Raw genomic sequence first — 115343 nt, 5'->3', positions numbered from 1 at the left:
ACTTCTTGGAGGAAACGTTCTCACGGGCCTTGCCCTGAGTGGAGTCGTACTTGACGAGGTAGGCCAGATTGTCAGCAGGCACGAGGTCGTTCACGGCGACGACGTCGATTTCCTTGCCCAGGAGGCCCTGGTCACAGATTGCGCGAAACACGAGGCGGCCGATGCGCCCGAAACCATTGATGCCGATTTTGACCATGTTATTTGAGGTAGTTTGGATTTTTGAGGGAAGCAGGTTTACCGCCGGGGGGGGTGGGTGTCAACCGCCGAGGCAGCAGGATTCGGGCCGGATTGGGCTTCCCATAGGCCGCCAGCCTGCCTTATCCTGCCCCCCCCATGAGCAGGCCCGTTCATCCGCATCAAGTCACGCGAGATCAACCCTGACCATCAGGAGGTCGGCATTGTGCTCAAGCCAGGCTCAGGCAGCTCCGCCATCTCTCTCTATCTCTCAAACGTTCCTCTTAGCGAAGCCCTTTGCTACATTGCCGAGGCTTCCGGCCACAGGCTGTCATATGATGGCCGGAGTTATGCGCCCCCCGTTGGTGTGATGTGGCAGATGCTTCATCCAGCACATCACTTTATTTGCAGTTCTCAGTACGTCGAAGACTGGTAACGTCAAGTGATCCCCGGTTGAACTCGCGTCAATGCTCGCTCTGGATGCCACGCTCATGGCATCCACTCCCGACCTCGATCTCACCCAGCGCCTGCGCGAAAACGCCTGGATCGGCGATGCCGTCCTGGAGCTCTACGTCCGCAGCTTCATCCTGAAGCAGCATGGCAGGGTGGATGCCGAGATGAAGACGCGCTTCACCTGCAATCAGTTCCTCTCCTGCACTGGGAATCCCACCGCCGTCGAGGCCGACATCGGCGTCGTCTATCAGCGCGAAGGCCTGGAGCCCGCCTTCGCGTGGATTCGTGAAAATCTGGAACCGCTCTTCCTCAAACAGGAAGCGAAACGCAAGCGCACCGGGAAATAACTACACCCGCTGCCCGAGCGCCTTCAGCTTGGCCTCGGCTTCGCTCCAGGGAACGTCATGCGGCAGGCGCTTTGTCGCCGCTGCCAAAGCCGCCGTCACGCCTGCGGCCTCGCCCATCGCCACCGAGTTTCCCGTCACGCGATAGCTCGCATGCGCAATGAAATCATCAAGCCGTCCACGTCTTTCGCGATCAGGGCGCGCAGAGGAATGTCATACGGCTTCACCTTCACGCCCGCATTGGTGTAGGCCGACTTCTTGTTCATGTCCGCGCTCAGCGCGTGAATGTCCACGCTGAAGGTCGGGCGCACCACGGCGTCATCATAGCGCGCACCCGCGATCACATCCTCCTTGCTCACGGTGTAGCGCCCGGCAATTCGCCGCCCGTCACGCACGCCAATCTGCTCCGCCGTGGCGGCGATTTGCAGGCCTTCCCACGGACCACCGAGCTTGCGCAAGCCGTTCACGATTTTGTTCATTTCAGCGCGAGCCATCACTGTCGCCTCGGTGATCTTCGCTGCATCGAAGCATGGCACGCCGTACTGATGGTTCATCATCACCAGCAAAAGATTGTCCCGCACCTGCCACAGTGTCGGCTTCGCATACGAGGGGAAATGATCGGTGCGTTTGATCTCCGCGAGGAACGCATCCTTGGAGGGGCCATCCGTCTTGCTCGGATCAGAACCATGAATGAAATCTTTCAGTGCCGCCGCATCTTTGCATACCAGCAGCGCATTGAGTGACATCGGCTGGCAGGGGCAGGAGTCCGCCTCGCCATATTCGAAAGAACAACCTGCCAGCGCCCCAAGGTCGCCGTCACCTGTGGTGTCGATGAACACAGGAGCTTTCCACGCCTGCCGTCCGGACTTCGACTCGGTCACGATTGTCGTGAGCCGTTTACCCTCTCGATAGGCCGCGCAGACCTTGGTGTGGAGCTGGAATTTGATGCCTGCTTCCACAAACATTTCCTCCAGCAGCAACTTCATGCCCTCCGGCTCGTAAACGACGCTCTTTTTGTTCGTGCCACGACGCATGTCGCGCTCATCCAGCCGCTTCAGCAATTCCTGGTTGAAGCCCGGTTTGTCAAAATCCAGCAGATACCCCAGCAGTCCGGCCGTCCACACACCGCCGAGACAGCCGCGCCATTCAAACACCCGCACCTTGGCCCCGGCCCGCGCCGCGGTAATCGCCGCCGCAATGCCTGCCGGTCCAGCACCGCAGACAATGACATCTGCATCCTCCGCCAGCGGCAGATTCTGCGCAGGTTCATGAAACTGCCCCGCAATGGCCTTCTCCACCTCCGCCGCGTTCATGACGCCAGGCGTGACGAGAGCCCCGGAGAAAGCGGCGGCCAGGAAGGAACGGCGTTTGAGATCAGGGGAAGGGCTGGGAGTGCTCATGGATGTTACAGAAGGCAGATTATGGGCGGCTTTGGACAAAATCACGGTTCCTTTTTCACCATCAGCGACTCCGCCTGCACCGCGACAGCCTCATCGCATTGCTTCAAGGCTTCCTGAAGTTTCGCACGGTCACCCCCGCTTTCCTGAATCAATCGCCGGGCGATGGCAAACGCAGGCTCAAACCGGCCGTCCCCATCCGCATCCAGCCAAATGGGATTTGTGGATCCCACCACCCGTGGCACGAAGGCCTTGCTGCTCGGCTGATAGGGGCGGGGAATCTCCCAGAACGGCTCGGTGATGCCCGGCCCCGTCGCGATCACCACCAAATGCACATCGTGCGCCGGTTTCGGCAACTGCCAGACGATGCGTGCTTTTTCACCCGCGCGCTTGTCGTCCTCAATCTTCTGCTCGCGGATCAGAATGCCATTCGCGAATAATTCGATCCGGTCTGCATGTGTCCATGCCGGACCAAAGACCGTGGCCTCCACCTTGATGCTCTCCGCCAGCCCCGTGGCCAGATCACCGACCGTGAACTTGTCATTCACCTTCAGTTGCGTCAGCAGCCCGAGGCTCACCAGCAGCCGCCCTTCCTTGTAGCTGTGCCAAACTTCATCGAGATCCAGATTCTCCGGATCCGCATCCTTCGCCGCCACATACGTGCGCCCCTGCCCCAGAATGAAGCGGTTCACATCATGACTGTCGCTCGATCCAATCGCCGCGATGCGATGTCCGCGGTTCAACAACGCAAACCAATCTCGATACAGCAGATGAATATCCGACTGCATCGCCGCCGAGGTGATCACCTCCATCGCATCAATATCCAGCGCCTCCCCCTGACGATGCCTTCCCGTCTTCGGATTGAACTGCATGCCGCCGAAGGGAATGAAGCCGCTGTGCAGATCACGCGGATGATTCAGCGTAATGACCTTCACTCCCGGTGTCGCACGGATCTCAGGCAGCAGCTTCGCCCAGTCCTCCTGCTGGTGATTCACCACGCGTGCGCCCGGCTCAATCGGGAAGGCATTGAAGTGTCCGTGCTTCGTCGTCACCTCATTCCCGATCACCGGTGTGAAGCGGTCCGCCACCGCCATGCTCGCAGCACTCGGCGCATAATCCGTGTGATGATTGTGGTCCGTCGCGATCGCCAGCTCGATACCCTCCCCTGCAATCGTCAGCATGCGCTCCTCGATTTTCGCATCGCCATGCCCGCTGTGCGTCAGCGTGTGAATGTGGCTGTCTGCCGCGACCCAGCCTGCCGTCGGCACCTCACGCCTTAATTGAAGAGCTGCCTGCTCCTTCGCGCCCGCCGCCAGAGAAATGGCTTTTTGCTCCACACTCCATTCAAAACCCCGCCCCGCATGCAGGATGTAGTCGCCCGGTGGCAGCGACAGCATGGCCTTGCCATTCCGTGTGTAAACCACTCCGATCCGCCCCGCCACCTCGCCCGCAGGTTCCGCCCGCAGGGGTTGGAGTGTCCCGTCCGGTCTCGTCAAAGTCAGCCGGCATGGCAGTCCACCGCCCGTTTCCCCATCTGTCACCGTCACATCCACCTGCGTACCGCCCATCACCTCCGCCATCGGTTTCGCCGCGATGAAGACCGGCCCCAGTTCGATGTTATCCAGACCCGGCGGCGCTTCGACCGTCAATACGTTCTCACCATCGCGCAATGCCCCAGCCGGTATCGTTAGCAGGCTCTCCATCGCCGTTTCCGCCGTCACCAGAGTACCAAGCTTGCGTCCGTTCAGCATCACAGACCACGTGAGTTTCACATCTCGCTGCCAGAGCCGCAGTGTCTGCTCCGCGGCATTCGCCTTCGCTTGAAACTTCATCTCCAGCCGCTCCGCATCGACTGCGCGATCTTTGAACGCCTCCCACTCAAACTGAGCCGCCTTTCCCAGGTGCAGCCGCATGGCTTCCACCGTCACATCCTCCGCCATTAAACTAAGTGCAGGCAGGCAAAACAAAATCCATTTCATCCAGATCGAACGTGCCTGCATGCTGACAACTATCCACCCGCCGTTGAATTGACGCCTGACCTTGCCAATGCTGCCGCATGAAACGCTACCCAGTCCGCCACACGTCCGCCTCGCCCTTGGATTGGTCCGTGGCAGAACCTTTGACCGACTTCTCTTTTCCCTGGGAAGAGCGCAGCGCCCCGCTGACCGAGTTCCGCGCCCTTAGGGACGAAACCCATTTTCATTTTCGCTTTGACTGCGTGGATGAGGATCTCGTGCTACCCGACGGCCCCACGGCCAAAGACCGCGTACTCGGCTCCGACCGCGTCGAAATCTTCCTCGCCCCAGATCTGGCCCTGAAGCCCTACTACTGTCTCGAAATGTCCCCTCGTGGCGATGTGCTCGCCTACGAAGCAACATTTTACCGTGAGATGAACTGGGAATGGCAATGCGAGGGTCTGCAACTTACCGCCCACATTGAAGACAATCGCTACTCCGTCACCGGCAGCCTGCCGCTCGACACGCTGCGTGCATTGAAGGTTCTCAAGCCCGGCTCATCCGAATTCTTCGCCGGCATTTACCGCGCCGAATTCCGCCACCACCCCGATGGCACCGTTCACTCCGGCTGGATGCCCTGGGTCAATCCCCAGACCGAACGCCCGGACTTCCATGTGCCCGCTTCTATCGGGCTGCTCGAACTCGTACAATAACTGAACGACGCCCCAGTCTCCGACTACTTCCTTTTGAGCGTGTAACTATGCTGCACACTCGCATTGGGTAGATCGTCGCGCGTCACGCCGGGCACAATCGAGCGCACGTAGTCCACCTTGGCTTCAGCGGGTCCTACCGTGACGCGCACATGCCCCGAGCTCCCAAAGATGGTGCCGGTGTAGCCGTATTCCTCCGCACTCCGTGTTCCGCCGCTCGGGTGGCCGGGTTGCGGCACCTCTTGATAAATGATGCCGTCCAGCTCTTCCTTGGCGAAGAGATGGTCATGCCCGTGAAAAACGATGCTCACACCATTTTTGACCAAGAGCTGATGAATCGGCAGTTCCCACCCCGGACGGTGCTGACGGAAACCGTCGCTGCCGTCTGCGCTTTTGCCACCCCACTCCATGAAAGGTGCAGGCTTCACAGCCCCGCGCACATCTTTGCCAAGACCGCCCACGAGGTGATGAAGAAAGACAAATTTGAAAGGAGCCTTGCTCGTCTCAAGCACCTTGGTCAGCCAGCGATACTGAACTTCCCCGAGCGTCATGCTCCAGTTGTCCTCGCCCTTGCGTTCACGTGTAAACCAAAACGGGTCCAGCACGACAAACAGCGCGCTTCCCCATTCGAAAGCATAATAGTCCTCCAGCATGCCAGCGCCCTCCTCCGGCGTTGCATTGCCCGAGTAGATGCCGCCTGGTTCGGGATTGGGGAAATACTTCTTCCGCATGCCGATGGACCACAGCGGCATGGAGTTCGGCTGGCCGGTCAATCGTGAACCCTGCTCACCATCATGATTTCCCAGTGCCATGAGAACTGGCACACTGTGCGCGATGCGACCCATATAGAAGCGCTGCGCTTTGTACTGTGACTCGGCCCGCGTATAAAAACTGCCAAACTTATCGACCATCGTCGTGTCGCCTAGGTCGATCATGAAATCGGGTTTGTCGGCAAGCATGTTCGCCAGCGTCTGCTGATACACCCGCACATCCGTGCTGACATCCAGGTGTGAATCCGCCTGCATGGTGAAGGTGAAGGTGGATGCCGGCGCACGCTGCGTGTGGAAGCTGCGCACTTCATCGCGGACAGCTTCACCACCAGCGATGCGATAGGTCAGCTGATACGCATAGCCCGTGTATGCCTTCAACTGCCCCAGCAGGATCGTCTGAGGCTCCCCCACGCGAAGTTTGACGACACCCGAGCGCTCCGTCAGCGCCGCCGGGCTCGTGCCATAGGAAACAAAGGCTTCCATGTCCTGCCAGGCGAGCACGCTCAGCGTCACCGATTCAGCACCGGGCCTGCAAAGCCAGACATTAAAAAGATACTGCGGCACCACGGCAGGTTCCACCTGACCGCCCGGTCCTGCTCCTTTGCCTTTGCCGCGCTCTTCCTTGGCAGGTTTCGTTTCATTTTGGCCGAACGCCATGAGCGCAAGCGCGGCCAGCGCACAGAGAAAAATGAGGTGCTTCATGGCCGCTCATGATAGCCGCCATTGTCAAAACGGCATCATGCGACGACCGCGAAATTGTCAGTGAATCGTCAGCACGTCGGTTTCATCCAGCTCCGCCAGTTCACTCAGCAAGGTCGTGGCATACGTTCCTTTGGGAAGATCAAAACGAAATTGCAGATCGCCGTTGTCCATCACCTCAAACGTGGAATCCAGCGGACGCAGCCGCATCACGCGCCGTTCCTGCCGCAGTCCGAAGGCTTCGAGTCCGGCGGTGATGTCAGAGAAACCAGCCAGCAGTTCCTGTTCGAGACTGCGCACCTCGTCCACGCTCTGCAGTTCACCACTGCCCCACAGCGGTGCGGTGAGTTCAACGATGCCCTTTTCAAACCGCTCGACTTCATCGCCACGCTGATTTTCCGGCAGCAGGATCGTGCCGTTGTCAGCAAAGCCGAAGACTTCACCCGCCAGCGGTTTGTCCCAGCTCCCACGCGTCATTCGGCCAGCCACCACCGCATTGAACAAATGACTGCGGGCGGCAGAGAGGAGAAGACCACGCAGCAGGCGATCCCCCGGCGTGAACTCTCCACGAAACATCGCCCGGGCTTTCGCCACGTTTTGCCCCTCGTTGCCGAAGCGCTGGGTGCCGAAGTAGTTCGGCACGCCCTTCTGTGTGATCGCCTGCCAGCGTTGCGCGGCCAGGGCTGCGTCGAAATCCGGCTCACGCAGCCGGATGGTGAAGCGATTGCCCAGATGAATGCCACGCCGCAGCTTGCGCGTGTTACGCGTGATGCGCAGCACCCGAAGGCCATCAGATTCGAGCACCGCAGGTTCCGGCGATGCCTGCCCCGGCATGTGCAGGCTGAACCACTGGCGCGTGACGGCATGGCGATCCTTCAACCCGCAGTGGCTGACCAGCCGCCGCCGAATGCCCAACGCATCCGCCAGCCGGGCAGCCGCAGCATTGCTGTCGAGGTTTCGCTTTTCCGCCCAGACAAGACAGTGCTCTCCCTCGCCCGAAGGCTCAAAACCGAGCAACTCCTCCACCACAAAGTCCTCCGGATGCACTTTGAAACGCGCCCGTCCGAGCGGGCCGCCATGCAGAAAAGGAAGATCGTGGGTATCTGAAATCATGCTCACGCCTCGGGCCCGCTCACCAGATGTTTCGGCAGGTCCGCCACGCGCTCACACCCCACCTGCTCCATCACCTGCTTGAGCTGCCGCTTCAGCATCGTCATCGTGTGATCGCCACCAGCTTTGCCTAGTGCGGCGACGCCATACATGAACGAGCGCCCCATGAAGGCAAACTTTGCGCCGCTGGCCAGTGCGCAGGCCACATCCGGTCCGGCACGCAGGCCGCTGTCAATCATGACCGTCGTGCGCTGTCCAAATTTCTTCGCGAGTTCCGTGAGTGGCTTGATGGTGGACTGTCCGGCATCCAGCTGCCGCCCCCCGTGATTGGACACGATGAAACCATCCACTCCGAGGCCGAGCGCCGTTTCGGCATCCTCCTCCGTCACAACACCTTTCACCACGAGCTTGCCCTTCCACCGCTCGCGAATGGCCTTGATCTTCGTCGGATTCAAACGTCCCGAGAAGGTCTTGTTCATGAAAAGCCCGAGGTGTTTCATGTTCAAACCCTTCGGCAGATAAGGCTTCATCGTCTTGAACTCCGGCGCCCCTGCCGCAAGCTGGCTGAAGGACCACGTGGGGTGCATCATCATCTGGAGTACATTGCGCACCGACATGCGCGGCGGAATGGACAGCCCGTTGCGAATTTCCTTGGGACGATAGGCAAACGTGGGCGTGTCCGCGAGAATGACCAGCACTGGAAAACCCGCATCGCGCGCACGATCAAGCAGTTTGTCGCGCAGCGAATCCTCGGCGGGATGGTAGAGCTGAAACCATGCTTTTCCTTGCGTGAGTTCGGCCACAGTTTCAATACTGGCCGTGGCGACCGTGCTAAGCGTGAAGGGGATGTTGTGCTGATGCGCTGCCTTGGCGATGATTTCGGTCGCCTTGGGCCACACCAGCCCCTGCAGGCCGATGGGCGAGACGCCAAAGGGAGCATCGTAGGTGGTGCCAAAGAGCTCCGTCTTCAGATCAGAGCCGGGATAGTCGCGCAGGTACCAAGGCCTCAGCTGCACCTGCCGGATCTCCTCCGTGTTCCGCTGAAGATTGATGTTGGAGAAACAACCGCCCTCAAGATACTCAAAGGCGAAACGCGGCACCCGCTGGCGCGCTCTCTCGCGAAGATGCTCGATGGAGGGGTAGTTGGAATTGAAGGCTTCAGGCATAGGGCGTGGATGGAAGAACAATGAAGGCGAAAACCGCTGGCCGATCAACACCGGCGGCCATCCATCTTCATCGGCAGTAAACGCCAGATTTACAATCTTCCAACACCCACACTGCAAATACCGAAACGCACACAGTGCGAATGGATTCGCCGGCAGCACATCACTTCACCATCTTCTTGCCATCTTTCTTTTTGCCGCCGCCAGGCCCCTTGCCCTTGCCAGGACCACGCCCCTGAGGAAACTCACCTCGCTCCAGCGCAGCGTACGCCTGCTCCCCCAGTCCTGCACGAAGGTGGGCCTTGAGCTCCGTCTGAAGTCTGGCTGCCACATCAGGGCTTTGTCTCGCGAGATCACGCGTCTCGCCGAGATCTTTCACCACATCAAAAAGCAGCCCCTCTTTGGTGTCCCAAAAATACAGCAGCTTGTAGTCCCCCTTGCGGATAGCCGACTGTGGGTGCTCCACCTCAGCGGCCTGATGCCACACGAAGCGGTCAATCGGCCGCCTGACCGGCTCTTTTCCCCCGCTCATCAGCAGCGGCTTCCAACTGCCTGCTTCTACCCCCTTCGGCAGCACAAAACCCGGAGCCGCAAAATCAAGAACCGTGGCCATCAGATCATAGCTAATGACCGGCGTGGTGCAGTTCACACCGCCTTTGATGCCGGGGCCGCGAATGATCATTGGCTCCCGTATGCCGCCTTCTCCCAGATCACCTTTGCCACCGTTCAGCAGGCTGGTGCGCCCACCGTTGTCGGAAGTGTAAATGACGAGGGTGTTCTCGGCGATGCGCAGATCATCGAGTTTCTTCAAGACCGCGCCGACGCAGGTGTCCAGATCCTCGGTCATGGCCGCCATCACCGCACGATCCCCGCGCCCACCTTTGTTCGCACCAGCCATTCCCTCGTATTTCTTGATCGTGGCAGCCAGAGCCTGCGGTGTCTGGTGTACAGCATAATAAGAGAGCTGAAGAAAGAAAGGATGCCCCTCTTTCACCTGCCTCTCCATAAACGCACCAGCCCGTTGGGTGATGCTGAAGGACTGCTTGGGATCTTCCGGATTGGTCGTGTCGCCGTCTTCATTCATCGTGATGCCATCGCTGGCATCGTAGCCCATTGATTCCGGCGTGTGAAACCACTGCCACTTACCGAAATGCGCTGCACGGTAGGAGCCATCCGCCTTCTTCAGCGTGTTCACGAGTGAGTCAGTGACCGGCGCACTCCAGTTCCGCGAATTTTTATCCGTCGCGTTCAGCGTGCTCGTGCTGCGTCCCATCTGGATCGCCGCGCGTGAGCACTCGCATTTGCAATGAGCCGCATAGGCCTGGGAAAACGTCATGCCCTGTGCGGCAAGCTTTTCGAGATTCGGCGTGTGAAAATCCCGGCTCGCACTCCCAGCCTCACTGGGCATCATCCGCACCGAGGTGCCGCTCCAGGCCTGGTCATCCGCGAGGATGAAAAGAATGTTCGGGGCTTTGGCCCAGGCGCTGCCAGCCAGAAGCGGCAGCACGATCAAAGAGAGAAGTGTTTTCATTCCAGGGGTGCTCCGGTGACATCAAGATCAGGCTTCGTGTTCCAGCGCTGCTTCCAGTCTGGCTTAACGATTCGGGTGCGGAAGATGATGGTGTTGTCGAGCGCGAGATCATCGGTCCAGATGAACTTGGCACCCTCGAAGTCATTCTCGAAGTAGGGCTGCTTGGGATCGACCTCCTGCACCGTATACTCTTTGGCGCTCTTCCAGGCGCTGTCGTCGAAATCGACGGCCCACCAGTTCGCGGGCAGCGGCTCCTGTTTGACCTGTGGGTTTGCAGTGTCGCCATTGATCGGGCCGTGAAAAAAGCTTCTGGCCTTCCAGCTGGCGTTGGTCACGGTGCCGTCGGCGAACTTCAAAATGAAGCCGCCATCGCCAATGCTGCTGCCATATTCGAGGCCGGTCTTCGGATCCGCATTGTCCTTCGCGAGCACCGCAATCGTCATGGGATACTCAGGGAGGAAATCCACACTCACCACGTTGTGCGGGGTGAACTGAATCGGATCAACGGCAACAAGGCGTCCGTTCACATAGAGCATGAACCAGTTGTCCGCATACACATTGAGCTTCATCGTGTCGGCAATGCTCGGTTTGATGAGCCCTGGCGGTCCGCCGCCTTTCTTCTTTTTGCCACCGCCCTTTCCTGATTCACCGGCTGCTCCTTCGGCCCCTTTTGCAGCTGGCATGGTGGACGAGCCAGGAGGCGGATTGGTTGAAGGAGGTGCCGCGGGGGGCTGACCTCCGCTGCCGGGAGCTGTCGCACTCAACGGAGCATTGGGCGCATTTTGCACTTCCTCCGCCGTCAGTTTGCCGTCATGATCCAGGTCTGCCGTACCAAAAATGTACTTGGCTGCATCCGACAGTTCCACGCTGCTCAGACGGCTGTCCTGGTTTGCATCCAGCTCGTAAGCGTGCCGGTAAATAAAGCCGGCGAATGCCGCGCCTTCGCGGATGTCGCCCGCCGCGTCGATTTCGGCAGGTGTGATGATGCCATCCATGTCCGCATCATATTTGGAGGCGGCGACTTTCATGTCAGCAAGCGTCTCCGCTAGGGCGACCATGCCATCCTTGTTGCCATCGAGCTCAGCACCATGCATCTGCATCCACGGCTTGCGCTGGCCTCCCTGCTGTCCGCCACCACCGCCCTGAGGGGGCATGGGCTGCATGGACGTTTCAGGTCGCGTTGGCTGAGGACTGCCACCGGGAGCCATGCCACCGCGCGCGCCACCTTCACCCCCACCACGCGAGTAAACGACGCTCAGGTCCGCTTTGGCGAGAGTCTTGCCTTCCATCGCGGCCAGCAGGTCTTCGCGTGTCACACCACCACGCCCCGTGGCCTTGGGCTGCAGCTCAGCGGAAAGGGCATAAACATGCAGCACATAGGTCTTTTCACCGGGCCCCTGAGAATGCGGTGGCTCATAGCCTTCCTCGCCTTTGAACCCAACGCCCAGCCTGCCCACGCCCTTCACGTTCTTCGGCAGGCTCGTCACCTTGGCCGGGATGTCCCACATCACCCAGTAGCTCTTCATCTCATTGCCTGGTGCGAGATGATCCATGATCAAGGCATAGCTCTTGGTGCCAGCAGGTGCGCCCTTCCATTCCAGGGGCAGCGTCGCACCACTGCCATCGCCGGTATAATCTGCGGGCAGGTTGCCCCCGTCTGCCACATCAGGGCTTGTCAAAACGAAGCCGCTTGCCGCAGCGGCAGGTGCTCCGCCCCGGCGTCCGCTGGCCTCCTCGGCAGGCGTTGCCATGGGCGTAGAAAGTTCACCCCCATCCAGTTTGCCATCAGCATTGCGGTCCATGGCAGTGAATTCGCTGCGGGCCTTCGCCATGGCGGCAGCCAGCGTACCGCCACTGCGTTTCGCGGAAAACTCACGTTTCACATTGTCGGCAAATTCTTGTGCCGTCACGGTGCCGTCGCCATTCACATCCATGAGGCTCCCTGAAGCCTGCGGCGGCGGGCGCGGTGCATCTTCAGGAGGTGCAGGCGGATTCTCATCAGGCTTCATGCCTTTACCAGGCCCACCCTTTCCCTTGCCTTTCCCGCCACCTCCACCAGGTCCCTTGGCACCACCACCACCGCCCCGGCTCGTATAAACCTCCTTCACGACACCCTCGCTGCCATTGTTAAACTCAAAGGGGTAAGTCCCATCGCTGTTGATGCTGTAGCTGATCGAACGCTTGTCACCATTCACCTGATAGCTGAGTTTGTAACCGTTCGATCCCATGCTTTCAAATCCGGTGATCTCCGCTCCCCGCAGAGGCGGGGTGTCCGGGCGCACCGGCTGAGCACGCGGCTGCGGATCTACCTGCCCTTCCGCCTCCACGACCACCCCATGAAACGCGCTCTGCAAATAAGGCCGCTTCGTCGAGGCATGATAGTGATACCCCACCTTTGAGTCCTCGTGCCCATGACATTCGTCCAGCTTTCCCACAGGCGATCCGTCCGGCTCCGTGAGGCCATAGATCGGGTAGCCATCCAGAGCATAAGCAATCGGCATCCCCTTCCCTACCACGGTCTGCAGATGCAGTGGCGCAATATGGTAGTGGTAATCATCCGCCCGCCCGCAGTGCCCGCCCCACTGATCCAGTTCGCCGATCTCATACGAAACCTCCCCGCGATTGTTCTGCGGATTGAAGATCGGAATGCCGTTCACACCAAGAGCGATGGCCCCCCGCAGGAAATGCCCCTCGACGACGGCGGGAGTTTTCGCGGGCACCGGATGCAGCGGAATGCGCCACATGTTGTCCCCACTATAATTCTGCGGCAGCGGCACCTGCTGCTGCCATGCCGTGATGCCCACCATCATGTTATGGTCCGGCAGCCCGTTCGATCCCACGAAGAGAAAATCCTTGTCCCACTTCAGTTCCAGCTTCGGGAAAGCCAGGAACGGTTTTGCCGCCGCTGGTGCATTCGCCGCATTGGCCGCTGTTGCCGCAGCCAGATTGAGCGTGGACGCCGTCGAAGCCACCTGCACCGGCTTGATCTCCCCATCATTCTTCGCCGCATGCTGCTGCATCCACTCCTCTAAAATATGCTGGCGCAGGGCCTCCTTGTCGGCAGATGCACTGGCCTTCCAGGTATGGGCAAAAGCCGCGGGACTGTTGAATAATCCAACGGACAAGGCGGCAGCGAAGATGGCTTTCATAATGGCCAAGCTGGAGCAGCGGTGTCAGCCGCTTATCAGCGAATGAGCGCTGATTTGTCAGGAAACCGTAAAGAAACTCGCGGAACAAGCCGGTGAAGACCATACTCATCCATGCCCGCAGCCACACGCATCCTCGTCATCGACGACGACACCGAGCTTTCCCAGCTTGTGGCGGATTACTTGAAGCCGATGGGTTTTGAGGTCGAATGCGAGCACGAGGGCAACAGCGGCGCCGAGCGCGCCACCAGCGAGCCTTGGCATGCGATCATCCTCGACGTGATGATGCCCGGCTGTGATGGCTTTGAAGTGCTGCGGCGCATCCGCATGAAATCCAAGGTGCCGGTGATGATGCTCACAGGTCGTGGTGAAGAGGTGGACCGCATTGTGGGGCTTGAGCTCGGCGCGGATGACTATCTCCCCAAGACCTTTTCCTCACGCGAGCTTCTCGCGCGGCTGCGAGCCGTGCTGCGGCGCTCTGGCTGGGTGGCGGAAACCTCGCCACAGGCACCCATGAAGGAGCTCGTCATCGGCCCGCTGCGCATCAATGCGGATTCGCACGCGGTCGTTCTCGGCGACACGCCCCTGGAACTCACCCCGGCAGAATTTGGTCTGCTGCTTTCCCTGGCCAAGGCCCATGGCCGTGTGCGCACACGCGAACAGCTCATTGAGGATGTCGCCGACCGCGAATGGGATGTTTTTGACCGTGCCATCGACATGCACATTTCCACCCTGCGCCGCAAACTCGGCGACGACCCAAAGAATCCGCAGTTCATCAAGACCGTGCGCGGTTACGGCTACCAGCTCGTCACGCCAACCCGCTGATCCCTCATGAGCCGCCTGCGTCTGCCTCTGTATGTGAAGATCCTCCTTTGGTTCGGGGTGAATCTGCTGCTGCTGGCTTTGCTCGTGTTTGGCTTTTTGAGCATGCAGTTCCGCATGAGCCTGGACTGGATGCTTTCGGGTGAAGCAGGCGAACGCGTCGCCGCCATTGGCGACAGCATCACGGACGAGCTCTCCCAGCTTCCAGAACAAGAATGGCCTGCAGCACTGCTGCGACATGGAGCAGCATATGATGTGACTTTCGCCCTCTTCAGCAGCAGCGGCGCCCAGATCATGGGAGCCCACGTCCAAGTCCCTGCGGAGGTGCTGCGAAAACTCATCGACAAGCGCGGCCCGAACGACCGCCCTCCGCCCCGGCGGCCGCTGCATCCCACGGGGAAAAAACGGCCCTCCGATGCACCGCCCAAACCGCGCTTCATGCTGCGCGCCGGTGATCCCGCTCACTATTGGGCGGGCGTGCACCTCGATCTCACCCAGCAGAGCGACAACCGCCCGCTGACTCTGCTCATGATGTCCAGCACCATCACTGGCGGCGGCTTGTTTTTCGATCTCTGGCCCTGGCTTGGGCTCGCCGCCGCAGCGCTGCTGCTCTCCGCCCTCGTCTGGATGCCCTTCGTGCGCGGCATCACCGGTTTCATCGGAAAGCTCAATCATGCCGCAGGTCGCATCGCCCACGGAAACTTTGGTGAACGAGTCTCACGCAGCCGGAATGATGAACTGGGAGAACTCTCATCCTCTGTCAACACCATGGCCGCGCAGCTCGGAGAATACGTCGCGGAGCAGCGTCGCATCACCGCAGACGTGGCGCATGAGCTCTGCTCGCCGATCGCGCGCATGCAGATGGCGCTTGGCGTGGTGGAACAGCGCAGCACCCCGGAGCAGTCCGGTTACTTGAAGAAACTCGACGCCGAACTCCAGCACATGGCACGGCTGGTTGAAGAAGTGCTCGCCTTCTCGAAGGCCGAGACTCTGCCCGCACGCGAGACCGCCGAAGACATCAACCTGCATGATTTGATTGTGGCCGTCATCGCCCGCGAAGCGCCTGAAGCCGATGCTCAGCTCGACGTGCCCAAGGAGCTGCAGGTGCATTCGCTGCGTGACGCGCTTGACCGCGCCATTGGCAACATCCTGCGCAATGCCGCCCGCTACGCCGCCGATTCAGGCCCCATCCTCATCCATGCCGATCAGCAGGACGGCAGCACCGTCATCCGCATTTCCGATCATGGCCCCGGAGTGCCCCCGGATGCATTGCCCCGTTTGTTCGAGCCCTTCTATCGCCCGGAGGCTGCACGCCGACGCTCCACCGGCGGCAGCGGTCTCGGGCTTGCCATCACCAAGCGCTGCATCGAAGCCTGCCGCGGCACGGTGACTGCGAAACTGCGCGAACCAACGGGTCTGGAAATCGTCATTTCGATTCCAGCGGCATAGCCGTCTTCATTCCGCCTGCTTCAGCTCCTTCATCATCTCCAGCAGATTGTTCGTGAGAATGACACTGGTATCCTCCTGGACTTGATTCGTGCCGAGCCATGTCTCGTAGCCACCGAGTTTATGCTGTTCAAAAGTGGGCAGGTAGCCATGGCGGCCATTGGCCAGACCAACGACCATCGTCTGCGGAAACAGACTGCGCTTTTTTAAATCGAGGCCGATTTCCACAAAGGTCTCAAAGGGAATGCCACAAACGACAAGATCGCCAATGCGAATGGCCTGGAGTTGCACCGTGATCGTTTCCTCCTTGCGCTCCGCCGCATTGACGACACTGCCCGCGTAATTTTTCGCCAGACGCGGCAGCTTATCCACCGCCTCCTTGTCCTTCACCGCGAGGACAGCTTTCGCCTCAGCAACATCCTGCTCCGACGGGCGGCGATACTTCAGCGTGATCTCGCGCTGAAGCATGCCGAGCGTCACATCACCGCGATGCTTTTCGATCTTCCGCTGCGCAAACCAGGCCGTGTCCGCCGCTTTCTGCGCCACGATGCGGATCTGCTCAAACGGCTCACGTGGCGGGCGCGTCACGCCAAAGGGAATGTTGTTGATGTCCCCGGAGGTCCCATTCGACATCATCGCCACGAAGTTCTCATCCCCACGCACACGCGAAGACATGACACGGGCAAACTCACCAAAGTAATCCGCCGACATCTCTCCAGCAGGCGCGCCGCCCACATAGTGCAGCGAGTAGTTTGCATAAATGGCGATGGGTTTGCGTTTCGCATCCTGTACCGAAATGATGGTGATGTCAGGATCCGTAGGTCCGGCCGGATGATCCAGTGTGTTCGGGTCGGTGCCAGGGTTCATCTTCACCTTGTCCATCCGGCCAAAGGGATTCAGCGGCATTTTCCCCGGCTTCAAATACCAGCGACGATTGAAAACCTCATCAGGAAGAGGATGCGCCGCCGCACCGAAAGAGGCGGGCCGCAATGCCGCATGCGCCTTGATGATGGATTCGGCAATGCCCTCGACAAACCGTTTGTAATAGCGCGCCGCCATCTCGCTGCGCGTGTTCACCGAAGGCCCGCTGTGCGTATGCGTGGAGCTGATGAGCATCTTGTCAGCCGCCATGCCTGTCTTTGCCGCTGCCATGGCCTTCGCCTCATTGAGCACATCCGGCCCCGCGCCCAGAACATCCACCACCACCATCGCCAGGGTCGTTTTTCCATCATCAAGCACGAGGGCCCGAGCATGAAACGGATCATGCGCCTTGTTCGCCGCATTCGCGCTGAACCCGCCCGGCATGTTCATGGGAAACTCCGTGGGCGTGATGTCCACCGCTGCCGCTCCGGCGCGCAGCGTTTTGGTTTGACCCCAAAGTGCAGGGGCAAGGAACAACAAAGCACAGAGGACAGATTTCATGACTCGTCTATACGCACTCCATGAGGCGTATTCTCATGCCAAATCACGCCCACCCTTATCAGGCGCATGCCCCTACTGAACGGTGAGGAACGCCAGCAAATCGCGCAATTCTTCATCCGTCAAAGACACCGCGAGCCCTTGGGGCATGATGGATGTTTTCAGCTCTGTACGTTTCACAATATCCGTCTGCGGGAAGGAGCGTTCCTTGCCGGTGAGATCCCGAAAGACCTCCGTATTGGACGAGCGCAGCATGATGCCGACGAACTCGGTGCCGTCCTTGAGCTTTACCTGCGAGGGGTAGTACTGCGGGGCCACCTCACGGCTGGGTTCAAGGATGGAGCGCAAAATCGCCGCACGATCTCCCTGCTTCGAGACAAGGCTCAAATCAGGCCCCACCACGTTGCCACGCCCGCTGTGACGATGGCAGGTGGCACAAAGGCCCACCTTGGAATGGAAGAAAATACGGCGGCCCGCCTCGATATCCGCCTTGCCAGGCAGCGCATCCAGTAGCTTTAGCCACGCCGCGGTGTCATCAAACACAGGGCGGGCCGTGCTCATCACAAACGACTTGTCTTTGTCGGTAAAACGCAGCGCACGCCGCGCTTCATCACGCAGGCTGGCATCCTGGCCGGCGGCCAGTTTCACCAGCAGAGCCTGCTCTTCCGCCTTGGTGGAACTGGCGAGCCCCGTGATGGCATCCGCACGCACTCCGATCTTTTGCGATTCATCAGCGGCGATCTCCGCCAGCACCGCACGCGCGTCATCCGCATTGCGTGCCGCCAGCGTGCGCACCACTTCCTGGGAGAGCACCGCGTCGCCGGCGGCAAAGAGTTCACGCAGCAGCGGCACCGTGAGCTGCTTGTTCGCGGCAGGTGTGAGGCGCAGTGCATAACCTTTGAGCCGCGCGGGCGTCTTGGGATTGATGATGCGCTCAACGAGCACCTCAGGATTCGTCACGCCTGCGGCGGGATCACCGCGCAGCGTGTTCCAGGTGGCGAGAACGGCTTCAAACAAATGATAGTCGAGCGTCGAATCTGAAAGCATCGCCTCCACCTGCGGCGTGAACTTGGTCAAAACCGCATCAGCAATCCATCGCAGGCATTCGAATCGCATTTCAGGATCGCCATCGCCCAAGAAGGCGGTCACCCATCGGTCGTCGTTCAAATCAACCCGCCGCAGAGCCACGAACGCCCAGATGCGATCTTGTGCCGGCAGTTGCTTCACCTTTTCAACCGTCCACTTCTCACGCGCCAGCGCCGTCAAGGCGGCATCAGCCAGATACGCATCCTCGCCACGCGCAAGCTGGAGAAGCTTGCTGGCATCCAGCGTTGCTTTGCCATTCCGCAGATCATCAGCAAGACGCGCATCATCATTCAGTGCATCCTGTTTCTCCTTCACCCATGGCGCTTTCGCCTTGTCGATCTCCAGCTTCCAGAGACGGCCGCGTTTGTGGATCGGATAAGAGCTGAACACCCAGTCATTAAGATAGTAGGAACCATCAGGACCCACCGCCATGCAGGTCGGCCGGAAGAAATCACTGCCTTTCACCAGAGGAATGCGTTCTGAAGTATATCCCGCACCTTTTCGTGTAAGCGGAAAGTAATCAACGCTGTGATCGCTCCAGCTCGGGATCAGCATGCCGCCGCCGAGTTCCACAATGGCACACGGGCCTTCGCCTGAAGGATGCACCATGCCCAGCGTGCCGCGCAGTTCGCCGTTCCATGCCACAAAAGGATGCACCGGCGCGCTGCCATACACCCACTGGAAACCGTAGTCCGCGCCTTCCACGACATACAACAAACGGCACGGCGGACGGCTGCCAGGGTCATTTTCAGCAGCGAAGATTTCACCATCCTTGCGCACCATCAGCCCAAAGGGATTCCAGAACCCTCGGGCGATGCGGCGCATCTGCGTGCCTTCCGCCGTGCAGCGAAACACACCTCCCTCGCCACGTCCGCTGACTTTGGATCCATCCTTGGCCGTGAGCGTCCAGTCCTTGCCGAAATTCTCGCCGAGCGAGAAGACAAGTCCACCATCGGGATGCCACGACATGCCACTGAGGCCGTTATGCGGATAATCCGCGACGGAATCGAGCGTGGCCAGATTCTCCTCCACATCCCCCACTCCATCACCATTGGTGTCCTTCACACGCAGCACGCGGTCCCGCTCCGCAAGGTAGATCCAGCCATCCGGCCCGACCTCCACATGCATGGTGGCGTCGGTCTTGTTGTAAAACACCCGGCGGTTCTTGCCGTTCGCATCAAAGACCACCACTTCATCATGCACCGGACCGTCATAGCCCTCTGGACGGAAATGCGTGTGGCAGGAGATCGAATAAATGTTCCCATTTTTATCCACCGCTATTCCCGTAGGCGTCACCAGATCCGGATGCTCGGCAAGCAACGTGAGCTTGACGCCCGGCTGCAACGTTTCGATCTGCGGCGGCAGTTGCGCTGGCACTTCTGGGGCTTTGGTTGGAGGCGCACCGAACGCAGCGAAAGCTGGCAGCAGAAGAAGCAGGTGGAGTGGTTTCATAAAGTTATGCATTGCGGACACGTTCCAAGGCAGCGGCGATTTCTTTCTCGATGACCGGCAGCGGATTGAGCAAGGTGAGCGGATCTGAGACAGGCGTGACTTCGTTGGTGCGTGGATCCCAGTTCACCGGACCGAAGCGGCAGGGCGCGGGATTCCCCGTCAGGATGTGCATCCCCGCATCATCCTTGTCGAAGTGCCAGAACTCGAACGGGAAATGAATGAAGCCGTGCTTCTCCATCATCGCCGCAATCTCCAGCCGTGTGGCCACATGCTCGGGCGCGACAAAAGGCGACCTCATCGGCGTGCATTCGCTCATTTCGAGGTAAGGATAACCGCGCCAGACCTCGGCGCCGTCGTCACGGCGGAACACCGAAATGTCGATGGCCGATCCCGACATGTGCGCTCCGATCTTGGGCATGTTGGCCGTCAGCACGATGGCACGCCGAAACATCATCTCCGTGCTCGGGATCTTTCCCCCGAGTTCCCAGATGCACTTCTTCAAAACCGTGTCAAACACCGACGGTTTGCGCACCAGCTGCCGCTGCATGTCCAGCGAACGAAAGCCGTCCTCAATCTTCAAGATCCAGCCACGCTCGTTCATCTCACGGCCGATGGTGATGACATCGCGCACCAGGCTCTCGCGCAGAAAATAAACGCGGTCCAGATCACCGGCGATCTTGCTGGTGGAAAAAAGCATCTCCACATTCGCTGCAGCGGCGGCATCGGGAATCGAGGCAAACCGCTCGCCACATTCATTGACCGGAAACTCGATGAGCTTCTGCACAATCGCATACCCTTGCTCCATTTGATCCGCCCAATAGGCACGGCGTGCTGCTTCGTCATTGTTCATAAGCATTCAGTTCAGTTGGCTTTGCGCACCGCCACGGCCTCGACTTCATAGCGCAAAGACGGCGGCAGGCAGTTCGTGATTGTGGTACGCGCAGGCGAAGGCTGCGGAAAGTATTCCCGGTAGAGCTGGTTGTACAGCGGCACATCCTCGGCATCGCGCACGTAATTCCGCGTCTGCACCACATGGGCCAGGTCGCTGCCCGCAGCCTCAAGCACCTTGCGCACATTTTCAATGCTGCGGCGGAATTCCCCCTCGAAAGTATCGCTGACGATTTTGCCCTCCTGATCCACCGAGGCCTGGCCCGACACAAAAATCAAATCGCCCACCACCACGCAGGGGCTGAAGGGCAGATGTGATGTGGGCGTGTCGGGCAGCTGCGGATAAGAAACAAGCGGGTGAGTCATGATGATAAGTTCAGGGTTTGGCGGCTGGCGCGGACTGCAGGCGCGCCTTTTCCTCGGCTTCGCGCTTCTGCATATCCTTCGGATGTTTTGAGAAACTCTCAAACACATCACCGACTACTCGATCCGCCAGTGCGCCAAGCTTCTTCAAAAGAATCGCCTCAGCTTCGGGCTTGAGCTTGGACAAGTTGGGCTCGTAACCACCCACGGTATGGGCATCCGCCGTGGCGATGTAGCCGATGTTTCCGTTCGCATAACCGACAATGATGGGTGTGGCCCGGTTGGCGATGGCCTGTTCAAGTTTAAATCCGTATTCCACCATCGGCTCACCCGGCATGGTCAGCAGAAGAAACGGGCCGATCTTCATCGCCATCAATTCTGCGCGCACCGGCTGCTCTTTGCCTGGAAGCTCCACCACCTCGCTGGCGACCCGGATGGGGTAAAAGGTCTCGCGCTTGCGCAGTTGCTCACGCGTCACGCTGAAGGACGCCGCACGCGCCACCGCGCCGCCAAGATCGCGGCCAGCCCACTGGATGTCCGCCTCATCAGCACAGCGATACGGATAGCCAGGCAGATTGGGCCGGATGTCTCCTGCGCAGCCCTGCATGAACAAAGCACTCGTTTTTTGCGCGTAGCACATCTCCACAAACGTCTGCGCCTCACCTGGGAAATCAGCGCTCATTTTCGGATACCCCTTCGGGTAGGGGTGCGAGCCTTTGTCGCCCCAGGTGAAAAAGCACGGATGACACACCGCGTGCATGATGACCGCCATCGGTGTGAGCGTTTCGCCATCGTCAAAGCGCAGCACCTTCACACGCTTGTCGTTGGGGCCGTCGGGATTCAAACTAACCACGGCCCGGCCATCGTACGTTTTGCGGCGGTTGATGCCAAAGCTGATGCGGTCTTCACCATAGCCGATGTTCACCGGCTTCATGCTGGCGGCAGCCTCCTTTGCAGCCGCCCCCAGTTTTTTGATCAAATCCGCCGCCCAGCGCAGGTTTTCCATGTACCCTGGGGCCGAGTGATTATGGGACGCGGCGACGAGAATGTTCGCCGCAGGAACACCTGTCTCCGCCTCGATCCGCGCCCGTGCATCCCGCACCATGTCATCCCACGCACCAATGGTGTCCATCGTGACGATCGCGGCCTTCGTTTCGCCATCATCCAGGATCAAAACCCCGGCACGCAGCGGGTCACGCACACCGGTGACCTGACGCACGTGCCCGACAATTTTGGATTCCGCCGCATTGGGCGGGGTGATGTCCACCTTGGCCACTCCGGCTTTGAGATTTGAGGCGATGGGAAAACTGCCATCCCTGGTCTCCTGCGCCTGCACGCGGGAGAAGAGAAAGCAAACACCGAGAAGAAGTGCCGGGCGGAGATGCATGGCTCTCTTCTACGCTCTCAAAAGCTGAAAATCATCACGCGATCAGCTCCGAGATCGGCTTTCCATTCTCCACGATGTGAACAGGGCGGCCATTGAGATCGTTGAGCGTGACCTTGGAATAGTCGATGCCGAGGTGATGATAGATCGTGGCCAGGAAGTCGCTCGCGTTGCAAGGGCGCTCGACCACATCCTCACCGCGCTTGTCACTGGCACCGATGATGCCCCCCGTCTGGATGCCGCCGCCGGCCCAGACATTGGTGAAGGCACGTGGCCAGTGGTCACGTCCGGGCTGCAGCGTGCCCGTGGGGCCGCTGGCGTCGCCCGCACCGGTGCTGCGGTCAAAGCTGATCTTTGGCGTGCGGCCAAACTCTCCCGTGACAACAACAAGCACGCGTTTGTCGAGACCGCGCGCATAAATGTCCTCGATAAGCGCGGACACCGCACGGTCATAGGTCGGCATGCGGAAGCGCAGCGCTTCAAACTGATGCTGATTCACCGCATGGTCGTCCCAGTTGTTCACGCGACCGCACAAAGGCCCGCTAAGACTGCTGGTGACGATTTCCACACCCGATTCGACAAGACGACGCGCCAGCAGCAGTTGCTGCCCCCAGCGATTGCGTCCATAACGATCACGGATGGCCGCATCCTCCTTGCTCAGGTCAAAAGCATCACGTGTTTTCGGATTCGTCAGCAGCGTGGCCGCCTGCGCTTCAAATTCATCCAGCGCCCCGAGCTCGCCCTCGCGATCAAACGCACGCTCCATCTTGTCCAGGCTCTTGCGCAAAACGATGCGGTCGCTGAGACGGCGGTTTTCCGATTCGTCAGCCAGGCCGATGTTCGGCACCTGAAAGCTCGGGCGATTCGGATCATCGCTCACTGCGAATGGCGCATACGCATCGCCCAGATAGGCAGGGCTCGAATACTCAGGCGAGGCCGCAGGCACGCCGATGTAATTTGGCAGCGGATTCGCACGACCACCTTCCTTGGCACGCAGGTAATGCGCCACCGACATCCAGTCCGGCAGACGCGGCTTGGGCTTGTCGCGCGTGTCACTGTCGCCGGAAAACATCTGCATCGTCCCCGCAGGGTGCCCACCCGCTGATTGATTCATGGAGCGCACAATCGTGAACTTGTCCGCGATCTTCGCATTCATCGGCAGCATTTCAGTGAACTGCATGCCCGGCACCTTGGTGCTGATCGTCTTGAACGGCCCGCGATACTCGCTGCTCGCCTCGGGCTTCGGATCGTAGGTGTCGATGTGCGACTGCCCGCCTGGCAGCCAGACCATGATGATGGATTTGCGCTCACCCTTCGGCTTCGCTGCATTCTCCGCCCGCAGCTTCAGCAGGCCCGGCCAGCTCAGCGTCGCCATTCCAGACAATCCAAATTGCATGAAGCTGCGGCGCGACAAGGGACCGGCGCAGCGAACGAGAGAGGGGGGCTGAATGATGGATGACATGCACTGAAACCTACGCTCGGAGATGCCCGTGTTTATCGGGCAATACGTCGGCAAAAACTTACGCCATCAGCCCTGGAATCGGTCGGCCGTGATCCACAATGGGCGTCGGCCGGCCATTGAAGTCATTAATCGTGACCTTGGAGGCATCAATGCCCAGATGGTGATAGATCGTCGCCAGAAAATCCCCCGCGCTGCAAGGCCGCTCGGTCACGTCCTCTCCACGTTTGTCCGTGGCGCCGATGACCGCCCCTGTCTGGATGCCACCTCCGGCCCAAATGTTGGAAAAAGCCCGCGGCCAGTGGTCGCGGCCCGGTTGCAGCGTACCCGCAGGTCCGCTGGCATCTCCCGCTCCCGTGCTGCGGTCAAAAGTGATTTTCGGTGTGCGCCCAAACTCACCCGTGACGACCACCAGCACACGTTTGTCGAGCCCCCTTGCATAAATGTCCTCGATCAGCGCAGACACCGCCTGATCATAGTTTCCCATGCGGAATCTCAGCGCCTCAAAGATGTGGTGATCCACCGCATGGTCATCCCAAACCTGCGTCCGGCCGCAGAGAGGGCCGTGCAGGCTGCTGGTGATGATCTCCACTCCCGCCTCCACCAGTCGGCGTGCCAGCAGCAGCTGCTGCCCCCAGCGATTACGTCCATAGCGATCACGCGTCCGCACGTCTTCTTTGCTCAGGTCAAAAGCATCGCGTGTCTGCGCGCTCGTAAGCAGGGACATCGCCTGGGACTCAAACTGATCGAGCGCTCCGAGTTCACCCTCGCGATCAAACGCCCGCTCCATCTTGTCGAGGCTGCGACGCAGCGCCACGCGGTCACTGAGCCGGCGCGTCTCCGCCTCATCCGGCAGGCCAATGTTCGGCACCTCAAAACTCGGGCGGTTCGGATCTTCGCTCACCGAGAACGGCGCATAGGATGCACCCAGATACGCCGGCCCACTGTAGGATGCGTTGATCGGATTGACACTGACATAGTTTGGCAGCGCCTGCGGACGCTGCGGCTCTTTGGATCTCAGGTAATGCGCCACCGACATCCAGTCCGGCAGACGCGGCACCGGTTTGTCTCGCGTATCGGGATCGCCCGAAAGCATTTGCAGCGTTCCCGCCGGATGACCGCCCGCCGTTTGATTCATCGAGCGCAGCACCGTGAATTTGTCCGCAATCTTCGCCTGCAGCGGCATCAGCTCCGTGAAATGCGTGCCCGGGATCTTGGTGGGAATCGTCTTGAACGGCCCGCGATACTCGCTGCTGGACTCCGGCTTCGGATCGTAGGTGTCGATGTGCGACTGCCCGCCCGGAAGCCAGACCATGATGATGGATTTACGCTCGCTCCTCGGCAGGGCCGCGTTCGCCGCGCGCAGTTTAAGGAGGCTCGGCCAGCTCAGTGTTGCCATGCCGGTCAGACCAAACTGCATGAAAGCACGCCGCTGCATGGGACCGGCGCAGCGGACAAGCGAAGGAGGCTGAACGATGGAGGACATACGATGAAGTGTGGTTTTTCATCCCATCGAGCGAACTACTTCGATCCAAATGCGATGAGCTCTTTCCCTGCCCCATCCCACACTCGCAGGATGCTGTCTTCACCGCCGCCGATGATGGCGCTGCCATTGGGCGCGCTGACGGCCGCCTGCATGTAATCCGGCAGATTTGCCATGGCACGCACTTCCGTGCCATCATCAGTGACGATGCGAATGCGGTTGTCCCCGGCAGAGGTGACGATTTGATTCGTAGCCCCGATGAACTGCAGCGAAGTGACCTCCTTGGTCCAGCCTTCGATCTTTCTCTTCCGCTCGCCGATGATCATGTTCCATGTCACCACGGTTCCCTCCGCACCTGCCGTGGCAAGTACGCGGCCATCACTGCGGAATGCGACGCCCATGACGTGATGGGTGTGGCCTTCAAAAAGATTCAACTGCTTGCCTGTGGCGATGTCGGTGACACGCGCGATTTTGTCAGCCCCACCGGAGGCGAGGCGTTTGCCATCCGGCGAGTAATCAAGGCAGAGCACCGTATCAGCGTGCTTTTCCTTCCACGTCTGCGTGGCCTTGCCTGTGGCGACATCGAAGAAAATGATATCGCCGCTGCGTGACAGCTCACCACCGCCCGTGGCGAGTGTCTTGCCATCAGGACTGAACCGCACGGCGTTGACACGATCGGCAAAGAGGCCCTTCTGATCAATCTTGCGCTCCAAGGACCAGCGCTGCGAGCTGCCCGCAGACTGCGTGACGGATTTGGTGGCCACAAAGGAGCCATCGGGAGCAGCGGTGATGCTCGTGATGGCGGCGGCACTGCCGGTGCTTTCTTCAATCGGCGCGCCGGTCGCGGCACCCCACACGCGCAGGCTGCCATCGTCGAACATCGAAGCCACGCGCAGCGCATCGGCGGAGAAGGAAACGGCGATGGGTTTCGCGGTGGTCTTGGTCAGCGCGAGCTTGGCCGCAGCCAGATCGGCCGTGGCCTTGTCCTGCAAAGTTTTCGAGGCAGCAATAGCAGCGTTCGCGGCTGCAACAGCCTTGGCATTGACGGCTTTCGAATCGGTGATGCGCTTCAAATCATCCTCGGCGTCCTTCACATTGCTCTGCGTTGCAGAGACGGCGGCGAGCGCGGAAACTTCCGTCATTTTCGCGGTGATGAGTTTTTCCTGCGCGGCCTTGAATTCTTTGTCCAGGGCTGCATCGGGTTTGCCTCCTGGTGCCGCTTTGATTTTGGCAGCGACTTCATCCACGGCCTTTTGCGCCGTTGTTTTGGCCTCGGTGGTCGGCGGCACGGCCTTCTGTTTCTCAGGCAGCACCTTGTTCATCGCCACGATGGCCTCCTTGGCTTTGCCCAGCAGGACATCAAGTGCCTTGTCCTGCGCTTCGATGCGGGTGATTTCACTCTTTTGAAATGCCTGCTCCAAGGTCTGAGCCGCGACAACCCAGTCCAGCTCCGCCATCTTCTTTGCCGCCGCCACGCTGCCACGGAGTTCAATGACCGGTTTCGCCGTCGCTGCATCCCACACACGCACCGAACCATCGTCACAACCCGTGACGACCTGTTTGCCATCAGCAGACATCGCACTGCTCAGAACTGCGACTTTTCCGGTGGTGGCGATCTTTTTGATCAACTCGGGGCTCGCAGGTGCCGAGGCCGCTTTTGCAGCAGCTGCCACGGGTTTGACTTCCGCCATTTTCCAAATTTTCACTTCACGAAAACTGCCGCTCGCGAGGCGCGTGCCGTCCGGACTGAATGAAAGCGACTGCACCAGCGCGCGATGTGCCGCGCCGTTCTTTTCCGCAGGGTCGCTGATCTGCGCAACGAACTGACGCGTGGCCATGTCATAAACATAGATGTGGTTCGAACGACCGCAGGCGACGTACCGCCCGTCCTTCGTCATCGCCACGCTGTAAATCGGATCAATGCTGGCGGAGAAGGCCTGCAGCACCACGGCACGTTCCACCATCACCGAACCCTTCGCCCCCTGGTCAATCCACGCCTTCAAAGTGGCGATCTGCTCAGGGATGAGGTTCACCGCGCCGGACTTGTTGTTCGGCGGCGGCATCTCCATGTCCTTCGTGTGCAGCGAAGCCGTGACGATCAGGCTCTCAGCGCCTTTCCCTGGAATGATCGCAGGGCCGCTTTCGCCGCCTTTGATCATCAGTTCCGGCGTCTCCATGTTCAGATCGGCCTTCGTGGTCGTCTTGTTGTGACACGAGATGCAGTTCGCTTTCAAGAACGGATAAACGTCCCGATAGTAGTCGAGTTCCGCAGCGGCGCTGTTCAAGACAGGCATGAGAGCAAGGGCGATGACAGAGGGCAGTTTCATGCGGGGTAAATTTTTCAAACGGCGGAAGGAGGAAGCACTTCGATCACAGCGTGCGCGCCAGTGGCATTGGCACCCACGACCATCTGCGGCACGCCCTGCCAGACATCGAGCGTCTGCTGGTGCGTGTGCCCGGCGAACACGCCGAGAAGGTTGGAGGCGGCAAAGACCTCGCGATGGAAATCGAGCGTGACTTGGGAATGCCCTTCGGCGCGCCACTGCGGGCGGCGTTCAATGAGGTGGTTTTTATCCTGCGCGGCCCCCCATTGCGGATGGCCGCAGCCAAAACCCACCGGCCTGCCGGGGACATAGAGCGGAATGTGAACAAAGAGAACCAGAGGCACACCCGAGGCAGCCTGCTGGCGGAAGAAGGCAAGCTGCTCCGGCTGGATCTCGTAGGTGGAATTGTCGATCAGCACGACATTCACACCGCCCACCTGTTTGGCGGACATCATTGGATCACCGCCCTGATAGAGAGGGCTCAGGCGCTTCTTGCACCAGATGCGGCGGAGATCGGTGGAGGTGCCAGGCTGGCCCTCATAGTGCCAGTCATGATTGCCGGCGGTGTAGAGCCACGGGATTCCGCTTTTTTCCAGTCGGGAGAGCACCCACTCGATGGCGGCCTCGGAGGGGAAGCTGAAGATGTCACCGGCCAGCACCAGCAACTCCACCTTGGAATTCTGTGCGGCTTGCAGGGTCTGCTCGAAGCACTGTTCCGGGTCAGTGGTTTCTTTGCTGCGGAAATGCTTGGTATGGTTGTAGGCTTTGGCCATGCGGGCGCTGAACTCGCGGTACGGCGCACCGCGCTCATCGTCACGGGAAAGATGCGTGTCCGCGAGCATCAGCAGCTTCACCGGCTTCTCCACACCTGAAGTGTGCAGCCCTACGTGGATGTCATCCACAGAGAAGCTGCCGCGTAGCGCGGGCTTTGTCGCTTCAGCCGCAAGCAGTGCCGAGGCAGGGGCGACAGCGCCTGCGGCCAGCAGTCCTTGAAGCAGACGCCGACGCGGCACCGATGTGGAAAAAAGGCTCATGCGAGGGCTTACTTGGTGGCGGTCACAGCGGGCGCTGGAGTCGCGGCCTTCACCGAAACGCGGATCGGCTCTGAAATGAGGATTTCCACGGTGTCCGTGGGCGATGCCGCCGTGGTGACTGCTTTCATGCGGCTGGTGGCCGCAGCCATGGCGGCCTCGGCCAGCTTTTGCTTTTCAGCGGCCTTCTTTGCAGCTTCTGCATCCGTGGCGGCGAGCTTTTTGGCTTCGGCGGCCACAGCGGCGGCGAGTTGCTCGGCCTTTTTCTGCTCAGCTTCGGCCAGCGGCACGGCGGCAGGATTGTAGCGGTATTTGCAGATGCCCAGGCTCTGGAAGGCAAAGGTGTAATCTCCCGGCGCGATCTTCAAGGCGGCAAGATCAAGCACAGCCTCGAACGTGGCCGCTTTGAGAGGGATGTCGAATTCCTTGATGGCACTGAAGCCTTCGCCGTAGGCCTTCACCTTGATCGAGGTGCCGTTGAACTCGTTGCGCCAGGTGAGCTTGAGCGGGATTTTCAGCGTCTCGCCCACCTTCGCTTCGAAGACCTTGTTTTCAGCCGTGGCAATCGTCAGCGGCGCCTGCTCGGAGTCGCTCACAGAAACTGGAACGTCGGCCATGAGTCGCGGCGCAGGGATCTCCCCTTTTGCATCTTTCACCGGCCATTCCATGCTCGCCACACGCACCGGGCGCGTCACGACGGCACCGTTGACCGTGGCTTTGCCGACAATTTTCGCGAGCGAGAAGCCGTGTTTCGCATCGCTTGATGCAGTAAGAATCAGATGACCATAGGGCTTGCCCTTGGCAATTTTCAACCCGGCTGCGCTTACACCCGGCGGCAGATTTTCCATGCCGATCTCAATCTCGCCATCAAACCCATCACGACGCTGCACCGCGACTTCAAAGGCACGCGACTCACCCGCACGCAGAGCCATCGGCTTGGAGAGCGCAGCGCGGTCGCCGTTGCGCAGTGTCATATGCACGGCCCAGGCTGCGAGCGAGAAATCCGGCGTGGCCTGACGGACGATGAGGCGATAGACATTGTTCGCATCGCTGCGCGTGCCGCCGAAAAGATCGCGCACCTGCAGGCGGTAGGTTCCGTCTTCCTTGACCACAAACTTGCCATTCACATCGGGTGATCCGGCATCGTATGGCGGGCCGTCATAGGAATAGCCGTTGCTGGTCACCTTCATGGGTGGAGCGATGTCATAGAGCTCGGCCACATCGGTCAAGGTCTCTTTGCCACCGATTGCTTTCACCTGCTGCACGAGTACAAAGGGGTCTGTGTTCAACCCAAGGCGCTCGGAAGCCACTTCGACCCACCATGTTTCGCCTTTCTTGGCGGTGAACTCAAAGGTGTCGACATCCGCCGCCGGGAAAAAGGAACCGGCGATGTCACAGGGCAGCGTGATCTTCTGCGCTTCGGCTGGCTTGTTGTTCGGCTCCGTTTCATGGGCCTTCGCGGTCGCGGCGAGGCCAGCCGGCGGCCAGGACATCGCGCTGACCGTCTGCGTTTGCGGCTGGCGCGGTGCAGGTCCGGTTCCCGGTGCTTCCTGCAGGGCGAGGCGGTAGAACAGGCGCTCGCCACCTTGATAGGTCAGGTCACTCACCTTGATCAGGTAAGTGCCATCTGCGGGTGGTGTGAAGTCGATCACGCCTCCCGTGCGGTTCACTTTCAAATCACCGCCCTTGGCATCCGCCAAGATCAGCACCGGCGTCAGTCGGGAATCGATGCCCGTCGCGGCGCAGTCCACTGCCACGCGCTTCCCTTTCACGCCCTGGAATGCATAAAAATCCACCGACCGCTTCGTCATCGTCGCATTGCAGATGCTGCCCAAGGGCAGCACCATGGCCGTCTCCACCGAGTTGTTAGCCTTGGTGCGGATCACCTCCGGCAGTTTGTTCACCGAAAATGCACGCGCCGAAGACACGCCGAGCCGAGACATCACACGCGCATCATAAACCCCTACCGGGACGTCAGGCGCGATGGTCACAGTAAACTTCTTCTCTGCACCAGCGACCGGCTTCGCCGTGATTTTCGGTGTCGAGAACATCAGCTCGCTGATGTTCTCCGTGTTCTCGCCGGTGATCGTGACCTCAACCGTCGTGCCCGCCTGTCCGCCCATGGGCATGACTGTGAGCAGACGTGGCAACGGCAGAGTGACCTGCTGGGCGAGGGCCGAAGCAGCCATCCATGTGAAGACGGCAAGTGTGAGTGTGGATTTCGCGAGCATAGATTAGTGATTGTACAAAAATTCCTTCGTGTTCAGCAGCGCCCAGAGCAGGTCTTCGTAGCCGTTGCGTTTTGCCCGTTGGGAATCGAGCGGTTTGCCAGCAGCATCAGTGCGGGGCTTGACGACATAATTTTCACTGATTCGCACTTCATCGGCGGTGGGTTCGCGGGAGAAAGCGGCGAGGTAGAGTTCGCGGATGCGCTTGGGCTCGGGCATCTCGGCCTTGCTCAAGGATTCAGCACGTCCGCCACTGGCGGTGAGCTTGGCCTTCACGTCGGCGGCGTTCATGAGGTGCAGGCTTTGCGCAAGGCTGGCGGACTGCACGCGCTCGCACTCGCAAACACTGGCGCCTTCGGGACGACCGAACACCTTGAGGAAAGGCGCGGCGCGGTTGTAGCTGTTGTCCGGCAGAGAAATGGCACGTGTGCCTGCCGGCAGATCGGCAAAATCGGTCTTGGAGCCGGTGACCATGTCGATGCTGTCGAGCATGACCTCGGCAGTCATGCGTTTCGGGTAATAATGCGAGTAGGCCTGACGATCGACGGCATTGTACTGGTTTGGCGTGGAGCTGAGCTGATAGGCGTGGCTTTGCGTGATCGTGCGCACGAGTGCTTTCAGATCATAGCCGCTGTCAGTGAAGCTCTTGGCCAGCGCATCGAAGAGGTCGGGATTGGTCGGCGGATTGGTGTCGCGCAGATCATCCTCAGGCTCGACGAGACCGCGTTTGAAGAAATGCTTCCAGTAGCGGTTCACGAGAGACTTGGCGAAGAAGGGATTGTCCTTCTTGCTCATCCAATCAACCAGCGCGAGGCGTGGATCATCATCGGGGGCAATGTCGAGCTCCGGCTCGCCGAGCCCTGCAGGCTTCAGCATCACGCGGGTTTTACGGTGTTCAGTCTGGGCGAGGCCGCGCTTGTGGAAAATGAGATCTTCACCGGCGATGGCGGTCGGTTTGCGACCGATCTGGCTGAAGAACGCGGCGAGGTGATAGTACTCGGCCTGCGTCCAGCGCTCAAAGGGATGATGATGGCATTGCGCGCACTGCATGCGCACGCCGAGGAAAAGCTGCGCAACGTCTTCGAGCTGCGTGGTGGGCTCCTTCACGCGCTTGTACCAAGCGACAGGAGGATTGGAAACGATGGTCCCGGTGGAGGCGAGGATCTGACGCACGATCTGGTCGTACTTGGTATTCGCCAGCAAGCTGTCACGCATCCAGGCATGGAAGGCGAAGTTGGAGGTGATGTCAGCAGCATCCGAACGTGTGTTTTTGAGCAAAGACGTCCATTTATTGGCAAAGTAATCCGCGTAGTCGGGGCTGTTCAGGAGGGCATCAATCGCACGGTCGCGCTTGTCCGGCGCCTGACTCTCCAGGAAAGCCTTTGTCTCTTCCGCCGTGGGCAGGCGGCCGCCGATGTCGAGGGAGATGCGGCGCAGAAAGGTCGAATCATCGCAAATGGGTGAAGGGGGCACACCGATCTGCTTCAGATTGGCAAACACATGCTGGTCGATGAAATTCTTCACCGGCGGGAGCGACTCAACGGGCGCACCGAGAGGAATCGAGACGCTGCAAACAGAAACACGGCCGCCGAAGCGCACCATCACGGCCACATTGCCGGGAATATCCAAGGTCTTGACCAGCCCCTGGTCTCCTGCCTCAGCCATGGCGCGGTCATTGGCTTCGAAAAGCGCTAGCTTGGTCACATCACGGCTGCTGCCATCCGAGTACTGCGCCGTCACTTTAAGCTGCTGCGGGGTTTTAACTTTCATCGTCACGCGCGCTGGTTCCACTAGAATGCCGCTCAGCTTGGCCTCATCCTTCTGCGCATAGTTCATGCCTTCCGCGATCCAGCGCACAAGCGTCTTGTAGGCTTCAGAGCCCGGCTCCAGTTTCTTCCCGCCTGTGTGCGGCACGATGGCTGCCCCCTTGGTGATGAGCAGACTTTCCTCCGGTGCTGGCGGAAACACACGCCGCCCCTTCCCCTGCTTCACGATGGCCTCGTAATCTTCTTCAGGCTCAAATCCCAGCACGCTCAGGCGGAAGCCGCGCTGCCCTGTGATCGCTTTGGCATGGCATACGCCTGCATTGCATCCTGCCTTGGTGAGGATGGGCTGAATATCGTTGACGAAGCTTAAGGGGCGTGACGATTCCGCCGCGAAACTCGTTCCGGCGAGCATCGCGATCATCCATGCTTTAAGAGGTGCTTTCATTGTTATCACTTCAAACCTACGGTTTGGGGCACCCCTTTTTCGCATCGAGTAACTTTAGTATTAACTTCAATCACAATGAGACAGCTCGCATTTGCCGCTCTTTTGACCCTTGCAACCCCCACCTTGGTCTTGGGCTGGGGTGAGCCTCATCATGCCATCACACGTGCGGCGCTGGAGGTTTTGCCGGAGTGGCAAAAGGAGGCACTTGGGGGCGAATTTAAGCAACTAGGTGACAACTACTGCATGATTCCGGACCATGTTTTCTCAGACAAGGAAAACGCCAAGTATGCCAAGATGGAGTCAGTGCCGAACGAGGTGTATCTGAAGATCCTGCACCTGCCGACGCAGCAGCCGGAATATTTTGAGGTGATGCGCTACTTCATGGAGCAGGCGGTGGCCTCTTTGCGCAACGGGAAGCTGGGCGATGCAGCGCGTTACATGGGAACGGTCTGCCATCAGATTGAAGATTATGGCAGCCCTTCGCACACGGTGCCCGGGGACAACATGTTTACGCTGCTGCAGCAGTTCCTGCCGCCTTCGGATGCCATGAAAGGCCAGCTCATGCATGGACCGATTGAGAACGGGGACTTCAAGGTGAGCATTGAGGGCTACAAGCCTGCACTGCTTGGCACCACGGTGAATGAAGCTGCATGGAGACTCATGCACCGGGTGCATGATGAGATCCTGAATGCCCGGAGCACGACGGTGCCGATCATTCAAGCGCTGTACCGGGAGGACAAAGAGGGCGTGGTGAAGCACCAGATGCGGGCGGCGACGATGGATGCGCAGGTGGTGGCGGATGCGATTTATACGATCCTTTGCCTCGGGATGCAGAAGTTTGCCGTGGATGAGCAGGAGTTGCTCAAGCGGGTGCAGATTGGCAGCTTCTTTCCGCTGGAGGCGGCCAGTTTGTATTATCCGCAGTCGCAGTTTTTCAGTTCGCCGAACTGGGGGCACGCGCGCAGCGGGGTGATTTTGGCGGGTGGAACCAAGGAGATTCCGCTCAAACTTTGTGTCGGATCCAGCAATGAGGAGTTCAAAAACGGCATCAGCGCGGGCATGGGGAAGCCGCTGACGTTTTTGCTGCCGAAAGATGTTTATTCGCGTTTCACGGTTTTGGCCGGATTGCATCCGGAACTTGGGGCCAAGGGGCGGGTGGAGTTCACGATCAGCGGGGATGGGAAGGTGCTGACGACGGTTATTCTGAATGGGACTGATCCGGCGAAGTTGCTGGAGTGTGATGTCGCAGGGGTGAAGGAGCTTCAGCTTTCGCTGACCTCGCGGGGTCTGGATGCGAAGAGCAATTATGCGATCTGGGCGGAACCGACGCTGGTGAAGAAGTGAGGGGCGCTGGAGGTTGAGGGGCTGAAGAGGCGTGCGGAGGCCTAGGTGCATGCGGAGTGCTGCGGACTGGAAGTCCGCGCTCCGGGGCGCTTTGGTCTGAGGCGCACGATTCGCGATGATGGTACTTAACTGAGCGCCATTCGCGCCACATATTATTTTAGCATTTGATCGAGCCATTGATAGGCGGCCTGGCGTTCGGCGTCGGGAAAGTCGTGGGGGGCGTCGGGGGTGACGAGGGTGAGGTTTTTTTCGGCTTTGAGAAGGGTGTAGATTTCTCCAGCTTTGGTGAAGGCTTTGCGGACGCCGGTGATGTCGAAGTTGCTGTCGTGGAGGGGGGAATTGGAGAAGACAGCGCGGGGGGCGATGGCGGCGAGGACTTCGTAGAAGTCGAAGGGGATTTTGTCGGCGTTGTTTTCATACACGTCGCGGATGCGGGGCATGTAGCGGTCGCTGGTCCAGCCGGCGACTTTGCCGCCGTAGTAGTCGTGGAAGGGGGTGAAGCCGCAGCTGGTGACGACGGCTTTAATGCGATCGTCAAAGACGGCGGTGAAGAGGGAGTTGTGGCCGCCGAGGGAATGGCCGATGACGCCGATCTTGTCTTTGTTTACCTGCGGGAGTGATTGCAGGAGATCGACGGCACGCATGTTGTTCCAGATGGCTTTCATGGAGCCGCTGGGGCGATGCGCGCCCTGGGTTTTGAAGTCGTAGGGGTATTCGCCGAAGGAGGGGTAGTCGGGGACGAGGCAGATGTAGCCGCGTTCGGCGAGTTCGTGGGCGTAGTGGAGGGAGGGCTTGCCGCCGAGGCCGGCGGGTTCGTCTTTGCCGATCTTGGTGGTCTGATGGAGGCAGAGCATGGCGGGTGCTTTGGCAACGTCATTGGGAATGAGGAGCCATGCGGGGACGGTGTCGCCGACTTCGGGGGTGAAGTGGATTTTGCGGCGGAGGTACTTTCCCGTTTTTTCTTCGGAGATGATTTGGATGTTGAGAGGGGTCCAGCGGGAGGTGTCGTGGAGGGAGCCCATGACCTGCTGCATGTTGTTTTTGATGTCGGTGACGCGCTCGGCCCAGTCGGCGGCGGTTTGGACGGGGCGGCCGCGGACGACGAGGAGATCGGAGTGATCGGGGTAAGCGATGGCTTTGGGGGAGTCGATCTGCCGGGGTGACTTGGCGATGAAGTCTTTGGGCATGAGGGACTGCACGGCGGTCATGATGCGGTCTTCGACATCGGGGGCGAACTTGGTGGGGCGATCGTAATAGACCATGGCGCCAGCGCCTTCGTAGCCGCCTTCTTCGAGGACGCGGCGGGAGGGGACGTAGCAGGGGACGTCGTTGGAGTAGCCGTTGACCCAAAGGCGGGTGCGGTCGTATTCGCGTTTGATGCGGAGGGAGTAGTCGACGGTGATTTCGCCGGGGAGGAAGACCATGGCCATGTCATTGCCGAAGCTCCAGCGCTGGACGAGGTAGGGCAGATGGGTGGGGAGTTTTTCGCCGCGATCGAGGCGGGCGAGGTTCTTTTTGGCGTGGTAGGCGATGGCGGGTGTTTTGGAGGCGGCGAGGGTTTCCCACTCTGCGCGGGTGGGGAGGGTGTCGAAGGCGAGTTCGATCTGTTTGGCTGCGCAGGCGAGCGGAGAGGTGAGGGGTTTGAGTTCTGCGGTGGCGATGCGTTTGGCTTCGGCGGCGAGGTCTTCGCCGTATTGTTTGACGAGTTCCATGGTGCGGCGGGGATTGGGGTTTTGATCGGCTCCGCAACCGAGCGCGGTGAGGGCGATGGCGCCGGGGAATTCGCGCTGAAGGGCTTCCTGGGCGACGCCGGCCCAGTCGCCGTGGATTTCATCGATGCCGATGGTGGTGCAGTGGCAGGCGTAGCTGGTGAAGATGGCGCTGACTTTGCCGTCGGTGCCGGTGACGCGGAGGACGGGGAGGTCGTGGTCGATGGGTTTCAGCGGGAACGCGCGGCGGTTGGCGGCGAAGCCGACTTTGCCGACGCCCCAGGCGAGGGTGGAGGGTTTTCTATTTGCAAGTGCGGCGCGGGCGACTTTTTCGAGGTTGTCGGTGAGTTCGCGGGTGTAGCGCTCGATGGCGGGGAGGTGCTCGGCGGGGATGTCCATGCCAAAGAGATTGGGGAGCACTCCGATGAGCATGGGGGCGCAGTGGGTGTGGCTGGAGCAGAGGGCGAAGCGGGCGTCGGTGGCTTTGGTGTCTGCTTGGAGACGGTGCAATACTTCGGTGCGGATGGAGGCGGGGACGCCGACGTTGTCCACGGTGATGAGGATGGCGGGGCCTTCGGCGTCATCGGAGCCGATGGCGAGGGCTTTGGCGAAGATGTGCTGGGAGACGCCGGTGTTGGGGACGCGGCGACCGCCGTAGCCGCTGAGGCGCACGGGGTAGTCCGGGGTGATGTCGATGGAGGCGGCGCCGGCGGGGTGGGTGTTTGTGTCTGCGGCGAGGGATGGGAGGGAGAGGAGCAGCAGGAGGAAGAGGAGGAGGTGCCGTTTCATGTGTGTGTGGAGCACTACGTGAGGGGAGCGAGGGGACTTGCTCGGGTGGGGTAGAGAGGCTGGGAGCAAACGGCGGAAAGAGGGTAAAAAAGTTTCAGATTCAGAGGTTTGAGATCAGGTCGGGACCGCGGCATTTGATTCTGGAGATGAGGGGGGATGGGTCGCTCGATTTTGCCGCAGAGGAGCAGAGAGGCCGAGGTAGCAGAGAATGAATTGATGGGATTCTCACAAAGGGAGGGACTAGCGCCTACCACTCAGAAGAGTTCGATGCAGCGCATGGCTAGGCCGCTGGCAAAAATGTGCTGTAACGACTCCACTCTGCATCTACGGTTTCCTCGAAGTCGATGCGGTAATCAGGATGCGCTGCCTGCAAGCTCGGCAATGCCTGGGCCAATTCCGCGCTCCCGCCGCAGTAAAAGTAATACTCACGAATGCCGCGAGTGTCGATGCGCATCACATACACTGCCCAGCCACGACCAAACTGGTCACACAACTGAACCAAGTCCTGCTCAATAGCGTCGAGGCTCGCTGTCTCGTCTGGATCCCAAAAGCTGCTGCCGGGATCGTGACGGCAATAGACTGCAAACCAAGTGAGACGCGGCAACTCTGGAACCGGCAATGAAGCGCGAAACCGGTCGTCGATGAGCACTCCGGCTGGACGACTCTCTATCTCAGTTATTCGGTGTGACCAAGGCATGGCGTGTGAAGCGGTTTGACGAACCAAGCTCAGCGACTGCGGAGATTGGCGCGCTGGCTGAAAAGGAGAAGGACGGAAGCAGCCAGCATGACAGCCGAAGCGGTTCGCTGCAGCGCATAGTCAATCGCGGTTGTCATTTGCGGGCTTCAGCCAATACTTTTGGGAGTAGGTCATTTGGGACTCAATTTCGGGCGGCACGTCTGGCGGACCATGTAAGCGCCACTGGACAGCTTCCTCAAAGGTCAGTTTCCGAACGCCGCATTGGGGAACTCCGCAGTTGCGTGGATGAGAGCCGTCAACAAGGGAAATGCCGTCAACTGTCCCCAGTTCGGTTCCGGTGCAAAGGCATGGGTGATATGCACAGTCCTCGTAGAACTCACCGGGGCGTATGTCATCAGCGGTTTTGAGCAGTGTGGGCATAGTAGTGAGCGTCAATGACCCAAGCTCAACGACCGACGCCGGATTGCAACAGTGGCGCGATGGCCGGGTTCGGCGTAGCGCATGGTCAGGCCACATGGTGTCCTCTCAATCTCTCAGCCTCACAGAAAAATTTCTGTGCCGCGGGCTCGTCGTCGAGCACGGCGTTGTGGAAGTGGCCGAGTGAGTCCCATGCCTCAACAAACTGCGGGTCAATCTCAGTGGCTCGCTGGTAGCACTCCTGCGCATCGTCGAGACTGTGCGGACAACACTCCGGGCCAAGCTGTATGAGGTCACCGCGAATGCACCAGAGCCGAGGCGACTGCGGGAATACGCGAACTGCCTCGTCGGCAAGTGCGATGGTTTCCAACGACGCATCGCAATCCCGTGGCCATCGCGCTTTCAACTGTGTGATGTAGTCGTTCTCGTTCACGGTGCACGGTGTGGCCTAACAGGAGGATCAGAAAAAAGTCGTTGGGTTTGCCCCAATGTCTTTATCGCCGAGAGTTTTGTTGTCATATTGCACAAAGCTACGCAAAAGGGTCGATTCGCACGCAAGAGCTTTGTTATTTTGCACAATCTCTTCGGGTAACGTGCCACACAACGCCAATGCCACGCCTGGAGGAGCAGTTCGCTACAGCGCTTGGTTAGATGTTATTGTCGAATGATGAAGTGCCATATCCGCTTCCAAATCGGTTCGCGTGCTATTCGTACTTTATCGAGGTTCTCAAGCGCCCACAGAAAGCGGCGCATCTGCTCTGGATCACGTTCCGTGGTTGGTTCTTGCGTGTATGTGGCACCCAGAGTCGCGCAGAAAGAATGGATAACAGTCTCGGGAAGCCGCCCCGAAACTCGGAGTTGTCCGTCGAAGGCGTCATGGTATGTGAAGACTAGCGCCGCGTCGTGATAGGCCTTGATGTGGTTGAAAAGCTCTGAGGTAGCACGTTCGCCTGCTAACTCGCACAATCCGTCGATAACTGCTGGCGAAAAGGAGACGTGAAAAATTTCAGGCACCGGACTGATACAATCGCGCACAACGGGAACCGTGTCGGTAGCTGCGTGACGCTCATAGAAACCGGCAACGTATGGTGCGATGGCGGTGCCCTCGAAATACAAAACGCCACCAGCGGGAAGTAAAGTGGCCAACGCGCGAAAGAAGGGAACTGGCTCGCGGACTGACTCGATAACCCAATGAGTCGGCGAGTCGAGGTCAATTCCAGCTCCCTCGCCGCGAAGCATGCCACGCAGCTCCTCCATCAACTGTTCGCGTTCGCTGGTCGGCATATTAAGAGCGCATTCGGTAACGCTTAGCAGGAGGACCGGCAACAGAATCGTTGGGTTTGGCCCAATGCCTTTATAGCTGAGGGTTTGGTTGTCATATTGTGCAAAGCTGACAAAAGCGTCGGTTCCCAGACAAGAACTCTGTTATTTTGCCCAACTTCGTCGGATGACGCATCCCACAACGCCAATGCTACGCCTAGAGGAACAGTTGCGCATGGCCATCCTACGATGTCGATACCCCAGCGCTTTGAGGAGACGAAAGCCGAAGTGAGATTGCGGGTTCTGGAGAAAACCAAATGTGTGCGATTCACGGACGGACGCGCGGCGGGACGTTTTGCAGACGCTGCTGGTGGGCGTTTTGGTGTTCACGGTGGTGGCGTTGGGGAAAACCTATAGCCTGCCCACTTTTCCAGTTGCTCATCGAGTGTGCGGCTGCCCTTCAACTTGACGAATTCCTTCCGAGTCACCACGTCATGCGAGTCGAACGCGAGAAACAGGGCACGCCATCGGGTCAGTTCCCAGACGTCGCCAGCTGCATTCATCCTGTCCATCAAGAAAAAGAAGCCGTAACCCCCAGGCATCTCCCATCCGTAACCCATCGCGGCAACGCGAAGGGATTCGCGACAGTGTTGCGTGCCGAGCCTGCGAATGACCTCGGCACGGGTTGTCTTTCCCGGCACTATAAATTCTGCATCTTTCTTGGTGATCTGTTTTCCACAGACTGGTGTTTTCGAGAAAGAAGGCACATAGCCAACGCACCCGCTTAGCAAGATGCTTGCTGTGGTAACGCTGATCGAAAGGAAGGTTCGGAGCTTCATGGCCTTGGATCTGCAACAAAATCGTCGGAGGTGTCCCAATGCCTTTATAGGCGACGGTTTTGTTGTCATATGGCGTCAAGATAACGAAATGCGCGATTCGCACGCAAGACCTTTGCTCTGCTGCGCTGCTTCGGCACGAAGTCCCCATGTGGGATCGTGAGTTTGGGAACAACACAGAATGCTCTCGGCTCGCGGGCGGAAGCGCTGCGGAGCTTGTGGCAGACGCTGCTGGTGGCCGTGGAGTGTGTCGGGGTGCTCGGTTTGCTTCCCGATCAGAATGCCAAAACCCAGGGTCGCCTCGCTAAGGCTTCCCCCTTCGCTCTGCGAGCTTCGGAGGACAAGCTGGCTGACCCTGGGCTGTATTACGCAGCCCTTTCAGGGGTGGTGTGTGGCGGAGCGGAGTGGGGAAAGATAGAGTCTGCCTATCAAGATAGCGCTGGGAGGACTGGAATGCGGCGTAAGCAGCCAGCGTGACAGCCGGAGCCGTTCGCGGCAGCGCTTGGTCAGGCGGTTTGTTCATTGGACGGGCCAGTCATTTCGGTGGAGTGGCTTTTGTCGCCTGTTCGATGAGCCAGGCATGCATGGCGGGGGCCGCATTCATCGGGACCGTATGGCCACCGGCATCCTCAAAGATAAACGTGGTCGAGGCGCCGGCAGCCGAGGCCTGATCGATGATCTGCTGTGCCCGGGGCTTTGAGGCAGTCTGGCTGGAGACCATTAGATATGGCTTCCCCCTCAGCAGTTCGTAATGCTTCAGGCGGCCGCCGCCCTCGATGAAGAAAAAGGCGGAGAACTGTTTGGTGATTTCTCCGTCTGATTCATCGATCAGGCCCTGGGTGGCGTGAGCACCATTGGAGAAGCCGCCGATAATCATGCGGCTTTTGTCGATGTTCGGGACGACCTCGAAGAGTTTGGCGAGCATGGTGCGAAAGAAAGGCCACATGTATTGGGCGTCCTCATCCCGCATGACGACATTGCCGCCGGGGTCCTTCGGAGCGATCTTCTTAAACAAGGGCATGGAGGCGCAGACAAAGTCCTGGTCCTCGGTCATCGCTGACACGATAGCCGCCTTGGGACCCCCATTGCCGCCGCTGCCGCCATACAGGGAGACGAGGAGCGGGAACTTGCCGCCGGGCGTGTAGTTCTTGGGGAGCGAAATCGACAATCGCGCCGGCCCTTTATTCGAGGTAGAGATCGACCAGTAGGTCGGCGGCATCTCATGGAACGGGATGGAGAAGGTGTCTCCGGGAGTGAGCCGAGCCGCCGCCTCGGCGCCGAACCCGGCGCTGGACCCCAGACAAACGCACAACAATCCGGCGGCAAACGTGACGGTTCTGACGAGCTTCATTGCATTAGTCTTCCTGAGCTGGGCGCATGGAATCAGCGGATCCCACAACTCGCGTCGATCATATCGACGCGATACGGCGGTTTCCGAGCGAGGCACCAGCAGCGGGACAGTCTCAGAGGAGCGAGGGCGGATGCATAAACGCCTAATAGGAGGATCAACAACAAAATCGTTGGGTTTGTCCAACGCCTTTATAGCCGATGGTTTTGTTGTCATATGGCGTCAAGATAACGAAATGTATGATTCGCACGCAAGACCTTAGCGCTGCTTCGGCACGAAGCACTCATGTGAGATCGTGAGTTTGGGAACAAAAGAGAATGCTCTCGGCTCGCGGGCGGAAGCGCGGCGGATCCGTCGTTGGCTCCAGCACTGTGTCAGACAACATGGTCATAAAGCTCAAATTAAAGTCGCCAAAATTTCCACCACGGCTTCGGCTTGCCAAGCATTAGGGAGCGGACAATGTCTTGTGCGTCTTGCACTTCAACCGGCTCAGGCTCGGCGGGACAAATATGTGTCACCATGATAAAATCTCTACCGTTTGAAATATGCCATATCTGAATCCTCGGATTCTCCTCGGAACTAAAGACTGCCGTGCCTAGCGTGCCAAAGACGCAAGGGCTGCTGGATGACTCAATCAAATCACCAAAGCTGTGCCTCTTGCCAAAATCCTCTGCCATCTGCTTGAGGTCTGCAGCGCTTGGATTCGGAATAGGGCCGCGAGAATACTCTGCCCACGAAACCTGAAGCGGCCCAGGCATGCTGCTTGACTCTCGGCAGAAAGTGGCCGGTCCGTCGGGATTATTTAGCTGCGCCCAAGTTGGCGGGAGCTTGATTTGCAGTCTCATGGTGCAGTGATTCGGTCTGACAGGAAGGTCTGCAACAAAAATGCTGAGACTGTCGCAATGCCTTTCTAGGCGACTGTTTCATAATTCACGAAGTTAACAAAACTCACGCAAGAGCGTTTTATTCCGCCCCCTTATGTCGCACCTCGCAACGCCGATGCCAAACCTTGAGGAGCAGTTGCACATGGTCATTTCGTGTCGCGGACGAATGCGCGGCGGAGCTCATTGCAGACGCTGCTGGTGGCAGTGGAGTGTGGCGGGGTGATGGGTTTGCTTTCCGGAGTTGGAGCGGTGGCCCAGGGCGACGCTCGTTGAGGCTCGCTTCCCCTAGGCTACGTTATGTCGCCCTTTTGGGGCTGGAGTTTGGCGGAACGAAATGGCAAAATATGGCGTCATCTCACCAAGAAAATTCTTGGGAGGCTGGAAGGCGGGGTGAGAGAGAAGAAGGTCCTCGACCGCGCGACTGCGGTGTCGCCGATGCAGGCTTGCGCCTTGCATCTCTGCCACCGCAGTCCAAGACGCTGGCGCGTTTTTTGAGGGTCCTTGAGCGCGGGAATACAGGGAGCCTATCCTTAACCGATTTTGTTTCGCTGAAACAAAGGCATTGAGGATGATGCGCGTGCTATTCGTGAACGTTGGGTGGTTGGATCTTCTCGCATACCTTCGGCATGCGAAATTGAGCATTGGGATCATCGTCTGCCGATCCGGTGGTTCTCGCTCGGCAAGCCTCGCTTCACCACCGGCTAACTTCTCTGCTCCCTCCGGGAGCAATAGCAGAGACTCTGTGCAGTGAGGTGGGCACTGTCCGTGGGTCTGGGAGGATTGGGGAGCGCTGATCGACAGACAGGAGTGTCTGTCGTACTGCAATCCATGCCTGCGGAAGCGGGTCAGGGCTTGGGTTTGAGGAAGAGGACTTCGGCGCGTTCGATCCAGCCTTTGCGGAGGTCCATGCGGAACCAGCCGTCGGTGTTCTTTTTGTTGATGCGGCAGCCGCTGCGGGGGCCGAATTCTTTGAGGTCGAACTGGGCCCAGGTTTTGCCCATATCGGGGGACCAGATGATACCACACTTGTAGGTGGAGGCGGGGGCGCAGTGGGTGGCGACGAAGACGCCGTCCTGCAGGAGCATGTTGGCGGATTCGAACATGGGATTGAAGAGGAGGGTGTGCTTGGAGACGCCTGTGACGTCCTGCGGGGCGCTGACGAAGATGCCGCGGTCGTGGCGGTTGGCGAGGGCGGGGCCGTTGGCGTCGGCGATCCAGTAGAGTTTGTCGCCGAGGAAGTTGAGGCCGCCGCATTTGAAGCGGGAGTTGGAATTGACGGAGATGAGGAGTTTCCAGTCCCAGGTGTCGGCGGTGGCATTGTAGGTGCCGCGCAGCCAGTGGCATTCGTTGCCGTCGCCGCGGTCGATGTCTCCAGTGACGGCGTAGAAGGCGTTTTCGGCGGGGTTGTAGGTGACGTTGTGAACGTGGCGGGCGATGAGGGTGTTGTTTGGATTGCCGAGCAGGGGTGCGGTGGGTGGGGCGTCTTTTTGCTGGAACTTGGGATTTTGGCCGAAGGAGTAGGCGAGCTTGACGGTCTGGCCGCCGTCGGTGGAGTAGTAGATGTTTACGGGGACGGGGCCGCCGATGACGTTGCAGTAATTTCCCCAGATGAGCATTTCTTTGCCGCCGACTTCGAAGCAGTGTTCGCCATCGAGGGAGTGGAAGTACCAGCCGGGCTGGTCGGCCTTGACGGGGGTGTGGGGGCGGTAGTCGGTGCCGTCGGGATTTTTGACGATGATCTCGCGATGGGTTTTGAGATTGTCGGTGGAGAGAAAGAGGTGCTGGCGGGTGGCGAAGAGGATGCTGCCGTTTTTGAGGATGACGCTGAAGGTGATGTTTTCGGCGTCGGGGAATTCGGCGGTGTGTGGCCAGGTGGCGCCGTTGTCCTCCGAGAGCATGATGCGGGGGCCTTTGAAGGCGAAGGCTTTGCTGTCGCGCTGGGTGTCGATGTAGGGGGCATCGCTGGACGGCATGCGGTAGAGGAAGTGCTCGGTCTCGCCGGTGATGGCGGGAGTGGATTCGGCGTGGAGAGGGAGGAGCGCCGGGAGGAGGAGGGTGAGCGCGGCGGAGGTGAGAAGGTGGAGGCGGCGGGGCATGGCGGGAGTGGGGAGGGAGAGACACTACGTGAGGGCTGGGGCCATTCTTCGCTGCGCTTCGAAGGGCCAGGTGGTGGGGATCCTCTTTTGCGCCAAGGTTTCGAAGGGCTGAGGTTGTAAACTGAGAACTGAAAACTGAGAATTTTAAATTGGCCGGAGGCCTGCGGCGGATGGTGGCTCAGGGGTTTGGGTGGAGCGCTGAGTGAGCTCAGAGCCAATGTGTGGTGCGGGGTGTTGGGGGCATGAGGCGCTGCTGGTGCAAAGAAAACGGCGGCCTGAGGACAGGCCGCCGTTGAGGATCACGGGAGGGAGATGTGATGGAGCGGTTACATGCGGCAGATGAGGAGCTCGCGCTCGTAGATGAGCTCTTTGGGGAGGTGGGTCTTGAGGTCGATGAAGAGTTCTTCGTGGGAGAGGATCTCGGCGCGCCAGGCGTCGCGATCAAAGTGCTGCAGGGCATCGAATTTTTCTTTGGGGAAATCGAGGCCTTTCCAGTCGATGTCGGCGTAGCTGGGAACCCAGCCGATGGGGGTTTCCTTGGATTTGCTGTGACCGTTGGCGCGATCGACGATCCATTTGAGGACGCGCATGTTTTCGCTGAAGCCGGGCCAGAGGAATTTGCCATCGGCGTCTTTGCGGAACCAGTTCACATGGAAGATGCGGGGGGTCTCGCTGAGGGTGCGCTGCATGGAGATCCAGTGGCGGAAGTAGTCGCCCATGTTGTAGCCGCAGAAGGGGAGCATGGCCATGGGGTCGCGGCGGACTTTGCCGATGGTGCCTGCGGCGGCGGCGGTCATTTCGCTGCCCATGGTGGCACCGGTGTAAACACCGCCGCTCCAATTGAAGGCCTGATAGACGAGGGGCATGGTGGTGGCGCGGCGGCCGCCGAAGATGATGGCGCTGATGGGGACGCCTTCGGGCTTTTCCCAATCGGGATCAATGGTGGGGCACTGGGAGGCGGGGGCGGTGAAGCGGGAGTTTGGATGTGCGGCCTTGGTGCCTTTTTCCTTGGCGATGTCAGGGGTCCAGAGATTGCCCTGCCAGTCGGTGCACTGGGCGGGAGGGGTGTCGGTCATGCCTTCCCACCAGACGCCGCCATCGGGCGTGAGCGCGACATTGGTGAAGATGGTGTTTTTCCGCAGCGAGGCCATGGCGTTGGGATTGGTCTTGTCGCTGGTGCCGGGGGCGACGCCGAAGAAGCCTGCCTCCGGATTGATGGCGTGAAGACGGCCGTCTGCGCCGGGTTTGATCCATGCGATGTCATCACCCACGGTCCAGACTTTCCAGCCTTTTTGCGCAAAGTGCGGCGGCGGAATGAGCATGGCAAAATTGGTCTTGCCGCAGGCGCTGGGGAAGGCGGCGGCGACGTAGGTTTTTTTGCCTTTGGGGTCTTCGACGCCGAGGATGAGCATGTGCTCGGCCATCCAGCCTTCATCGCGTGCCATGGCGGAGGCGATGCGGAGGGCGAAGCATTTTTTGCCGAGGAGGGCATTGCCGCCGTAGCCGGAGCCGTAGCTCCAGATTTCGCGGGTTTCGGGGAAGTGAACGATGTACTTTTCCTTGTTGCAGGGCCAAGGGACGTCCTTCTGGCCTTTCTTGAGGGGCATGCCGACGGTGTGCATGCAGGGGACGACGCGCTTCTTTGAAGTGTCGATTTTCTCAAAGACCTTTTTGCCGATGCGGGCCATGATGCGCATGTTGACCACGACGTAGGGTGAGTCGGTGAGCTGAACGCCGATCTGAGCCATGGGGGAGTCGATGGGACCCATGCTGTAAGCGAGCACGTACATGGTGCGACCGCGCATGCAGCCATTGAAGAGCTTGCGGAGCTTTTCCTTCATTTCGAAGGGGTTCATCCAGTTGTTGGTGGGGCCTGCACCGTCTTTGGAATTGCTGCAGATGAAGGTGCGCTCCTCGACGCGGGCGACGTCGCTGGGATCTGACTTGGCGTAGAAGCAGCCGGGCCACTTTTTCTGATTGAGCCGGGTGAGGGTGCCGGATTCGACCATTTCATTGCAGAGGCGGTCGTATTCAGGCTTGGAGCCGTCCACCCAGTAAATGCGGTCGGGCTTGCAGAGAGCGGCCATCTTTGCGACCCAACGCTGAAGATGGATGTTTTTGCTGAGGGGTTTTGAAGAGGGGATCTGCGTCATGGGGGTGGGTTTTGTGGATGGCAACAAGATGCCGAAACCGTGCCAAGTGTCACGGTGCTTCATGCAGCCAATCTTGGCGAACCCAGCGCCTCACTCAGCCATGGAGGCGTGAGCGGCAGACCAAAGTATGCCGCGCGGTATGAAGTTTTCGAGGCCGGGTGTGTTTTCCGGGTGAGGGCTGGAGATGAAGACGCGGCCTTTGCCGTAGGTGGCGATGACGTGCGCAGGTGAGCCGACCTGGACGCCGGCGGGGGAGCCGTATTCGGCGATCTCGGTTTTGAAAACTGTCAGAACGTCGTAGGCGGGAAGATCGGTGCGAGCCGCTGGTTTGAGAATGGGGCCATTGTGGTAGCGGACTTTGAAGGTGGAGCTCACACCGCCGAGCCATTGCTGACCGGCCAGGGTGGGCTCCAAATCCAGCATGGCCTGGCCACGCCGCCATTTGCTGGACACGGTGCCTGCATTCAATATACCGAGGCCCCAGGTGAAATTTGAACAGGCGAGGTAGGCCCCGCCACAGATGCCCACATAACCGCCGCCCTGCTTCACAAACTCGCGGACGTTTTTGAGACCGGCTGCGCCGATGCCTTTGGACTGACCGGAGCCGGAGCCACCTGGAAATACCAGCACATCATAGGTGCTGTTATTGAGGCGTTCCACGTCCTGACCGCTGAGAACCACCGCCTTCACCTGAGGGAAAGGTTTGAGCACGTTCAAGACATTGTCCACCCCACCCTGGGGTGAGCCGGGGCCACGGTAGATGCCGACTTTGATCTCACGAGTTTGTACCGGCGCGGGGATGATGGACTTCATCCCATTCACATCCGGTGGAACGACGAATGGAGGCGGCGCTGCTTTTTTCACGTCCTGTGCCGGGACCGGAGAGAGGACGCCAACCAGCAGAAGCCAAGGCAGCAGAGGATGAAATGCGGCCATGGCGGCAGGTGATTTACTTCAGCGCGGCTTCAATCGACTTCGCCACCTGCTGGCCCATGAGCTCGTAGCCTTTGGCGTTGAAGTGGACATCCTTGGGATTGGCAATGCCAGCGAGCTGCGGAGCGAGGAAGGTGTAAAGGTCGTCGATGGCGATGCCGTGTTTTTTCATGACTCGCAGGGCAATCTCGTTTTTCTCGGCGATCTGGGTGACGAGTTCGGGGCCGTCTTTGGTGTCTGGCGGGACGGGGGTGGTGGTGGCGAAGATGATCTTGGCACCGGTTTTTTGCATGCGGGCGATGAGGGTTTCGAGGCGCTGCTCGTAGTCTGCGGCGGGGGTTTTGCGGTCGTGGATGCCGAAGTTGAAATGGATGACGTCCCATTTGCCGTCGCCGAGCCAGATGTCGATTTTCTTCACGCCGTTGGCGGTGGGGCCGCAGTTTTCGGGTGCGCGGTGCACGTTGGCCTTGCCGGCCATGGCCTTGCGGACGTCCTGGGTGTAGCCACGTGAGATGGAGTCGCCGATGAGGAGGACGCGGGGGAGCTTGGGGTCGTCCTGAACGAAGTCCCAGGCGTTTGAGCGTCCGGCGATCTTGTCCTTTTTGTGAAGAGGGAGGTAGAAGCCGTTGCCGAGGTTTTGCTCGAGCACGGTTTCCCAGGCCTGCTGATCGGGAGGGAGCGTGGCTTTGAGGGCCTGATATTTTTCATCGACGGCCTTGTCTTCGGCGGCCTTTTTGGCTGCGGCTTCGGCGGCGTTGGTGGGTTCGTTCTGGGATTTGACCTGAGCGAAGGAGAGGCTGGCGAAGGCGAGGAAGAGGAAGGTGTATTTCATGCTCATTTCTTTGGCAGGTTTTCGGTGATCACGGAAGCGACTTTTTCGGCGAGGTAGTGATAGCCTGCGGGAGAGTAATGGACGTTAGCGGGGAGTTGCACGTCCTTGAGCTTGGCGGCGGCGTGGGCGCAGAGATCGTCGGTGGGGATGCCTGCGGCGGTCATGACGCGGGCGGCGGCTTCGTTGTATTTCTTTTCATCGCCTTCGACGCGGCCATCGGAACCGGCGGGGACGGGGGTGGTGCTGCACCAGATGAGTTTGGCACCGGTGGCCTGCATGATTTTCACGAGTTCGGCGAGGTTCTTTTCGTACTCGGCCAGCGGGACCTGGAGGTGGGAGCCGGGGGCTTTGGGGTCGGCGCGCTTGGAGGGGTCTTCGGCGATGTATTTGAGATCGTGGAGGCCCCAATTGAAATGGATGACGTCCCACTTGGAGTCGCCGAGCCAGGCCTTGATGTTTTTGAGGCCATTGGTGGTGGGGCCCCCGTTGGTGGGGATGCGGTGGACGTTGGCCTTGCCTTTGAGCATTTCGCGCACGTCGAGGGTGTAGCCCATGGAGATGGAATCGCCGATGAGGAGGACGCGTGGGAGGCCTGCGACGTCTTCGACTTTGGCCAGGGAAGGATGCGGGGCGCGTTTTTTGGGCGCTTGTTTGGGGGCGTCTGCGGCGAGGGCCGTGCTGGCGAGGAGGGCGAGGAGCAGGAGGGATTTCATGCGGTGAATTTAAACGGTGGGCTGCCGCCGGAATATCACTGCGATAAAAAAGATGCTGGCAAGCCGGCTCCGACGACGTTTGATGGCGACTCACATCCCCTACCACCCACCATGCGCACGCTGTTTGCCCTTCTCGCCCTCGCTTCCTTTGCCACCGCCGCCGAGCCGGTCTTTCTGACGCTGGCTGATTTTACGGACACGAAAGATGCGGCACCTTCGGGCGGCTGGACGACTGAGGGTGACAATACGATTCATCTCGTGGGCAAAGGTGGTGGAAACCTCATTTCGAAAAACGAATACTCGAACTTTGAGCTGGAGTGGGAATGGAAGGTGAACTCGAAGGGCAACAACGGGATCAAGTACTGGGTGACGAAGATCGGGGGCAAGGAGTGGCTGGGGATTGAGTACCAGATGATCGATGACAGCGGGCATCCGGATGGGCTCAAGGGGGGATCGCACACGACGGCTTCGATTTATGACATCAAGGAGCCGGTGGCAGGCAAGGCGGTGAAGCCGGCGGGTGAGTGGAACACGAGCAAGATCGTGGTGCAGGACGGGAAGATCCAGCATTGGCTGAATGGTGCGCTGGCCTGCGAGGCGGACACGACGACGCCGGAGTGGAAGGAGCGGATCGCGAAGAGCAAGTTTAAGAACAAGGAAGGCTTTGCGCCGGGCAAGGGCAAGATCATGCTGACGGAGCACGGGGATGAGACGTGGTTTCGGAATATCAAGCTGACGGCGAAGTAGGGCCGAGAAATGACGAATGATGGACTCCGCGGAGCTTGGGGTGAAGCGGAGGAGGACGAGGACGATTAGGGGAGGCTTTGTGAGGAAGCGGGGCGGGGAGTGATTGCGGAGGTTCTGCGGCATCGGAGTGCCGCGCTCCCGGCAGTCATGTTTCTTCGGCGCGTTCGATTTCCCAGCCGGCGTCATTGTCGGCGGGGAGTTCGGCGAGGTCTTTTTCGAAGAGCTGGGTGAGGGCGATGCGGCGCTCGCGCACGATGCTGGCGTAGGCGTCTTCGTCTTCATGAACGGGGACGAGGAGATGGACGGTTTCTTCGTCGTAGCGCTTCCAGCGGCGGGCGGCGCGCTCGGTGGCGTAGGCGGGTTTTCCGAGAGCGCGGAGGGCGCGGACGGCGAGCTCCTGGGCGCTGCCCATCTGCTCGTGAACGGCGTCTTCGGCGGCGAGGCCGAGGCTCATGAGCTCGAAGCGCTGATCGTAGTCATGGGCGCGGGCGAGGATGCGCAGCTTGGGGAATTTTTCGCGAACCTCGGCGACAAGGCGCGCGACCTTGGCCTGATCTGCGAGGGCGATGATGAGCATGCAGGCCTGATCAATACCGGCGGCGTGGAGGAGGTCGAGGCGGGTGGCATCGCCGTAGAAGACCTTGAAGCCGAATTTGCGGAGCATGTCCACGTGGTCGGGATCGCTTTCCAAGACTGTAACTTTGACGCCCTGGGACATCATGAAGCGGCCGACAAAATTGCCGAAGCGGCCGAAGCCGGCGAGGATGACGGGGGCGTGTTCGTCGATGCGGTCGGGGGCGCGCTGCTCGCGGCTGACGGCGGTGTAGCGCGGGGCGAGGACGCGCTCATAGAGGATGAAGAGGAGCGGGGTGACGGCCATGGACAAGGCGACGACGGCCACCAGGAGGCGCGCGGTTTCGGCTTCGAGGATCTCCTGCTGGATGGCCATGGAAAGGAGAGCGAAGGCGAATTCACCGCCCTGGGCGAGCGCGAGGGAGAGGAGCCAGCGATGGCTGCCGCGGATTTTTAAACCGGTGGCGATGACGTAGATGACGAGTGCCTTGAGAGCGATCAAGGCGAGCACGAGGGAGGCGACGAGGAGGGGCCTGGTGGCGATGACGCTGAAATCGAGCGAGGCACCGACGGCGAGGAAGAAGAGACCGAGGAGGAGTCCTTTGAAGGGCTCGAGGTTGCTCTCAAGCTCATGGCGGTAATGGCTGCCAGCGAGGACGACGCCTGCGACAAAGGCACCGAGTGCGGGTGAGAGGCCGACCTGGGTCATGAGGAGGGCGACACCGACGATGAGGAGCAGGGCAGCGGCGGTGAGGAGCTCGCGGAGGCCGGTTTTTGCGAGGATGGCAAAGCCGCGTGGCACGATGAACCGTCCGGCGATGACGATGGCGACGACGGCCCCCAGTGTGACGAGGGGCTGCGCCCAATGAGGAAGCTCCTGCAGCCAGCCGTGGTGCTCCATCTTGGTGACACTGGCGGCGAGCAATGGAAACACCGCGAGCATGGGAATGACGGAGATGTCCTGAAACAGGAGCACGGCGAAGGAATCGGCACCGCCATCTGTGCGCATGAGGGCTTTTTCCTGAAGGGTCTGAATGACGATGGCGGTGGAGGAGAGGGCCAGAATCATGCCGGTGGCGAGGGCGGGCTTCCAATCCAAACCGCAGGCCATGGCGATGCTCATCACGGCAAGGGCGGTGAGAGTGACCTGCAAACCGCCGAGACCAAAGATGGGGCCGCGCATGCGCCAGAGGCGGGCGGGCTCGAGTTCGAGGCCGATCATGAAGAGCATGATGACGACGCCGAATTCGGCGAAGTGCATGGCTTCCTCCCCCTGCGCACCGCCGACCCAGCCGAGGACGAAGGGGCCGATCAAGGCACCGCCGATGAGGTAGCCGAGGACGCTGCCGAGACCGAGGCGATGCGCGACGGGGACGAGCAGCACGGCGGCACCGAGGTAAATGAAGGCGGAGAGGAAAAAATGCGAGGCGTGCATGAGTTATGCAGGAATGAGGTCGTTGATCTTTTCCGCCGCAGCGGCCAGTTCCAGAGGCAGTGTTTCATCCCGCAAGGCTGTGAGGAGGCGCGCGTAGCGTTGGGCGAGGGGCTGGATGCTGGCGGCGTCCGCCAATTGATTGGCGTTGTAAATGACGTGCGGGGCCAGGTAACGCATGCCGCAGAGAAAGGCGGTCTGATCCAAGGGCGCGAGGAGCTGGCGGATGGTGAAGCGGTTGCGTCCCTGAGAGCAGTACATTTCTTCGGAGCCGCCGGCGCTGATGGCCTGCAGCATGATCTTGCCCTGAAGGGCGGTGCCCCCTTCCCCGTAGGCCCAGCCGTAGGTGAGGACGAGATCGAGGTATTCCTTCACCAGCGAGGGTGCGCTGTACCAGTAGAAGGGGTGCTGGAGGACGATGACGTCGTGCTCTTTGAGCAGCTTTTGCTCCTCCTCCACATCGATCAAGAAATCGGGGTAGAGCTCGTAGAGATCGCGGAAGGTGATGCCCGGGACTTCACGCGCTGCGGCCGCCAGCCGGTGATTGATGCGGGATTTGTGAGGGGCGGGATGGGCGTAGAGAACGAGAACCGAAGCCATGATGTGTGTGCGGCAGAATGGTCGTTCAGGCGGGCGCGGCAATTGTTTTCAGGGGGCGGGGAGCTCGATGAACTGTTTTATCCTCAAGAGGGAGAGCTGGTGCATGAGTGCTGCATCTCAAGGACTGAAAGGACTGAAAGGACGAAAAGGACGAAAAGGACGAAAAGGACGGAAAGGACGGAAAGGACGGAAAGGACGGAAAGGAGGCGGCATCCCAACGTGGTGGTGAATGACGGTCAGAGGTTTTACGGCTGTGCGGCGAGAACCTCGGTTTTCACTTTCCGCGTGCGAGCCAGACGCCGAGGACGGCGATGGCCATACCGATGAGGGAGAGGCCGGTGAGGGTCTCGCCAAAGATGGCCCAGGCCATGAGGGCGGTGACGGCGGGGACGGTGTAGAAGAGGCTGGCGACGTTGACGGCGGTGCCGCTGCGGATGAGGTAGTTGAGGAGGCTGATGGCACCGATGGAGAGGACGAGGGCGACCCAGCATAAGGCGAAGATGAACTGGCCGCTCCACTGGATCTGCATGGTCTCGGTGGTGACGGCGAGGACGGCGGTGATGAGGAGGCTGGCGGCGTATTGAACGACGGTGCTGGTGCGGAGATCGAAGGCAGGGCAGTGGCGCTTCTGCCACAGGGTGCCGACGGTGATGCCGACCAGAGAGGCGATGGCGGGCAACGTCATGACGAAGGTGAGACCGCTGCCGGTCTTGTGTGCGACAACGAGGATGGTGCCGAGGAAGCCGAGCGCGAGGCCGGACCACTGACGAGGCAGGACGCGCTCGCCCAAGACGACGCCGGCAAAGGCGGCGGTGAAGAGGGGCTGGAGCGAGACGATCAAACTCAGGATGCCGGCGGGAAGGCCGAGGCGGAGGGACCACACGCAGCCGCTGAGGTAGAGGGCGTGGATCATGAGGCCGGCAAAGGCGACATGGGCGAGCTGTCCCCTGCCCTGCGGCCAAGGTGCGCGGGTGAGGAGGGCGATGGGGATGAGGATGGCGAGGACGATGCAGTAGCGCAGCGTGAGGAAGGTGAAGGGCTCGGCGTAGGGGATGCCGAGCTTTGAGCCGATGAAGCCGCTGCTCCAGAGGAGGACGAAGAGCCATGGGATGATGGCGGTCCAGCGGGAGGTGCGAGGTGCCGGGGTCATTCAGACACTGCGGATGAGATGATGGGAATCACGCGGGTGCAGGTGAGGGGGATGCTTTGTGGCGTGGGAGGGCGCTGGGTTGTTCGCTTTGCGGGCAGGAGTGCCCGCATCACTTTTACTGTTCATCAAGCTGCTGAATTCTAGCCAGGTGGCGACCGCCTTCGAAGGGGGTGGTGAGGAAGGTGTCCACGATCTGGAGTGCGGTGGGGAGGTCCATCATGCGTTCGCCGAGGGAGAGGACGTTGGCGTCGTTGTGGAGGCGGGTGAGGCGTGCGGATTCGAGGTTCCAGCAGAGGCCGCAGCGGATGCCGCGCACGCGATTGGCGGCGATGGCTTCGCCATTGCCGGAGCCGCCGAGGACGATGCCGCGCTCGAAGGTGCCTGCGGCCACGGCTTTGGCTACAGGGGTGATGAAGCGGGGGTAGTCGACGGGGGACTCGGAGTGGGTGCCGAAGTCTTCGACTTCATGACCGGCGGCCTGCAGGTGCTGGAGGATGGCCTGCTTGTAGCGGTAGCCGGCGTGGTCTGAGCCGATGGCGATTTTCATGGTGAGGTGAGAGTCGCGCAATCGGGAGATGCTCACAAGTCTTGAAAAAGAAGCGGAAAGGTACGCACTTCGACAAATGCGGAGCGGGAGGAGATGGAGGAGCGCCGCACAGGGGATTGCCTTCGGCGCGCTTCGCGAGGTGCGGACCACTTTGCTGACGCCTGTGCGAGTCCTCCGGCGGGGCGGGGTGTCACTGGAACTTGTCGCGGATGACGACTTCGTCATAGGCGAGCTGACCGGGCTTGGGCCAGGCGGGCTGGGTGCCTTTGCCGACGGCGATCATGAAGGAGATGACGTGGTCTTCGGGGAGATTGATGATTTTGGCGACGGCGTCGAAGTCGAAGCCGTCCATGGGGCAGGAGTCGTAGCCCATGGCCTTGGCGGCGAGCATGATGGTCATGCCGGCGAGGCCGCAGGAGCGCATGCACTCATCGCGCTGGACCTGATCGCGGCCGGAGTAGTACTGGCCGATGGCGGGGACGAGGAAGTCCTGAACGGGCTGGGGTGCGTTTTTCCAGTAACGTGCGGCGTCTTTCTTCCATGAGTCCTTGTCTGCACATAGGACGATGAGAAGCGAGGCGTCGGTGACCTGGGCCTGATCCCAGGCAACAGCGCGGATCTGTTTCCGCACCTCAGGGTCGAGCACGGTGAGGAAACGCCAGTTTTGGATGTTGAAGGCGGTGGGGGCTTGCATCGCAGCTTCAAGGAGCTGGCGGATCTCTGCATCGGTCATGCGATGGGTGGGATCGTAATGCTTGATGCCGCGGCGGGTTTGGATGGCTTCGAGGGTGTTCATGGGAGGGGAGTTGACGGTGGTTTACGGTTGTTTCCGGAGGCGAGATTCAATAAAGGGGGCAGACGTTTAGAGGAATGACTTTGGATGCGGCTTGTTTTGGAGCAGAGAGAAAATTTTGACGTGAATGTTTCGAACAGCCGCGAAGGGAGATGGGTGTGGGGGGATAGCAGGTCACCAGAGGTGCGAAGCATGAGGGGCCGTGCGCGTGGATTCTGGGGGATTGGAGGGCGCTGATCGACAGACAAGAGTGTCTGTCGTACTTTAATCATGAGCGTTTGGCGTGGAGCTTGATGTGGAGGTGGACGTGGTCGTTGACGACGTGTTTGCCGAGGAATGCGAAGAGTCTGCCGGAGCCGTAGTGGCTGCCGAACTGGGTGCGGTCCAGCTCAAACTGTGCCTGGCCGGTGAGGTGATCTGCGTCTGCGGCGGCGATGACGGCGGGGAAGCTGAGGGGCTGTGTGACGCCGCGCAGGGTGATGGTGCCGTGGAGGGTGTAGTTTGGGATGCCTGGGGTGCAGGATGGGAGAGGATCGGCGTGAGTGCAGACGAACTCGGCGGTGGGAAAGCGATCGACCGCGAAGAAGTCGTCATCGCGCAGATGGCGGATGAGCATGGCGTTGTAGGCGGTGTCCACGAGATCGTCGCAGGCGATGCTGTTCATGTCCAAGGTGAAGCGGGCGGACTGGAGGATGCCGTTTTGCACTTCGATGTGGCCGCCGGAAAGCCGGAGGGTGCCGTGGTGGTGATTGAAGAGATTGCGGCCGGTCCAGCGGACGAGGCTGGTTTCGGTGTCGAGCTCGTAGCGGCCCTGGGGTGTGGCGGAGCCAGGGGTGGTGTGGGAACCTTCGAGGGGCAGGTTATTGCGCTGCCATTCCGCGATGCCGCCAGTGAAGGCGGCGATCTTTGTGTAGCCGGCTTTGGTCAGCTTTTCGGCGGCGGTGGTGGCATCGAGGGAATCGCCGCCTGCGCCATAGACGATGATGGAGGAGGTTTTGTCGGGGATGAGCTCGGCGACTTTGGAAACGAAGATGGTTTCATAGACGCAGGCATTGATGGCGCCGGGGAGATGAGCGCAGTCGAAGTGCTCCTCTGGCAGGACGTGGATGAGGGTGGCGCCGTCCTTCTGCGCCTGGAGTTCGGAGAGGGAGATGGTTTTCATGATTGTGGGGGAGCTTCGGCGAGAAGGGCGCCGAGATCGAGATGTTCCGTGGTCATGGAGAGTTCGCCTTTGGCATCGCGAGGCCAGAGGGAGGGATCGCGATCGATGTAGAGTTCGAGGCCGTTGCCATCGGGATCGTGGAGGTAGAGGGCCTCGCTGACGCCGTGGTCGGAAGCGCCGTCGAGAGGGACGTTGTTTTGGATGAGGCGGCGCAGGGCGTCTGCGAGAGAGGGGCGATCAGGGTAGAGAATGGCGACGTGAAACAAGCCGGTGGTGCCGCGAGGCGGGGCTTTGCCGCCACGGCTTTCCCAGGTGTTCAGGCCGATGTGATGATGGTAACCGCCGGCGGAGACGAAGGCGGCCTGGGTGCCGTAGCGCTGGGTGAGCTGGAAGCCGAGGACGCCGCAGTAGAAGGCGAGGGAGCGCTCCAGGTCTGACACTTTGAGGTGGACATGGCCGATGCGGACGGCGGGATGGATGGGAGGGGACATGGGAAGTTTGCGGTGGTTGGCAGTTGTTTGCGATGGTTTGCCGTTGTTTCCAGATCCCAGAGAAGCGGGCCGGATTCGGGGGTGAATCCGGCCCGCGTGGGGGATGAGTTATTTGGCGGCGAAGAGGGTGCTGAGGTAGTCTTTGCGACCAGAGAGGGCGACGAGGGAGAGGACGCCGAGGACGACGGGCATCTCGTAACCGCCTTTGACGAGGAAGAAGTGGTAGAGGGCGATGTTTACCACGACCGGGCCGACGAGGGTGAGGGCGAGATTGGTGAAGCGACCGCTGAGGAGCAGCAGACCGCCGGTGACTTCAAGGACCTTCACCACGGTGAGGTAGCCGCTGCCATAGATGGCGAACATGAAGTTTGCGGCAGGGCCTTCAGGAGGCGGAGGAATGGGGATGAAGTGGAGCCACATGTTGGCACCGAAGACGGTGAAGATGAGGCCGAGGAAGAGGCGGGCGATGGTGGGGATGTGTTTCATATGGGGGGGAGTTTGCGGTTGTTTGCAGTTGTTGGGTTGGGATTAGGCGAGGTCGAAGAGGAGGGCTTCGACGGGTTGGTTGGCGGTGAGGGTGAGGGTGCCGGAGTCGTCGGTGCTGACGGCGTCGCCGGGGTTGAGGGTGGTGCCGTTGACGGTGAGGGTGCCTTTGATGAGCTGAAGCCAGGCGCCGCGACCAGCGGTGACTTCGTGGGTGGTGGATTTGCCGGCTTCAAGACGGACGCGGTAGATGTCAGCGTCCTGATGGATGGTGGCTGAGCCGTCGCGGCCGTCTGAGGAGATGACGAGCACCTTCTCGGCGGTTTCATGCTCGGGCTTGGGGTGCCATTCGGTGTAGCTGGGTTTCAGGCCGTTCTGACGGGGACGAATCCAGATTTGGAGGAGGCTGCCGGGTTCAGTCTGGGAGGGATTGAACTCGCTGTGGGTGACGCCGCTGCCGGCGCTCATGAGCTGGATCTGGCCGGGGAGAAGGGTGCGGCAGTTGCCCATGCTGTCCTTGTGGGCGAGAGCGCCGTAGAGGATGTAGCTGAAGATTTCCATGTCGCGGTGCGGATGGGTGGGGAAACCTGCGCCGCCGGCGATGACGTCCTGATTGATGACACGCAGGCTGCGGAAGCCCATGTGCGCGGGATCGTAGTAGTCGGCAAAGCTGAAGGTGTGGTAGGTGTCGAGCCAGCCGTGGTTGGCGTGGCCGCGTTCGTTGGAGAGGCGAAGTTTGAGTTTCATAACGACGGTGATTTCGCGCCGCGATGGTCATTCCTCCAATGCCACTTGCTTCACAAGTTCATAACCAAAAGTAATATACTTGGAGTGAGAAGCGCTGGCAGATCGCGGAGCCAATGCGCGTCGGGACTGATTGCAGACGCTGCTGGTGGGCACGATTTGTGGCGGAGTTCTGGGTTTGCTTTCCAGAGTTGCATGCCATACCCAGGGTCGCCTCGCTGAGGCTCGGCTGACCCTGGGCTCAATTACTCAGCCCCCTTTGGGGCTGGTGTATTGCGGTGCTAAGTGTCGAAGAGCAGCATCCTATCAAGCAGGTTCAGGATAGAGGGCAGATGAACCGCTCGGGCAAAGCGCGTGAATCGTTGCATGGGCGTGGTAGGAAAACTATATGACCTGAAGCGCACAATGGCCTCTTTGGGCGCGGAGTTATGCATGCTTGCGGAGTGCTGCAGTATAAATTGCGCGCTCCCTAGCCTGCATTTGCAGCCGGTCAAACAGTGACCGACATGTAGTACCGCCCAAGAAAGAATTGAAATCAGCAACTGACAAATTGCTCTGTGCCGTGATTTCGCAAGCGATCTGCGTTTACTCGCGACCTTTGACGACTTTTACCAATGGGCGATAACCATACTCGTTGAGGAGGGCGATGGCGCCGCGATCGCTGGAGTCGCGGGCGACGTCTGACCAGGAGTTGAGGGCGTTGTAGATGCTGTCCATGGCGGCTTCGAGGGATTCGGCGCGGGTGGCGGCATCGTGGGATTTGTAGAGGGACTCGATGGCGCTGATGTAGTGGAAGGTGAATTCGAGGCGCTTGGCATTGTAGAGGGTGAAGGTGCGGGAGCCTTCGCGGGCGCGGGTGTTGGCGCGGTACATCTCGTTCATGGCGGTGGCGTAGAACGCTTTGACCTCGGTGAGCCATTCGGGGAGGGCTTTCTTGGACTTCAGGTGGCGCAGGAGCATGTCGGGCGCGGGGATGCCGAGATTGGGGTCGTTTTTGGCGATGAGCTGTGAGGCTTTGTCGATGGCTTGGAAGCCGAGCCACATGCGCTCGGCGACGCCTTCGCCGCACATGGGCGTGACGAAATCGCTGAGGGCTTTTTCGCTGGCGAAGTCGTTTTTGGGGAGGACGGATGTGGCCACGGGCTCCGCGGTGGTGATTTCGAAACCGAGCTTGCCGGCGTGCTCGCGGAAGCGCGCGGTGATGGCGGCGACGTCGGGATTTTCGAAGATGGAGGCACCGTGGAAGGCTTTGCGGCCGCCGGTGTCGCCATCGACGCGGATGGGGGTGAAGGGCGCGATTTTGGCGGGAATGGCGATGGTGGTGTATTTTAATTTTTGGAGGCGCTGGAGGAGCTGTTCGAGTTCATCCTGGGTCCAGGATTCCTGGCCCATGGCGTTGCCGGTGTAGCCATTCCAGACACGCGAGCCATGCGGGGGCTGGGCGGTGATGAGTTCGATGGTGTCCGACGGAGTGGTCCCCTTACCTGCGACTGCAAGCGCAGGTGCGGAGGTGGTGGAGGAGACGCAGAGGAGGCTTTCGCGGGTGCGGACGAAGAGGCGGCCATCGGCGATGGCGGGGGTGGCGATGATTTCTTCGCCCATGTCGTGCTTGGCGAGAACTTTGAGCTGGGGTGCGTCTTCGAGTTCGACGATGAAGCCGTTTTTGGCGGCGATGTAGACTTTGCCAGCGGCGGCGATGGGGGAGGCGAAGTAGTCGCCGAAGTTGCCGAGGCGGCTGCGGTCCCAGAGGGTTTTGCCGTTCTTAGCGTCGTAGCAGCTGGACATGCCGCCGCTTTTGACGACGTAGATGCGGTCGTTGAAGAAGAGTGGGGAGGAGAGGTTTGAGGGAGTCTTGGGGTCGATGTTCCAGAGGACATGGGTCTTGGTGACATCGCCCGTGCCACCGCCTTTGATGGCCTGGATGATGTTGCCACCGGCGGCCATGTTGTCGGGGGACTGGAAGGCGGTGTCGATTTCTTCGGGGCCGATGACTTTGTCGTGGTTTTTGTCGGAGGCATCGAAGCGCTCGTGGAACTCTTTGGGAGTTTCCTCGCGGGAGAGGATTTTGTCCTGATTGGTGTCGAGCCATTCGAGCAGGGCGTGCTTCAAGGTGCGGGTGGAATCGCCGTAGCTCTGCACGGCGATGTAGATGACGCCGTCATGCACGACGGGTGAGGTCATGATGGTGCGGAGGAGGGTGTTGCAGGTCCAGATTTCTTTGCCGGTGGCGGGGTCGTAGCCTTTCAATTTGCCGCTGCCGGCGATGACGAGATCGGTGCGACCATTGGCCTCACAGAGGACAGGCAGCGAATAACCGGCGAGCATTTCTTTGCGCGGGGTCTTCCATTTTTCTTTGCCGGTCTTTGAATCGACGGCGAGGACGAAGGGGGCGAGGTCATCGTCCTGGCAGAAGATGACGGTGTCTTTGTAAACGATGGGGGATGAGGCGGCGCCCCAGTCCATGAGATAAGCGGGGCGTGTCATGGTGTGCCGCCAGACTTCTTTGCCGGTGGTGAAGTCGAAGGCGAGGAGACCGATGGTGCTGAAATAGACGTAGACGCGCTCGCCATCGGTGGCGGGAGTGGAGGAGGCGTGGCTATTTGGCGGGGTGATGCGCGGGAGGGTGCCGGTGTCGAAATCGGTGCGCCAGAGCTGCTTGCCGGTGGTGGCGTCAAAGCTGAAGACGCCGAGCTTTTGGTCTCCGAGCATGGCGGTGGTGAAGACATGGCCGTTCTTCACGATGGGCGAGCCGATGCCGTCGCCAATTTTGGCTTTCCAGGCGATGTTTTTTTCGGCGGAGAAGTCCTGGGGGAGGTTGGAGGAGGCGGAGATGCCGGTGCCGTTGGAGCCGCGGAACTGGGGCCAATCTTCGGCACGGAGGGTGATGGAGAAGGACAGGGCGGCGAGGAGGATGAGACGATGCATGAGGGGCGCTCGGTTAAAGGGGGGTAGCGGGGCTGGTGATGGTGGTGCGTGCTGCGAGGCGCAGGCGTGTGGCGGAGGGAAAGGCAGGCGCTGCTGGTGGCCGGGAGAGTGTGGCGGGGTGCTGGGTTTGCTTTCCGGAGGTGATGCTGGCAAACCCAGGGCGCCGCTCGCTGAGGCTCGCTTGCCCTGGGCTGCGATAGGCCGCACCGTTGGTGCTAAGAGTGGCTGCAGGGTAGACGCAACGATGACTTAACTGAATGCCATTCATGCGAGGCACCATGGGAGGATCAGCCGAAGAGTTCGGTGAGGGGCTTGCCTTCATCGAGGAGGTTGTAGGCGCGGCCAAGCTTGTCTTTGGCTTCGAGGTCCTGGATGCCCATGGCGTAGTAGACGGTCTTGGTGATGTCTTCGGGGTAGATGGGGCGGTCCTTGGGGAGCTCGGCGCGGGCGTCGGTTTCGCCAACGACCTGGCCGCCGCGAATACCAGCCCCTGCCATGAGGACGCTCATGCAGGAGGTCCAGTGATCGCGGCCTGCACCGAGGGTGCCGCCGGAGCGGCGGTCGCCGACTTTGGGCATGCGGCCCATTTCGCTGGTGACGAGGACGAGGGTTTCATCAAGGAGGCCCCGGCCTGAGAGGTCTTCCATGAAGGCGGAGAAGGCCTGATCAAACTGCGGGAGGAGGTACTTTCTCAGGCAGTTGAAGTTGTCGCCGTGGGTGTCCCAGCCGCCGGCGCTTTTGCATTGTTTGGCGATGCTCTCGTCTTCCTTCCAGAAGACGGTGACGAAGGGGACGCCGGCCTCGACAAGACGGCGGGCCATGAGGAGGCTGGTGCCATTGATGGTGTGGCCGTAGCGTTCGCGCAGTTTGTCGGGCTCAGATTTAATGTCGAAGGCGTTTGAGGTGTCGCTGGAAGACAGGAGGTCAAAGGCGCGCTCCTGCTGCTTGACGTAGTTTTGAACGGCGGCTTCGTGGTCGAGCTCACGACGGGCCTGATTCATCGCGTTCAGCAGGGCGTGACGGTCCTGCATGCGGGAAGCCGACATGCTGCCGGACATGGAGATGGTGGGGGCGCTGAAATTCAGGGGTTCGTCGAAGCTGCCATTGAGATAGAAGGGATCGTACTCCATGCCGATGCGGCCGGCGAACTGGCCGGGGCGGGTGAAGGGCAGCTTGCTGGGCTTGTGCGGGAGGGAGATGATCTGCGGGAGCGTGGGATGCAGGGGACGCTTCATGCCGACGACACTGCCCATGTAGGGCCAGTCTTCGGGATAGGGGCGGCGGTCATTGCCCTGCTGCTTGAAGGTGAGATCGGGGGCGTGGCCGGTGAGATTGTAATAGTAGCCGGCGTGATGATCGCCGGTGGCGCGACCGCCGTCGGTGACGCCATGGACGAGGGCGAAGTTGTGGGCTTGTTTGGCGAGGAGGGGCAGGTGCTCGCAGAGACGGATGTCTGAGCCGGTGGTGCGGATGGGTTTGAACTCACCGCGAAATTCCAGAGGGGCCTCGGGCTTCATGTCCCACATGTCGATGTGGGAGGCACCGCCGCAGAGGAAGAAGAGGACGGTGGATTTGGCGGGCTTTGCGAGGGTGGCGGCAGGAACTCCAGGGCCGGTGGAAGCTTTCAAGGCAGGGCCGAAACGCAGCGATGCCAATCCCAGCGTCGAGGCCGTGAGAAAGGCCCGGCGGTCCATTGAGGGACGAAAAAGCGGTGAGTCCATAAGATGCGCGCAAGCCACCTACGTTCGCCAAATGGCCGACTTACGGATGAGCGGACGATTTGCGCAGAGTGCCGGTCTGTGGTCTGATCCGGCGTGGAATTTCACCATCTTCGTTACTTCATCGCCGCCGCCGAGGACTTGAGCATTTCTGCCGCGGCCAAGCGACTGCATGTGACGCAGCCTGCGCTGAGCCGGCAGATCGGCGTGCTGGAGGCGGAGCTGGGGGTGGCGTTGTTTGACCGCATTCGGAAGCGCATTTATCTGACGGATGCGGGCCGTTTTTTTCTGCCGAAGGCGAGGCAGATTGTGTGTGATGCGGAGACGAGTGCGCAGCAGCTGAGAGAGCAGTATGGCAAGGCGCGGCGGACGCTGCGGCTGGGATTTCTGGCCCCGTTTCTGGATGATCTGGTGGTGCCTGCGGTGCGGGAATTCCGGCAGCGGCACCCGAAGGCGCAGGTGAGCTTGTTTGAACTGCCACCGCGTGCGCAGCTGGACCGGCTGCGAAACCATGAGCTGGATGCGGCGATCCTGGGGAATATCTCGGAGAGTGACCGCGCCTTTTTCAACACGCGCACGCTGTCGCGGCATAAGATGGCGGCGCTGGTATCTGAAGATCATGCACTGGCGAAGAAGAAATCGATCAAGCTGGCGGCGCTGAAGGATGAGCGATGGGTGTCGCTGTCGGATGCGTCTTTTCCGGGGCGACGCGAGTTTTTGCGCTCGATTTGTCAGCAGGCGGGGTTTGATCCGCAGATCGTGAGCGAGGTGGATTCGCTTTCGATGATGCTGGGGACGGTGACGACCCTGGGCGGGGTGGCGCTGATCCCGGAGCATGCGAGCAAGATGCCGCATGGGGGCTGTGTGTTTGTGCCGCTGGCGGCGCCAGTGCCGACGACGGAACTGCTGCTGGTGCTGCCGAAGCAGGAGGCGAGCAAGGAGCTGACGACGCTGACGAGCTTGATCGCGGAGCTGGCGGGGCAGATTGCGAAGGGGTAGAGAGAGAAGTGCTGGCATCGCTACGCGATGCGTGGGCTATGAAGACCTGCTGACGAGGGGTGTCGCTGCGCTCAACCCCTCGCTACAGGCTGGGATGGCTCCGCCATCCGAGATGGCGGCCTCTATCGCGGAGCGAGATGGCTACTTTTCGGTGGAGGCGCGGAACTGGGGGAGGTCGGCGAGGATGTTCTGGCTGCGCATGAGGGTTTCGCCAATGAGGAGGGCGTTGGCGCCGGCTTCGGCGAGGCGGAGGGCATCGGCGGGGGTTTTGATGCCGCTTTCGGAGACGAGGACGATGTCGTCGGGGATTTCTTCGGCGAGTTGCTCGGTGGTGGCGAGGTCGACGGTGAAGGACTTCAAGTTGCGGTTGTTGACGCCGATGATGCGGGCGTCGGTGGCGAGGGCGCGTTCGAGCTCGGGGAGGTTGTGAACTTCGACGAGGGCATCAAGCTGGAAGGTATGGGCGACTTCGAGAAGGTGTTCGAGGGTGGGCTGGTCGAGAGCGGCGACGATGAGGAGGATGGCATCGGCTCCGGCGACGACGGCTTCGAAGATCTGGGCCTCGTGGATGATGAAATCTTTGCGCAGGCAGGGGATGTCGAGCTGCTCGCGGATGAGCGAGAGGTATTCGAGGCGGCCCTGGAAGTATTTTTCATCGGTGAGGACGGAGATGGCGCTGGCACCGGCTTTCTCATAGCCCCGGGCGATAGTCAGGGGATCAAAGTCCGCTGCGATGGTGCCGACGGAGGGTGAGGCGCGTTTGACCTCGGCGATGATGCTGAGGCGCGTGGGGTCGGCGCGGAGAGCATCGTAAAAGGAGCGGACGTCATTGCGCAGGGCGGCGGCGGCGCGGAGCTTTTCAGCGCGCGGCAGCAGGCGTTGCAGTTCGGTGTGCTTGTGGGCGATGATTTCGTCCAGCTTGTTCATAGGGGGGCGCACGGTGGCGGAGGGATGACGTTGTGCAACCTTCGACTGGACCAGCTCTCAAAAATCTAGTCACCCTGCCCGGCGGCGGAGCGGCCCCATTGGCGGCAGCGCGCGCTTGCCTGTTATTTTCAAATAGCAGGCGGCGCACTCTCCTTGCCACTGGGGCCGCTGCGCTCGCCGAATCAAAACGACAATCTTTTTGAGAACCGGTCTGGAGGCAAAATACGGGTGCAGCGGATTCTTGACGTCCTGCGGGATGCAGGCTCTCTCTACAAGGAATGCCTGAAGCGCCCATCAGTCCCGCCGCCGTGATCGAACTGCTCACCACCGAACACATCCTGGAACCGCAGGAGCCCCTCACCCATGACACGGACCTGTTTTCCATGGGTCTGGACTCGATGGCGATGATGCAGCTGCTGCTGCTCATTGAGGAACGATTCCAGCTGACGATCAATCCGGCGGAGATGACGCGGGAGCGTTTTACCACGGCCAGTGCACTGGCGGGCTTTCTGGGAGAAAAACGCCGCCTAGCCGCCTGATGCTGATCCTGCCCGCCACCACGGTTGATTTTTTCCTCGCGGGGCTTGAGGCGTTCATGCGCCGCAGCGGGCAAGGAACTCACTGGGGGGTGACGGTGCTGCAGCTGGAAGCGAAACCGGACGCGCAGACTTTGACGAAGGCGTGGGAGGAGATCCATGCGCAGCATCCGATGCTGGGAGCGCGGCTGAAACGGCAGTGGCGTGGCTGGCGATGGGTGTGGGAGACGCATGGCACCATTGCTGCACCGCCCATCTGCTGGCATGGGGTGCAGGGACTCCCCCCCGGCGAAGAGGTTATCCAAGAACGGCTGCAGGGCCGAAGCAGCAGCGGAGCACTGACCACCCCCTTATGGTTGGAGGTCTTTCCGTGGGGGACGGAGGGCGGGCATGTGATTCTCCTGACGTGGCGGCATGCGTTGCTGGACGGAACTGGGATCAATCTGCTGCTGGAAAAACTGGCTGCGGGGGCGTGTGCAGCGGGACCGCCAGCCCAGACCATGCCACCGCGTGAAAGCATGGCCCGTATTTATAAAAGGGCCAAACCACTGACAGACAGGCTGCATGAGATGACCTCTGCCGGATGTCTCTCTGCATGGATGAAGGGGATGCCCACCGGCGGACGACCGGAATACCGGCTGATCGAACTTTCCCGGGAAGAGTCTGCGCGGGCCACGGCGAGACTGCGTGCGCTGTGCGGCGACTTTTTACAGATGCCCTTTTATGCGGCGATGGCCGCACGTGCTTTGCAGCTGCTGCATGAACGGCGTGACTGGCACAGTCCGGAGATCCACCTGCACCTGCCGATACAGCTGCGGGGCAGAAGCCGTGAGCTGATTTTTGGCAATCACATGGGCGCGATGCCGTTGTTTCTGGAAGCCGGAGCGCTGGGCACCCTGGATCTGGCGGTCGCGCATGTGCTGGAAAAGTACCGTGAGGGGATGAAGCAGGAGAGATCGCAGGCATCTGAGGCGCTGACGACACTGGCGGCCCATCTGCCGCTGAGCACGTTCATCCCCATGGTACGCTGGACGAACATGGGGCAGATTTGCAGCCTGTTTCATTCGCATACCGGCTCCTTTCTGCCTGGCCGCACCGAATTTGCGGGAGCTGCGGTGCAAAACATCTACACTATTCCGAGCGTCAGTGCGCCGCCGGGACTGGGCATTTTTGTCTCAGACTATGCCGGGCTCATCACGGTGACGCTGGCATGGAGGGGAGACGGAGTGTCTCAGGCGGAGATCGAAGCGCTGGATCGGCGAATCCGGACGGATTTGACCGGCATTGCGCAAGAGTGATCGCAATGGATTGGATGAAAGTGCCAGGGAACCGCGACATGGACAGGCAGGCTGCCGTTGCTTCCGTCAGGACCTGGCGGGGTTCGCAAGCTGAACATCCGCGGCCCCTGACGCCGGTGATGTAGCCGCTGGGCTGATCCGGCACAAGCAAGATTGCAGCCTAAAGACAAAATGCGTGAAAATTGGTGTTGTCGAAACCCGGTGGTTCCGGTAAAAATTAGTCTTTAAATTCTCAAATTACGCTTTCGTATGGTCTGGAAAATTCTATCCGCTCTCTCTGCCGTCTGTCTGGGCACCGCCTGCTATTTTGCTTGGACAAACCAAAAACTGCTTGTGGAGGAGCGTAAACGCGAGGGATTCGCCAATGAGAACCTAGCAGCCATGACGGCCCACATCGCCAAAGCTGAAGAGGCGAAAAAGAGCCGTGAGACGCAGCGCGACATGGCCAATAAGGAGCTGGAAACCACGAAAACTTCCGTGGCCGATTTTGCCGCCAAGGTGCAGACGGCGGAGCAAGAACTGACTGCAGTGAAGACCAATCTGGATCAGACCGCCAAGGTGGTGGCTCAGAACCAAAAGCTGATTGATGAAGCTGGCGACATCAAGGGGCTGCTGGCCCAGATTGATGACATCAAAAAACAACGCGCTGAAGCCGAGGCAGCACTGGCGAACCAGACCCAGCATCTGGCTGCCGCCCAGGAAAGAATCACCAGCCTGACCAATGCGGCCAAAGAGGCTGAGGAACGCGAAGCCCGTGGCCGTCGTGGCATTGTGGACGACGATTTCACCGCCAAAGTCGCCTATTCTTATACCGACTGGGGCTTTGTGGTGCTCAACAAGGGCAACGGTGGTGGTGTTTTTGCGAATGCAGATCTCGAAGTGAAACGCGGCAAGGATGTGGTCGCCAAGCTGAGGGTCCGTGATGTGGAGCAAAATTCCTCCGTGGCCGATCTGGTCAAAGGCAGCCTTGCTGAAGGCGAACACATCCGCTCGGGTGATCTTGTGGTTGCAGCCGCTGAACAGAGCGCCAAGACCACCGCAGCTAAAGCGCCCGATGGAGCAGCCGCCCCAGCCACTGGAGCCGCAGGGACAGCCCCGGCCACCACTCCTCCTGCAGCCGGTGCAGCGATGGGTTCTGATCCTTTTGGTGCGCCAGCACCGGCCGCAGCTCCTGCGGCTCCCGCCATGGGAGGTGATCCTTTTGGTGCCCCTGCGGCCCCTGCTCCTGCAGCACCTGCGGCTCCCGCCATGGGCGCTGACCCATTTGGCACCCCACCTGCGACACCTCCAGCCGGAGGCGCCGCGCCAGCCCCAAGCACAGCGGACCCTTTTGGTACAGCACCACCGGCCGCCAAGTGATCGCAAACATCCGTTCGTCGCCTGATACCTTTTCCAGCCCCCTTTCCCATGACCAAAGTTCTTTTCATCCTTAGCGCAGTGGTGATCCTCGTAGCCAGCTTCTTCGCCTACCAAAACGGGCGTGAGTTTGCCGATGTTCGCAACAAGGTTGCAGGGATTAACGCCAATATTACGAGCCAAAAGAGCGCCCAAGAAAAGCTGCTTCGCCCGGGCTCGGGTGAAGTGCCCAAGCTGGTGGCCGAAATCGCCCGCGTGCAGGGGGATCTGGACGTCGAGGCGGAGAAGCTGAAGGCGCAGAAGAACAAGCTGGCCCAAACCCAGGAAGAAATCACGCGCACCCAGGAAGAGTTTGCGGTGAAAGAGAAAAAGAAACTGGAACAGGACGCCCTCCTCAAAGATCTCCCACAGGGCATGAAACCCGAGACCATGGTCGAAGGCATCCAAAAGCTGAAGAAGGAAAAGCTGGACTTTGAAGCGCAGGCCGAAATCAAGAAGAAAGAGGTGGCCGCAGAGGAAGACAAGGTGGCCGGCATCCAGAAGCGTTTGGATGAAGTGGTGCACAAAATCGAAGACCGCCGCAAAAACTTTGAGCGCAACAGCCTGAGCTCCCGCGTCATCGCAGTTAACTATGACTGGGGCTTTGTGATCATTGACGCAGGCAAGATGACGGGTCTCACCGAGCAGACCAAATTGATTGTCACCCGTGGCGCGCAGACCGTCGGCAAAATCAGCATCATGACGGTTGATGGCAAAAATTCCATGGCCGCCATCGTGCCGGATGCGGTGAACAACGGGCAGGTGATCATGCCAGGAGACCGGGTGATCCTCGAAAACTTGGTGCAAAACTGATTCGTTGAGTGCATAGGTAGGATCACATGAAGACACGACTGGTCAGCCTTCTGCTTCTGGCAATCACTGCCGCATGCACCCTTTCCTCCTGCGCCTCGGATGAACCGAAGCGCAAGAAAGTGGTGGGTCCGGATGGCAGTCAGTACAGCAGCCTCCCATGGAACCGTCCGCGGTCCTGGGAAGGCAACGCCAGATACGGCGGCATGGTTCCTGGCAGCCGCTAAGTTGATTACGCGCCAACGGCTTGGTGAAAACCTTCACCGTGAGGATTTGAGAGAGCCTGGCACGTGGTGAGCGGATCATTTTGGCTCAGCCCACTGTTATTTGGAACGATGGGCAAAGCGGAATTCAGAGGGATCAAGATGATCCTTCTCCTGCGATTATCGACGCGCGAAGATTGCAGATGGGGTCTATAGCGGTTTCGCAAAACTCATTTCCATTGGGGCTGGTCCGTAATGTCCGATGTCGCACCGAATGGTCCCTGCGTTCTGCATTGCCCCCAGCGCTCCACCTCCCGCAGCGTCGTTTTTCATCTCACCGCCATCGTGCGGCAGAAGGCTGCAAGGACGGCGCACCTTTTTGGATTGCCTGCGGGTGCCACAGACCCAAAAAGAGGGGCGCGCGCAACGCGTCCCTACCAGTCCTGAAGCAGCGGCTGGAAGGAGGGGGCTTTAGGAAATCGGTTTCGCAGAACGCTATCAAACGGCTGCAGCAGCAAGCCTAGCCGCCACACCCCAGCCTCCCCCTGAAGAGATGGCTTTGGTGCCGCCGTGTGTCAGGGGCGTAGAGAGGGAGAACCGCTTATTCCACTGCTTCCAGAAGTGCTTCGCCGTCTGCTGTTTTGACGATGCGATAAAAGCAGGTGGGACGCTTGGTATGGCAGCAGCCGCCGCCGTGCTGTTTGACACGCAGCACCAGCGCATCCTGGTCACAGTCGGTGCGAATGTCGATGATCTCCTGAAATTCGCCGCTGGTGGCCCCTTTGTGCCAGAGCTGATTGCGGCTGCGGCTCCAATAAACGGCCTGGCCGAGTTCCAGCGTCATTTTGAGAGACTGCTCGTTCATGTAGGCGAGCATGAGCGGCGCGCCTGTCTCGGCATCGACCGCCATGGCGGGCATGAGGCCGTGCTCGTCGAATTTCGGGGCAAACAGCATGCCTTCTTCAATGGCATGCTTCGACTCACGGGCGGCGAAGGAAATGGGATGGGGGGCGGACATGGGAAAGGCCTATGCTAGCGGCACATCCCAGCCGTGCAACCACGTCAATCGCCTTGTTCCTGGATGGCAGCGCAAGCCGTTTGGGAACTTGCCTTGGGGGGGACAGTCGGGCACCAGCCCCGAGCCACGCATGGAATATGGGAACCACTTCACGCTGGGATGGCGGACATTGTGCCGGAAAAAAACGCCGCGGAAAGCCTTCGTTCCGGGGTGTTCGTGTGGTGGGGGTGTTTGCCACCCGCTCGGGGACGGGCGGGCTGTCGCCACACCCATCCCACAAACAAGACTATTTTCCCGGAAAGATCGGGAGCACACTTTTGAGGAGGCCGGTTCCGGCGTTCACGCCGTTTTCGATGACTCCGCTGGCCCCATTGATGACTTTGCCGGGCAACTTGGCGGCGTCCTCACCAAGCACCGGTTTTAGCAGGGTTTCGGCCCCCTGACCGACGATGGCACCGGGAGCATCAAGGAGCAGGGACATGCCAGCAGCACCGATGAGGCGGCTGCTGAGGTCCTCCATCGGCGCATCCAATGTGCCGACGATGCGGACGCGTGTCCATTGCAGGCCGGGAGGGGCGCCGGGATTGCTCTCCACAAAGACGCGGTTGTTGGCACCGGGGATGCCGCTCAAGGTTTCTGGAGTGACCCCGAGCAGGAAATCTCCTTCCAGAGCGCGGCCGCGAATGGTCAAGGCACCTTCGATGCGGAGGAGGCCGTTGGACTGCACGATGATTTTTTCGATGCGCAGGGCGTCGCCTTGGGGCCGGATGGAGGCGCTGCAGATGTCGAGCACGAGGCGTTTGAACCTGTGGGTGTTTGTGTAGGTCACGAGTTTGTCGAGAATGGGCAGACCGGTGAGCGCGCCGTCCTTGAGCGAGAGATCGGCCTTCCATGCTGGCGGGGCATTGCGTGTGCCGGCCATTTCGAGATCGCCTTCGATCCTGCCGGAGAGGCGCTGTTTCCACCAGGCATCGAGAAATTCATCCATGGGGACGGCTTTGACATGGGTGAAGATCTGCCATGCACCGGTTTCATACTTCAAGGCCCCCCGCAGGGTGGCCTCAGAGGCCTGCTTCCAACGCAAGGCGGCATCACTGACCTGGAACTGGCTGTCGCTGACACGCAGCGTGGCCCGAGTGAGGTCAAACTGGAGCGGCTCTTTTTGTTGGGGAGCCAGGATGGGGGTGTGCAATTTACCCCCGTTCAATTTGGCGGATACGGACACCTCGCCTGTATTCCAGTCGCCCAGGCGCAGCTGGGAGTCTGCCATCTTCCATCCTGCCTGTTCAAAGATGAAACGATGAACCTCGAAGCCGCTGATGCGTGTTTGGGTGGGGATGTAGCGGCGCAGAAAGGCGGGGATGCCGTCGTTGCTGGCGTCGAATTTTGCGGCGTTTGGAGCGCGCGGACTGCTTGCAGCTGCGGTGTGGCGCAGCGTGAGATCGTCTGCTCCGGCGTTCTGAATGCTCCACTTTCCCTGCCGGATGGCACCGAAATCGAGGGAGGCATGCAGGCCTCCCGCTTCGACGCTCCAGCCCGCATTGGAAAATGTGAAATCAGTGGCGCTGGCGGTGTCGTCGTTCCAGGTGATCGGGGCAATGTGCGCGCTGCCGTCCATGCGCGCGGCAATCAGATCCTCGGCCTTCTGGCGGAAATCATCCTTTTGCACATAGGCGCGAATGTAGCTGGTGACGAGGGTGGGAGCCAGCAGCACGAGGATCACCCCGCTGACGAGGAGCAAACCCACCAGCCACCACAGCCAGCCAAAAGAAGAGGAGGAGGGACGCTGGCCCGGTCTGTTGCGGCGTTGCATTTTGGTGGTGGATTGAATTTTTTCGTCGCCAGAGCAGTGCTCCCCGGCCTAGTGTCAGAAACCTATTTAACCTGTATGCTCAAAGCGCTCAACGTTTGTCTTGAAGTCGAAGGTCCGCAAGACTCGGAGAACAGCACGCTGCACCTGCTGCGAGAAGTGAGCTTCAATGTCCCGCCGGGGCATCTGGTGGCGATCGTGGGCCCGTCTGGCTGTGGCAAGACGACCTTGCTGAAAGTGATCACCGGCATTCAGCAGCAGACGTCCGGGGAACTGCTGTGGGACGGCAGGAATTTGAGCGATGAGGAGGATCTGCATCCTGGAGATCTGGGTTACGTGCCGCAGTTCAGCGTGGCCTATGATCTGCTGACAGTGGAGGAGAGCATCGCCAGTGCGATGGTGCTGAGGACGCAGCTGTCGCAGACGGAAGATTTCATCCCGGCGCTGGATCACATTCTGGAGGTGACGGGTTTGACGCATCTCTCCGACCGGCAGGTGAAGGTGCTTTCTGGAGGGCAGAAGCGCCGTCTGGGTCTGGCGCTGGAACTGGTGACCGATCCGTGCCTGCTGCTGTGTGACGAGGTCACGAGCGGACTGGACCCGAAATCCGAAAACGAGATCACCAATCTGCTGCGCGTGCTTTCGCGCGGGCATCCGAAGCGCGTGGTGGTCAATGTCACGCACAGTCTGGCGAGTCTGGACGCGTATGACAGCGTGATGGTGATGTATCAGGGGGTGCTGACGTATCATGGGCCGCCGAAGGCGATGATGCATTACTTTGCGGCGGAGCACCCCGAAGAGGTCTATCTCAAGCTCACGGAACGCAAGGCTGGAGACTGGCATGAGTCGTGGGAAAAGCACCGTGACACCTATTACGAGCGACATGGCTTTGACGGGAAGCAGGCGCTGCCAGAAAAGGAGGCGGCAAAAAGCAGCGGGCCGTCGAAGACCTATGTGCGTGAAGCACGGACGGTGGCAAAGCCCGAGGCTGTGGAGACTCATGAGCACCATGATCTGCCGCCGGTCGAAACGCCGTCCATGATGACGCAGTTGTTTGAACTGCTGCGCCGGCGCTGGACGATTTTCCGCCGTGACAAAGCGCAGGTGTGGCTGCACCTGGCCATGCTGCTGGGCTTTCCGCTGCTCGTCGTCATTTTCGCGCTGGACGGCATCAAGCCGCTGCGCGCGCTTTCGGCCCATCAGGATGACAACATCCAGCAGGAGTATCAGCAGATGAAGCAGCACCAGGAGGAGCAGCTCAAGGCGGGCGGGCTGGTTTCCGGCCTGATCATGCTGCAGGTGGTGCTGGTGACGCTGATGGCGAGCAACAATGCCGCACGCGAGATCGCCTCCGAACGACTGATTTTGGAGCGCGAGAAACTTGGGGGATTGCATCCGTTCGCGTACATCGGCAGCAAGGTGATCTTCCTGGGCATGTTCGTGCTGGCGCAGAGTTTATGGATGGGATTCTTTGTGGACATGGTGACCGGAGGGCTGCCTGGGGATCTGGTGACCAAGCTGGTGCTGCTGGTGCTGGCCTCGGCGGCGATGACCAGCGTGTGTCTGGGCATCTCAGCGATGAGCAAGACGCCGGAGAAGGCCACGATCCTGTGCATCTATCTGGTCGGCTTTCAGCTTCCGCTTTCGGGTGCGGTGCTCACGCTGCCCAACTGGCTGGAGAACTGGGTGCAGCCGCTGGTGGTGGCGTTCTGGAGCTGGAGCGGCAGCCTGAGCAGCATGCGCAGCACGGCCTTTTATGACGCGGTGAAGCAGGTGACCTCCACGGATCTGATCGGGCCCGGCATCGCTGGATTCGTGCTGTTTGTGCATGTGCTGGTGGGACTGGGCATGACGTTCATCGGTGTGCAGCGGAGCCAGTGGGACTCTTGATCAATGAGGCAGGCCGAAGAGATAATAAGCGGCGCAGAGCAAGGCGAGCACGAGGGTGCCAGCGTTGAGTTCGCGTGCGCGGCCTGAGGCGAGTTTCAGGACTGGATGGACGACCAGACCGGCGGTGAGACCGTTGGCGATGTTGTAGGTGAAGAGCATCATCACGATGGTGACGAAGGCGGGGACCCACTCAGTGAGATCATCGAAGTTTATGCCGCGCACGGAGCCGGTCATGAGAACGCCCACGGCGATCAAGGCCGGGCCGTAGGCGAAGCGGAGCTGCTGGAGTGGCTCGATCAGGGGGATGAAGAAGAGCGAGATGGCAAACAAGGCCGCCGTCACCAATGAGGCGAGGCCGGTGCGTGCGCCTGCGCTGATGCCGGTGGCGGATTCAATGTAAGCGCCGCTGGTGGAAGTGCCGACGAGACCGCTGAACATGCAGGTGAGCGCATCGACGAGCATGGGCTTTTGCACCTCGGGGAAATTGCCTTTTTCATCCAGAAGATTCGCTGCGGCACCGAGGCCGGTGAGAGTGCCGAGGGTGTCGAGAAAACTCATCAGGAAGAGGGTGAGCAGCACTGGAAGGAAGCTGAGCTGGAGAACGCTGGTGATGTCCAGTTTGAAGGCGATGCGGCTCAGGTCATACTCGCCGGTGAAGGGCAGCGCAGCGACGGCCTTGGGCATGTGGCCGAAGCCGAGCACGCCGCCGAGCAATGCTGTGGCAATGATGCCGATGAGGAGTGCGCCGCGCACTTTGCGGATCATGAGGATGGTCATGAGAAGGAAGCCGCCGATGGCGAGCAGGACCTGAGGATCGTGCAGATTGCCGATTTTGACGGGAACGGCGGGAGAGAGGAAGAGACCGTGGGCATCGGTTTGCAAGGCCTGGGCGGGCATGCCGGAGATGAAGCTGGTGACGATGCCGGTTTCATACAACCCGATGAAGGCGAGGAAGAGGCCGATGCCGACGGCGAAGCTGTGCTTCAGGCTCACGGGAACGGAGTTGGCGAGCCAGCCGCGAATGCCAAGGAGGGTGATGACGAGAAAGACGAGGCCGCTGACGAACACAGCACCGAGGCGCTGCTCCCAGCCGATGCCGAGGGCGGTGAGGCCGAAGGCGATGAAGGCATTTTCACCCATGTAGGGCGCGACTGCGATGGGGCGGTTGGCAATGAGTCCCATGAGGAGGCAGCCGAACGCAGAGGTCAAAATGGTGGCGACGGTGCTGGGGCCGACGGGGATGCCGGCGAAGGAGAGGATGGCCGGATTCACCACCATGATGTAGGCCATGGTGATGAAGGTGGTCAGGCCGCCGATGATTTCGGCGCGAACGGACGAGCCATGCTGATGCAGCTTGAAAAAGGCAATCATGCTGCGGTGGAGAGGAGCGTGGAAGAGGTGAGCTGCAATTTGAATCCGCGTTCCCCTGCGGCGTGATTTTATGCGCAATTCCAGGCTGGCGGCGGTCGTTCACAGCGGGCCATGAAGTTCCTGCTGCTGCTTTCATTTTTAACGCTCCTCCACTCATCTCTATGGGCCAAGCCGAATGTGGTGCTCTTTCTGGTGGATGACATGGGCTGGATGGACTGCGGGGTGTATGGCTCGAAATACTATGAGACGCCGAACATCGACAAGTTTGCGACGCGGGCGATGCGGTTTACGAATGCGTATGCGCAGCCGCTGTGCTCTCCGACGCGAGGCAGCATCCTGAGCGGGCAGTACACGGCGCGGCATGGCATCACGACGGCGAGCGGGCACCAGCCGCCGCAGCCAGCAGGGCATGTGTTTCTAGCGGAAACCGGTCCGGCGAATGCACCGATGCTGATGCCGGAGAGCAAGAACTACCTGGAGCCTGCGCAGATCACACTGGCGGAGACTTTGAAGGGGGCGGGCTATCGCACGGCGCACATCGGCAAATGGCACCTCGGGCTTACGCAACCTTACTGGCCGGAGCAGCAGGGCTTTGATGTGGCTTTTCACTGCCACCCGGATCCCGGGCCGCCGGGAGAGTATTTTTCGCCTTATGGGGTGCTGCCTGAGGGCAAGCCCGGCGGCAAGACGAAAGTGGGAACGATCACGGACGGGCCGCCGGGAGAGTATATTGTGGACCGGCAGGCAGCGGAGGCGGTGAAGTTCATTGATGCGAGCAAGGGCGGGCCGTTTTTTCTCAACCTGTGGTGCTATGGCGTGCATGGACCGTGGGGGCACAAGGTGGAATACACGAAGTACTTTGCAGCGAAGAAAGACCCGAGCGGACGACAGGGGAATCCGATCATGGCGTCGATGTTGAAGAGCGTGGACGAGTGCTTTGGGCGCATCCTGGCGGAACTGGAGCAGCAGGGCATTGCTGACAACACGATCATCATTTTCACTTCCGACAACGGTGGCAATGCGCACAGCAATGTGCCCGGCACAGGCAAAACGGAGGCGGCGGAAAAGAACAAGAGTGCGTTTCTGGCTGACTGGCGCAAGTGGGCGGGGGATCAACCGCCGACGATGAACACGCCGCTGCGCGATGGGAAAGGCACGCTGTATGAGGGCGGCACGCGTGTGCCGATGATGTGGGCCTGGGCGGGCAAGATCAAGCCTGCGAGCCTGAGCGAGGCCGTCGTAGGGCCAATCGATATTTACCCGACGGTGATCGATCTCCTTGGCATCGCGAAACCGGAGCGGCAGACATTTGATGGCGTGAGTTATGCGAAGGTCTTGAAGGGTGAAGGTGAGCTGAAGCGCGAGGCTTATTTCAACTACCATCCGCACGGGGGCACGAACCGTGCCGGTGGTGTGTGGGTACGCCGCGGCGATTTCAAACTGCTGCGCTGGTTTGGCAACCCCAACACGCACGAGCTTTACAACCTGCGCGAAGACCTCAGCGAGGCGCATGATCTTGCCGCGACAATGCCTGACAAGGTGAAGGAACTCGATGCGCTGATTGACGGCTTTCTCAAGGACACCGGTGCGACTTATCCACGGCCCAATCCCGCGTACAAACCTGTCGCGGCGAAGTCGCCTGCGGCCAAGGCTGATCCGCTGGATGCGTGGAAGGAGCGCCAGTGCAAGGCCACGGTGAGCGCGGGCATTCTGACGATGAAGAGCACGGGAAAAGCGGGTGCGGGATTTCTTGGCCATGGGATGGCCAAGATGAACGGACCTGCCACGGTGAAACTGCGCGTGCGCAGTGAGGCTGGCGGGGCAGGAAAGATTGACTCGCTGCCACAGGGTGCGGCAGATCCCAGCGTGGTGCATTCCACTGCGCTTGAGGTGAAAGCGGGTGAGTGGCAGGAGCTAAAGATCGAGCTGGGAGACAAAGGACCGCTGGGCACGCTGCGTGTTTATCTGCCCGATGGTGAGATTGATTTCATTGAAGTTGCGCCGGCCAACGGGAAAGTGCAGCGGTGGGATTTTTGAATTCAGCCCCCCTTCCCTCATGATCCGCCATACTGTCGCCTTCCGTCTCAAGCACGCTTCCGGCTCAGCCGCCGAGCGGGATTTTTTACTGGCCGCCTGCGAGCTCGCGAAGATCGAGGGCGTGCAGAAGTTTGAGTGTCTGCGGCAGACCAGTGTGAAGAACAGCTTCACCTTTGGTCTTTCGATGGAGTTTGCGGATGCAGCCGCGTATGCGTTTTACAGCGAGCATCCGGAACATACGGCCTTCGTGCAGCAACGGTGGATACCTGAGGTGGCGGAATTCATGGAGCTGGACTACGTGGTGCATGCGCCGTGAGGAGCGTGCCTGTGAGAAATCCAGACAGGGTTCTTGAGGTGACGGAGAGGCGCTGCCTTGCAGAATGATGCGTGAAGACAAGCCACGCTTTTGTGCCAGCTCTACGCGCTTCATAAACAGAAGCGCCTCAAAAAAAGCGCCGCGCCAGGTGTGAACCGGACGCGGCGTGAGGAATTCAGGATTGAATTAAGCGCTGATGTGATTGGAGACCAGCTTGGTCATCTCAAACATCGTCACTGTCTTCTTGCCGCCGAACACCGCCTTCAATGCGTCATCGGCATTGATGTTGCGCTTGTTCTTTGCGTCCTGGAGACCATTCTTTTTGATGTAGTCCCACAGCTTCTTCGTGATCTGGCCACGAGGAGCAGGCTTGCTGCCGACGACGGCTCCGAGGATCGCGTCAGGCTGCACTGGCTTCATGAGCGCAGGATTGGGTTTCCGCTTTGCCTTGGCAGCCTTCTTGGCTGCCGGTGCTTTAGCAGCTTTCTTGGCTGCCGGTGCTTTGACAGCTTTCTTGGCTGCCGGTGCTTTGGCAGCCTTCTTGGCTGCTGGTTTTGCTTTGGTTGCTTTCTTGGCCATAGTGTTGTTGGCGGCTGTTGCCGTAAGAGCAGGTTATGAGAGCGCCCTGCGGAGCGTCAACGCAAATTTCATCAATATTTGAGGTTGTTTCCCTGCGTACAGACACCCCGCCCCCTGCGCAAATGCACTTCCGCGGAAGCCGACATCAGCGGCATTTCCGCCACTGCATTTGAGCATCATCGCGACTGAAAACCGGCATTCATCAATCTGCGCAGCAGAGTCAAACCTGAGAGGCCCCCGATGCCCACGAGGATGATTTCACACCGGCAACGAGGCTACACCTTCGCGCGACTTTCAACCCATTGCACTGCGTAGCGCACCAGAGAGGCGCCATCGGTCATGCCGAGTTTTTCTTTGATGTGAGCCCGATGAGCTTCGACGGTTCTGGCGCTGATGCTGAGCTGTGCTGCGATGTTTTTGGTGGGGACGCCACTGCCAATGAGCGCAAGGATTTCGAGTTCACGATCTGTGAGGGCATCCATGCCCGTGGCTTTGCTGCGTGCAGCGCCGGTGACCTGCTCAAGCATGCGTGCGTTGAGAGATTCACTGACGTAGAGACCGCCGCTGATGACTTTATGAATGGCGGTGACGAGGTGATCAGCGGCCTCCTCCTTCATCACGTAGCCACGGGCACCGGCACGGAGCGAGCGCTCGCCATAGAGTGTCTCATCGTGCATGGAGAGAACGATGCACTGGGTGGAAGGATGCAGGGCACGGATGTCTTTGACGAGTTCGAGGCCGTTCTTGTCCGGCAGGGTGAGATCAATGACAGCGAGATCGGGCTTGAGCTTGCCAACGACTTCGAGCCCATCACGAGCGCTGCCGGCCTCACCGATGACGTCAAGCCCCTCCTCGGCACGGATCAACTGCGCGAGGCCATGGCGCATGATGGGGTGATCGTCGATGAGGACGAGGCGCTTCACAGATTTTTCGCTGGTGCGGGAACGCTGCATATGACCTGGGTGCCGCCGCCGGTGCGCGGCTCTATTTTAAGTGTGCCCCCCAACATTTGAGCGCGATGGCTCATGGTCAAGAGGCCCATGCCAGTTCCTTTGGCCGGTGAATCAGGAATGCCAACGCCATTGTCACGAATAGTGAGGACGATATTGCCACTCTGACGGGCGAGATGAATGTCCACCCGTCCGGCCTGGCTGTGCTTGACCGCATTGGAAACAGCCTCCTGGGCAATGCGAAAGAGCTGCACGGAGAGCTTGTTGTCCGCGACATGCACCGGATTGTCGTAACGAAAATCACAAACGATCTCAAAGGCCCGGGCGGTGCTCTGAGCGAGCTCCTCAAGCGCTTTCATGAGGCCGCCGGAGTCGATCACCACAGGCATGAGGCCGCGAGACGTTTCACGTGCACGTGTGTTGGCCTTGCTGATGAGATCGACGATTTCCGCCAGATTTTGAGCCTCTGCGCTGCCGGCCCTGGTGAGTTTTTTTTGCGCCACCTTCGCGAGGCAGCCGATGGCGGCGAGCTGCTGGCAGAGATCATCATGAATGTCCTGGCCGATGCGCGCCTGCTCCTCCTCGCTGATGTGGAGGATCTTGTCCTCCAGAGCCTTGCGATCGGTGATGTCACGGATGATGCCGGTGAAAATGCGACGCCCGCTGGGCAGCACGGCTTCGCCGACGGAGAGGTCGATGGGGAAGACGGTGCCGTCTTTGCGCTGGCCCACGACCTCACGCCCGATGCCGATGACACGCTTCACGCCGGAGCTCAGGTAGTTCCGAATGTAGCCGTCGTGCCGGTCGCGATAAGGCTGCGGCATGAGCAGGCTGATGTTTTGGCCAATGATCTCCGCGCGCTGGTAGCCAAAGAGACGAACCGTGGCGGTGTTGGCGGTTTCGATGATGCCACTGGCATCGATCGTGATGATGGCATTGACCGCTGTTTCGACGATGGCGCTGGAGATTTGCTCACTGGCCTGAAGAGCCGCCTGCAACTGGGCAATGCTGGGGTCATCAGGCGCTGGTCTCTGCATCGGCATACAGGATTTCAATCTGGAGCGATGACAAAGCCATCCGGCTTCACGGCAAGGATCGAGCAGGGAGCATGCTGCACGATTTTTTCCGCCGTGGTGCCGATGAGCATCTCGCGGAGGCCCGTTTTGCCATTGGTGCCGAGCACCACGAGGGTGGCGTGCACTGCATTGACGTGATCCAGAATGGCCTCACGGATGTTCACGCGCTCCGTGACGTGCTGAGCGACTGTGACATTTTCTGCATCACGTGTCAGCGGTTCAAGGAAGGCGGCCAGATCTTTGCGCCAGGTCGCCACAGCTTCAGGATCGTAGGTGGCAGGGAGCGATGGAGCAAAGCCACCGTAATCGAGCGACATGGCGAGGGCGCTTTGGAACACATGCAGGCAGTCGAGAGAGCCGCCGTCCTGCTGCGCGACATGGAGAGCGCATTGCACGGCCTTGGCGGAGTTTTCGGAAAAATCGACGCAGGCGACGATCTGCTTGAAGGGCCCCTGGGCATCTTCGCGGACGACGAGGACATCGACGGGGGCTTTGCGCACGCACTTGGCGGTGATGACGCCGATGCGATGCGGTTCATTGCGCGACCCCTTGGCCCCCATGACGAGGAGGTCGGCGCTGTGGGCGCGGCAGGCTTCGACAAGTTCGGCAAAGGGATTGCCGATGCGCACTTCGGCATTCACGCCTGCACCCACTTCAGCGTCGTCCACAAACTTCTGGAGCCGCTGGACCCATTCAGCGCGAATGGTGGCCTGATCGGCGGAAAGAGCGTTTTTGAGCTCATGCACCAGGAATTCATCCATGACATGCACAGCGGTGATGGTCGCGCCGTCAAGTGAGGCGCGGCGCACTGCTTCCCGCAGGGCGATGCGACAGGACGAGGTGAAGTCGATGGCAGCGATGACGTGGTGGAGCTTTTTCATGGTGTGTTTGGATTAAACTTATTTCATCATAGTGGTGGGAAAAAGGCAATGCCGCGCCGGGGTTGCGGCGTAGTGGGCAGAGCTTGCGCTCAAAGCCCGGCCTCTTCCTGCGCCTGCTCGACTGCGGCCTCAAGAGTCCAGAGGGTGCGATCAAAGCTCTTCTGACGTGCACGAAACTGGGCTTCGTCGGTGATGGCGGCGAGTGTTTCCAGCTCCTTGAGTGCAAAGGCGTGATGCTGCTCCAGAGCGGAGATGCGGGTTTTGAAATAATCGCGGCCGCCCTGATCCTTGAGCACGTCGATGTCCGCCTTCCAGCCGGTGAGCGCAGCGCCGGCCTGCTGGAGGTACTCCATGCGGCTGGTGGTCACATGTTCCCTGGCTTTTTTGAACCATTCACGGCCTTTGATTTCGCCCTGCTCCTTCACTTTGGAGAATTCGTTTTTCAGTTTTTCCGCAGCGCGGCGGAGCTGGTCATTGAGGCTGTCCTCGGCATGGAGCGAGTGAAAGCAAAGGCTGAGGGCGAGGCAGGTGAGAATGGCATTTTTCATGATCGTCGAGGGATACGGGTGGATGCCGCCAACCATGCATGCTCTTTTCCTTGGCGAAAGAATTTCCAACCAGCTCCGTCAACTTCACGCCCATGATCCGCACGACCGCCCTCACCGCCCTGTCCATTTCCCTGCTGACTGTTCTTTCGAGAGCCGAGCCAGCCACGAAGCCTGTCTTCTGGCCTGAGAAGGGAGGCCCGACGCAAGACAGCATCGTCCCGGCGGCCGATGTGGCGCGCATTCCCCTGGAGTGGGACAGCGCCTCGGGAAAAAACATTGCGTGGCGCACGCCGCTGGAAGGCATGGGACATTCCTCGCCGGTGATCGGCGGTGACATGATCTGGTTCACCTCCGCCACGGCGGACGGCACCAAGCAGTTCATCTATGGCATCGACCGTCACAGCGGGAAGATCGTGCATCATGAGGTGGTGTTTGAAAACGCGGCTCCGGAAGATCTTGGCAATCCCGTCAACAATTACGCAGCCCCGTCACCGGTGCTGGAAGAGGATGCGCTGTATGTTCACTTCGGCACCTATGGCACAGCGCGCCTTGATCCTGCGACGGGCAAGAAAGTGTGGGAGCGCCGCGACATCAATGTCCGCCATTTTCGTGGGCCGGGCTCATCGCCAATCATTTACGGAAATCTGATCATCCTGACGTTTGACGGCATCGACCAGCAGTTCGTCACAGCGCTGGACAAGAAGACGGGCAAGAGCGTGTGGAAAACCGCCCGGACGACGGACTACGGCGACCTGGACAAAGAAGGCAAGCCGACCCGGGATGGCGATATGCGCAAAGCCTTTCATACGCCAGCCGTGTTTAAAATGGGCGGCAAGGAGGTGCTGGTGTCCATTGGATCCCGAGCCGCCTTTGGCTACGAAGTTTCCACGGGCAAGGAACTCTGGACCATCCGCCACGGTGGATTCAATGCCGCGATTCCGCCGCTGCGTTACGAGGACATGCTGATCCTGAACACTGGTGCTGAAAGAGCGCACACGCTTTGCGTACGCATTGATGACAAGATGAGCGGGGACATCACCGACAGCCATGTGCTGTGGGACCGGGAGAAGCGGAATGCGAGCGAGGCTGCTGCGGTGCTGGTGAATGGCACTCTGTATCAGACCACCCGTGGGGGCATCGTCAGTGCGGTGGATGTCAAATCGGGCAAGGACCTGTGGGATGACCGGCTGGCGGGCAAGCACGTCCCTGCCCCGCTGGTGCTGGGGGACAAGCTGCTGTTTGCCAATGACCGTGGGGAATGCTTTCTGGTGCGTGCCTCGCCGGAAAAATTTGAGATCGTGGGTCAAAATCAACTGGGCGAGCAGATCACGGCATCTCCTGCGGTGGCAGACGGGGCGCTGTTTATTCGCAGCAGCGGAGCGCTTTACAAGATTGCGACCAAGTAGTCGGAGAGGGCCAGATTCCCATGTCAAGGCAGCTTAAGCCACTGAAATTTGACCATTCAAAGTAAATACAAAAACGGAACCCTAGCCTGATAAAACGTGAGGTATAGGGACCTTCTTTCACTGCGCATGTGGCGTAGGGGAAAAATCTGCCTGCAATCACAAAACCGTCGCAAAGAGACCAAAGATGTGCTAGGGTAGAAGTCCATATGCCTACCACCACACCGACACGTAAGACACGCTTCTCCCGCCGAGTCCCTGATCATGTCACTGACGAGCTAGTCAATGTCCTTTCCAAACCGGAGACTTATGAGTTCAACACACTGTTTGGGCTGGTGTACGACAATCTCAAGCTGAAAAATGCTGTGAGCGGTGGTGAAGAAATGCTGCGTCTGCGCTCCTATGAGAAGCTGCAGAATCTCGTGAGCCGCGGCCTCTGCGCCAAGGTGGGCAAGACTTACCGTGGCCTTGATGGCCTTCGTGCCGCCCACAATGCGGCGATCGCAGCGCGCAGCGCCGCCGTCGTGGCCCGCACCACGGCTGCCGCAGCCGCCCGGGGCTGATGCTTCCGTCGATTTTGGGCCGCTCTGCCTCCGTGCAGGGCGGCCCTTTTTGTTTCCGGGTTTGACGCTGCGCCGCCTCTCGCTAACCATTCGGCATCATTCGCCCCCATGTTTGAGAATTACATCCCAGTCCTGCTCCAGATTGTCATCGCCGGTGGTTTCGCCGTGGTGACCCTCATCGCGTCTGCGCTGCTCGGCAAATCCGCCAAGCGCAACGCGATCAAAGATTCCGCCTACGAGTGCGGCATGCTTCCGGTGGGCGACAGCCAGCCGCGTTTCAGTGTGAAGTTTTACATCGTGGCGATGCTCTTTGTGCTCTTTGACATCGAGGTCGTGTTTCTCTATCCGTGGGCGATTGTTTACAAGGACTACCTCGCCGCTGCTGGCGGAGGTGGCTCGATCCTCGCTGTCGCCGCCGGCTTTGCGTCCATCCTGCTGGTTGCGTTTGGTTATGCCTGGAAGAAGGGCGTGCTGGACTGGAAGTCCTAGACTTTCCGCAAGCGCCACGGGACTTTTTTTCTGCCTTCATGATCGCCTACCTCAGTCTGTTTCAGCTCAAGCACGAGGTGACAGAGGAAAAGCTGGAGCAGATGATGTCCCAGACGCGGGTGACACTGCTGCGCATACCCGAGGTACTGACGGTCAAAACGGGCAAGCGTGTCAACCCATCTGACCCCTACCCGTGGTTTGTGTATCTGGAGGTTGAGACGATGGACAAACTGGCGATCTGCCAGGATGACCCGCATTACTTCAAGTTTCGCGAGGAAGTGCTGAAGCCGAACATCTCCGAACAGGAGAGCACGGCGTTTGAGATGGAGCCGCGCAAGGATGTGAAGTACTCGTAGTGTGCTCTGGAACGTTCGATTTGCAGGCAGGAGTGCCTGCATCACTTCCCTGCTTGCGGCGCCAGATGGTGCGTGAGATCGCCGGCATAACCGGCCAGCTCCAAGAAAGCGCGGCCTGCGGCCTGCCCTTTTGAGTCGAGCACATCGCAGGCACCCTCCCAGTAGGGCAGCCGGGTGATGCCACCGTCCTGCTCCTGATCTGGGGCGAGGGGCTTGAGTTCAAATGATTCGCCCTCAAAGCGGAGGCGGATCTGAGTGGGATACTCAGCGCCATTGCGCGGGCTTTTCCAAGTGCCGAGGACTTCCCAGGTGAAAGCAGCGCTGGCGAGATGGCGGAGTTTTCCGTCGCGCTCGATCACAGCGAGCGTCGAGGCCGGGTCTGAAGAGCCGTCTTTCCGGCGCATGCGATAGACCATGATTTCACGGCCGTCCTTGAGCTGAAGGGAGGCCCAGTCCCAACCCACCTGCCCTGGCTCCAACTGGCTGCTGCTGAACTCGTGGTCCATCCATGCCTCGCCGCTCACGGCATGCTCCACGGCCCCCAGTTTGACGGTGCCGGTGGTCTTCAGGCGTGGCCATGTGAGGTAGTGGCTGGCGGCTGTTGCGGAAGCGCCTTTGCGGGAGACGCCGTCTTTGCCGAAGATGGCCAGGGGTTTGACGGCTTCGAGTTCGAGCTGGAGCAGGGCCTCACCATTCACTGTCGCGGCGATGTGGAGGTGCTGAGTTGATTCATCGAGTCTGAGAGACCAGTTGCCGTTGCGCACGGCGAGGGTTGTCTCGGAGGAGGCGGCATCCCAGCCTGCGCGGTTGAGACGTTCCTGATGCAGAAAGCGGCCTGTGCGGGCATCCAGCAAAGCCGTGTGGGCGAGATGCAGGTGAAGAGTCTTGCTGTCTTCGCGCCGGGCCTGGCGGAAGAAGGTGACCTGAAAGCCGAAGCGATGACCGTCTTTGGAGTCGAGATGGCCGGTGACGTACCACCACTCGGTGCGGAATTCAGGATGGCTGCCGTGATCGCGTGGGAAGACGAAGACTTTGCCTGGCTGGGGGAGTGCGAAGCCGTCTGCTGTGGTCTGCGCATGCAGCCATGTCGTGAGCAGGAGGAAGAAAAAGATTGTCTGCTTCATGTCATTCCTCGGTGTGTTCTGAAGGCAGGAGGGCGGCCCAGCGCCCGACCATGGCGGCGACGAGCATGCCGGTGATGATCACCGCTGCGCCGAGCACGGCGAGATGCCACCAGACGGCGTGGAACTGCAGGGTCCAGCCGAAGCATTGCTTATTGATGCGATAGACGAGGAGCCAGCCGAGCCAGAGGCCTGCGGCGATGCCGGTGAAGGCACCTGCGCATGCGACGCCGAGACCTTCGAGTGCGGCTGACCTGGCGATCTCCCGGCGCGACATGCCGAGAGAATGCAGCGTGGCCAGCACGGCGCGGCGTTCGAGCAGGAGGCTTGTGAGGGCGAGGCCAAGACCGACGACAGCGACGATGACGCCAATGACCTCCAAGGCGTGGGTGACGGAGAAGGTCTGGCGGAAAATGCGCAGGGCTTCGCGACGGAGATGCGCATTGGTGAAGACGCTGAGCCCGGGCTGCTGCGCCTCGATGCGACTGCGCACGGTTTCGGCATCCACGCCGGGTTTGAGCATGAGGGCCACACGCCAGGCTTCGTCGGTGTCAAACCAGGCACGGAAGACTTCGGAGGGCAGTGTGAGGGAGCCGCGCTCGTTGCCGTATTCCGCATTCATCGCCACGACGCGCACTTTGTGACCTGCGAGGTCGATGGTATCGCCGACGTGGGTGCCGAAGCGTTCGCTCCAGCTTTCGCTGATGATGGCGGGGGTGATGGCATCGTCAGACTTCCACCACTCTTTTTGCTGGGGCGCCTGCACCCAGGCGTAGAGATCGTGCTTGTACGCAAAGACGGGATTGGTGCCGAGAACAAGCACTTCGCCGCCCTGCCAGAGAAGTGTCTTTGCCTGCACGAAGGCCAGCTCTTCGACTCCTGGCTCACGCCCTAGCTCCGCCACCGTCTTTGGTGTGATGGCGTGGGTGGAGGATGCGCTCTGGGCCCCTGCACTGCTGACGTAGATGTCCGCTTTCATCGTGCGATCGATCCAGCCGCGCATGGTGTGATCAAAGCTCGCGACCATGACTGCCATGCCTGTGGTCATGGCCACGGCGCTGGCCAAGGCGGCGACGGCGAAGCGATGACGCACGGTGGGGCGGCGGAGGTGTGACAACGCGATGCGCCAGACGGCGGAGAGCGCTTTTTTGCGCGCGACGAAGCGCAAGATGGTGCTCGCTGCCAGTCCGGCCCCTACGAGCCAGAGCAAGGCGGCGGTGTAGCCCGCGAGCGGGAGGCGCGTGCCGTTTTCAAAACGGAGCACGGGGAGTTGTGCGAGGAGAAGTGCTGCCAGCATCATGGCCCAGCCGATCCATTCGACACGCCATACGGTACCGCCTTCGAAGGGCGTGGCATGGTTTCCAAGCATGTGGGCCGGCGGGGTGCGTGCGGCCATGCGTGCGGGCCACCATGCGGCGATGAGACTTGCGAGGATGGAGATGGACAGGGCGAGCAGGGCCTCAGACACGCTCAACGAGGCCTGCTGTTCGCTGGTGGCGCCGTAGAGCGCGTTCATGGTCTTGGTGACACCGCCCACGGCAGCCTGCGCGCCGAGCCAGCCGAGCAGAACGCCCAGAGCGCCGCCGCAGAGGCCGAGCAGAGCTGCCTCAAGCAAGAAGGCGATCTGGATGGCGCGGTCTGTGACGCCGAGTGATTTCAAGATGCCGATTTCATTGCGGCGTCTGAGCACGACGCCGTCCAGCGCCTGGAAGATGAGATAGCCGCCGACCAACAGGGCGAGCAGCGAGAGGATGGTGAGATTGAGACGGAAGGCCTGGGTCATGGTGCCTGCGAGCTGGCGACGGTCTGAGCCGCCCCGTACCTGCCAGTGAGCCTTGAGCAGGCGGCCTGTTTCTTCGCGCAGACTGGGGAACAAGGGGCTGTCTTGTGAGAGGAATTCGACCCGATCGATGCGATCTCCGCGCTGCAAGACCGACTGTGCTTCGGGCAGATCCATGAGGAGCAGATGCGCAGGAAGGCTGGGAACTCCGGGCACCTCGGGCACGACGCCGGCGACCTGCAGAGTGATCACGCGGTCATCGACGATGAGGCGCAGCTCCTCGCCTGCTTTGGCACCGAGTTTTGGACTGACGTAAACGCCGGAGCGCACTGACTGCATGTTGGATGCGCCGAGGCCTGCGGGGGCTTGGCCGCGAAGATTGAGCAGTGCGATGAAATCCACGCCGAGGAGACGCCAGGTGGCGCGTGAGCCGATCTCGCCGTTTCCTTTGTCCGAGGCAGGTGTGACTGTTTCCTCCACGACGGGGAGGAGGCTTACAGGGCGCGGGCCGAGCGCCTCGCGCATTCTGAGCAGATCGGCTTCGTGGAGCGAGCCGGTGAGCGCCTGCACCGTCCAGTCAGGCTGCCGGGTGACGCCATCGGTGAAGGTTTCGAAGCCTGAGAGGGCGGCATTGCTGGCGAGGCGCACGGCGAGATAGACGCTGGAGCCGAGCGCCAGGATGAGCATGAGGGCGAGCTGCTGTTTGAAAGCGAGCCGCCAGTGGCGCAGGGCACAGCGCCGCAGGATGAGAAGCACCGTGCTCATGCGCCTTCGACGATCTGGCCGTCCTGCATGCGAAGCACACGCTGGCAGTGTTTCACGGCGTCCGGGCTGTGGGTAACGAGCAGGAGTGCGGCCTGGGTTTCCTGGACGATTTCCGCGAGCAGATCGAGGACCTGAGCGCCAGTGGCGGTGTCGAGGCTGCCGGTGGGTTCGTCGGCCAGAATCAGAGTGGGGCGATGGACCACGGCGCGGGCGATGGCGACGCGCTGCATTTCGCCTCCGGACAACTGACCCGGCAACGCGGCAGCGCGGTGAGCGATGCCGACGCGTTCCAGGAGCTGCCGGACGCGTGTTTCGCGCTCGTGGGTGGGGACGCCGAGAAGCTGCAAGGGTAGCTCGATGTTTTCTGCGGCGCTGAGTGTTGGCAGAAGGTGATAAAACTGGAAGACGGTGCCGATGTGACGGCGACGCAGGTGGGCGAGGCCATCTGCGTCTAAGTCCGCCAGCACATGGCCCGCGATTGAAACGCTGCCGGTGTCTGCACGATCCACGCCGCCGACGCAGTTCAGCACGGTGGTTTTGCCGCTGCCGGAGGGGCCGAGCAGCGCGACGCGCTCGCCCTGATTAAGGCTGAACGACACGCCACGCAGGATGGGGCGTTCGGCGTAGCTTTTGGTGAGGGATTGGACTTCGAGGACCGGCATCGGAGTGGTAACGGCCTGCGTGGCGGCATGGACGCCTCACTTCATGGCGCGCATGAGCTCGCGGACGTATTTGCCGAGCATGTCGAACTCCACATTGAGACGGTCGCCGGGCTTTTTGGTGTGGAGGTTGGTGAGCTGGAAGGTGTGCGGAATGATCCAGCAAACGACGGTGGTGTCGGAGACTTCCGCTGCGGTCAGCGAAATGCCATCGAGACAGATGGAGCCTTTGGGGATGATGAGGCCGCGATGCTCCGGGGGGAGGGCGACTTCCAGGCGGTGGTCCTGGCCGTGCTCGCTCCAATCGAGCACCTTCACTGTGGCATCCACGTGGCCCTGAACGAAGTGGCCGCCAAAGCGTGCGCCGATGGACATGGCACGCTCAAGATTGACGAGAGAACCGGGCTGGAGATCGCCGAGGCTGGTGACCTTGAGGGTTTGCATGAGGAGGTCGAAGCAGGCGGTCTGAGCGACTGAGTCCTTGGTGGTGACGGTGAGGCAGCAGCCGTTCACCGCCACGCTCTCGCCGTCCGACAATTCGGCGGCCATGCTGCCGACTTGGACGGTGAGGCGCGCGCTTTCGCCGCGAGGCTCAAGGGAGATGACTTTGCCGGTGGTTTCAACGAGGCCTGTGAACATATGATGACCTAATGCTGCACGCTGGCAGTGTCGATTTCCAGTTAGCCAAATCTTTATGTCTTGTCTCTGTTAAAACTGGTGAAAAGAGGCATCTAAAAGGCTGCCCTCAAAGGCTCACCCCCTCCTTTGACCAACCAATGCCCCCCTATACCCACCCCGGCCTCGCTATCGCGTGCGCTCTGAGCACGCTGCTCATGATCCTGCCTGCCCATGCGGCGGACAGAACCAAGCTGAACAACACAACGAATCTGAACAACGGAGGGAGCTGGAGCGGCGGAGTGCCTGACCTCGGAAACGCAGCAGTGTGGACCAATACCGTCACGGGGGCGAACACCTCGGTGCTGGGAGGAGACGTGAGCTGGCAAGGCATCCGAATCGCCGATCCTGGAGGTTTGGTCACCATTGGCGCGGGCAATACGCTCACCCTGAGCGCCGGTCCGACGGGCACCAGCATCGACATGAGCGCGGCCACGCAGGATCTCACCATCCAGTCGGGGCTCACGATCAAGACTGCGGTGGGCCAGCTGTGGAACATCGCTACCGGGCGCACGCTGACACTGAACACCGGGCTTTTCACCCGAGGCACAGGAGCGACGCTGAATGTGCAGGGGGCTGGCACCGTGAAGGTGACGAGCATGAGCAATGACGCCTATGGGCTCATTGGCACCTGGGCCACTTTTGGCACAGGCACCGCAGCCCGGTTCGCCACCCTAGATGGCAGCAGCAACATCATCGGCTACGCCAGCGGCACCGCAGCGGCCACGGCCGCGAGTGTCACCGACACAACAGGGATGCTGAACTATGACGTGGCGGCGGTGGGAGCGATGGGAGCCGGGGCTTCCTTCAACACGCTGCGCTACACGGGGGCGGCAGGCACCATCAGCGGAAATTTCACTGCCAACGGCATCCTGAATGCCGGCACGGGGGCGCTCACGCTGAGCGGCAGCGTCAGCATCGGGGCCAGCGGGGAGCTGGTGCTCACCAACGGTGACAACAATGCGGTGCGCGACATCATTCTTTCCGGCATCATCAAGGATGGGGCGAGCGGCATCTCAAGCGTCACGAAGGGCGGACTGGGCAACGTGACGCTGTCTGGAGCAAACACTTACTCAGGACTTACGACCATTTCACGGGGCAAGGTGACGCTGACAAGCACGGGCAGCCTGGGCAGTACCAGCGGTGGCACCCGGCTTGGGCTGAGCGGCAGGCTTTCGCTGGCCGGAGGCGTGACCACGGCGGAGTCCATCTGGCTGGACGACGTGACGAATGCCTTCGGTGGTGGACTCCTGATCGAGAACAGCGGCACCAACACTTTGACCGGAGCCATCCGTCTGAGCAACAGCGTGCGCTGGCAAAGCAACGGCACGCTGAATGTGACGGGAGGCATCTCCACCACCGCCGGGAACTCCGGCACCTCCTTAGTGCTGCAGGCGGCCACGACCATGAACATCACCGGCAAGCCAATGTCGTTGGGTGGCAGCGGCAACCTGTACATGGACAACGGAGGCAAGACCATCGTGCTCGGGGTGGTGGGCAGCACCTACGGCAGCAACAGCCTTTATGCCGGGACATTGCAGACGAACGTCGCGAACGCCCTGTCAACCACTGCCACCATCAACTTCAGCGTGGCCTACGCCGCCAGTGCCTCCATGTTGAATCTGAATGGTTTTGACCAGAGTGCAGGCGCGATCAACACCAGCACCTACTCGGTCAGCGGCGCCTATGACCGCGTGGTCACCAGCACGACGGCAGCCACGCTCACCACCGGGGTCAACAATGCCAGCACGACTTTCGACGGCAAGTTCACCGGGGCTGTTTCGGTGACGAAGACAGGCACGGGGACATTCACCCTCAGCGGAGTGAGCACGACCACCGGGATCTTTACCGTGAACGGGGGCACGCTGAACTTGAACTTTGGACGCGCGACCGCCTCCCAAAGCGGAGCAGGAACGGTGAGCAACTACCTTCCTACGGCAGCGCCATTGACGCTGGGAGGAGGCATTTTTCAGCTCACTGGGAGAAGCAGCGGCACCGCCACGGCTTTGACGGGTGCCAGCTGGGCGGCCAACAGTGACATCATCACCGTAGCCTCCACTGCGGGGCTGGCACCCGGGCAGCTCGTTTCGAATGCCAGCTTTGCCGCAGGTGCCTATGTGGTCAGCGTGCTGAGCTCCACCCAATTCATCATCAGCGCCGCGCCGACTGTGGCAGGCTCTGCGGCCACCATCACCGCCACGACGAACAGCTACACCACCTCCCAGACATTTTCCGGCCTCACGCTCAATGCCGGAGCCTCGGGTGTAACTGTCACCCTGCCCGCCAATGGGTCTGACGGCACGGTGCTGAACCTCGGAGCCATCACAGTCAACGCAGGTGCCACGGTGAACTTCACGCTGCCAACAGGCACCCAGAGCGCGACCAACGGGATCACAACGAACACGACCAACACGAACGGCATTTTGGGAGGCTGGGCGCGGGTGGGGAATGCCTGGGCTACCAACAACACGAATGCAGCGGGTGGCAACATTGTGGCGCTGACGAGCTACACGGACGTGTCCAGGCTCGGAGGAACGATCAGCTCCAATGCCAGCACGAATGTGCGCATCATTGACGGAGGAACGAGCGGCAGCGTGACGCCGGGTGCGGCTGGAACCACGGACATCAACACGCTGCTGCAAACGGCGACTGCTGGCACGGCCACGTATGATCCGGGGAGCACGGATGTTTTGCGGCTCGGTGCGGCTGGCGGGATCATGGTGGCAAGCAACGAGGGTGGACTGACGATTGGCGCCAGTGCGAATGACGGCATTCTCACCGCCGGTGGTGCGGCTGACACAGCAGGCACGCTCTACCTGACGAATAATCACGCCTCCAACCTGTTGACGGTGAATTCCACCGTCAAAGACAACGGAAGCGGTGCTGTGGGGATCACCACCTCGGGGGCAGGGATCCTCGTTCTGGCAGGCACCAACACGTACACCGGACGCACCTTTGTGGGCGGCGGCATTCTGAGGATTTCGAGCGAGCAGAATCTTGGGAGCGGACCGGCCAGCTTCACCGCTGACCAGCTGACGCTTGCGGGCGGCACGCTGAACACCACCGCCGACTTCAGCATTGATGACGCCAACCGAGGCATCACCCTTGCGGCGGCAGGGGGCACGATTTCGGTCAACAACGCCACCACGCTGACCGTGGCCAATGTCATCGCGGGCAGTGGAAGCCTGACGCAATCTGGCTTGGGGACGCTGGCACTCACCGCAGCGAACACGTTTTCCGGAGCGACGCTGGCCAACGCAGGCACGCTGGCGCTGGGTAACGTCAACGCCCTGCAAAACAGCACCCTGACCACGGCCACCGCAGGCAATGTGACCTTCACCCTAGGGGGGGCGAACACGTACAACCTCGGCGGCCTGGCAGGCAACGACACGGTGGCCCTGGGTGCGAACACGCTGAGTGTCGGGGCCAACAACGAGACCAGCATTTTCACCGGCGCTTTGACCGGCACGGGCGGTCTGGTGAAGGTGGGAGCCGGCACGCTGAACCTCACCGGAGTCAACACCTACTCAGGCGACACGCGCATTGAAGGCGGGATGATCGTGCTGGCGAATGCCAACGCGCTGCAAAACAGCACACTGGACACGGGCAGCGCCGGCACGCAAAGCGCCAACCTTACCCTCGGAGAAGGCACCACCTACAACATCGGCGGTCTCAAAGGCAGTGCGAATTTCGATCTGGCAGTGTCCAATCTCAGCGTGGGAGCCAACAACCAAAGCACGACTTTTTCCGGTGTGCTGCAAGGAGCCTTCAACAACAACGTCACCAAGGTGGGCAGCGGCACCCTCACGCTGGCAGGCAACAACACGTACATCGGCACGACCACCGTCAGCGCGGGCAGCCTCAACCTCGGCGGCACCAATCTTTCCAGCATCACGGTGCTGGCAGGGGCAGAACTCGGCGGAGAAGGAAGCACCGCAGGAAACATCATCTTCCAGGGCGGCACGCACACCCTGAACATTGATGCGGGGACTGCGGCGGCGCTGGGTGCCACCGCGACGGGGAAGCTGGACGTCAGCGCACTCGGAGTGGGCGGATTCACGATCAACATCACGGGCAGCGGTGTTGGAACGATCAAAGTGCTCACCTATGGCAGCGGCGGATTCATCGGGGACGTGAACCGGTTCTCCCTGGGGACCAGCGCCGTCAGCGCGCATGGAGGAGGAACCTTCATCAACAACGGCATCGACGCGATCACGGTTGATCTGGGTTATCTGGTGAACACCTGGGTGGGGGGGGACGGCACCCATCCCACGTTCTGGGACGTCGGCACCACGGGCAACTGGGCCAACAGCAAAGACAGCGTCTTTCAAAATGGCGACAGCGTGATCTTTGCCGACGGAGCCTCAAGCCTGACGCCGATCCTGCAATCTGACATCAGCGTGGACGCCGTCACGTTCAGCAACACCACAGGAATGGATTACACGGTGAGCTCAGTGGCAGCCCAGATCCTCACGACCAAGAACGGGATCGCCTTTAACGGGTCCGGAAATGTCACCATCAGCAGCACGATCGCGGGCGGCAGCGGACTGACTCTGACGGGCACGGGGACGGTGACTCTGACGGCAGCCAACAGCTTTTCCGGGACGATTCTTATCACTGAAGGCACACTGCGCATCAGCGACGAGACGAATCTCGGAGCCGAGCCAGGTGTCTTCACGGCGGGTCAGCTCACTCTGAACGGAACTGGGGCCACCCTGACGGCGGCTGCCAGCCTGACGATCAATGACACGAACCGGGGCATCATGCTGGGCAGCAGCGGAGGAACGCTCAGCGCGGATACGGGCGTCACACTCACGATCGCGAATGTGATCAGCGGGGCCGGTGGTCTGAAGATCGGCGGTGCGGGGATCGTGAGTCTGACAGCGGCGAACACCTACACAGGGCTGACGACCGTGAACACTGGCACGCTGGAACTGCGCAATGTGAGCGGTGGCAATGCCATCGCCGGGGATGGTGTGGCCGGGACGAATGACATTGCGGTCAGCACCGGTGGCACCTTGAAACTGGCCGCAGCCAATCAGATCGCGGATGATGCGATCGTGGTGCTGAACGGCGGCATCTGGAATCTCGGAGGCTTCAATGAAACGATCCGAAGCCTGACGGGGACTGTCGCCACGACGATTCCCACCCTGAGCCTCGGCGGAGGGACGCTCACGCTGAACCGGATTGACTGGGACAACACGGTCTCAGTCAACAGCAAGGCGCTGGGAGACGCGGGCACGCTGCGATTTGTGGCCAACGGCGCCACGCAGCCGGTGTTTGAGACAAACTACCAGGGGACCTTGGGCGTGACGCCTGGGATATGGATTGACGCCACGAGCCTGAGCTTCCGCGCGGGGACCTATGGCACCACGCTCAACGGCAAGGTGACGGGGACTGGCAAGCTGATCTTTGACGGCACCGGGGGGGCGGGCGGCCTGACCCTGACCAATGCGACCAATGATTACTCCGGCGGGACTCAGTGGACTGCGGATAGCGGCGTGAACGGGGCGTGGGACCTGTTCACTGTCAGCGCCAGCGGGGCGCTGGGCAGCGGGGATGTGACCCTGCAGGGCGGAAACCAGAACACATGGGTGGTGGGATTTTCCGGCACTCCGACCTCCTTCGGCTTCAGCGGAAACACGACCCAGGCGAACCGCTTTATTCTCAGCGGAGATGCCACCATCTCGGCCGGCAATACCGCCACTGCCTCCGCGACAGGGGACAAGGTGAACCTGACGGGAGACTTTAACCTCGGCAGCTACACGCTGTACGTGCGCGGCGCTGGCACCGGCACCCTCAGCGGCACGATTTCCGGCACAGGGGGAATCACCAAGATCGACACTCCGGGAACGTGGGTGCTGAGCGGCAACAACACCTACACAGGGGCAACCACGGTGAAGGCCGGGCAGCTGCAGGTGGGCAGCAACGGTGCAGGCCGGACCGGCACGGGAGACGTGACCGTGCAGAGCGGCGCCACGCTCTATGGCACGGGGGTGGTGCAGGGGCCAAACTTTACAGCGGCAAGCGGCTCCACGGTGCAGGCGGGAGACAGCACGGCAGCGGGTTCATTTGGCACCCTCAATTTCACGCCTGTCACAGGTGGCGGAACGCAGAGTCTGGCGGGGCAGGTCATCCTTGATATTGGCACAGCGAACAACACTGGCGCCATCGACGCCACCTTTGGAGGAAACGCGGTGGGCAGCGTCGGCTACATCACGTATGTGAATGATGTCAGCCGCTCCCAGGGACTGGGCAGCGGCAGCCATGACCTGCTTTCCTTCAAGACTGCTGGTGATACCACGGGCTACAATCTGACCGTTTCCGGAACTTTGGTGGTCCGCAGCAGCGGCTTCAGCGCCGCCCTTGGCCAAGTGTACAACCTCGTTGACTGGACCGGTGTGGTGATCACGGATTTTACCGGCTTTGATGTGGGGACCAACTATCGTGATGGATCCGGGGATGATGCCAGCCAGTTTGACCTGCCGACGCTGAGCGGGGGGCTGGTGTGGGATGTGAGCCAGTTCACCACCAGCGGGATCATTGTTGTGGTGCCGGAGCCGGGGAGGGCGGTGCTGCTGCTGCTGGGATTTGTTGCGCTGGTTTCGAGACGTAGGCGTGGTCGCAGCAAGCTTGAGCGAGAGGCCGCATTCGGAGGCCGAACAGAGGGCTGAATCCGCAGAACGTCCTTCACCCCGCGAAAGCGGTAGCTACGATGCAGGCTTGCGCCGTGCATCTGCGCGACCGCACTCCAAAGCGCTGTTGCGTTGCTGCATGTCCCTCGGCCTGCGGCTATGAAGTCCCATCACGAGGCGAATGGAAGGACTGCGGTGTCTGGGGACGTAGTAAGAGCTCCATGCTTCGTTTTCTTGTCCAGTTTGGTGTTTTGATGGTCTCCGCCGGCGTGTTCGCTGCGGAGCATTGGGCATTTCAGCCACTGCGGCCTGCGGCAGGCGGGAGCATTGATGAGTTGGTGAGGCGCAAGCTGGTGGAGAAGGGGCTGAAGCCTTCGCCACGGGCGGATGCGCGGACCTTGATCCGACGCGCCAGCTTTGACCTGACGGGGCTGCCGCCTGTGGGTGAGGCTGAGGGGGATTTTTCGCAGTTCGTGGACAGGCTGCTGGCCTCGCCGCAGTACGGGGAGCAGTGGGCCCGGCACTGGCTGGATGTGGCGCGGTATTCGGACATGAAGGGCTATGTGTATGCCCGTGAGGAAAAGCGCTGGGTGCATGCCAGGGCGTATCGAGACTGGGTGGTGCGGTCATTGAACGATGACATGGCGTATGACCGCTTTTTGCTGCTGCAGATGGCGGCGGACCAGGTGGTGCCGCCGAAGTCACCGGATCTGGCGGCGATGGGATTTCTCACGCTGGGGCGGCGGTTTCTCGGGGTGACGCATGACATCATTGATGACCGCATTGATGTGGTGACGCGTGGCACGCTGGGGCTCACGGTGGCGTGTGCGCGCTGCCATGATCACAAGTTTGATCCCATTCCCACACGTGACTACTATGCGCTGTATGGTGTGTTTCAAAGCTGCGCGGAGGCGGTGGTGCCGTGTACGACGGGGGAAGATGCGAAACTGGCGGAGGTGGTGAAGAAGAACCATGACCTCATGACGAAGAGGCGTGAGGAGCAGATGGCGCGCACGCGGGCGCGGGCCAAGGACTACCAGAAGGCGCTGACGGAGCTGGAGAAATACCCGGAGCAGGGCTTTGACCAGATCATAGACGAGAAGGACCTCAATCCTTTCATCGTGCATCGGTGGAAGGCGTGGGTGGAGGCCCATCCTGGGGTGGAACTGAGTGAAGAAGCGCTGAAGGCGACTGATTCACCGGCTTACGTGCCTGACGAACACATCACGAACAATGAGATGTATTTCCCCTCGGGGGTCATCACCGAGCTGTGGAAGTCGCAGGGCGAGGTGGATCGTTATCTACTCAACAACCGCACTGCGCCGGAGCATGCCACGGTGCTGGTTGACCGTGCGCTGCCGAGCACGCCGCGAGTGCTGCTGCGCGGGAATCCGCTGACGAAGGGGGATGCGGTGCCGAGGCAGTTTCTGAGTTTGTTTGGTGCGCAACGGCCATTCACGCAGGGGAGCGGGAGGCTGGAGCTTGCGAAGGCGATCATCGACCCGCGCAATCCGCTGACGGCGCGGGTGATGGTGAACCGCATCTGGCAGCACCACTTTGGACGCGGGCTGGTGAGCACGCCGAGTGACTTTGGCAAGCAGGGTACAGCGCCGAGCCACCCCGAACTGCTCGACTGGCTGGCGCAGCGATTCATTGACTCGGGGTGGAGCATCAAGGCGATGCACCGGCTGATCATGATGTCGGAGACGTATCAGCAGAGCAGCAGCGGCGGGGCGGTGGATCCGGCGCATCCTGATCCGGACAACCGGCTGCTGTGGCGCATGAACCCGCACCGGCTCAGCTTTGAGGAGGCGCGTGATGCGTGGCTGATGGCGGCAGGGCGGCTGAGCCTGGAGGTGGGCGGTACTCCCCTGCCCTTGTTTGCAGCAGACAATCAACGCCGGACGCTCTACACGCTGGTGGATCGTGAAAATGTGCCCGCTGTGATGCGCACCTTTGACTTTGCCAATCCGGACCTTTCCATTCCGCAGCGCACGGAGACCACGGTACCGCAGCAGGCGTTGTTTGGCATGAACCATCCGTTTGTGGTGCAGCAGGCGAAGGCGCTGCTGGGGCGTGCGGATGTCAAAGGGGCTGATGCGGCGGAGCGTGTGAGGCGCATCTATGGGCATCTGTTTCAGCGGGCGCCGAGGGCGGATGAAATGGAGCAGGCGCTGCGTTTTGTACAGGAGGATGAGCCACGGGTCATCGTGCAGGCGGACCACTCGAAGGCGTGGCAGTATGGCGTCGGAGAGTGGGATGAAAGCACCGGCAGGGTGAAGGACTTCAAGCCGCTGCCGCACTTCACGGGCAGCGCGTGGCAGGGCGATGAGGCGTGGCCGAATGCGAAGCTGGGATGGGCGCAACTCACAGCGACGGGAGGGCATCCGGGGAATGACCGGAAGCATGCCGTGGTAAGGCGATGGATCGCGCCAGCGGATGGCACTTATGCGGTGAAGTCCACGCTGCTGCATGAACCGGCTCCGGGTGATGGCATCCGGTCCTTCATCAGTCACAGCGAGCAGGGCCGCCTGCATGCCGGGAGGCTGCATCAAGGAAGGGCAGAGCTGAACTTTGACACGCTGGCCTTCAAAGCGGGCGAGACGCTCGACTTCGTGGTGGACATCGGCGAGGTGCTGAACAGCGACCAGTTTTTGTGGTCGATGCGGATTCAGCAGAGCGGCCTCGCAGGTGCGGGGGGCGAAACACGGGACTCAACCTGGGATGCTGAAAAAGATTTTGCCGCACAGCCGCGCTCGCAGCTCAACAACTGGGAGCAGCTGGTGCAGGTGCTGATGCTGGCGAACGAATTTATGTTTGTGGACTGATATGAACGCACCTCTCTCACGCCGTGATTTTTTGCGCCGCTCCGGCATGGGGATGGGCATGCTGGGACTGGCGGACCTGCATGCGGCCGCAAGCAACACGAGCAAGCCGCACTTTGCGCCGAAGGCGAAGCGGGTGATCCATTTCTTTCTCAATGGCGGTCCCTCGCATGTGGACACGTTTGATTACAAACCGGCGCTGGCGAGGTATGAGGGAAAGCCGGTGCCGAGCCACAGGCTGACGGAGCGGAAGACGGGGGCGGCGTTTCCTTCGCCATTCAAGTTTCAGCGTTATGGGCAGAGCGGCATCGAGGTGAGCGAGCTGTTTGCGAAGACAGCGGCGCACATTGATGACATCGCGGTGATTCGATCCATGCAGGCGCAGGTGCCGAACCATGAGCCATCGCTGATGCTGATGAACTGCGGTGACTCGGTGCAGCCGAGGCCGAGCCTGGGATCGTGGCTGACGTACGGGCTGGGCAGTGCAAATGAGAACCTGCCGGGGTTCATCGCGATGTGCCCGGGCGGAATGCCGATCAAGGGTGCGGAGAACTGGCAGTCGGCGTTTTTGCCGGGGGCGTTTCAGGGCACGTATGTGGACTCGAAGCACCAGCAGGTGGACCGGTTGATTGAAAACATCCGCAGTCCGCATGCAGATACTCGGGTGCAGATGCGACAGCTGGAGCTGATGCGGAGCATCAATGAGGCGCACCGGCAGAATCGTGGTGATCCGCGACTGGAGGCGCGGATCCAGAGCTTTGAGCTGGCCTTCCGCATGCAAATGGAGGCGGCGGATGCGTTTGATGTGACGCAGGAGCCGGCGCACATCCGTGCGATGTATGGCGAAGGGGTGCATGGGCGGCAGACGCTCATCGCCCGGCGGCTGCTGGAGCGCGGGGTGCGGATGGTGCAGCTCTGGCATGGCGCGGGGCAGCCGTGGGACAATCATGACAACATTGCGACGAACCACCGCAGGCTCGCGGGAGAGATTGATCAGCCCATCGCGGCGCTGCTGCATGATTTGAAGCAGCGCGGGATGCTGGAGGACACGCTCATCATCTGGGGTGGCGAGTTTGGCCGCACGCCCACGGTGGAGCTGAGCGGTGGAAAGTCGAAGCTGGGGCGCGATCACAATCACTATGGCTTCAGCGTGTGGATGGCGGGAGGCGGAATCAAGGGCGGGACGGTGTACGGCAGCACGGATGAGCTGGGCTTTGCGGCGGAGCAGAATCCCGTGAGCGTGCATGACCTGCATGCCACGATTTTGCATCTGCTGGGGGTGAACCACGAGGAGCTGACGTACCGCTATGCGGGGCGGGATTTCCGGCTGACGGATGTGCACGGGGAAGTGCTGCGGCCCATTTTGGCGTAGTTCACTTTTAGCCTGGCCGCATATGGAATGTGCGGACCGCTTCACGCAGGATTGGCGATGATCGCGCCTAGAAAGCATCCACGACTCTGGGGATGTTCGCGGGCTGGGATGTTTGCCACGCGCTGATGGACGGGCGGGCTTTCGCCACACCCATCCTACGGCCTGAGCGGCGCACCCGCCACCGTTTACGGCTGCTTCAGATAAGCGATCAAATCTGCCATCTGCTGGGGTGTGATGGCGGCTTCGAGGCCTTCGGGCATGAGGGAGATGCCGGGGCTGGTGAGGGATTTGATCTCGCTGCGGAGGACGGTGTCGGTGCCGCCGTCGGCGCGCTTGAGGGTGAGGTTGCCAGCGGTCTCGCTGGCGATGAGGCCGGAGAGAGTGCGGCCGTCGTTGGTTTCGACGATGTAGAGCGCGAAGTTGGGCGAGACTTCGCGGTTGGGGTCGAGGATGTTGGTGAGGATCTGTTCGGCGGTCCAGGCTTTGATGGTGCCGAGGTTGGGGCCGACGTCGTTGCCGCGGTCGATGTGACGGTGGCAGACCATGCAGAGGGTTTCGTAGATTTTGGCGCCGTGGGTGGGATCGCCGGTGATGGAGGCTGCGGGAGCGCTGGTGCGGGCAGGAGTGCCCGCATCACTGCCGGAGATGGCGGCGGTGTATTTGTCGATGACGGCTTTGCGGTTGGAGGAGGAGCCGTCGCCGAGGAGTTTGGTGATGCGTTCGGCGAGGGCGGGCGTTTTCTGGCGGCCGAGGGTGGCCTTGGCGGCAACGCTGAGCTGGGAGGGAAGAATTTTTTTGGCTTCGATGGCGTCGAGGAGTTTGGCGATGCGGTCCGTGCGGGAGAGGAGGAGAGTGGTGGCTTTTTCGCGGAGGGCTGGGGTGAGTGTCGGCCAGGCGGTGAGGAGGATGTCGGCGACGGTGGGGTCGCGCGAGGTGCCTAAGGATTCAAGGGCTGCCGCTTGAAGTTCGGCGGGCTGATCAGGCGTCAAATTTTTGCCCATCAATTTTATCGCTTCTGCGATCTCCAAAAAATCTGGCAGCAGCATGATTGCCATGAGCCGTGTTTGGGTTTCGGCTTTTTCTGATGTGGCTTCGTGTATAACGAAATCGCCAACCTCATGCAACCAAACGGCCACACGAGACTCTGGCATTTGAGCCGTCATCGCCACAGTTTGCAAAGAAGTCGAAGTACGCCGCAGTCCAACCACCAAACCTTTGAGGCAACGCAGGGCCGTAATATCCAAGCGAGAGCGTTCCGCCAGGTAGTTGATCAAATAATAGCCTTGATTGGCATTAGGCTCGGTTCTGTCCGCACCCAAGACTGATGCCAGTTGTTCAACTAAGCTCAGCAGTGGAGCAGATCCCGATACTTTATCCGAGTCAATGATTCGTGTGAGAGTCTGAAGCGGCAGCTTGCTGGCGGCCAGTGCACATGCCGTGACAGTCCATGGATCATTCATGTCACGAACGCAAAGTTCACCGAGCAAAGGAAATGAGGAGGGACTCCAAAGACCGGAGTGCGACAGGGCCGCGATAAAACGTACAGAAGGATCTTCATCACTGAGAGACTTCACAGCCTCGGGACGGAGCTCATAATAATCTTCCAAATTACGACTTCCGAAAAGAGCATGCGGGTACGTCTTCAATATCTGGGCTCGCATTTTTGAAGACGCGTCATTAGCCAGTTCAAGAAGGAGTTTATAGCCCTCCGGTGAAAGGCCGCCGGTCTTAGCAACAGCCATCAGAGCCTTGTCTTCGTCAGTGACTATTTTTTTCAAACTCTCAGAATCGGACATCAACACCTCAACTTCATGGATTGCCGCTGCGTCTCCGAAGAAATTTGTGGCGTTCAGGCACCAAAAAGAATGAATTCGTCCTTGTAGTGTTTCTGCATTCTTCGTCATCATCCTCAGCGGCTTTACTGCGGAATTGTCTTGGCGCTCGAAGAGGAGGCGCTGGGCGGTTTCGCGGTGCCAGGCGTTGGGGTGGTCGAGGAGGGCGACGAGAGCGGGGGTGGTGAAGGTGCTGAGCTTGGGGGTGGGGCGGGGTTTGAAGGGTGATTGCGGAGCGCCGCTCAGGGGACTGAGCGGACCACTTTGCTTCGCCTGTTTCGGAACCAAGCGATAGAGGCGGCCTTGGTCGCGGCCGCGGAGGAGATCGACGGCGGTGTGGATGTCGTCGGGGATGCTCCAGGGGTGCTCAATCACTTCGCGGTACATGTCGCAGACGTGGAGGCAGCCGTCGGGGGCGTTGACGAAGTTGACGGGGCGGCACCAGAGGTCGTCGCTGGTGCAGAAGTTTTTATTTCCATCCACCTGCACGGCTTTGAAGGTGACGCCGTCGGGGACGAGCTTCATGCGGTAGAAGAGATTGCCGGCGACATCGGCGACGAAGGCGAAGTTGCGGTATTCGGGCGGGTAGGCATCGCCGCGATAGACGGTGATGCCGGCGGAGGAGGTGACGACGCCGGCACCGACGAGTTCGCTCTTGGGCAGAGTGCTGCCTTCCTGGACCCAGCGCTTGGCGCGGAACTCGCGCCAGGGTTCTGCGGGGCTGGTGCGATAGACGGGGAGCTGATCGCCGGCTTCGGCGCAGTCATTGAGGGCGCTGGGGACGACGAGGTAGGGATTGCGCGCGAGGTGGCGGTAGGGCAGGACGACGTGCTGGCAGGGATTGCGGATGTTGCAGAGGAAGCGGTTTCCCCAGTCGTCGAAGGTGTTGCCGAAGCGTGCACCGCCGCTTTCGAGGCGGACGTCTCCGGTGGAGGGATCGAAGCTGAAGTCGTTGCGCTTGATGGGGAGCGGTTTGAAATCGGCGGGCAGCGGCATGACGGACTCGCTGCCGGGGGCGCGCTGGATTTCGCCGCCGTTGCTGCCGCCGGCGATGTAGATGCGGTGGTCGAGGCCCCAGATGGGGTTGTTCATCACGGCCTGGACGTTGAGTTTTTTGAAGCCGGTGAAGACTTTCTGGCGCACATCGGCGACGCCGTCGCCATTGGTGTCCTTGAGGTACCAGACATCCGGGGTGGCGGTGACGAAGATGCCGCCCTTCCAGCAGGCGGCGCCGGTGGGCCAGGAGAGGCCTTCGGCGAAGACGGTGGCTTTGTCGAAGATGCCGTCGCCATCGGTGTCGGTGAGGAGGCGGACTTTGCCGATGGACTGGTCGGTGGGGTTTTCCTGAGCGTGCTTGTGGTGCTCCTTGTCGGTGTAGGGGTAGTCGTTCATCTCGCACACGTAGGCGCGGCCGTCCTCGTCATAGGTGATGGCGACGGGATCGGTGACGAGGGGCTCGGCGGCGATGAGCTGCATCTGGAAGCCGTCGAGGACGTGGAAGGTCTTCGCGGCGTTTTGCGGCTCAGTGGGGGGCGTCGTGGGGAATTTTAATTCATCCGCAGCCTGGCAGATGAGGGATGTCAAAGCCAGCCACGCGATCAGTCTTCTTTGCATGCAGAATGGACGGCCCCAAGGGCCGCTTTCTTGCCTGGCATCCTGCATCTGCGGCCTGATGAAAACGCCTTTTTCTTCATGGCAGGTTGGCATTTGAGGTCCTTGCATCCGGCCCACGACTCGCCACACTGCCCGCCCTTTTCCCCCTCCTTTCCCGCCATGGCCTACATCAACGAAAACTACAACAAGCTCAAAGCCGGTTACCTCTTCCCTGAAATCGCGCGTCGCGTGAAGGTGTTCACGGAGGGCAACACTGAAGCGGCCAAGCGCCTGATCCGCTGCGGGATCGGCGATGTGACCGAAGCGCTGCCCGAGGCCGTGCGCACGGCGATGCACAAGGCAGTGGATGAAATGGGCGACCGTGCGACCTTCCGCGGCTACGGCCCGGAGCAGGGCTACGATTTCCTGCGCAACGCCATCGCGGAGCACGACTTCAAGGCCCGTGGCATCCAGGTGGAGGCCGATGAGATTTTCATCTCCGACGGCAGCAAGTGTGACACCGGCAACATCCTGGACATCTTTGGCGCCGGAAACAAGATCGCGATCACCGACCCGGTGTACCCGGTGTATGTGGACACCAACGTCATGGCTGGCAACACGGGCGATGCCGATGAAAGCGGCGCCTACGCGGGACTGCACTACCTGAAATGCACGCCTGCCAACGGCTTTGTGCCCGAGATCCCCAATGAGCCGGTGGATCTGGCCTACCTGTGCTACCCGAACAATCCGACGGGTGCGGTGGCCACGCGTGCGCAGCTTGAAGCCTGGGTGAAATACGCCCTGGCCAACGGCACGACGATCCTGTACGACGCCGCCTACGAGGCCTTCATCCGTGACCCGGAGCTGCCGCGCTCGATCTATGAAATTGAAGGTGCGCGTGACTGCGCCATCGAGTTCCGCAGCTTCTCGAAGAACGGCGGATTTACCGGCGTGCGCTGCGGGGTGGTGATCATTCCGAAGGGGCTGATGGGCAAGACCAAGGCAGGCGGCAAGCAGGCGATCCATCCGCTGTGGAGCCGCCGCCACAGCACGAAGTTCAACGGCACGAGCTACATCGTCCAACGCGGTGCGGAGGCGATCTACTCAGCCGAAGGCAAGGCACAGGTGAAGGCGCTGATCGAACACTACATGGGAAATGCCGCGCTGCTGGTCGATGCCTGCAAAAAGGCTGGGCTGCAGGTGTTTGGCGGCGTCAATGCGCCTTACGTCTGGGTAGGCTGCCCGAACGGACTGACAAGCTGGCAGATGTTCGACAAGATGCTGAATGAGGCGAATGTGGTGATCACCCCTGGCAGCGGCTTCGGCAGCGCCGGCGAAGGCTATTTCCGCATCAGCGCGTTCAACAGCCGCGCGAATGTGGAGGAAGTGTGCCGACGGATTGCGAAGCTGTAGTCCAAGATTCCAGATATATTCCTGAGTGGGGCGAGCTGAGGAGCTCGCCCTATTTTTTATACAAAATCCGTGATGGAGCCGAAGTCGGCGTCGAAGAGACGGCGGTAGGTGCGGAAGGCGAAGTGGTCGGTCATGTTGGCGATCCAGTCGCACACCAGCCGTGCACGGGCCGGAGCATCGGCTGCGGCCTGGATGTCCTTTTCGATGGCGGCAGGCATCAGGTGCAGGCCTTTGGGCTGCAGGGTGTCAATGTAGCGTTCCCTGAGCACGCCAAAGACGCGGGTGAGGATGAAGTCGGCCTTGTGATCGAGCTGCTGGAGCTGGGGGCTGAGGAAGACGAGTTCGAGGGCGATCTTTTTGTGGAGGTCCGCCCGGCGACGCATGACGGGATCGATCTCCAGCGCGAACTGATACCGCTTCGTGCTCTGGCTGAGGAAATTGGCGGCTGGCACCAGTTTCGTGGCGCGGATGCATTCGCCGATCAGGCGGTTCAGGCGGCCTTCGACGCGGTTTTCGCGGACAGCTTTGCAGAGGAACTCAAGATCGGTCTGATCGGCCTCGGAAAGCTGCTGATCCCCCGCCCAACGCTCCATCCGCTGAACGTTGATGAACCCGGCATGGATGCCGTCGGCGATGTCATTGAGCGAGTAGGCGGTGTCATCCGCCCAGTCCATGATCTGGCATTCGATGCTGCGGAAGCTGTTGCGCTCTTTGCCGGGGGTGAGTTCCAAGGGAAAAGGCTGGCCGCCGAGGGTGAAGTCCAGCCAGCGCTCCTGCTCGTCATAAAGGTAGTGGTGCTTCGCCTGCGGGGTCTCGGTTTGCAGGGTTTTGTATTTCAGCACGCCATCCAGCAGAGCACGAGTGGGGTTCATGCCACTGCGGCCTTCGCTGAAGAGCGTCTGCGTCAGGATGCGGAGGGTCTGCGCATTCCCCTCAAAGCCGCCGTAGGGGGCCATGAGGTGGTGGAGGGTGCGCTCCCCGGCATGGCCAAAGGGAGGGTGGCCGAGGTCGTGGCTGAGGCAGGCGCTTTCGACGAGATCGGAGTCAATGAAGCACTCATCATCCAGACACTGGCTCTGCTGGGTGAGCCAGCCGCAGATGCTGCGGCCGATCTGCGCGACCTCGATGCTGTGCGTGAGGCGGGTGCGGTAGAAATCATACTCACCGGACAGGAAGACCTGGGTCTTGTTTTGCAGGCGGCGGAAAGCGCTGCTGTGGATGATGCGATCGCGGTCGATCTGGAACGGGCTGCGATACTCCCCGGCGTGAGCAGGGCGTGAATCGAGGGTTTCGAAGTCGAAGGAATTGTAGAAGCGGTTCGCGGGCATGCGGTGGGTACCGCGATGCTAGCAGGTCATGGCGGGCGGGCAAGGCCGCTGCTTCAGCGTTCCCTGCGGAAGGCGAACTGCTCCGGGGGAACCTGGCTGCCGTCGTCCGCATCTCTTGGGCGTCGTTTGCCTCCGACGAAGGCAGGCTTGAAGGGCAGATGCTGAGCTTTTTCGATCTCGTCATCGGTCACGCCCTTGGCCCGCAGGCGGCTGCGTTCGTAGATTCGATATTTCTGGATCTCTAACATGGGGTTGATTGATGACTGAGACTCCCATGCGAGGAGCCGCGTTCAAAACTGCCCCGTATTCAGCAGCACCAGGGTGCAGGCTTCTTCGCAGGCGATTCCGGCTTTTTGCAACGCGCCAGCCAGCGGTGCATTTTCTGCGCCAGGATTGAAGATTACGCGGCGCGGCCTGAGCGCGATCAGCTTGTCCTGCAATCCGGAGGAGATGGCTGCGCCGACATACATCGTCACGGTATCCACTAAGCCTGAGATCAAGCTCATATCGGCCACCACGGGGATGCCCTCGATTTCCGCCAGCTTGGGGTGGACGGGAACAACTTCATGCCCGTATTTTCGCAGCAGCAACAGGGCGCGATGGCTGTAGCGTTCGGGGTTGTTGCTGGCACCGATGATAACGACGCGTTCCTTGCTCATGGTTTTTGATCCTCCTCATCGAGATGGAAATGATGCAGGGCACGATGTGCCGCAGGTGCGAACACAATGCCCACAAGCGAAATGAACACCAGGCCGCTGAAGAGGGCGTAGAAAGATGCGAAGACCTTGGCGGCATCCGACGGCAGATCTCCCCTGGGGCCCATGCCGCCCAGGATCATCGAGGCGTTCAGCAGGCTGTCGATCCAGCTGAATCTGGCGATGTAATGATAGCCCAGGATGCCGATGCCCAGCGCCACACCGATGACGAACAAGGCTATGGCGGCATACTTGATCACCCGCTGGATAAAAACCAAGCGCGAGGCAAGAGGATCAGTGCGTGATTCAAACATGGGGATCTACCATCCCGGAGAGGCCAGGAATTGCAACACCGGCTCCGCCTTTCCGAGTTCATTGATGCGGACCGTGCCGTCATGGCAGCCGGTGATGATGCGGGTGAGTTTGTCGATGCGCTGCAGCAGCAGTACATTCACACGATCTCCATACAGCGTGATCTTGTCCTTCGTTTTGCGGGCTTTGGCATCCATGGAAACCACCGCACCGCCGCCCATGGCGGCCAGGGGTGTGCCGGCATCCAGAAAGGCCAATGCCAGCATTTCGGTGCGACCGCCCGGCTTGAGGGTGCTGTCTTTTTTAGCGTCGCCATTACGGTCCCAGCGGCGGATACTGCCCTCCACATCGCCACTGATGATTTCCTTGCTGTCTGGGGAGAAGGCCACGCTGAGAACCGCGCAGTCATGGCTGGTGAAGGTGGCCTCGATTTCTCCCTTAGCAGCGTCAATGCGCTTGGCCGTGCGATCGCGGCTGGCGGTGGCGATGTGCTGGCTGTCGGGAGAGAAGGCCATGCCCATGATCCAGTCTGCGTGCGGCTCTGCCTGCCACTTCAGCTTGCCGGAGGGAAGCTCGAAACAGCGCACTTGATTGTCGGCACCGCCACAGGCGAGCAGTTTGCCATCCGGACTGGTCACCATGGCCAGCACGCAGTCGCGCGCGCTCACCAGACGCCTGCGCTCTTTTGGCTGCGAGGGATTCACTAGCCACACCTCACCCGAGCGCCCTGGAACGCCGCCAGCGACGGCGAGTTGATTTTCGGTGACCCAGGCCAGTGCGAGGATGCGCTCAGGCATGCCCTCGATGCGCGCCGTGAGTTTGCCCGATGCCACATCCCAGAGGGTTGTTTCAAAATAGCCGCTGCAGGCGAGGATGCTCCCGGCGGGCTTCAGGGCGAGAGCAGTGACTGGGAGCGGACGTGGGTACTTCTCAGGTGCGTGAGGTTTTTCCTGCTCAGGAACGATGGCGCGCAGGGCCGCCTTTTTGTCGGCGACGTCAAGCTTTGCGCCGGTGGCGATCCACTCGCGAATGAGCTGTGTTTCCTTTGCGGGGAGGGCATCGGCCTTCTTGGGCATGCGATCGTCTTCGTCATGGGTGGCGATGAGACGGTAGAGCTCGCTTTCGTCCGGCTTGCCCGCCACGACGGGCGCAGACCCGCTGTCGCCGGGCTTGAGCATGAGTTCGACGGTGTCCAGACGGTAGCTGCCCTTGGCCTTGCCAGCGCGATGGCACTCCACGCATTGATCAATCAAAACAGGAGCGATCTGCCGGGAGAATGAAATCTCGGCAGCGGAGGCAAAGGCTGGCAGGGTGAGAAAAAGCAGCGTGCGAAGCATGGGGCGGAGAGAAACGTTCCTTGTGGCCGAGTTTGTCGGACGTTGCATCCCTCGTTTGCCTCTTTTACATGCGAGCCATGAGCCCGAGACCTTGGATCATTGCCGAAACAAACTGGAAAAACGTCAAAGCCACGCGCTATGAAGCCGCGGTGCTGCCCTGGGGCGCCACGGAGGCGCACAACTGGCACCTGCCCTACGCGACGGATTCGCTGCAAAACGACGCCATCGCCGCCGAGGCGGGGCGCATGGCGTGGGAGGCGGGAGCCAAGGTGGCCATCCTGCCGACCGTGCCCTTCGGGGTGCAGACGGGGCAGCTTGACGTCCCCTTCTGCATCAACATGAATCCGACCACGCAGATGATGGTGCTCGAAGATGTCATCAGCAGCCTCGAAGGCGTGGGCGTGATGAAATTCGTGATCCTCAACGGGCATGGTGGCAATGACTTTCGGCAGATGCTGCGTGAGCTGCAGGCGAAGCACCCGAAGATGTTTCTCTCCACGGTGTCCTGGTTCAATGCGGTGAAGGGTGATGACATTTTCGACATCGTGGGAGACCACGCTGACGAACGTGAAACCAGCCTCATGATGCACTTCCATCCGCATCTGGTGCTGCCAAAAGAAGAGTGGGGGCCGGGCACCGACAACCGGTGGAAGCTGAAGGCCATCAATGACAAGTGGGCCTGGGCGCAACGAGCCTGGAGCAAGGCCACGAACGACACCGGCTCCGGCGATCCGCAGCACAGCACGGCGGAAAAAGGCCGGCGCTACTTTGAGGCGCTCGGGGCCAAGATCGCGACTTATCTGATTGAACTCGCCGCCGCTGACATCAGCGATCTGTACGAGAAATCGAAATGATCCGCTTCATTGTCAGCCGCATCGTGCAGGGAATCATCGTGATCTTCGCGGTGATCACCATCACGTTTGGGCTGCTCAAGCTTTCACCGACCGGACCGTTTCAATCGGAACGCGCCTCCACACCTGAGGCGTTGCAGGCCAAGATCAGTTACTACGGCCTGGACAAGCCGGTCTATGTTCAGCTCTGGAGATATTACACTCATTACGCGACGTTCACTTTTCGGGAATCCAAAACCTTCCAGGGAAGAGGTGTGGATGAGATTATTGCCTCCGGCTTTCCTGTGTCTGCAACGGTGGGTGGGGCAGCGCTGCTTATTGCCCTGAGCATCGGGGTGCCCCTGGGTGCTTTTGCGGCGCTGCGGCCCAACACGCTGGAAGACCGCAGCAGCACATTTGCAGCGACGCTCGGCATCTGCACCCCCAGCATGGTGCTGGGGCCGCTTCTGGCGATGCTGTTCGGCCTGAAGCTGCGCTGGTTCAATGCGTCCGGATGGTTTGATTCATCGGACTGGGTGCTGCCCGCGCTGACGCTGGGAATCATCTACAGCGCCTACATTGCGCGGCTCACGCGCGGCAGCCTGCGCGAAACACTTGCCCAGGAGTTTATCCGCACCGCCCGTGCGAAAGGCGCGAGTGAAAGCTCGGTGGTCTTTTTTCATGCGATGAAGCTGGCCAGCCTGCCGGTGCTCAATTTTCTCGGCCCTGCCGCTGCGGGATTGCTCACGGGTTCGTTTATCGTGGAGACGGTGTTTCAACTGCCCGGCCTTGGTCAATTTTTCATCGCGGCGTCATTCAATCATGATGATGAACTGGCGATAGCGATTTCAGCTTTCTACGCCGCATTGATCGTCAGCTTCAATCTGCTGGTGGACATCATTCAGGCAGTCCTTAACCCGCGCATCCGACTCCACGCATGAGCAGCGGAACGAACCAGAGCCTTTCACCGATGCGAGCCGCGTGGCGGCGGCTGATGCGGAACCGCATGAATGCGTGGGCCCTGGGGTTCCTCGCCGTACTGGTGCTCATGTGTGGCATTGGCCCTGAGCTGTCGCCTTATGATCAGTCACTGCAGAATCTGGAGCTGAAAGCCACGAATCCCAACATGGCGCACTGGCTGGGCACGGACCCGCTAGGACGGGACATGCTCACGCGCATTCTGCATGGGGGGCGAGTGTCCTTGGAGGTGGGTTTGCTGGCCACAGCGGTGGCGGCGATCATTGGTGTTTTTTATGGCATGGTCTCGGGCCTTGCCGGTGGACGCACGGACGCGGCGATGATGCGCCTCGTGGACATCCTGTATGCGTTTCCCTTCATCAATTTCGTCATCCTGCTCATGGCCATCGTCGGGCGTGAGTTCTGGCTGATCTTTGTGGCCATCGGTGCGGTGGAATGGCTCACGATGGCCCGCGTTGTACGTGGGCAGGTGCTGGCGCTGAAGAATCTGGAGTTCATCATTGCGGCACGGGCCAGTGGGGCAGGCTTCTGGCACATTGTCTGGCGCCACCTGCTACCGAATGTACTGGGGCCGATCATCATCTACGCCAGTCTCACCGTGCCTGGTGTGATGCTGCTGGAGGCTGCGCTGAGCTTCCTCGGGCTTGGCATTCAGCCACCAGATGCAAGCTGGGGCGTGCTGATCCAGGAGGGGGCCCGATCCATGGAGAGCTATCCGTGGCTGCTGCTCTACCCCGGCATGTTTTTTTCCATCACGCTGCTAGCGCTCAATCTTCTGGGGGACGGACTGCGTGATGCGTTTGATCCCAAATCGATGTCGCAGCAGTGACTGAAAAAATATTTCATCCGGGCTGAATAGTCTTGGGGCAGTCACGTCAGAGAGTGCGGATACAAATTCCACTCTCCAATGAAAACACTCTTCTCCGTCCTCGCTGCAGCCGCAGTTTTTGGTTTTGCAGCACCCTCCAATGCCAAAGCTGAATGCCAGGGCCAGACCCGGGTCGTAGGCTACACCTCCTGTGGCACCCCCATCGTGGCCGTTTACCAGATCGTCGGATATGATGGCTACGGCCGCCCCATCGGTCAGTGGGTGACGCAGGGAGCGCAGGCTGGCTACGGGTATGGTGCTGTGCCGCGCCCCATCGTTGTGCAGCCCAGCATCAGCTTTGGCTTTGGTGGCTACAACCCCGGGTGCAATCCCGGCTATGGCCACCACCACGGTTTCAGCCATCATCATGGTTTCCGCAGGTAGTAGCGTGGAAACCTGATTGATTGCTGCCTCACGCGGCCCCGCCAGTGCACGGCGGGGCCGTTTTTTTGATGCCTTGTTGCACGAATGAGGTGCCTCGTGTCATGTTTGGGCATGCGCTGGATTTATCGTGCTCTCATTCTCATGGCCTTCATTGGAGGCATTGCGTGGTTCCATCACTTCCGCACCCACCGGCCCACGCGTGTCGAGGTGGCCAACCGTGCCGGCATTCTCCTGGCAGGCAACGGCAGCGAGCCAGCCACGCTTGATCCCCATCTTGCCAGCGGTCAGCCGGAGCATATGATTTTTCATTCGCTCTTTGAAGGCCTCGTCGCTCCAGCACCAGATAATCCTGATGGGGATGCACCTGGAGCCGCCGCTTCATGGAGCGCTGAGAACTTCACCGTCTGGACTTTCAAGCTCCAGCCTCAGGGCAAGTGGAGCGATGGGACTCCGCTGACCGCCGCTGATTTCGTTTACTCCTACCAGCGCCTACTGACTGCGAAGCTGGGCGCTGATTACGCGAACATGCTCTACCCCATGCTCAACGCCGAGGAATACCACACCGGCAAGATCAAGGACTTCTCCCAGGTCGGGGTGAAGGCGCTTGATCCGCTGACTCTGCAGATCACGCTGAAAGGGCCCGCGCCCTATCTGCTCAGCATGATCAAACATTACGCGTGGTTCCCCCTGCCGAAGCATGTCATCGAAAAATTTGGCAAGATGACAGACCGCAACACGCGCTGGACGCGCCCTGCAAACATGGTCAGCAACGGTCCCTTCAAACTCAAAAGCTGGGAGGTCAATCAGGCCCTCGAAGTTGAACGCAACCCGCATTATTGGGATGCGGCCACAGTCAAACTCAACGGCATCGTGTTCCTGCCCATCTCCAGTGACACCACCGAAGAGCGCGCCTTCAACGACGGGCAGCTCCACGTGACGCTGACGGTGCCGCTGTCCAAGATCCCTGCGTATCGCGAGAGCAAGTCACCCTATTATCACAACGATCCGCTGCTCAGCGTTTACATGTACCGCTGCAACACCACGAAGAAGCCCTTCGACAATCCGCTGGTGCGGCGTGCGCTGGCTCTGGCCATCGACCGTGAGAGCATCACGCGGAACATTCTTCGTGCGGGACAGCAGCCGGCCACAGGCCTGACTCCTCCAGGCTGCAACCCTGACTACCACGTGCCCAACATCATGCGCTTTGATCCCGCGGAAGCACGGCGACTGCTGGCCGAGGCGGGGTTTCCAGAGGGAAAAGGATTCCCTCCCTTCGACATTCTCATCAATACGAGCGAGTCCCATCGCGCGCTGGCCGAAGCCGTGCAGGCAATGTGGAAGGAGCATCTCCACATTCCTGCGGGCGTGCTGAACCAGGACTGGGGTGTGTACATCGAATCGCAGCGCAAGCTGGACTATCAAATCGCCCGCTTTGGCTGGGTGGGGGACTATCTCGACCCTTCGACCTTCCTCGCCATCTGGCAGACCGGGGACGGCAACAACAACACCGGCTGGAGCAGCAAACGCTACGATGAACTCATCCATCAAAGTTTTCAGGAAGGTGATGTCACCAAGCGTCTGCAAATTCTCAGCGAGGCCGAAACCCTCATGCTCAATGAAGCCCCGATGCTGCCGATTTATTGGTACACGCATTCGTATCTGATGCGCCCCGAGGTCAAGGGCCTGCTGCCATCTTTGCTTCAACACCGTTGCTACAAGGCGGTGGAATTGAGACCGTGAGCAGAAAACAAAAAGGCGCGGGATCATCTCCCGCGCCTTGTGCTTGTTTTAATGTGAAGGAACACTCAGTCTGACTTGTGCCAGATCGTCTTCAGCCTGCCGCGGAAGGTGATCTTCACGGCCTGGGTCGTCACCAGTTCACGAAAGTGTGGCGAAGCCTCGCGCTCCAAGATTTCCCATTGCTCAATGGCATCGCCATTCAACGTGGCGTGCACCGGAATGGATTCCGCATGATGGCAGACGAAGCTGTTTTCACGATCCTGCACGACATGCCAGCCGGGTGCGAGCTGCCACGTCACCACATGCGAGGCAGCAAGGCCGACATCATCGCAGATCTCAACATAATCCTGAGTCACATGCACCGCGCGCCGGGTTCGAATCCCTTCACAGACCAAGCTCATCACGCAGATGTCACCGCTGACTTCGAGTCCCGGTTTGTCGTGAGGTCTGGCCCATAAAAATGCCCCCATGCGCTGGGGCGAGGAGCGGCCAGCGGCCGGCACGGGTCCATTGTGAGCCTCCCATGACGCCAGCCGCGCACGCAATGCCGGATTGCTGTAATAAGCGCCCGTGCCGGGATCAATGACGAGTGCGTGCTGCACGAACCAGAGCGACACATGCAGTGCATCGAGATGGCCATGAGCCGCCATGCTGCCCAGGCCGAGGGGGGAGGCATCTGCTCTGACAGTCCAACGCGCATCACGCCAGACTGCCTGGCCGCTGTGCTCATGGATGAGCCATTTGCTGCGCACGCCTGCTTTAACGCCTTGGGGTGGTTCACCCATCCAGAAACGCAGCACGGCGCCGTCTGCTTCATTGAGAAACCAGCCGCGAAACTCTGCGGCTGCATTGCTGCGCTTGAGCGGCAGGGGAAGCACCTGCGCGTCATCGGAATCGCCAAAATCCCAGCACTCGGGTGCTTCAACGACATCCACGAAGTACTGTGCCGCCAGGGTCAGCCGTTCAATAACTTCCCGTTTAAATCCATCGGCCGCCATGCCTGCATGCCAGCCCATTTCCCATGCAAAGAGGTGATAGTGCAAAGCCTGCTCTTTGTTTCCACCATCGGCGGCGAACTGCCGCAGAATTTCGTGCTCCAGCAGCTTCGTCACCTGTTGTGCGGGACGGATCATACGGGCCAGCGCGGGCCAGCGCGCAATCGCCAGCACCAGTGCACTTAGTTCACCAATGAGATGGTTGTTTGCTGAGGAACCGAACGAACGGCGCTGCCAGATCCACCATGCATGCGTGGGAACGATGCGTGCGGTCAGTTCATTCTGCCTGCGGGCCAGTTCGAGATCGTTGCAGCCACGCACCAGAGCATCGAACCAGCAGAAGTTCATCAGCCGCAGGCCTGCTTCCAGAGGACTTGTCCAGTTGATGCCATGTCCCGGCGGATTGCGATCGCACCAATCTTCCAACCAGAGCTGGGAGACGCGGATCGAATGCACATCGCCATTCAGTGCGCTGTGCATGGCCATGCGCGTCATTTCGCTCCAGCGATTGATCTCCCAGATGGCGCGTGCATCTGCGCCATGCTCCAGGCTGCGATGATTCAGCTTTCGTGAGGGGACGCCTGGATCAATCACGACGCCCAGCGTTGCATCCCGGTGCCAGCAGGGAGGTGCCCCCACCTCGACGCTCTTCCAGCCAAACAGGTCCCATTCGCCGCGCATCAACTTTTCAGCGTCGAGGGCCAGCTGTTTGCGCAGTTCAGGCGGGGCATGGTCAGGCCATGGCAGCTTGGGAACATCGGTGAATGTACCGTCCCATGGGCCGCGAGCGATGCGACGAAGGCTCGCAATTTCGCTTCGCCGTCCCAGGCGCTCAGCCAAGCGGCGACCGATCTCGCTCACACTCATCGCGCGCAGCCGCTGCATGTACCAGCCCAGGCCCATCACAGATCTATGCTTCGTCCTTCACGAATCGAGTCCAGCACTGCGAAAGTCAGCCGCGTGCTTTGGCGCGCCTCAGGATAAGGCAGCGGATGAGCCGCCCCCCCCTTCAAGAAGTTCAGCCATGCCGCGATCTCTTCCGCGTGCCCTTTTGAGGCGAATTTTTTCACAGTCTCTTTGCGCTGCTTGAAAATCGACAGCTTCATGAAGTTCTCGCACTCACACACCACGCCGCTGGCGAACACACGAAACGTTTCCTTCGGAAAGGCCGAGTCACCTTCGGCGGAGTAAATTACCTGAGCCGACGATCCGTCCGCGAACTCGATTTGTGCCGTCACTGAATCCGGCACCAGGGGGCGGCCCACCGTCTGTGCGGTGACTTTCACCGGCTTGCCTAGGACGTGGCAGGCAAAGTCAAAGAAGTGGC

Annotated in this window: 89 protein-coding genes, 1 other RNA gene and 3 pseudogenes (2 of these 93 running past the window's edge); 29 read left to right on the top strand and 64 right to left on the bottom strand. The window is 60.4% G+C overall.

Annotation, left to right across the window (positions count from 1 at the left end; genetic code table 11):
- On the bottom strand, positions 1–196 hold the start of the coding sequence (gap, locus tag ACILSL_RS00910; protein WP_395730106.1) for a type I glyceraldehyde-3-phosphate dehydrogenase. It extends 854 nt beyond the left edge of the window; the window shows 196 of its 1050 coding nt (coding positions 1–196); the start codon lies at positions 194–196; its stop codon lies off the left edge, out of view.
- A 469-nt stretch (positions 197–665) separates the two neighbouring features.
- Here gap and ACILSL_RS00905 point away from each other — a divergent pair, with 469 nt between their 5' ends.
- A complete protein-coding gene (locus ACILSL_RS00905; RefSeq protein ID WP_395730105.1) occupies positions 666–974 on the top strand; it encodes a hypothetical protein in 309 nt (102 codons plus the stop codon).
- On the opposite strand, the pseudogene ACILSL_RS00900 reads toward ACILSL_RS00905, so the two are convergent.
- Together ACILSL_RS00900 and ACILSL_RS00895 are read right to left on the bottom strand one after the other, a co-directional pair.
- A pseudogene (locus ACILSL_RS00900) lies at positions 975–2284 on the bottom strand (FAD-dependent oxidoreductase).
- Between the two features lie 128 nt (positions 2285–2412).
- A complete protein-coding gene (locus tag ACILSL_RS00895; RefSeq protein ID WP_395730104.1) occupies positions 2413–4368 on the bottom strand; it encodes a CehA/McbA family metallohydrolase in 1956 nt (651 codons plus the stop codon).
- A 56-nt stretch (positions 4369–4424) separates the two neighbouring features.
- Between ACILSL_RS00895 and ACILSL_RS00890 the strand changes: the two genes are divergently transcribed.
- Positions 4425–5036, top strand: a complete 612-nt coding sequence (locus ACILSL_RS00890) for a carbohydrate-binding family 9-like protein (protein WP_395730103.1) — start codon at positions 4425–4427, stop codon at positions 5034–5036.
- Between the two features lie 23 nt (positions 5037–5059).
- Here the strand turns inward: ACILSL_RS00890 and ACILSL_RS00885 are convergent, their stop codons facing one another.
- From ACILSL_RS00885 to ACILSL_RS00860, 6 genes and pseudogenes are all read right to left on the bottom strand, one after another.
- Positions 5060–6505: a metallophosphoesterase family protein gene (locus ACILSL_RS00885; RefSeq protein WP_395730102.1), complete on the bottom strand. Its 1446-nt coding sequence runs from the start codon at positions 6503–6505 to the stop codon at positions 5060–5062.
- A gap of 57 nt (positions 6506–6562) precedes the next feature.
- Positions 6563–7615, bottom strand: coding sequence for a tRNA pseudouridine(13) synthase TruD (truD, locus tag ACILSL_RS00880; RefSeq protein WP_395730101.1), 1053 nt, complete (start codon positions 7613–7615; stop codon positions 6563–6565).
- Between the two features lie 2 nt (positions 7616–7617).
- Entirely contained in the window at positions 7618–8778 is a 1161-nt protein-coding gene (locus tag ACILSL_RS00875; protein ID WP_395730100.1) for an alpha-hydroxy-acid oxidizing protein, read from the bottom strand.
- Between the two features lie 160 nt (positions 8779–8938).
- The gene (locus ACILSL_RS00870) at positions 8939–10306 is read right to left on the bottom strand and encodes a sulfatase-like hydrolase/transferase (RefSeq protein ID WP_395730099.1); all 1368 of its coding nucleotides are present in this window, start codon (positions 10304–10306) and stop codon (positions 8939–8941) included.
- Positions 10303–10896, bottom strand: a pseudogene (locus ACILSL_RS00865) (hypothetical protein); the annotation flags it as partial. The gene ACILSL_RS00870 and the pseudogene ACILSL_RS00865, both read right to left, overlap by 4 nt.
- A gap of 666 nt (positions 10897–11562) precedes the next feature.
- A pseudogene (locus ACILSL_RS00860) lies at positions 11563–13050 on the bottom strand (YHYH protein); the annotation flags it as partial.
- Between the two features lie 516 nt (positions 13051–13566).
- On the opposite strand from ACILSL_RS00860, the gene ACILSL_RS00855 reads away from it, so the two are divergent.
- Complete coding sequence (locus tag ACILSL_RS00855) at positions 13567–14277, top strand: response regulator transcription factor (RefSeq protein ID WP_395730098.1); 711 nt, start codon at positions 13567–13569, stop codon at positions 14275–14277.
- Positions 14278–14283: 6 nt separating this feature from the next.
- The gene (locus tag ACILSL_RS00850) at positions 14284–15723 is read left to right on the top strand and encodes an ATP-binding protein (RefSeq protein ID WP_395730097.1); all 1440 of its coding nucleotides are present in this window, start codon (positions 14284–14286) and stop codon (positions 15721–15723) included.
- A gap of 6 nt (positions 15724–15729) precedes the next feature.
- Here ACILSL_RS00850 and ACILSL_RS00845 read toward each other — a convergent pair whose 3' ends face one another.
- From ACILSL_RS00845 to ACILSL_RS00795, 11 genes are all read right to left on the bottom strand, one after another.
- The gene (locus ACILSL_RS00845) at positions 15730–17142 is read right to left on the bottom strand and encodes a neutral/alkaline non-lysosomal ceramidase N-terminal domain-containing protein (RefSeq protein ID WP_395730096.1); all 1413 of its coding nucleotides are present in this window, start codon (positions 17140–17142) and stop codon (positions 15730–15732) included.
- A gap of 72 nt (positions 17143–17214) precedes the next feature.
- Positions 17215–19677, bottom strand: coding sequence for a PVC-type heme-binding CxxCH protein (locus ACILSL_RS00840; RefSeq protein WP_395730095.1), 2463 nt, complete (start codon positions 19675–19677; stop codon positions 17215–17217).
- Positions 19678–19681: 4 nt separating this feature from the next.
- Positions 19682–20527, bottom strand: coding sequence for a M15 family metallopeptidase (locus tag ACILSL_RS00835; protein ID WP_395730094.1), 846 nt, complete (start codon positions 20525–20527; stop codon positions 19682–19684).
- Between the two features lie 11 nt (positions 20528–20538).
- Positions 20539–20931 carry a RidA family protein gene (locus ACILSL_RS00830; protein WP_395730093.1) on the bottom strand — a complete coding sequence of 131 codons (393 nt, stop codon included), beginning with the start codon at positions 20929–20931 and terminating at the stop codon, positions 20539–20541.
- Between the two features lie 10 nt (positions 20932–20941).
- Positions 20942–22315 (bottom strand): hypothetical protein, encoded by a 1374-nt coding sequence (locus ACILSL_RS00825; RefSeq protein WP_395730092.1) that lies wholly within the window; start codon positions 22313–22315, stop codon positions 20942–20944.
- Between the two features lie 34 nt (positions 22316–22349).
- Complete coding sequence (locus ACILSL_RS00820) at positions 22350–23774, bottom strand: DUF1501 domain-containing protein (RefSeq protein WP_395730091.1); 1425 nt, start codon at positions 23772–23774, stop codon at positions 22350–22352.
- Positions 23775–23832: 58 nt separating this feature from the next.
- Complete coding sequence (locus ACILSL_RS00815) at positions 23833–25257, bottom strand: DUF1501 domain-containing protein (RefSeq protein ID WP_395730090.1); 1425 nt, start codon at positions 25255–25257, stop codon at positions 23833–23835.
- 35 nt (positions 25258–25292) lie between these two features.
- Positions 25293–27581 (bottom strand): c-type cytochrome domain-containing protein, encoded by a 2289-nt coding sequence (locus ACILSL_RS00810; protein ID WP_395730089.1) that lies wholly within the window; start codon positions 27579–27581, stop codon positions 25293–25295.
- Between the two features lie 14 nt (positions 27582–27595).
- Entirely contained in the window at positions 27596–28612 is a 1017-nt protein-coding gene (locus ACILSL_RS00805) for a metallophosphoesterase family protein (protein WP_395730088.1), read from the bottom strand.
- A gap of 8 nt (positions 28613–28620) precedes the next feature.
- Entirely contained in the window at positions 28621–30840 is a 2220-nt protein-coding gene (locus ACILSL_RS00800) for a PPC domain-containing protein (RefSeq protein WP_395730087.1), read from the bottom strand.
- A gap of 3 nt (positions 30841–30843) precedes the next feature.
- Positions 30844–33048, bottom strand: coding sequence for a DUF1549 and DUF1553 domain-containing protein (locus tag ACILSL_RS00795; protein WP_395730086.1), 2205 nt, complete (start codon positions 33046–33048; stop codon positions 30844–30846).
- 243 nt (positions 33049–33291) lie between these two features.
- Here ACILSL_RS00795 and ACILSL_RS00790 point away from each other — a divergent pair, with 243 nt between their 5' ends.
- Complete coding sequence (locus ACILSL_RS00790; protein ID WP_395730085.1) at positions 33292–34392, top strand: NPCBM/NEW2 domain-containing protein; 1101 nt, start codon at positions 33292–33294, stop codon at positions 34390–34392.
- A 152-nt stretch (positions 34393–34544) separates the two neighbouring features.
- Here ACILSL_RS00790 and ACILSL_RS00785 read toward each other — a convergent pair whose 3' ends face one another.
- From ACILSL_RS00785 to ACILSL_RS00735, 11 genes are all read right to left on the bottom strand, one after another.
- On the bottom strand, positions 34545–36890 hold the full coding sequence (locus ACILSL_RS00785; protein ID WP_395730084.1) for a neutral/alkaline non-lysosomal ceramidase N-terminal domain-containing protein: 2346 nt from the start codon (positions 36888–36890) through the stop codon (positions 34545–34547).
- Between the two features lie 280 nt (positions 36891–37170).
- Entirely contained in the window at positions 37171–37587 is a 417-nt protein-coding gene (locus ACILSL_RS00780; protein WP_395730083.1) for a DUF695 domain-containing protein, read from the bottom strand.
- Positions 37588–38092: 505 nt separating this feature from the next.
- Positions 38093–38437: a tetratricopeptide repeat protein gene (locus ACILSL_RS00775; protein WP_395730082.1), complete on the bottom strand. Its 345-nt coding sequence runs from the start codon at positions 38435–38437 to the stop codon at positions 38093–38095.
- Positions 38438–38658: 221 nt separating this feature from the next.
- Complete coding sequence (locus ACILSL_RS00770; RefSeq protein WP_395730081.1) at positions 38659–39288, bottom strand: hypothetical protein; 630 nt, start codon at positions 39286–39288, stop codon at positions 38659–38661.
- 362 nt (positions 39289–39650) lie between these two features.
- Positions 39651–40103, bottom strand: a complete 453-nt coding sequence (locus ACILSL_RS00765; RefSeq protein WP_395730080.1) for a hypothetical protein — start codon at positions 40101–40103, stop codon at positions 39651–39653.
- 532 nt (positions 40104–40635) lie between these two features.
- Positions 40636–41499: a hypothetical protein gene (locus ACILSL_RS00760; protein ID WP_395730079.1), complete on the bottom strand. Its 864-nt coding sequence runs from the start codon at positions 41497–41499 to the stop codon at positions 40636–40638.
- A 1678-nt stretch (positions 41500–43177) separates the two neighbouring features.
- Complete coding sequence (locus ACILSL_RS00755; protein WP_395730078.1) at positions 43178–44428, bottom strand: hypothetical protein; 1251 nt, start codon at positions 44426–44428, stop codon at positions 43178–43180.
- A gap of 326 nt (positions 44429–44754) precedes the next feature.
- Positions 44755–46581: a phosphoenolpyruvate carboxykinase (GTP) gene (locus tag ACILSL_RS00750; protein ID WP_395730077.1), complete on the bottom strand. Its 1827-nt coding sequence runs from the start codon at positions 46579–46581 to the stop codon at positions 44755–44757.
- Between the two features lie 90 nt (positions 46582–46671).
- Positions 46672–47394 carry a BPL-N domain-containing protein gene (locus tag ACILSL_RS00745; RefSeq protein WP_395730076.1) on the bottom strand — a complete coding sequence of 241 codons (723 nt, stop codon included), beginning with the start codon at positions 47392–47394 and terminating at the stop codon, positions 46672–46674.
- Positions 47395–47530: 136 nt separating this feature from the next.
- On the bottom strand, positions 47531–48346 hold the full coding sequence (locus ACILSL_RS00740) for an SGNH/GDSL hydrolase family protein (RefSeq protein WP_395730075.1): 816 nt from the start codon (positions 48344–48346) through the stop codon (positions 47531–47533).
- Between the two features lie 2 nt (positions 48347–48348).
- Entirely contained in the window at positions 48349–49059 is a 711-nt protein-coding gene (locus tag ACILSL_RS00735; RefSeq protein ID WP_395730074.1) for an SGNH/GDSL hydrolase family protein, read from the bottom strand.
- A gap of 3 nt (positions 49060–49062) precedes the next feature.
- Here ACILSL_RS00735 and ACILSL_RS00730 point away from each other — a divergent pair, with 3 nt between their 5' ends.
- Positions 49063–49806: a DUF1080 domain-containing protein gene (locus ACILSL_RS00730; RefSeq protein WP_395730073.1), complete on the top strand. Its 744-nt coding sequence runs from the start codon at positions 49063–49065 to the stop codon at positions 49804–49806.
- 145 nt (positions 49807–49951) lie between these two features.
- Here ACILSL_RS00730 and ACILSL_RS00725 read toward each other — a convergent pair whose 3' ends face one another.
- The 11 genes from ACILSL_RS00725 to ACILSL_RS00675 all read right to left on the bottom strand — a co-directional run bounded on the left by ACILSL_RS00725 (position 49952) and on the right by ACILSL_RS00675 (position 62427).
- Positions 49952–51814, bottom strand: a complete 1863-nt coding sequence (locus ACILSL_RS00725; protein ID WP_395730072.1) for a monovalent cation:proton antiporter-2 (CPA2) family protein — start codon at positions 51812–51814, stop codon at positions 49952–49954.
- A 3-nt stretch (positions 51815–51817) separates the two neighbouring features.
- Positions 51818–52411: an NAD(P)H-dependent oxidoreductase gene (locus ACILSL_RS00720; protein ID WP_395730071.1), complete on the bottom strand. Its 594-nt coding sequence runs from the start codon at positions 52409–52411 to the stop codon at positions 51818–51820.
- A 274-nt stretch (positions 52412–52685) separates the two neighbouring features.
- Positions 52686–53561 carry a DMT family transporter gene (locus ACILSL_RS00715; protein WP_395730070.1) on the bottom strand — a complete coding sequence of 292 codons (876 nt, stop codon included), beginning with the start codon at positions 53559–53561 and terminating at the stop codon, positions 52686–52688.
- Between the two features lie 115 nt (positions 53562–53676).
- Positions 53677–54108: a ribose 5-phosphate isomerase B gene (gene rpiB / locus ACILSL_RS00710; RefSeq protein ID WP_395730069.1), complete on the bottom strand. Its 432-nt coding sequence runs from the start codon at positions 54106–54108 to the stop codon at positions 53677–53679.
- 190 nt (positions 54109–54298) lie between these two features.
- Positions 54299–54904, bottom strand: a complete 606-nt coding sequence (locus ACILSL_RS00705; RefSeq protein ID WP_395730068.1) for a nitroreductase family protein — start codon at positions 54902–54904, stop codon at positions 54299–54301.
- Between the two features lie 265 nt (positions 54905–55169).
- A complete protein-coding gene (locus ACILSL_RS00700; protein ID WP_395730067.1) occupies positions 55170–56063 on the bottom strand; it encodes a YceI family protein in 894 nt (297 codons plus the stop codon).
- Positions 56060–56554 (bottom strand): VOC family protein, encoded by a 495-nt coding sequence (locus tag ACILSL_RS00695; protein WP_395730066.1) that lies wholly within the window; start codon positions 56552–56554, stop codon positions 56060–56062. The genes ACILSL_RS00700 and ACILSL_RS00695 overlap by 4 nt, the downstream gene beginning before the upstream one ends.
- 108 nt (positions 56555–56662) lie before the next feature.
- Complete coding sequence (locus ACILSL_RS00690; RefSeq protein WP_395730065.1) at positions 56663–57040, bottom strand: DoxX family membrane protein; 378 nt, start codon at positions 57038–57040, stop codon at positions 56663–56665.
- A 42-nt stretch (positions 57041–57082) separates the two neighbouring features.
- A complete protein-coding gene (locus ACILSL_RS00685) occupies positions 57083–57784 on the bottom strand; it encodes a pirin family protein (protein WP_395730064.1) in 702 nt (233 codons plus the stop codon).
- A 582-nt stretch (positions 57785–58366) separates the two neighbouring features.
- On the bottom strand, positions 58367–60706 hold the full coding sequence (locus ACILSL_RS00680) for a PQQ-binding-like beta-propeller repeat protein (protein WP_395730063.1): 2340 nt from the start codon (positions 60704–60706) through the stop codon (positions 58367–58369).
- A 287-nt stretch (positions 60707–60993) separates the two neighbouring features.
- On the bottom strand, positions 60994–62427 hold the full coding sequence (locus ACILSL_RS00675) for a DUF1501 domain-containing protein (RefSeq protein ID WP_395730062.1): 1434 nt from the start codon (positions 62425–62427) through the stop codon (positions 60994–60996).
- Positions 62428–62520: 93 nt separating this feature from the next.
- Here ACILSL_RS00675 and ACILSL_RS00670 point away from each other — a divergent pair, with 93 nt between their 5' ends.
- Positions 62521–63423, top strand: a complete 903-nt coding sequence (locus tag ACILSL_RS00670) for a LysR substrate-binding domain-containing protein (protein WP_395730061.1) — start codon at positions 62521–62523, stop codon at positions 63421–63423.
- Positions 63424–63564: 141 nt separating this feature from the next.
- On the opposite strand, the gene trpC is transcribed toward ACILSL_RS00670, so the two are convergent.
- Entirely contained in the window at positions 63565–64350 is a 786-nt protein-coding gene (trpC, locus tag ACILSL_RS00665; protein WP_395730060.1) for an indole-3-glycerol phosphate synthase TrpC, read from the bottom strand.
- A gap of 278 nt (positions 64351–64628) precedes the next feature.
- On the opposite strand from trpC, the gene ACILSL_RS00660 reads away from it, so the two are divergent.
- On the top strand, positions 64629–64889 hold the full coding sequence (locus ACILSL_RS00660; protein WP_395730059.1) for an acyl carrier protein: 261 nt from the start codon (positions 64629–64631) through the stop codon (positions 64887–64889).
- Positions 64889–66184, top strand: a complete 1296-nt coding sequence (locus tag ACILSL_RS00655) for a hypothetical protein (RefSeq protein ID WP_395730058.1) — start codon at positions 64889–64891, stop codon at positions 66182–66184. Before ACILSL_RS00660 ends, ACILSL_RS00655 begins: the two co-directional genes overlap by 1 nt.
- Before the next feature lie 18 nt (positions 66185–66202).
- Here ACILSL_RS00655 and ffs read toward each other — a convergent pair.
- An RNA gene (ffs, locus tag ACILSL_RS00650) (signal recognition particle sRNA small type) lies at positions 66203–66297 on the bottom strand.
- Between the two features lie 268 nt (positions 66298–66565).
- Between ffs and ACILSL_RS00645 the strand changes: the two genes are divergently transcribed.
- The 3 genes from ACILSL_RS00645 to ACILSL_RS00635 are packed head-to-tail and all read left to right on the top strand — an operon-like array spanning position 66566 to position 68616.
- Positions 66566–67543 carry a hypothetical protein gene (locus ACILSL_RS00645; RefSeq protein ID WP_395730057.1) on the top strand — a complete coding sequence of 326 codons (978 nt, stop codon included), beginning with the start codon at positions 66566–66568 and terminating at the stop codon, positions 67541–67543.
- Between the two features lie 48 nt (positions 67544–67591).
- Positions 67592–68392, top strand: coding sequence for a hypothetical protein (locus ACILSL_RS00640; RefSeq protein ID WP_395730056.1), 801 nt, complete (start codon positions 67592–67594; stop codon positions 68390–68392).
- A 26-nt stretch (positions 68393–68418) separates the two neighbouring features.
- Positions 68419–68616 (top strand): hypothetical protein, encoded by a 198-nt coding sequence (locus ACILSL_RS00635; protein WP_395730055.1) that lies wholly within the window; start codon positions 68419–68421, stop codon positions 68614–68616.
- A 577-nt stretch (positions 68617–69193) separates the two neighbouring features.
- On the opposite strand, the gene hisI is transcribed toward ACILSL_RS00635, so the two are convergent.
- Together hisI and ACILSL_RS00625 are read right to left on the bottom strand one after the other, a co-directional pair.
- Positions 69194–69610, bottom strand: coding sequence for a phosphoribosyl-AMP cyclohydrolase (gene hisI, locus ACILSL_RS00630; RefSeq protein ID WP_395730054.1), 417 nt, complete (start codon positions 69608–69610; stop codon positions 69194–69196).
- Positions 69611–69896: 286 nt separating this feature from the next.
- On the bottom strand, positions 69897–71423 hold the full coding sequence (locus tag ACILSL_RS00625; RefSeq protein WP_395730053.1) for a hypothetical protein: 1527 nt from the start codon (positions 71421–71423) through the stop codon (positions 69897–69899).
- Positions 71424–71498: 75 nt separating this feature from the next.
- On the opposite strand from ACILSL_RS00625, the gene ACILSL_RS00620 reads away from it, so the two are divergent.
- The gene (locus tag ACILSL_RS00620; RefSeq protein WP_395730052.1) at positions 71499–73310 is read left to right on the top strand and encodes an ATP-binding cassette domain-containing protein; all 1812 of its coding nucleotides are present in this window, start codon (positions 71499–71501) and stop codon (positions 73308–73310) included.
- On the opposite strand, the gene ACILSL_RS00615 is transcribed toward ACILSL_RS00620, so the two are convergent.
- Positions 73311–74681: an NCS2 family permease gene (locus ACILSL_RS00615; protein WP_395730051.1), complete on the bottom strand. Its 1371-nt coding sequence runs from the start codon at positions 74679–74681 to the stop codon at positions 73311–73313.
- Between the two features lie 111 nt (positions 74682–74792).
- On the opposite strand from ACILSL_RS00615, the gene ACILSL_RS00610 reads away from it, so the two are divergent.
- Both ACILSL_RS00610 and ACILSL_RS00605 read left to right on the top strand, forming a co-directional pair.
- Complete coding sequence (locus ACILSL_RS00610; protein ID WP_395730050.1) at positions 74793–76718, top strand: sulfatase; 1926 nt, start codon at positions 74793–74795, stop codon at positions 76716–76718.
- A gap of 19 nt (positions 76719–76737) precedes the next feature.
- Entirely contained in the window at positions 76738–77034 is a 297-nt protein-coding gene (locus tag ACILSL_RS00605; protein WP_395730049.1) for a Dabb family protein, read from the top strand.
- Positions 77035–77220: 186 nt separating this feature from the next.
- On the opposite strand, the gene ACILSL_RS00600 is transcribed toward ACILSL_RS00605, so the two are convergent.
- A complete protein-coding gene (locus ACILSL_RS00600; protein WP_395730048.1) occupies positions 77221–77454 on the bottom strand; it encodes an SWIB/MDM2 domain-containing protein in 234 nt (77 codons plus the stop codon).
- On the opposite strand from ACILSL_RS00600, the gene ACILSL_RS00595 reads away from it, so the two are divergent.
- On the top strand, positions 77453–77695 hold the full coding sequence (locus tag ACILSL_RS00595; protein WP_395730047.1) for a hypothetical protein: 243 nt from the start codon (positions 77453–77455) through the stop codon (positions 77693–77695). The genes ACILSL_RS00600 and ACILSL_RS00595 overlap by 2 nt on opposite strands.
- Positions 77696–77888: 193 nt before the next feature.
- Here the strand turns inward: ACILSL_RS00595 and ACILSL_RS00590 are convergent, their stop codons facing one another.
- The 4 genes from ACILSL_RS00590 to ACILSL_RS00575 form a co-directional block, all read right to left on the bottom strand.
- A complete protein-coding gene (locus ACILSL_RS00590) occupies positions 77889–78566 on the bottom strand; it encodes a response regulator (protein ID WP_395730046.1) in 678 nt (225 codons plus the stop codon).
- Positions 78533–79600, bottom strand: a complete 1068-nt coding sequence (locus tag ACILSL_RS00585; RefSeq protein WP_395730045.1) for a PAS domain S-box protein — start codon at positions 79598–79600, stop codon at positions 78533–78535. Before ACILSL_RS00585 ends, ACILSL_RS00590 begins: the two co-directional genes overlap by 34 nt.
- A 14-nt stretch (positions 79601–79614) precedes the next feature.
- Positions 79615–80520 carry a universal stress protein gene (locus ACILSL_RS00580; protein WP_395730044.1) on the bottom strand — a complete coding sequence of 302 codons (906 nt, stop codon included), beginning with the start codon at positions 80518–80520 and terminating at the stop codon, positions 79615–79617.
- A gap of 89 nt (positions 80521–80609) precedes the next feature.
- Positions 80610–81068, bottom strand: a complete 459-nt coding sequence (locus ACILSL_RS00575; protein ID WP_395730043.1) for a hypothetical protein — start codon at positions 81066–81068, stop codon at positions 80610–80612.
- Between the two features lie 92 nt (positions 81069–81160).
- On the opposite strand from ACILSL_RS00575, the gene ACILSL_RS00570 reads away from it, so the two are divergent.
- The 4 genes from ACILSL_RS00570 to ACILSL_RS00555 all read left to right on the top strand — a co-directional run bounded on the left by ACILSL_RS00570 (position 81161) and on the right by ACILSL_RS00555 (position 83879).
- Positions 81161–82474: a PQQ-binding-like beta-propeller repeat protein gene (locus tag ACILSL_RS00570; protein WP_395730042.1), complete on the top strand. Its 1314-nt coding sequence runs from the start codon at positions 81161–81163 to the stop codon at positions 82472–82474.
- A 206-nt stretch (positions 82475–82680) separates the two neighbouring features.
- Complete coding sequence (locus tag ACILSL_RS00565; protein ID WP_395730041.1) at positions 82681–83034, top strand: hypothetical protein; 354 nt, start codon at positions 82681–82683, stop codon at positions 83032–83034.
- 108 nt (positions 83035–83142) lie between these two features.
- Positions 83143–83523, top strand: a complete 381-nt coding sequence (locus tag ACILSL_RS00560) for an NADH-quinone oxidoreductase subunit A (RefSeq protein WP_395730040.1) — start codon at positions 83143–83145, stop codon at positions 83521–83523.
- 38 nt (positions 83524–83561) lie between these two features.
- Complete coding sequence (locus ACILSL_RS00555) at positions 83562–83879, top strand: Dabb family protein (RefSeq protein ID WP_395730039.1); 318 nt, start codon at positions 83562–83564, stop codon at positions 83877–83879.
- Between the two features lie 41 nt (positions 83880–83920).
- On the opposite strand, the gene ACILSL_RS00550 is transcribed toward ACILSL_RS00555, so the two are convergent.
- Genes ACILSL_RS00550 through ACILSL_RS00535 form a run of 4 tightly spaced genes read right to left on the bottom strand, consistent with a single transcriptional unit; the run spans position 83921 to position 88843 of the window.
- The gene (locus ACILSL_RS00550; protein ID WP_395730038.1) at positions 83921–85003 is read right to left on the bottom strand and encodes a lipocalin-like domain-containing protein; all 1083 of its coding nucleotides are present in this window, start codon (positions 85001–85003) and stop codon (positions 83921–83923) included.
- A 1-nt stretch (position 85004) separates the two neighbouring features.
- Complete coding sequence (locus ACILSL_RS00545) at positions 85005–87545, bottom strand: FtsX-like permease family protein (protein ID WP_395730037.1); 2541 nt, start codon at positions 87543–87545, stop codon at positions 85005–85007.
- Entirely contained in the window at positions 87542–88207 is a 666-nt protein-coding gene (locus ACILSL_RS00540) for an ABC transporter ATP-binding protein (protein ID WP_395730036.1), read from the bottom strand. Before ACILSL_RS00540 ends, ACILSL_RS00545 begins: the two co-directional genes overlap by 4 nt.
- Before the next feature lie 36 nt (positions 88208–88243).
- Positions 88244–88843: a riboflavin synthase gene (locus tag ACILSL_RS00535; protein WP_395730035.1), complete on the bottom strand. Its 600-nt coding sequence runs from the start codon at positions 88841–88843 to the stop codon at positions 88244–88246.
- A gap of 137 nt (positions 88844–88980) precedes the next feature.
- On the opposite strand from ACILSL_RS00535, the gene ACILSL_RS00530 reads away from it, so the two are divergent.
- The 3 genes from ACILSL_RS00530 (at position 88981) to ACILSL_RS00520 (ending at position 99711) form a co-directional block, all read left to right on the top strand.
- Positions 88981–95553, top strand: coding sequence for an autotransporter-associated beta strand repeat-containing protein (locus ACILSL_RS00530; RefSeq protein WP_395730034.1), 6573 nt, complete (start codon positions 88981–88983; stop codon positions 95551–95553).
- A 182-nt stretch (positions 95554–95735) separates the two neighbouring features.
- Positions 95736–98342, top strand: coding sequence for a DUF1549 and DUF1553 domain-containing protein (locus ACILSL_RS00525; protein WP_395730033.1), 2607 nt, complete (start codon positions 95736–95738; stop codon positions 98340–98342).
- Between the two features lies 1 nt (position 98343).
- Positions 98344–99711 carry a DUF1501 domain-containing protein gene (locus tag ACILSL_RS00520; RefSeq protein WP_395730032.1) on the top strand — a complete coding sequence of 456 codons (1368 nt, stop codon included), beginning with the start codon at positions 98344–98346 and terminating at the stop codon, positions 99709–99711.
- A 185-nt stretch (positions 99712–99896) separates the two neighbouring features.
- Here ACILSL_RS00520 and ACILSL_RS00515 read toward each other — a convergent pair whose 3' ends face one another.
- Positions 99897–103157 (bottom strand): PVC-type heme-binding CxxCH protein, encoded by a 3261-nt coding sequence (locus ACILSL_RS00515; protein WP_395730031.1) that lies wholly within the window; start codon positions 103155–103157, stop codon positions 99897–99899.
- 159 nt (positions 103158–103316) lie between these two features.
- Between ACILSL_RS00515 and ACILSL_RS00510 the strand changes: the two genes are divergently transcribed.
- Complete coding sequence (locus ACILSL_RS00510; protein ID WP_395730030.1) at positions 103317–104549, top strand: LL-diaminopimelate aminotransferase; 1233 nt, start codon at positions 103317–103319, stop codon at positions 104547–104549.
- A 56-nt stretch (positions 104550–104605) separates the two neighbouring features.
- Here ACILSL_RS00510 and ACILSL_RS00505 read toward each other — a convergent pair whose 3' ends face one another.
- Genes ACILSL_RS00505 through ACILSL_RS00485 form a run of 5 tightly spaced genes read right to left on the bottom strand, consistent with a single transcriptional unit; the run spans position 104606 to position 108221 of the window.
- The gene (locus ACILSL_RS00505) at positions 104606–105877 is read right to left on the bottom strand and encodes a deoxyguanosinetriphosphate triphosphohydrolase family protein (protein ID WP_395730029.1); all 1272 of its coding nucleotides are present in this window, start codon (positions 105875–105877) and stop codon (positions 104606–104608) included.
- 53 nt (positions 105878–105930) lie between these two features.
- Positions 105931–106125 (bottom strand): hypothetical protein, encoded by a 195-nt coding sequence (locus ACILSL_RS00500; protein ID WP_395730028.1) that lies wholly within the window; start codon positions 106123–106125, stop codon positions 105931–105933.
- Between the two features lie 42 nt (positions 106126–106167).
- Positions 106168–106536, bottom strand: coding sequence for a CoA-binding protein (locus ACILSL_RS00495; protein WP_395730027.1), 369 nt, complete (start codon positions 106534–106536; stop codon positions 106168–106170).
- Positions 106533–106886 carry a hypothetical protein gene (locus tag ACILSL_RS00490; RefSeq protein ID WP_395730026.1) on the bottom strand — a complete coding sequence of 118 codons (354 nt, stop codon included), beginning with the start codon at positions 106884–106886 and terminating at the stop codon, positions 106533–106535. The genes ACILSL_RS00495 and ACILSL_RS00490 overlap by 4 nt, the downstream gene beginning before the upstream one ends.
- A gap of 6 nt (positions 106887–106892) precedes the next feature.
- A complete protein-coding gene (locus ACILSL_RS00485) occupies positions 106893–108221 on the bottom strand; it encodes a c-type cytochrome domain-containing protein (protein ID WP_395730025.1) in 1329 nt (442 codons plus the stop codon).
- Between the two features lie 77 nt (positions 108222–108298).
- Here ACILSL_RS00485 and ACILSL_RS00480 point away from each other — a divergent pair, with 77 nt between their 5' ends.
- The 5 genes from ACILSL_RS00480 to ACILSL_RS00460 all read left to right on the top strand — a co-directional run bounded on the left by ACILSL_RS00480 (position 108299) and on the right by ACILSL_RS00460 (position 113021).
- Positions 108299–109075: a creatininase family protein gene (locus ACILSL_RS00480; protein ID WP_395730024.1), complete on the top strand. Its 777-nt coding sequence runs from the start codon at positions 108299–108301 to the stop codon at positions 109073–109075.
- Positions 109072–109992: an ABC transporter permease gene (locus tag ACILSL_RS00475; protein WP_395730023.1), complete on the top strand. Its 921-nt coding sequence runs from the start codon at positions 109072–109074 to the stop codon at positions 109990–109992. Before ACILSL_RS00480 ends, ACILSL_RS00475 begins: the two co-directional genes overlap by 4 nt.
- Positions 109989–110858, top strand: coding sequence for an ABC transporter permease (locus tag ACILSL_RS00470; protein ID WP_395730022.1), 870 nt, complete (start codon positions 109989–109991; stop codon positions 110856–110858). Before ACILSL_RS00475 ends, ACILSL_RS00470 begins: the two co-directional genes overlap by 4 nt.
- Positions 110859–110936: 78 nt before the next feature.
- Complete coding sequence (locus tag ACILSL_RS00465) at positions 110937–111281, top strand: hypothetical protein (RefSeq protein WP_395730021.1); 345 nt, start codon at positions 110937–110939, stop codon at positions 111279–111281.
- Positions 111282–111392: 111 nt separating this feature from the next.
- Positions 111393–113021, top strand: coding sequence for a peptide ABC transporter substrate-binding protein (locus ACILSL_RS00460; protein ID WP_395730020.1), 1629 nt, complete (start codon positions 111393–111395; stop codon positions 113019–113021).
- Between the two features lie 65 nt (positions 113022–113086).
- On the opposite strand, the gene ACILSL_RS00455 is transcribed toward ACILSL_RS00460, so the two are convergent.
- Positions 113087–114901 (bottom strand): alginate lyase family protein, encoded by a 1815-nt coding sequence (locus ACILSL_RS00455; RefSeq protein ID WP_395730019.1) that lies wholly within the window; start codon positions 114899–114901, stop codon positions 113087–113089.
- A 17-nt stretch (positions 114902–114918) separates the two neighbouring features.
- A protein-coding gene (locus tag ACILSL_RS00450; RefSeq protein ID WP_395730018.1) for a bi-domain-containing oxidoreductase crosses the window boundary here: on the bottom strand, positions 114919–115343 show its 3' portion. Its footprint extends 1738 nt past the window's final position; 425 of the gene's 2163 nt are visible here — the last part of the coding sequence; the start codon falls outside the window, past its right edge — the gene reads right to left on this strand; the stop codon is at positions 114919–114921.

The sequence above is a fragment of the Prosthecobacter sp. genome (assembly GCF_044222345.1).
Classification (GTDB): domain Bacteria; phylum Verrucomicrobiota; class Verrucomicrobiia; order Verrucomicrobiales; family Verrucomicrobiaceae; genus Prosthecobacter.
This window is presented reverse-complemented; position numbering and strand designations above follow the sequence as displayed.

What these genes read in the sequence shown, in the direction of transcription:
- ACILSL_RS00465 (WP_395730021.1), top strand. Translation starts at nt 110,937, where the DNA reads ATGAAAACACTCTTCTCCGTCCTCGCTGCAGCCGCAGTTTTTGGTTTT.
- ACILSL_RS00610 (WP_395730050.1), top strand. Translation starts at nt 74,793, where the DNA reads ATGAAGTTCCTGCTGCTGCTTTCATTTTTAACGCTCCTCCACTCATCT.
- ACILSL_RS00510 (WP_395730030.1), top strand. Translation starts at nt 103,317, where the DNA reads ATGGCCTACATCAACGAAAACTACAACAAGCTCAAAGCCGGTTACCTC.
- ACILSL_RS00875 (WP_395730100.1), bottom strand. Translation starts at nt 8,778, where the DNA reads ATGCCTGAAGCCTTCAATTCCAACTACCCCTCCATCGAGCATCTTCGC.
- ACILSL_RS00765 (WP_395730080.1), bottom strand. Translation starts at nt 40,103, where the DNA reads ATGAAGCTCCGAACCTTCCTTTCGATCAGCGTTACCACAGCAAGCATC.
- ACILSL_RS00645 (WP_395730057.1), top strand. Translation starts at nt 66,566, where the DNA reads ATGACGGCCCACATCGCCAAAGCTGAAGAGGCGAAAAAGAGCCGTGAG.
- ACILSL_RS00575 (WP_395730043.1), bottom strand. Translation starts at nt 81,068, where the DNA reads ATGAAAAATGCCATTCTCACCTGCCTCGCCCTCAGCCTTTGCTTTCAC.
- ACILSL_RS00890 (WP_395730103.1), top strand. Translation starts at nt 4,425, where the DNA reads ATGAAACGCTACCCAGTCCGCCACACGTCCGCCTCGCCCTTGGATTGG.
- ACILSL_RS00585 (WP_395730045.1), bottom strand. Translation starts at nt 79,600, where the DNA reads ATGCAGAGACCAGCGCCTGATGACCCCAGCATTGCCCAGTTGCAGGCG.
- ACILSL_RS00715 (WP_395730070.1), bottom strand. Translation starts at nt 53,561, where the DNA reads ATGACCCCGGCACCTCGCACCTCCCGCTGGACCGCCATCATCCCATGG.
- ACILSL_RS00835 (WP_395730094.1), bottom strand. Translation starts at nt 20,527, where the DNA reads ATGAACAATGACGAAGCAGCACGCCGTGCCTATTGGGCGGATCAAATG.
- ACILSL_RS00770 (WP_395730081.1), bottom strand. Translation starts at nt 39,288, where the DNA reads ATGCCGACCAGCGAACGCGAACAGTTGATGGAGGAGCTGCGTGGCATG.
- ACILSL_RS00660 (WP_395730059.1), top strand. Translation starts at nt 64,629, where the DNA reads ATGCCTGAAGCGCCCATCAGTCCCGCCGCCGTGATCGAACTGCTCACC.
- ACILSL_RS00520 (WP_395730032.1), top strand. Translation starts at nt 98,344, where the DNA reads ATGAACGCACCTCTCTCACGCCGTGATTTTTTGCGCCGCTCCGGCATG.
- ACILSL_RS00825 (WP_395730092.1), bottom strand. Translation starts at nt 22,315, where the DNA reads ATGCATCTCCGCCCGGCACTTCTTCTCGGTGTTTGCTTTCTCTTCTCC.
- ACILSL_RS00800 (WP_395730087.1), bottom strand. Translation starts at nt 30,840, where the DNA reads ATGCTCGCGAAATCCACACTCACACTTGCCGTCTTCACATGGATGGCT.
- ACILSL_RS00755 (WP_395730078.1), bottom strand. Translation starts at nt 44,428, where the DNA reads ATGCCCCGCCGCCTCCACCTTCTCACCTCCGCCGCGCTCACCCTCCTC.
- ACILSL_RS00840 (WP_395730095.1), bottom strand. Translation starts at nt 19,677, where the DNA reads ATGAAACCACTCCACCTGCTTCTTCTGCTGCCAGCTTTCGCTGCGTTC.
- rpiB (WP_395730069.1), bottom strand. Translation starts at nt 54,108, where the DNA reads ATGAAAATCGCCATCGGCTCAGACCACGCCGGCTACCGCTACAAGCAG.
- ACILSL_RS00805 (WP_395730088.1), bottom strand. Translation starts at nt 28,612, where the DNA reads ATGAGCCTTTTTTCCACATCGGTGCCGCGTCGGCGTCTGCTTCAAGGA.
- ACILSL_RS00500 (WP_395730028.1), bottom strand. Translation starts at nt 106,125, where the DNA reads ATGTTAGAGATCCAGAAATATCGAATCTACGAACGCAGCCGCCTGCGG.
- ACILSL_RS00640 (WP_395730056.1), top strand. Translation starts at nt 67,592, where the DNA reads ATGACCAAAGTTCTTTTCATCCTTAGCGCAGTGGTGATCCTCGTAGCC.
- ACILSL_RS00905 (WP_395730105.1), top strand. Translation starts at nt 666, where the DNA reads ATGGCATCCACTCCCGACCTCGATCTCACCCAGCGCCTGCGCGAAAAC.
- truD (WP_395730101.1), bottom strand. Translation starts at nt 7,615, where the DNA reads ATGATTTCAGATACCCACGATCTTCCTTTTCTGCATGGCGGCCCGCTC.
- ACILSL_RS00855 (WP_395730098.1), top strand. Translation starts at nt 13,567, where the DNA reads ATGCCCGCAGCCACACGCATCCTCGTCATCGACGACGACACCGAGCTT.
- ACILSL_RS00625 (WP_395730053.1), bottom strand. Translation starts at nt 71,423, where the DNA reads ATGCAACGCCGCAACAGACCGGGCCAGCGTCCCTCCTCCTCTTCTTTT.
- ACILSL_RS00655 (WP_395730058.1), top strand. Translation starts at nt 64,889, where the DNA reads ATGCTGATCCTGCCCGCCACCACGGTTGATTTTTTCCTCGCGGGGCTT.
- ACILSL_RS00470 (WP_395730022.1), top strand. Translation starts at nt 109,989, where the DNA reads ATGAGCAGCGGAACGAACCAGAGCCTTTCACCGATGCGAGCCGCGTGG.
- ACILSL_RS00675 (WP_395730062.1), bottom strand. Translation starts at nt 62,427, where the DNA reads ATGGACTCACCGCTTTTTCGTCCCTCAATGGACCGCCGGGCCTTTCTC.
- ACILSL_RS00725 (WP_395730072.1), bottom strand. Translation starts at nt 51,814, where the DNA reads ATGCACGCCTCGCATTTTTTCCTCTCCGCCTTCATTTACCTCGGTGCC.
- ACILSL_RS00515 (WP_395730031.1), bottom strand. Translation starts at nt 103,157, where the DNA reads ATGCAAAGAAGACTGATCGCGTGGCTGGCTTTGACATCCCTCATCTGC.
- ACILSL_RS00565 (WP_395730041.1), top strand. Translation starts at nt 82,681, where the DNA reads ATGCCTACCACCACACCGACACGTAAGACACGCTTCTCCCGCCGAGTC.
- ACILSL_RS00555 (WP_395730039.1), top strand. Translation starts at nt 83,562, where the DNA reads ATGATCGCCTACCTCAGTCTGTTTCAGCTCAAGCACGAGGTGACAGAG.
- ACILSL_RS00720 (WP_395730071.1), bottom strand. Translation starts at nt 52,411, where the DNA reads ATGGCTTCGGTTCTCGTTCTCTACGCCCATCCCGCCCCTCACAAATCC.
- ACILSL_RS00830 (WP_395730093.1), bottom strand. Translation starts at nt 20,931, where the DNA reads ATGACTCACCCGCTTGTTTCTTATCCGCAGCTGCCCGACACGCCCACA.
- ACILSL_RS00820 (WP_395730091.1), bottom strand. Translation starts at nt 23,774, where the DNA reads ATGTCATCCATCATTCAGCCCCCCTCTCTCGTTCGCTGCGCCGGTCCC.
- ACILSL_RS00540 (WP_395730036.1), bottom strand. Translation starts at nt 88,207, where the DNA reads ATGCCGGTCCTCGAAGTCCAATCCCTCACCAAAAGCTACGCCGAACGC.
- ACILSL_RS00495 (WP_395730027.1), bottom strand. Translation starts at nt 106,536, where the DNA reads ATGAGCAAGGAACGCGTCGTTATCATCGGTGCCAGCAACAACCCCGAA.
- ACILSL_RS00485 (WP_395730025.1), bottom strand. Translation starts at nt 108,221, where the DNA reads ATGCTTCGCACGCTGCTTTTTCTCACCCTGCCAGCCTTTGCCTCCGCT.
- ACILSL_RS00745 (WP_395730076.1), bottom strand. Translation starts at nt 47,394, where the DNA reads ATGAAGTCCATCATCCCCGCGCCGGTACAAACTCGTGAGATCAAAGTC.
- ACILSL_RS00685 (WP_395730064.1), bottom strand. Translation starts at nt 57,784, where the DNA reads ATGAAACTCAAACTTCGCCTCTCCAACGAACGCGGCCACGCCAACCAC.
- ACILSL_RS00705 (WP_395730068.1), bottom strand. Translation starts at nt 54,904, where the DNA reads ATGAACACCCTCGAAGCCATCCAAACCCGCCGCGGCATCAAGCATTAC.
- ACILSL_RS00480 (WP_395730024.1), top strand. Translation starts at nt 108,299, where the DNA reads ATGAGCCCGAGACCTTGGATCATTGCCGAAACAAACTGGAAAAACGTC.
- ACILSL_RS00850 (WP_395730097.1), top strand. Translation starts at nt 14,284, where the DNA reads ATGAGCCGCCTGCGTCTGCCTCTGTATGTGAAGATCCTCCTTTGGTTC.
- ACILSL_RS00695 (WP_395730066.1), bottom strand. Translation starts at nt 56,554, where the DNA reads ATGTCCCCTCCCATCCATCCCGCCGTCCGCATCGGCCATGTCCACCTC.
- ACILSL_RS00490 (WP_395730026.1), bottom strand. Translation starts at nt 106,886, where the DNA reads ATGTTTGAATCACGCACTGATCCTCTTGCCTCGCGCTTGGTTTTTATC.
- ACILSL_RS00580 (WP_395730044.1), bottom strand. Translation starts at nt 80,520, where the DNA reads ATGAAAAAGCTCCACCACGTCATCGCTGCCATCGACTTCACCTCGTCC.
- ACILSL_RS00545 (WP_395730037.1), bottom strand. Translation starts at nt 87,545, where the DNA reads ATGAGCACGGTGCTTCTCATCCTGCGGCGCTGTGCCCTGCGCCACTGG.
- ACILSL_RS00615 (WP_395730051.1), bottom strand. Translation starts at nt 74,681, where the DNA reads ATGATTGCCTTTTTCAAGCTGCATCAGCATGGCTCGTCCGTTCGCGCC.
- ACILSL_RS00550 (WP_395730038.1), bottom strand. Translation starts at nt 85,003, where the DNA reads ATGAAGCAGACAATCTTTTTCTTCCTCCTGCTCACGACATGGCTGCAT.
- ACILSL_RS00790 (WP_395730085.1), top strand. Translation starts at nt 33,292, where the DNA reads ATGATTCCGGACCATGTTTTCTCAGACAAGGAAAACGCCAAGTATGCC.
- ACILSL_RS00690 (WP_395730065.1), bottom strand. Translation starts at nt 57,040, where the DNA reads ATGAAACACATCCCCACCATCGCCCGCCTCTTCCTCGGCCTCATCTTC.
- ACILSL_RS00475 (WP_395730023.1), top strand. Translation starts at nt 109,072, where the DNA reads ATGATCCGCTTCATTGTCAGCCGCATCGTGCAGGGAATCATCGTGATC.
- ACILSL_RS00845 (WP_395730096.1), bottom strand. Translation starts at nt 17,142, where the DNA reads ATGAAATCTGTCCTCTGTGCTTTGTTGTTCCTTGCCCCTGCACTTTGG.
- ACILSL_RS00525 (WP_395730033.1), top strand. Translation starts at nt 95,736, where the DNA reads ATGCTTCGTTTTCTTGTCCAGTTTGGTGTTTTGATGGTCTCCGCCGGC.
- ACILSL_RS00680 (WP_395730063.1), bottom strand. Translation starts at nt 60,706, where the DNA reads ATGCATCGTCTCATCCTCCTCGCCGCCCTGTCCTTCTCCATCACCCTC.
- ACILSL_RS00735 (WP_395730074.1), bottom strand. Translation starts at nt 49,059, where the DNA reads ATGAAATCCCTCCTGCTCCTCGCCCTCCTCGCCAGCACGGCCCTCGCC.
- ACILSL_RS00455 (WP_395730019.1), bottom strand. Translation starts at nt 114,901, where the DNA reads ATGCAGCGGCTGCGCGCGATGAGTGTGAGCGAGATCGGTCGCCGCTTG.
- ACILSL_RS00595 (WP_395730047.1), top strand. Translation starts at nt 77,453, where the DNA reads ATGAGCGCAGGATTGGGTTTCCGCTTTGCCTTGGCAGCCTTCTTGGCT.
- ACILSL_RS00795 (WP_395730086.1), bottom strand. Translation starts at nt 33,048, where the DNA reads ATGAAAGCACCTCTTAAAGCATGGATGATCGCGATGCTCGCCGGAACG.
- ACILSL_RS00590 (WP_395730046.1), bottom strand. Translation starts at nt 78,566, where the DNA reads ATGCAGCGTTCCCGCACCAGCGAAAAATCTGTGAAGCGCCTCGTCCTC.
- ACILSL_RS00635 (WP_395730055.1), top strand. Translation starts at nt 68,419, where the DNA reads ATGAAGACACGACTGGTCAGCCTTCTGCTTCTGGCAATCACTGCCGCA.
- ACILSL_RS00885 (WP_395730102.1), bottom strand. Translation starts at nt 6,505, where the DNA reads ATGAAGCACCTCATTTTTCTCTGTGCGCTGGCCGCGCTTGCGCTCATG.
- ACILSL_RS00505 (WP_395730029.1), bottom strand. Translation starts at nt 105,877, where the DNA reads ATGCCCGCGAACCGCTTCTACAATTCCTTCGACTTCGAAACCCTCGAT.
- ACILSL_RS00535 (WP_395730035.1), bottom strand. Translation starts at nt 88,843, where the DNA reads ATGTTCACAGGCCTCGTTGAAACCACCGGCAAAGTCATCTCCCTTGAG.
- ACILSL_RS00620 (WP_395730052.1), top strand. Translation starts at nt 71,499, where the DNA reads ATGCTCAAAGCGCTCAACGTTTGTCTTGAAGTCGAAGGTCCGCAAGAC.
- ACILSL_RS00560 (WP_395730040.1), top strand. Translation starts at nt 83,143, where the DNA reads ATGTTTGAGAATTACATCCCAGTCCTGCTCCAGATTGTCATCGCCGGT.
- ACILSL_RS00740 (WP_395730075.1), bottom strand. Translation starts at nt 48,346, where the DNA reads ATGAAATACACCTTCCTCTTCCTCGCCTTCGCCAGCCTCTCCTTCGCT.
- ACILSL_RS00750 (WP_395730077.1), bottom strand. Translation starts at nt 46,581, where the DNA reads ATGACGCAGATCCCCTCTTCAAAACCCCTCAGCAAAAACATCCATCTT.
- ACILSL_RS00700 (WP_395730067.1), bottom strand. Translation starts at nt 56,063, where the DNA reads ATGAAAACCATCTCCCTCTCCGAACTCCAGGCGCAGAAGGACGGCGCC.
- ACILSL_RS00460 (WP_395730020.1), top strand. Translation starts at nt 111,393, where the DNA reads ATGCGCTGGATTTATCGTGCTCTCATTCTCATGGCCTTCATTGGAGGC.
- ACILSL_RS00810 (WP_395730089.1), bottom strand. Translation starts at nt 27,581, where the DNA reads ATGAAACTGCCCTCTGTCATCGCCCTTGCTCTCATGCCTGTCTTGAAC.
- hisI (WP_395730054.1), bottom strand. Translation starts at nt 69,610, where the DNA reads ATGTCCGCCCCCCATCCCATTTCCTTCGCCGCCCGTGAGTCGAAGCAT.
- trpC (WP_395730060.1), bottom strand. Translation starts at nt 64,350, where the DNA reads ATGAACAAGCTGGACGAAATCATCGCCCACAAGCACACCGAACTGCAA.
- ACILSL_RS00605 (WP_395730049.1), top strand. Translation starts at nt 76,738, where the DNA reads ATGATCCGCCATACTGTCGCCTTCCGTCTCAAGCACGCTTCCGGCTCA.
- ACILSL_RS00895 (WP_395730104.1), bottom strand. Translation starts at nt 4,368, where the DNA reads ATGCAGGCACGTTCGATCTGGATGAAATGGATTTTGTTTTGCCTGCCT.
- ACILSL_RS00785 (WP_395730084.1), bottom strand. Translation starts at nt 36,890, where the DNA reads ATGAAACGGCACCTCCTCCTCTTCCTCCTGCTGCTCCTCTCCCTCCCA.
- ACILSL_RS00780 (WP_395730083.1), bottom strand. Translation starts at nt 37,587, where the DNA reads ATGCCTTGGTCACACCGAATAACTGAGATAGAGAGTCGTCCAGCCGGA.
- ACILSL_RS00815 (WP_395730090.1), bottom strand. Translation starts at nt 25,257, where the DNA reads ATGTCCTCCATCGTTCAGCCTCCTTCGCTTGTCCGCTGCGCCGGTCCC.
- ACILSL_RS00870 (WP_395730099.1), bottom strand. Translation starts at nt 10,306, where the DNA reads ATGAAAACACTTCTCTCTTTGATCGTGCTGCCGCTTCTGGCTGGCAGC.
- ACILSL_RS00600 (WP_395730048.1), bottom strand. Translation starts at nt 77,454, where the DNA reads ATGAAGCCAGTGCAGCCTGACGCGATCCTCGGAGCCGTCGTCGGCAGC.
- ACILSL_RS00530 (WP_395730034.1), top strand. Translation starts at nt 88,981, where the DNA reads ATGCCCCCCTATACCCACCCCGGCCTCGCTATCGCGTGCGCTCTGAGC.
- ACILSL_RS00570 (WP_395730042.1), top strand. Translation starts at nt 81,161, where the DNA reads ATGATCCGCACGACCGCCCTCACCGCCCTGTCCATTTCCCTGCTGACT.